The sequence below is a fragment of the Streptomyces lydicus genome, assembly GCF_000717345.1.
GTDB lineage: Bacteria > Actinomycetota > Actinomycetes > Streptomycetales > Streptomycetaceae > Streptomyces > Streptomyces lydicus.
On record NZ_JNZA01000013.1, the window covers coordinates 1 to 113052 of the forward strand.

Sequence of the window (113052 nt, forward strand, 5' to 3'; positions counted from 1 at the left end):
CCGCTACTTCGGCCCCGGCCCCACCCCCGACGACGACCCCGCCGCCCCCACCGACTGGCTCCCCTGGACCGCCGCCGCCCTGGGCCTGACCCTCCTCACCGCAGCCCTCTACTTCTGGCGCACCCGCCCCTGAGGGAAAGCCGGCAACGTCCGGCACACCACGAGCGGATACGCTCGCGTGGTGCAGAAGAACATCCCCGACCCCGGCTTCTCCGACGACGACGGCTCCGCCGACCCCGCCCTGACCGCCGCGCTGACGGCGTACGGCGACGACCGGAGCACCGAGCCCCAGCTGCTGGCCGCGCTGGCCGGCGCCCGGATGCTCGTCCCCGTGGTGGCGGTGCTGGGCGAGGTGGAGACCGGCCCGGACGGTCTGCGCCGCGAGAAGACCAGCGACATGGCGGTCCCCACCCTCCAGGCGCCGGACGGCCGCCGCGCCCTGCCCGCCTTCACCTCCATGGAGACCCTCCAGCGCTGGCGCCCCGACGCCCGCCCGGTGGCCGTCCCGCTCCAGCAGGCACTGCTGGCCGCCTCCCACGAGAAGGCCGACACCCTGGTCATCGACCTGGCCGGCCCGGTCACCTACCAGCTGACCGGCCCCGCGCTGCGCGCCCTCGCCGAGGGCCGGACGACCGCCGACCCGCTCGCCGACCCGGCCGTCACCGACGCCCTGCGGGCCCTGCTCGCCGCCGAGCCCGCGGTCCTCGTCGCCCACCTCGCGCCGTCCCGCGAAACCGACGCGACGCTCGCCCTGGGCCTGGCCGCCGACGCCCCGACCGCCGAGGTCGCCCAGCGGCTGGCGGGGGCGCTGGCCAATGACGAGGTGCTGCGCGCCCGGCTCGTCCGCGGCCTGGACCTGGCCCTCCTGCCGCCGGACGGCGCGGCCCCCGCGGAGCCGCTCTACCGGCGCTGACCGCCGTACCGAAGGACCCGAAGAGCCCCGCGGACACCGTTCGCGGGGCTCTTCCGCCGACGGGCGCGTTCCTCTCCGGGGCCGCACAATGCGAGGAGAGCTCAAGATCCACGCGAGGAGAGCCGCATGGAGATTCCGGCGTCCAAGACGGAAACGGGGCCCGAGAGCCCCACGGTGTTGACCCGTACGGTTGTGTCCGAGTTCCTGGGCACGCTGCTCCTGGTGTTCTTCGCCGTCGGCTCGGCCGTGCTGGCGGGCGAGTACATCGGCACCTTCGGCATCGCGCTGGCCTTCGGCTTCACCATGCTGGCGCTGGCCTACGCCCTCGGCCCGGTCTCGGGCTGCCACCTCAACCCGGCGGTGACGCTGGGCATGCTGCTGGCCCGCCGCCTCACGTTGCGCAGCGCGGTCGAGTACTGGATCGCGCAGATCGTCGGCGCCGTCGTCGGGGCGGCGCTGCTGTTCCTGGTCGCCAAGCAGGTCCCCGGACTCCAGACGCACGCGGCCTTCGGCACGAACGGCTGGGGCGACCGCTCGGCGGTGCACCTCAACCTGGGCGGTGCCTTCGTCGCCGAGATGGTGATGACCTTCCTGTTCGTCTTCGTGGTGCTGTCGGTCACCCACCGGGTGGCGCTGTTCGGCTTCAACGGCGTGGCGATCGGCATGGCGCTGGCCACCGTCCACCTCATCGGCATCCCGCTGGACGGCACCTCCGTGAACCCCGCCCGGTCCATCGGCCCGGCCCTGTTCGCGGGCGGCGCGGCCATCACCCAGTTGTGGCTGTTCATCGTGGCGCCGCTGATCGGCGGGGCGATCGCGGCCGTGGTGCACCAGATCACCCACCCGCCGCACGAGCCGGTCGTCGTCGCCGACGAGGCCGCACCGCACGAGCCCACACCCGGCCCCGGCGAGCGGATCTGAGCCTCCCCGCCCCCGTACGCGAAAGAGCCCCGGCCGTCTCCCCGGCCGGGGCTCTTCCGTATGCGGTTACCGGCCGCTCAGCCGTACACCGGGCCGGTGAACTTCTCCCCGGGCCCCTGCCCCGGCTCGTCCGGGACGACCGAGGCTTCGCGGAACGCCAGCTGCAGCGACTTCAGCCCGTCCCGCAGCGGGGCCGCGTGGTACGAGCCGATCTCGGTGGCGCTGGCGGTGACCAGCCCGGCCAGCGCCTGGATGAGCTTGCGCGCCTCGTCGAGGTCCTTGTGGGTCTCGCCGCCCTCGGCGAGCCCCAGGTTGACCGCCGCCGAGCTCATCAGGTGCACCGCGACCGTGGTGATCACCTCGACCGCCGGCACCTCCGCGATGTCGCGGGTCATGGCGTCGAAATCCGGGCTTGCCGCACCCGGTGCGCTCGCCGCGTCCGGTGCGTCGGGCTGCTGAGGGGTCTGGTCGCTCATGTCTTCGGGCTTCTTCCTGCTGAGGGGTCGGCTCCAGCCTATGGCCCCGGTCCGCGGCCCCCGCGCCGGGGAGTGTCATCCTGCTCGGGGAACGCCGGGGGCCGGCACAGAAGTGGGGGCCGCCCCTTGACTCGTGTATCCTGGTGTTCCGACCGGCCGGACACACATGTGACCGGCCCACAAGTGGAGGCTCCGATCTCCCACCCGGCCGACCTCTGGTTGGCGGGTCAACGGTCCGGCTGCGCCCCGCGGAGACTTCGCGGCGGTGCTCCAGATCTATGTGGAGCCCCGCCTGTGTCCCGTCCGGGGCATTTTTCGTGTGCCGGCGCGGGTGGTCACATCGAACAGACGTTACGCGGCAGTCCGCCAGGCCGTCGCGTGGTGCTACCGAGGAGGATCCATCAGCGCCGAGCCCCGCATCAACGACCGGATTCGCGTCCCCGAGGTGCGACTCGTCGGTCCCAGTGGCGAGCAGGTCGGCATTGTGCCGCTTGCCAAGGCCCTGGAGCTTGCGCAGGAGTACGACCTCGACCTGGTCGAGGTGGCGGCGAACGCCCGTCCGCCGGTCTGCAAGCTCATGGACTACGGAAAGTTCAAGTACGAGTCGGCCATGAAGGCCCGTGAGGCGCGCAAGAACCAGGCGCACACGGTCATCAAGGAGATGAAGCTCCGGCCGAAGATCGACCCGCACGACTACGACACCAAAAAGGGTCACGTCGTCCGGTTCCTCAAGCAGGGTGACAAGGTCAAGATCACGATCATGTTCCGTGGTCGCGAGCAGTCCCGCCCCGAGCTGGGCTTCCGGCTGCTGCAGCGGCTCGCGTCCGACGTGGAGGACCTCGGCTTCATCGAGTCGAATCCGAAGCAGGACGGCCGAAACATGATCATGGTCCTCGGTCCGCACAAGAAGAAGACCGAGGCGATGGCCGAGGCCCGCGAGGCACAGGCCGCCCGCAAGGCGGAGCGCCAGGGCGGAGTCGCCGCGGACCAGTCCGTGGAGGAGTCCGCCGAGGAGCCCGCCGGGGAGCCCGCCGAGGCGTGATCACTGGGCGTGAGCCCCGGATTCATGCCGGGGCACCCGCCCCGGACAGCAATCGATACGAGCGACGCTCCCGCCAGCCGGTCCGTGCCGGTGGGAGCGCCACTGACGAGGAGAGAACGGCGCATGCCGAAGAACAAGACGCACAGCGGTGCCAGCAAGCGCTTCAAGGTCACCGGCTCCGGCAAGGTGCTGCGTGAGCGCGCCGGCAAGCGCCACCTGCTCGAGCACAAGTCGTCCCGCGTGACGCGTCGCCTCACCGGCAACGCCGAGATGGCCCCGGGCGACGCCGCGAAGATCAAGAAGCTTCTCGGCAAGTGAGCCACCACGCCCCGCTGGACGAGCGGGGCGGGTGACTCGGACCGGGACACAATCGATTCGGGTCGTGTGACGAACAACCACGACCCCGCTACAAGGAGTTAACAAGTGGCACGCGTCAAGCGGGCAGTCAACGCCCACAAGAAGCGCCGGGCGATCCTCGAGCAGGCCAGTGGCTACCGTGGCCAGCGCTCCCGCCTGTACCGCAAGGCGAAGGAGCAGGTCACCCACTCCCTCGTCTACAACTACAACGACCGCAAGAAGCGCAAGGGCGACTTCCGTCAGCTGTGGATCCAGCGCATCAACGCCGCTGCCCGCGCCAACGGCATGACGTACAACCGCTTCATCCAGGGTCTGAAGGCCGCCAACATCGAGGTGGACCGCAAGATCCTCGCTGACCTCGCGGTCAACGACGCGAACGCGTTCGCCGCGCTCGTCGAGGTTGCCCAGAAGGCGCTTCCCAGCGACGTCAACGCCCCGAAGGCTGCCTGAACTTCAGCCTGAGGACGGATTGACGCGGACCCGCAGGCCCCGGCCTGCGGGTCCGCCGCTTTTCCCCGCCGCACCGCACCGAACCACAGAAGCGAGCCGCCGCCCATGGGCACCCCCGAGCTGATCTCCCCGCGTTCCCCGCGTGTCACCGCCGCCCGGCGGCTGGCCCGCCGCGCCTTCCGCGGCAAGGAGCGCCGGTTCATCGCCGAGGGCCCGCAGGCCGTACGGGAGGCCATCGCGCACCGCGCCGGGGGCGAGCCCACGCTCATCGAGCTGTTCGCCACCGCCGAGGCCGCCGAGCGGCACACCGAGATCGTCGAGGCGGCCCGGGCCGCCGGGGTGCGGGTGCACCTCGCCGACGACCGGACGGTCGCCGACATCTCCCAGACCGTTACCCCGCAGGGCCTGCTCGGCGTCTGCCGCTTCCTCGACTCGCCGTTCGAGGACATCCTCGCCGCCCGCCCGCGGCTGGTCGCGGTGCTCGCCAACGTCCGTGACCCCGGCAACGCCGGCACGGTGCTGCGCTGCGCGGACGCCGCCGGCGCGGACGCGGTGGTGCTGACCGACGCCTCCGTGGACCTCTACAACCCCAAGTCGGTCCGCGCGTCGGTCGGTTCGCTGTTCCATCTCCCGGTCGCGGTCGGCGTGCCGGTCGAGCGGGTGGTGGCCGGCCTCAAGGGCGTGGGCGTACGTCTCGTCGCGGCGGACGGCGCGGGCGACTGCGACCTGGACGCCGAGCTGGACGCCGGCTCCATGGGCGGGCCCACCGCCTGGGTATTCGGCAACGAGGCGTGGGGGCTGCCCGAGGAGACCCGGGCGCTGGCGGACGCCGTCGTACGCGTCCCCATCCACGGCCGGGCCGAGAGCCTCAACCTCGCCACCGCCGCCGCGGTCTGCCTCTACGCCTCCGCCCGCGCCCAGCGCGGCCCCGGCGGCTGCCGCGCGGTGTCACCCGCCTGAGGGGCGTCCCCCGGATCTTTCCGGCACATCCGAGGCGAACTAGTAGTCTTGCGTGCCCGGGGGCCCGGAAGGGGGTAGCGGGGATGAGTGTGAGCACGTCCGGCAGCACGGTCGCCGCCGACGGCTGCCCGTCCGCGGGGTCGGGGGCCGGTTCCGCGATCGACCCCGACGACCTGCCGGACGGCCTGGTCGTCGCCGACGCCACCGGCCGGGTCGTCTGCTTCAACGCCGCGGCGGCCCGGATCACCGGCATCACCCCCGGGGACGCGCTCGGCCGCCCCCTCGACGTGGCGCTGCCGCTCCAGGACATCGAAGGGCGCCGCTGGTGGCGGCTGACCGACCCCTACGGCGGCCTCGCCATCCGCCGCGGCCAGCCCGAGCGCAATCTGCTGCTCGGCGGCCGTGAGGTGCTGGTCTCCGCGCGCTACGTACGCGACCGGCCGACCGGCCCCGTGGAGCGGCTGGTGATCGCGCTGCGCGGTACCGAGGCGCGGCGGCGCACGGAACTCAGCCACGCCGAGCTGATCGCCACCGTCGCCCATGAACTCCGCTCGCCGCTGACGTCCGTCAAGGGCTTCACCGCCACCCTCCTCCAGAAGTGGGAACGCTTCACCGACGACCAGAAGCGGCTGATGCTGGAGACGGTCGACGCCGACGCCAACCGCGTGACCCGGCTGATCGCCGAGCTGCTGGACATCTCCCGGATCGACTCCGGACGGCTGGAGGTGCGCCGGCAGCGGGTCGACATGATCGCCGCGGTGCGCCGGCACGTCCAGGCGCAGACCACCGCCGGCCAGCTGCCCGACCGCTTCCTGATCCGGATGAGGGAACCGCTGCCCGATCTGTGGGCGGACCCGGACAAGGTGGACCAGGTGCTGGGCAACCTGCTGGAAAATGCGGTGCGCCACGGCGAGGGAACGGTCACCATCGAGGTCGGACCAGCATCGGACGCGACGAGCACGGAGGGGACGAGCGTCACCGTGAGCGACGAGGGCCCCGGTATCCCGGAGGAGTCGATGAGCCGCGTCTTCACCCGCTTCTGGCGGGGCAGCAAGCGCGGCGGCACGGGCCTGGGCCTCTACATCGTCAAGGGCATCGTCGAGGCGCACGGCGGGACGATCACGGTCGGCCGGGCCCCCGCCGGCGGCGCGCAGTTCCGATTCAGCCTGCCCGTCGCGACCCCGGCCTTTATGGCCTGAAACAAGAAGAAGGGGCCGCGCGGCGTCCTGCGAAGGGCGGTGGTGGGCGACGCCCCCACGGGGCTCGGGCCTGCCGCGCTGCCCGTCCCCCTTAGACTTGACCTTTGGCACCTTTGGCGCACAGGCAATCGCGGGCACAGCGCGGGCTCGGCATCCGACCTTTGTGATCGAGGAGCCGAGGCGAAGCGAGCCAAGCCAAGCCAGTCCACCGGAAGCACGGGAAGAGATGTCCGCACCCAATAAGTCGTACGACCCTGTCGAGGTCGAAGCCCTGAAACCGGAAGAGATCGCCGCACGGCTGGACGAGGCGCTCGCCGCCGTCGCCGCCGCGGATTCTCTGGAGGCGCTGCGTGAGGTGAAGGCCGCCCACGCCGGCGACCGGTCGCCGCTCGCCCTCGCCAACCGCGAGATCGGCGCCCTGCCCCCGCACGCCAAGGCGGACGCCGGCAAGCGCGTCGGCCAGGCCCGTGGCCGGGTCAACCAGGCGCTCAAGGTCCGCCAGGAGGAGCTGGAGGCGGAGCGCGACGCGCGCGTCCTGGTCGAGGAGGCCGTGGACGTCACGCTGCCCTACGACCGCACCCCGGCCGGCGCCCGGCACCCGCTGACCACCTTCATGGAGCGGGTCGCCGACGTCTTCGTCGCGATGGGCTACGAGGTCGCCGAGGGTCCCGAGGTCGAGGCCGAGTGGTTCAACTTCGACGCCCTCAACTTCGTGCCCGACCACCCGGCGCGCCAGATGCAGGACACCTTCTTCGTCCGGGCCAACGGCGCCGAGGGCGACGAGTCCGGCGTCGTGCTGCGCACCCACACCTCGCCGGTCCAGGCCCGTACGCTCGTCGACCGCGAGCCGCCGGTCTACGTCGTCTGCCCGGGGCGGGTCTACCGCACCGACGAGCTGGACGCCACGCACTCCCCGGTCTTCCACCAGATCGAGCTGCTGGCCGTCGACGAGGGCCTGACCATGGCCGACCTCAAGGGCACCCTCGACCACATGGTCCGGGCGCTCTTCGGCCCGGACATGAAGACCCGGCTGCGGCCGAACTACTTCCCGTTCACCGAGCCGTCCGCCGAGATGGACATGGTCTGCTACGTCTGCCGTGGCGAGTCCGTGGGCAACCCCGACCGGCCCTGCCGCACCTGCTCCAGCGAGGGCTGGATCGAGCTGGGCGGCTGCGGAATGGTCAACCCCAAGGTGCTCATCGCCTGTGGTGTCGACCCCGAGAAGTACAGCGGGTTCGCCTTCGGGTTCGGCATCGACCGGATGCTGATGTTCCGGCACAACGTGGAAGACATGCGCGACATGTTCGAGGGCGACGTCCGGTTCACCCGGCCGTTCGGGATGGAGATCTGATGCGGGTCCCGCTTTCTTGGCTGCGGGAGTACGTCGACCTGCCGGCGACGGAGACCGGCCGTGACGTGCAGGCCAAGCTCATCGACGTCGGCCTGGAGGTCGAGACCGTCGAGCGCCTCGGCGAGGGGCTCAAGGGCCCGCTCGTCGTCGGCCAGGTGCTGACCATCGAGGAGCTGGAGGGCTTCAAGAAGCCGATCCGCTTCTGCACCGTGGACGTCGGTGACGCCAACGGCACCGGAGAGCCGCAGGAGATCGTCTGCGGCGCGCGGAACTTCGCGGTCGGCGACAAGGTCGTGGTCGTCCTCCCCGGCGCCGTGCTGCCCGGCGACTTCAAGATCGCCGCGCGCAAGACGTACGGCAAGACGTCGCACGGCATGATCTGCTCCGGCGACGAGCTCGGCATGGGCGACGACGGCACGCACGGCATCATCGTGCTGCCGCCCGAGTACGAGGTCGGCACCGACGCCATCGAGCTGCTGGAGCTCGTCGACGAGGTGCTGGACATCGCCGTCACCCCGGACCGCGGCTACTGCCTGTCGATGCGCGGTGTGGCCCGCGAGACCGCGACCGCGTACGGGCTGCAGCTGCGCGACCCTGCGCTGCTCGACGTGCCGCCGCCGAACGCCGCCGGCTACCCGGTCCAGGTCTCCGACCCGATCGGCTGCGACCGCTTCACCGCGCGCACCGTCAGCGGTCTGGAGCCCGAGGCGCGTTCGCCGATCTGGCTGACGCGCCGGCTGCAGAAGGCCGGCATGCGCCCGGTCTCGCTGGCCGTCGACATCACCAACTACGTGATGCTGGAGCTCGGTCAGCCGCTGCACGCCTACGACCGGGCCACCGTCGACGGCCCGATCGGTGTCCGCCGGGCCACCGCCGGTGAGCAGCTGACCACCCTGGACGGCACCAAGCGGGTGCTGGACGCGCAGGACCTGGTCATCACCGACAACCGCGGCCCGATCGGCCTCGCCGGTGTCATGGGCGGTGCCAACACCGAGATCGCGGGTGCCGTCACCGACCCCGAGACCGGTCAGCTGCGCGGTACCACCGACGTCGTGATCGAGGCCGCGCACTTCGACGCGATCTCCATCGCCCGTACGGCCCGCCGGCACAAGCTGTCCTCCGAGGCGGCCAAGCGCTTCGAGCGCGGCGTCGACCCGGAGGCCGCGTCCGCCGCGGCGCAGCGGACCGTCGACCTGCTGGTGCTGCTCGGCGGCGGCACCGCGGGCGAGGGCGTCACCGAGGTCGTCTCGCCCCGCGGACCGCGCACGCTCACCATCCCCGCCGACCACCCGGACAAGGTCGCCGGTGTGGAGTACGGCCGAGAGACCGTCGTGCGCCGCCTCCAGCAGGTCGGCTGCGACGTCTACGGCCAAGATGAACTGGTCGTGACCGTGCCGTCCTGGCGGCCGGACCTCTCCGACCCCAACGACCTGGCCGAAGAGGTCATCCGGCTGGAGGGCTACGAGAACCTTCCCTCCACCCTGCCGAAGCCGCCGGCCGGCCGCGGGCTGACCGAGCGTCAGCGGCTGCACCGCAGGGTCGGCCGGGTGCTGGCCGGCGCGGGCTACGTCGAGGCGCTGAACTACCCGTTCACCGGCTCGCACGTCCTCGACCAGCTCGGCATCGAGCCGGACGACCCGCGCCGCTCGGCGGTCACGCTGGTCAACCCGCTCTCCGACGAGGAGCCCGACCTCCGTACGACGCTGATCCCGGGGCTGCTCGGCGCGCTGCGCCGCAACTACGGCCGCGGGTCGCACGACCTCGCGCTCTTCGAGACCGGTCCGGTCTTCCGGGCGACCGGCGACGAGAAGGCGGCCAGCCGGCTGGTCGTCGACCGCCGGCCGACCGACGACGAGATCGCCTCGCTGGACGCCTCGCTGCCGCAGCAGCCGCGGCGCGCCGCGGTGGTGCTCACGGGCGCCCGTGAGCAGGCCGGCTGGTGGGGCGAGGGCCGCCCGGCGATCTGGGCGGACGCCATCGAGGCGGGCCGCGCGGTCGCGCGGGAGGCGGGTGTCGAGCTGATCGTCCGTCAGGACCAGCACGCCCCGTTCCACCCGGGCCGGTGCGCGGCGCTGCTCGCGCTCGTCGACGGCGAGGAGGTGCTCGTCGGCAACGCCGGTGAGCTGCACCCGCGGGTCATCAAGGCGATGGCCCTGCCGGAGCGCACCTGCGCGATGGAGATCGACCTGGACCGCCTGGAGCGGGCCGGCGCCGGGGCGCTGAAGGCGCCCACGATCTCCTCCTTCCCGGTCGCCACCCAGGACGTCGCGCTGATCGTCGACGGCAGCGTGCCGGCGGCGGACGTGGAGGCCGCGCTGCGCGACGGCGCGGGTGAACTGCTGGAGTCGCTGCGGCTGTTCGACGTCTTCACCGGCGAGCAGACCGGCGCGGGCAAGAAGTCGCTGGCGTACGCGCTGCGCTTCCGCGCCCCGGACCGGACGCTGACCGCGGAGGAGGCCACGGCCGCGCGGGACGCGGCGGTGGCGGCGGCCGTGGAGCGGACCGGAGCGGTGCTGCGGGGCTGACGGCCCGCTGTACGTAAGTGCGGGGCGAGGGCGTGGACGGTGCGAGCCGTCCGCGCCCTCGCCCCTTCTGCGTCCTGCGGACGCCGGTGCCCCTGTGGGGGGCGGAGGGGTCTTAAGGAGACGATCCGATCCGCACACCATCACCCCATCGGGTGGTTATTTACCTATCGTCGCGGTCTGGGCACACAACGTCGCGAGAATCGACGGGGTCGGTGCGGCCCTGACCGCGGAAGCGGACCGGACCGACCGCCTCAACGCCTGCTAGGGGACCACCGGCTAGGGGGACCATCGGCATGATCCGAACCTGGGCGCGGGGCGGAGCACGCGCCGGGGCGGCCCGGGCCCGGCGGGCCTTCGTCTTCGTCCTGCCCGGCCTCTGGGTGCTCGGTGTGGTGGGCTGGGAGCTGTGCCACCCGACCAGTGGCCGGCTGCTCCAGCTCCTCGCCGCCGCACCGGCCATCGCCTGCGCCGGCACCGGGCGCCGTCAGTGCGTGCTGCTCGGCGGGGTGTGCGCGCTGGCCGCCCTCGTCCCCTTCGGCGCGGCGGAGCCCGCGGCCGGGTGGGCCGGCCGCGCGATGACCTGCGGCGCGATCCTGGCGGTGGTCGGCGCGAGCTATCTGACGGCCGGCCGGCGCAAGCGGCTGCTGCGCGAGCTGGAGCGCACCCGCGAGGTCGCCGCGACGGCCCAGCAAGTGCTGCTGCGTCCGCTGCCGGCGCGGATCGACGGGATGGTGCTGGCCGCCGACCACCTCTCCGCGAGCGAGGGCGCGGTGGTCGGCGGGGACCTCTACGAGGTCCTGGGCACCCGGCACGGCGTCCGCGCGGTGATCGGGGACGTCCGCGGGCACGGCCTGGAGGCCATGAGCACGGTCGCCGCGATGCTCGGCAGCTTCCGTGAGGTGGTGCACGACGAGCCCGAACTCGCCGGTGTGCTGCGCCGGCTGGAGCGCTCGCACCAGCGGCACCTGAGGGAGCGGGGCCGCGCCGAGCACCCGGCGGGCGGCGCGGAGCCGGCCGGCCCGCTCGCCGAGGAGTTCGTCACGCTGCTGCTGGTGCAGATCGCCCCGGACGGCTCGGTCACGGCGCTGAACTGCGGGCACCCGTGGCCGTACCGGATCGGCTCCCGGGAGGTGGTGCCGGTCGCGCCGGGCGAACCGATGCCGCCGCTGGGGCTGTTCCCGCTTCCCGAGGAGCTGTCCACGGTGGGCTGCGGCCGGCTGGAGCCCGGCGAGGCGCTGTTCCTGCACACGGACGGGGCGGTGGACACCCGGGACGCGGCGGGCGCGTTCTTCCCGCTGACGACCCAGCTGTGCAGCAGCGTCGAGGCGGCCACGGCCTCCTGTGTGCCCTCGCCGTCCGGTGTGGTGGGGGACGTACGGGAGGCGCTGCTGCGGCACTCGGGCGGGCGGCTGACCGACGACGTGGCGCTGCTGATGCTGCACAACGACCGGATGCGGGTATCCGCACAGGTGACGGCCGGCCGGGCGGCGCGGTGTGCCGGGCGGGGCTCTTCACACCCCGTGTGAAGGCGGGTTCACTACGCTCAACTGGCGGAGTGGTTAAGTCGACAAGGCCGTGAGCCGGCCGCCCGGGGCGCGTTCCGGCTCACCGGGAGGCCGGTATGGAGCCCAACACCCTGCTCGATGCGATTCTCGACGAGGCCGGGATCTCGCACGCGGGACTGGCGGCACGGATCAACCGTCTGGGGAGCGGCCGCGGACTGGCGCTGCGGTACGAACACACCGCGGTGGCCCGGTGGTTGAAGGGCCAGCGGCCGCGCGGGCAGGTACCGGACCTGATCTGCGAGATCCTCGCCGAGCGGCTGCACCGGCCGGTCGGGCTCGCCGACATCGGGCTGAGCGGGCCGGGCCCGAGCCGCGCCGCCGACACCCCGCTGTCCGGCTTCGTGGAGCGGGCCACCGCGCTGTGGCGGTCCGACGAACAGCAGCGCCCGCACCTCCTCGACGCCCCGGCCCTCACCGGCACCTCGGCGGTCATCCCCGTATGGGAGTGGGAGAACCCGCCCGAGGACCAGGACGTGTCCCGCGACGGGCTGACCCGGGTCGGCACGGCCGACATCGAGATGCTGCGCGCCGCACGGACCCACTACGAGCAGATGTACCGGAAGGCGGGTGGTGTCGCGACCAGAGCACGCATCGTGGGATTCCTCAACTCCGAGGCGGCGCCGCTGCTGCGGGGCAGCTACAGCGATGCGACGGGGCGTCAGCTCCACCGGGCGACCGGCGGGCTGGTCGCGGTCGCCGGCATCTGCGCGTACGACTCGGACGCTCTCGGGCTGGCCCAGCGCTACTTCCATCAGGCGCTGCGGCTGGCCAAGGCCAGCGGGGACCGCGGGCTCGGCGCGTACGTCATCGCCCTGCTGGTCAACCAGTCCCTCTTCGTGCGGGAGTACCGCCAGGCGGTCGCCTTCGCGGAGGCGGCGCTGCGGGCCGCCGGCCCGCAGATCACCCCGGCGCTCTCCGCGGACCTCTACGCGATGCAGGCCAAGTCTTACGCGCGGCTCGGGGACGGCACGAGCGCGCTGGCGTGCATCCGGCGCGCGGAGGCGGCCGCGGACCGCATCCGTCCGGGGCTGGAGCCGGCCGAGACCGGCTATGTGCAGCCCGGCCTGGTCAACGTACAAGTGGCGGAGGCGCTGCTCAGTCTCGGTGACCTGCGGGCCGCCAGGGAACAGGCGGACGCCGCCGTCGACACCCCCGCACACGACCGCGGCCGGGTCCACCGGCTGGCCATGCTCACTCACATCGAGCTGCGCCAAGGGGATGCGGACCGGGCCGTGGCCGACGCCGCGCAGATGACCGAGCACGCTCGGGGCATGGAGTCGCAACGGCTGCGGGACCGGCTGCGGGCGGTGCGCGAGCATCTGGCCGAGACCGGGAGCGCCGCGACGGACGAGGCCGCCGATCTCATCGACGAGGTGCTGCGCGTTCCGTTGTGACCGGGCTCGTGTCACCTTGCCGGCTCCTCAGCGGAAGGTGGCAGTTACGTGCGTTGGAACAATCTCAGCGAGAAGCCCGTCTATGCGAACCCGTGGTTCCGGGTCAATCTGGCCGATGTGGAGCTGCCCGACGGCCGGCATCTGGAGCACTTCCTGATCCGGATGCGGCCGGTCGCCGTGGCGACCGTGGTCAACGAGGCCAATGAGGTGCTGCTGCTGTGGCGGCACCGGTTCATCACCGACACCTGGGGGTGGGAGCTGGCCGCCGGGGTCGTCGAGGACGGCGAGGACCCCGCGGCGGCGGCCGCCCGCGAGATGGAGGAGGAGACCGGGTGGCGTCCCGGGCCCCTCCGGCATCTGCTCACGGTGGAGCCGTCCAACGGCCTCACCGACGCCCGGCACCACATCTACTGGTCGGACGAGGGTGAGTACCTCGGCCTGCCGCAGGACGACTTCGAGTCCGACCGGCGGGAGTGGGTGGCGTTGAAGCTGGTCCCCGACATGGTGGCGCGGGGGGAGGTGCCGGCCGCCAACATGGCCGCCGCCCTGCTGATGCTGCACCACCTCCGGCTGGGGTGAGCGCCGCCGGGCCGGTCCGGGGCAGCCCGGGGCCGGCCCGGCCGCCGGTCATCGGCCCAGCGCCTGCCAGACCGCGATCGCCAGTGCCGCGAGCCCCGTGAGCGCGGCGAGGGACGGCAGCGGCCAGCGGGTGGTTTCCAGCCGTGTGACGCGGACGGTGAGTTCGTCCGCGTCACGTTCGTGTCGCTCGGAGCGCTGGGCGAGCAGCGCGAGTTGGCCGTCGACCCGGGCGGTGCGGACGTCGAGTTGACGGCGCAGCTCCGCTAAGTCGGCGGTTACCAGATCGGGTTCGGGGTGGGCGGTCACGGTCCGCTCCTCATTCCTTCGGTCATCGCGTCGTGGTGCGTACGCGCATCAGTCAACTGCGCTGCGGTGAAGGACGGGAGCGTGTGCGGTGGGCAGGTGCGGGTCCGCGTTTCGCACCCCGTGTGAAGTGACGGAGCGTGACGGGCGTGCGGGGGCGTTCACACGGGGTGTGAAGCGTGCACCCCGAGCGGGGCGGCGCACACGCTCCCGCCCGTCCGCGCGGGGGAGTTGACTCGGAACTCCCCACGGGGGCCGAAGCCGGCGGACGGGCGCCCGCCGGCCCGGAGTCCGCCCGCCGGTTCCTTCCCCCGAGCGGTTCTCAGGGACATTGCACTGGCCCGACCTGACGGCCCGCCTCGACGATCAGCGCGACAGCAGGAACCGGTTAGGGCCGTGACCACGGGGCGGCACGAGGAAGTTGCACCGGGAGAGCGGCCCGGTCGGCTCCCGACCCGCAGTCCTGATGCTCGGCCCCGACAGCTTGGAGGTGGCAGGGGTCGGAGCCGGTTCCGGTCAGGATGCATTCGAAGTCGAGCCGGTCCCGCGCGCGGAATTCGTCCCCGCCTCGTCGCGGCTCACTGGGCCATCCCCGATTCGGCCGCGCCGGCGCTCTTCGTAACAGCTCGGGCCGGAGCAGGACCGAGGAAGGAAGGCCCGCGCCCGGCGTTGCGCCGGACCGCGGACGGAACTGGCGGGCCCCGGGGCTCGGGGGACGTTGATTGACCGTTCGCCTACGGGAAGCCATTCTTTCCACCAACCGCCTTGCATGGGTCCGGCCGCGGATAAACGGATTGACAGGATCCACCGCCTTTGAATCAGTGCGCAAAGATCAGGCCACCTGCCACAGCGCCTATTGGAGGGGAAGGGTGAAATCAATGCGCTAATTCGGGTAAAAGATGGACAGTGTGCACCAAGTCGGGTCCACGAACCGGCCAAAGCAGTTCAATCTGATTGACTGCCACCATTCCTTCATAGAGGATCCTCCCGAGACCTCACACGGGGGTTGAACAGGGGGATATCGTGAGGAAAATAGGAAGAGCGATAACTTTTGGCTTTGTGAGCATGGCGCTCGCGGTTTGCAGCTTTGCCACCCCGGCAGCCGCATACAGCCTTCAGGGCGACACCGCCACCGACAATACCGGGATTGAGCCCACCGACGGCCTCACGGCCGGGCGGCCCGTAATCCACACACGCGGTGACGGGGTGAAGCCGCCCGCGGAGCTGGGTAACCCCTCTGAGTGGGGTGTGGTAAAGATCGAAATCAACGATTCGGCTGCCCGACCGTTGGGAAATACCTGCAAAGAAGTCACTCATGGCACGTGGTGCTATGGGTGGGAATCGGCGGGTTCGAATGGAAAGAAGTGTTATTCGAACTACCTCGCGGATACGGGTCACCTGACTACCGTGAGGGTTCGTAACATCGACTATTCAAGCGGATGGGTACCGAAGAACAAGACCTCCTACGCCAATGTAACCATTGGCCTGGCGTACACTTGCTACGCCTACTACAATAACGCTTGAATGTGACCCCCCGCGTTACGGGATGAATTCCTACTAGGCGGGTTCGACTAGCATGCGACCCTGGGTCCACACGGGCACCCGTGTGGACCCAGGCTCTACTGTCTTCACTTGGGCTCAGACTGGACGGGGAAGAGAAATCGGAAGCTTTTCGGGCGCTCGTGCTTTGTCGCTGACAGCGCCACTCGGGGTTGGCTTGTTGCTTGGCCTACTAGGCCCTCTTGCTGGAAAATTGGACAGTCCCGCCAGTGTAGTCGTGGATGTCATTTTCTCCGGCGGGTGGTCATGGGCCTGTTACGCATTTCTGGTGGGCTACTTCCGTCAATCCAAGATTGAATCCGTCATTCTTGCGCCTCTTGGACTGGCCATCGGGGTGGTTACTTACTACCTATTTAAGGATTCGATTCTTGCCGCCCCTTCGGACGGATTGCAAGCCGGCGCCTCGGGTTCAGGTTCTAAAATTGAGGTATGGGGAGTGCTGGCGTTTGCATTCGGGGCACCTCTTGGGATCTTGGGAAACGTCGCGCGAGTGCCAGGCGTCGGCGGCCTCTTCTTTCGGCTGCTTATTCCGCTCGTAGCCTTTTACGAGACCTCTATGCGCTTGGCCGGGGAGTCGCGTGGGCAAGGTTTGATTGTCACAAATACCTGGAATGCTGTTCGATTCATCGCAGTGGCTGTTGCGTTCGCTCTGGTGGGGCACACAATCTGGAGTTGGTGGCACGCTCGACGTACTCGTTCTTCGAGATCTGAAGAGCTTGATTGCCCACAAGCCCGTGACGTGAGCTGAATATGAAGTCGCGGACGGCACCCTAGTGCTCCAGCTGTAGATCGTGATCTTCATGTCTGGGATGCGGCTTGTCTCCGGTGATAGCTGGTGCGTGATCGCTGCTGATGGCGGCGTCGCCAGTCGGACCAGCCGAGTCGGTGGGCGATGTGGTGGAGGGGCTGGACGACGAGTGCTATGAACAGGTGCTGAATCTCGTTGCAGGACAGTGGGACCAGCCCGTCCGGAGCGGGGTTGCGGGCGTGTTCGTCGGTGCGGACGACGGCGAGGAAGGCGTGGGCGAGCATCGCGAGGGTGCCCCAGCCGGTCCAGGAGGGGTAGCGACGGACTTGGTGCTCATCGAGCCCGGCCAGCCCTTTCTCGGTCTGGAAGGTCTCTTCCACACGCCATCTGGATCCGGCGACCCGCACCAGCTCGGTCAGCGGCACCGGCTGGGGTGAGAAGCAGCGGTAGTAGGCGAGTTCGCCGGTGGTGGGGTTGCGGCGGATCAGGAGCTGGCGGCTGCCCGGCGCCGCCTCGGTGAAATCGATCACGGCCCAGTCGTAGAACCTGCTGTCCCTTCGCACCGCGTCCAGCCGATAGCTTCTGCCAGGCCCGCTTCGGCACCCTTTTCATCAGGGTATCGACGCGGAACGTGCCCGCACCGGTGGCCACCTCGGCCGAACAGGCCACAGCGAGGGCATAGCCGATGCCGCGTTCCTCCAGAGCCGTGCGCAGTTTCGGGTTGCCGCCGTAGACCTCATCCCCGGTGACCCAGCCCACCTGGTGTCCGGCGCCCAGGAAGCGTTCGATCATCGTGCGGGCCGGTTCCGGCTTGGTCCCAAAGACGGTGTCCTCGCCGAGCCCCGCTGCCCGGCAGCGGTCCTGGTCGCACGTCCAGGAGCGCGGAATGTACAGCTCCCGGTCCACCGCCGCGTGTCCCCGCTCGCCGGCGTAGACGAGGTAGACGGCCACCTGGGAGTTCTCGATCCGCCCGGCCGTGCCGGAGTACTGGCGCTGGACCCCGACGGTGTGGGTGCCCTTCTTCACATCGCCGGTCTCGTCGACGACCAGCACCGCTGCCTCGTCGTGGAGGTGCTCGACGGCGTATTCGCGCACGTCGTCGCGGACGGCGTCGGCATCCCACACGGCCCGGCACAGCAGATGCTGCATGCCGTGCGGGCTGGCCTCGCCGGCCCACTCCGCGATCGTCCAGCAGTTTTTGCGCGGCAGGTCCGACAGCGGGCCCAGCACCAACCGCCCGGCCCGCAGGCGGGGTTCGTAGCGGCTGAACCGGTCCGCGACCCGGCTCATGGCCACCTCGAACGCCTCCCGCCAGCGGGCGGGATCTATGCTGTGGCCTGCGGCCACCGCCTCGTCGTTAGTCCACACAACTCACGATGATCACCGGTGGCCGCACCCCTTCGGTGCGCCCTGTCAGTCCCGGACGAGACAGAACGGATGTCCTGCCGGGTCGGCAAAGATGCGCCAACTCCGTTGTCCATCACCCTCGTCGAGCAGTGTGGCGCCCCGATTGAAGACCTCTTCCTGGGCTCGTTCCAGATCCTTGACCCCCAGGTCGAGGTGGAACTGCTGGGGGTGAGCGGAGTCCGGCCACCGCGGCGGCTGATGGTTTTCCACACGCTGGAAGGCCATCACGAACCCACCGTCGGTGTGGAGCGTCGCCCATCCCTCGCCGAGCGACCACCGCGGATCCGGCTGGTTCACTACGCCGCCGAGAAGCGACTGGTAGAACCGGGACAGCTCAACGACATCGGCACAGTCCAACACCACACACTGCAGCTTGGCGATCATGAAGGGCAGCGTCTCATGACGCCTGATCACGATCTGCAGCTGGAGTATTAGTTCCCGCAACGTGTCAACCACACGGGTAAGCGTCGGCCGGACCTGAGCCATGGCATCGTCCAAAGACACGCGGGCCCGGGCCGCCACACCAGCATCTCCTGCTGCAAGTTCAAGATCTGAGCCGACGAGCTCGATGTCGGTTTCGAGCATTGTGGGCTCTTTGTCGCCATCAGTCAGCGGCACTGCGATAAGTCCCATGCTCCACACCCCTGTTGCGCGACGTTCTCGCCGACGCCTCTCCCGCCACCGGCTGGTGATCAGAGTAGGCAGCACTGGACACGGACGTGGATGTTTGGCCAAGCGACACCGCCGTGGTGGTTTGGGATAAGGGCGCACGCGTTGGAGAAGCTGTACAAGCAGGCGGGCAGTCGCCAAGCCAGGCGTCTTCGCGCTCGCGTCGAAGACGGCGAGAAGCGAGAGGGTGCCGTGACCGAGGGGTGTTCTGGAGGGCGGCTCCCTTGGGGCGATTTCGACCGCGCGTGGGGCCGAACCCGCCCGTCACCACCAGGCCGGCACTCAGCTGCTCGGAGGACGCCAGTTCGTCCAGGCGTCGTGCCCACGAGGACACCCCAGGGGAGAGGGCGAAGCGCAGCCATCGTCCATCGCCTGCACCGATGCAGGGCTTGAAACGCGGGCAAGCCCCCGCCAGCCCTGAAAGACGCAAAGTCCCAGGTCGCGGCCGGTTTCCTGTCAGCTTACGTGCTCACAGGGCTGCCCCCTCGGTAGAGGCCACGCCGGCTGGGCAGGGCTCAGTGGCTGAGGGGCCCCGGGGGCGTGCGAGCCACCCTGGGGCGCTCATGCAGTTGGCGCTGCTCCAGGTGAACTCCCCCTGAAGCAGCGCCAGTTGGCGGCGTCGTCGGACTCTCTAGTACGGGTAGAAGCCCGACCCGGACTTGCGGCCGAGCCGGCCCGCGTCGACCATGCGCTGGAGCAGCGGGGGAGCGGCGTACAGGGGCTCCTTGTACTCCTCGTACATTCAGCGGGCCCATCGGGTGGGCGCAGCCCAGCTCCATGCCGTTGTCGATGTCCTCGCGGCTGGCGATGCCCGACTCGAACATCCGGATCGCGGACAGCAGGTACGGGATGAGCAGGGCGTTGACGACGAAGCCGGAGCGGTCCTGGGCGCGGATGGCGTGCTTGCCGAGGACGTTCTGGACGAGTCCCTCGGCGCGCTTGATGGTCTCCTCGGCGGTGGTGAGGGCGGGGATCAGCTCCACCAGCTTCTGCACCGGGGCCGGGTTGAAGAAGTGGATGCCGATGACCTGGTCGGGGCGGGAGGTGGCCACCGCGAGCTTCACCAGCGGGATCGAGGAGGTGTTGGACGCCAGGATGGCGTCCGGGCGGGTGACCACCTGATCGAGGACCTGGAAGATCTCGGTCTTGACCTGCTCGTTCTCGACGACGGCCTCGATGACCAGATCGCGGTCGGAGAACTCGCCGAGATCGGTGGTGAAGCTCAGCCGGTCGAGCGTCGCATCGCGCTCCGCGACGGTGAGCTTGCCGCGCTCGGCGGCCTTGCCGAGGGAGTTGGTCAAGCGGGTGCGGCCCAGCTCCAGTGCCTCGCCGGTGGTCTCGGCGACCATGACGTCCAGCCCGGCGCGGGCGCACACCTCAGCGATGCCTGCGCCCATCTGGCCGCAGCCGACCACTCCGACGCGTGCAATGTCGGCGATTGAGTTGGTCACCTCGTGCCTTTCGCTGTTCTTCAGGACCGGCGGCGCCGTAAGGGTCCGACGCCCGCCTCGGCCCCGACGTTACTCCGCGCGGTGCTGTGCCAAGGCGGCCGGGGCAGGCATTCTGAGCCCTCAGGACGGGACGAACCGGACAACCTGGGGACTTTTGATGAGACGGATCACACGAAGAGGGTTTGCGGTGGCCGCGCTGGGCGCGGCCTCCTCGCTGCTCACCGCGGGTGCGCCGATGCCCTCGGCGGGCGCGCCGCGCCGCGAGATGCGGGGCGTCTGGCTGGCGACCGTCGCCAACCTCGACTGGCCCTCCCGCACCAAGCTCACCGCCGACGGGCAACAGCGCGAACTGCGCGCCCACTTCGACACGGCCGTCGCCCGCAAGCTCAACACGGTCTTCTTCCAGGTGCGCCCCACCGCGGACGCGCTGTGGCCGTCCCCGTACGAGCCCTGGACCCAGTACCTCACCGGGGTGCAGGGCCGCGACCCCGGCTGGGACCCGCTGGACTTCGCGGTCCGCGAGGCGCACCGGCGCGGCCTCGAACTGCACGCCTGGTTCAACCCGTACCGGGTCGCCAACCACACCGACCCGCGGCGGCTGGCCGCCGACCATCCGGCCCGCCGGCACCCCGGCTGGGTCGTCCCGTACGGCGGCAAGCTCTACTACAACCCGGGGCTGCCCGAGGTCCGCGATTTCGTCCTCGACGCGATGCTGGACGCGGTCGCGCGCTACCCCGTCGACGGGGTGCACTTCGACGACTACTTCTACCCGTACCCGGCGGCGGGGCAGAGCTTCGACGACGACGACGCGTTCGAGGAGTACGGCGGCGACTTCGAGAGCCGGGCCGACTGGCGGCGGGACAACACCGACCGGCTGGTGCACGCGATGGCGCAGCGGCTCGACGCGGGCGGACAGCAGGAGGGGCGCCGGGTGCTGTTCGGCGTCAGCCCGTTCGCGGTGTGGCGCAACCTGGGCAGCGACCCGCAGGGGTCCCGTACGCAGGCCGGGGTGCAGACGTACGACGACCTGTACGCCGACACCCGCCGCTGGGTACGCGAGGGCTGGCTGGACTACATCGTGCCGCAGGTCTACTGGCCGATCGGCACCAAGGCCGCCGACTACGCCGAACTCGTGCCGTGGTGGTCACGCACCGTCGACGGCACCGGCGTCGACCTCTACATCGGAGAGGCGCTCTACAAGGCGGGGGACAGCGAACCGGCCGGCTGGAAGGACCCGGCCGAACTCTCGCGCCATCTCACCTTCGCCCGCCGCTACCCGCAGGTCGGCGGCCATGTCTACTTCTCGGCGAAGGAGGTCGCCAAGGACCGGGTGGGGGCCCTGGCGCGGGTCGTACGGGATCACTACGGCGGCGCGGCGAGGGCCTGACCCTCCGACCCGCGCGGCCGTGGTGGTGTCGTGCAGGTCCTTACCGGCCGGGGTCGACGTCGTCGGTCTTCCCGTGCCGTACGACGCAGTCGGGGCCGGGAGACATGATCGCCTCGTGGCCGTCCTCGGCACGGACCCGGTAGGGAGGATCGCCGTTCGTCCCCATTACTTCGATGATTTCGACGACGTGGTCGTGATGCCCGACGGTCCTGCCGTGCACCACCAGCCGGTCGCCCTTGGTCGCATGCATCAGGGGTCCTCCCTGTTTCAGGCGGCCATGCGCTCCGGACGGCCGCCGGGGCGACGGCCGAGCGGTTGAACGGCCAACGGTTTCAACGGTTTACGGGTCTCCTGGAGCCCGGAGGGCAGTACCTGCCATCTCGGCAAGTTTACGTCCGGAAGCGGCGGCCGCACCTGGGGGAGCAGCGGCTTCCGGGCGGGTCCGGGTCACCCGCGGGCCCGCTGGGTGACCGCGATGCAGGCGAGCACGGCCAGTGCCGCCGCGGGGGCGGCCGGGGGCAGCCGTTCGCCGAGGAGCAGCACGGACCACACCAGGGTCAGCAGCGGCTGCGCGAGCTGGAGCTGGCTCGCCCGGGCGATGCCGATCGCGGCCATCCCCCGGTACCAGACGAGGATCCCGACGAACTGCGAGCCGATCGCCAGCCACAGCAGCCCGGCGACCGCGTGCGCGGTGAGCCGCAGCGGTTCGGTGGACAGCGCGACCGCCGCGCCCGCCGCGGTCAGCGGGAACGTCAGCACCAGGGCCCAGCCGATGACCTGCCAGCCGGGCATGTGGCGGGCCAGCCGGCCGCCCTCGGTGTAGCCGGCCGCGCACACCAGCAGCGCCAGGAAGAGGAACAGGTCGCCGCGGCCGGGTGCCCCGCCGCTCTGCTGCACGGCGAACGCGATCACGACGGCCGCGCCGATCAGGGACGCGATCCAGAACGTACGGGAGGGCCGCGCGCCGGTGCGCAGCGCCGAGCAGGCGGCGGTGGTCAGCGGCAGCAGACCGACCACGACGGCCGCGTGCGAGGTCGTGGACGTCTCCAGCGCCAGGGTGGTCAGCAGCGGGAAGCCGAGCACCACCCCGCCGGCGACCACCGCCAGCCCCGCCCAGTGGCGGCGCTCCGGGACCCGCACCCGGAAGGCCAGGAGCGCGCCGCCGGCCAGCACGGTGGCCAGCACGCTGCGCAGCATCACCACCGTCCAGGGCCCCATGCCCTCCAGCGCCCAGGCCGTGCCGGGGAAGGTGAGCGAGAAGGCGGCGACACCGAGAGCGGCGAACAGCACGCCGCGGGTGGCCGGGGTGCCGCGGACGCCGGGGGCGGCCGCGGGGGCCTCCGGGGTCAGGACCGGGGCCGGGTCGGCCGGGGCGGCGTGACCGTCGGCTGCCGGGGTGCTGACCGCTATCGGGGAGGAAGCAATAGCGCTATCGTTGACTCTCATGCAAGAGCGTAGCAGTGTCGCCGAACTGGCCGCGAGCCTCCGTACCCAGCTGAACCGCTACTCTCCGGGAGAGAAGCTGCCGTCGAGCCGGGCGCTGGTGGAGCGGCATCGCGTCAGCCCGGTGACGGTGTCCCGGGCGCTCGCCGAACTCGTCGCCGAGGGCCTGGTCGTCACCCGCCCCGGTGCCGGCGCCTTCCGCGCGGAGCCCCGTACCGAGGCGCCCCGGCCCGCCGACACCTCCTGGCAGGAGATCGCGCTGAGCGCCGAGCCGGGCGGCGACCAGGTGCCGCGCAGCGTCGACGCCTCCGGTGTGGTGGCCACCCTCGCCAGGCCGGCCCCCGGCGTCATCGAGCTCAACGGCGGCTACCTCCACCCGGACCTCCAGCCCGAACGCGCCCTCGCCGCCGCCCTGGCGCGGGCCGGCCGCCGGCCCGGGGCCTGGAGCCGGCCGCCGGTCGACGGCGTCCCGGAGCTGCGCGCCTGGTTCGCGCGGGAGATCGGCGGCCCCGGCGGGGCGCTCGCGGCGAGCGACGTGCTGATCACCGCGGGCGGCCAGAACGCGCTGACCGCCGCGCTGCGCGCGCTCGCCGCGCCCGGCGCCCCGGTGCTCGTCGAGTCCCCGACCTACCCCGGGATGCTCGCCGTGGCCCGCGCCTCCGGGCTGCGGCCGGTGCCCGTCCCGATGGACGCGGACGGGGTCCGCACCGATCTGCTCGCCGAGGCTTTCCGTGCCAGCGGCGCGCGGCTCTTCGTCTGCCAGCCGCTGTTCCAGAACCCGACCGGTGCGGTGCTGGCGGGGGAGCGGCGGCGCGAGGTGCTGCGGGTGGCCCGTGAGGCCGGCGCGTTCGTGATCGAGGACGACTTCGCCCGGCTGCTGGTCCACGACGACGCCCCCGCGCTGCCGCCGACGCTGATGTCGGAGGACCGCAACGGCACGGTCGTCCACATCCGTTCGCTCACCAAGGCCACCTCGCCCAACCTGCGGGTGGGCACCCTGGCGGCCCGCGGCCCGGTCCTCGACCGGCTGCGCGCGATCCAGGTCGTCGACAACTTCTTCGTGCCCGGGCCGCTCCAGGAGGCCGCCCTCGAACTCGTCGGATCGCCGGCCTGGCCCCGCCACCTGCGGCTGATCGCCGGGGAGCTGACCGCCCGCCGCACCGCGCTGGTGGCCGCCCTGCGGGCGCAGCTGCCCGCGCTGGTGGAGCGGGGGCTCGGGCACGGCGCGACGTACGGCCGGGAACCGGAGGTCGGTGGCCTGTACGTACCGCCCGGCGGTTACCAGCTCTGGGTGCGGCTGCCCGACGGCACCGACGAGGCGGCGCTGACCGGCGCGGCGCTGCGGGCGGGGGTCGCGGTCGCGGCCGGCCGCCCGTACTTCGCCGCCGAGCCGCCGGCCGCGCACCTGCGGCTGAGCTTCGCCGCGGCGACCGGCACCGGCGAACTCACCGAAGGGGTCCGCCGGCTGCGTACAGCCTGTACGGAACTGGGCGTGGCGGTGGGCTGACGGCCCGGGCGGGACGCGGGGCGGCGGGCCGGGCGGCAACCGGTTCGACGCCGCCCCGGCCCTTCTGCGAATCTCCCGGCATGACCGCACACGCCCTCGACGGCTACGAGATCTCCACCGACCCGGCCCGCCTGGACGCCGGGCTGGTCCACCGCTGGCTGGCCACCGACGCCTACTGGGCGCTGGACCGTCCCCGGGAGCTGCACGACCGCGCCGTCGCGGGCTCGCTCAACTTCGGCCTCTACGAGGCCGGTTCGGGGCGCCAGGCCGGCTACGCCCGGGTCGTCACCGACCACGCCACCTTCGCCTGGCTCTGCGACGTCTACATCTGCCGGGACGACCGCGGCAAGGGGCTGGGCACGGCCCTGGTCACCGCGATCGCGGACCACATGACGCCCAGCGGGCTGAGCCGGCTCACGCTCGCCACCAAGGACGCCCACGGCGTGTACGAGAAGATCGGCTTCCGCCGGCTGGTGGCACCGGAGCAGTGGATGACCCTCGGCCTGATCGACCCGGGCCCGATCGAGATCTGATCGGGATCCGACCAACCATGGCCCCGGAAGGCGGTGCTGCTCTTACCATCGGCGAATGAGCGTTCGCCTGAAGCTGCTCGCCGCGGCCCGGAACTCGTCGCTGCTGGAGACGCGGTTCGGCGACGACCGCCCGCTCGATGCCGCCGGCTGGCACGAGGCCGAGCGGGCCGCCCCCGTCCTGTGCCGGCTCGCCGCCGCCGAGCTGCGCTACCGCTCGCCGTCCGAGCGCTGCCGGGAGACCGGCGAGGCACTCGGCCTGCGCCCGCTCGCCCAGCCGGCGCTGCGCGACTGCGACATGGGTCGCTGGCGCGGCCGCACGCTCGGCGACGTGACCGCCGCCGAGCCGCGCGCGGTGGAGGACTGGCTGGCCGATCCGCGCTCCGCCCCGCACGGCGGGGAGTCGCTGCTCGCGTTCATCACCCGCGTCGGCGGCTGGCTGGACACCCGGCCGGTCGAGGACGCCGACGGGCTGCTCGCGGTCGCCGAGCCCGGCGTCGTACGGGCCGCTCTGGTCTACGCGCTCCAGGCGCCGCCGCACGCGTACTGGCGGATCGACGTCCAGCCGCTTTCGGTGACGACCCTCATGGGGCGGGCCGGCAAGTGGGACCTCCGGCTGGAGGCGTGAGAGCGGCCCACCGCGAGCCGCCGGGCCCGCGCACACCACCCGGAAAGCCCATCCCGCGTGCTCGGCTGTCCGGGGCATGCGCACCCTTCCGACCTGCGGAAACGGTGCGAGGATCGGCGGCTTCCGCGGTGCCGGGGCCCGGCCGGCGCGCCTCATCGAGGTGCGCGCCGCCCGGCCGGGCGGTTCTCTCGGGATATGCACATACGTCACCTTCCCCTGTACGCGGTGGCGGCCGGGGCCCTGGTGGTCTCCGTCCTGCTCTTCGGTGACGGCGACGGGGCGGACGCCGCCACCGACGCCGTGACCGGCACCGTGCGCGACACCGTCACCGGGGCCGCCTCCGCCGCCGGCCGTGCGCACGAGGTGTCCGTCGAGCCCGCCACGGTGGCACCGGGCACCGCCTTCTCCGTCGACGCCGGCGCGCACTGCGCGGGCCGGCCGGCCGAGGCGCGCTTCGGTGGCGCGGACATCCCCGCGCTGCAGCTGTCCTCGCTCAGCGACCGGACGAGCGGCTCCGCGGTCGTCCCGCAGGGCACCGCTCCCGGCACGTACACGGTCACCGTCACCTGCGGCGGAGCGGGCAGCCGGGCGGACCGTGCGGGGTACGACCGGCCGGGCGGGGGGAGCGCGGGGCACGGCGGCGCGGACCACGGCCGGCAGACCTTCACCGGCACCATGGTCGTCTCCGGCGGGACGGACGGCAGCGTCCCGCTGGGCGGTATGGACGAGGGGTCGGGATCCTCCCCGGGCGGGGCGGACGAGGCGCTCGCCCAGCAGGGGACCGACGAGTCCGTCCCGCAGGGCGGCTACGACGAGATCGCTCCGCAGGGCGGCGCGCACACCGGTCTGGGCGGTGCCGCCGGCAGCGGCCCGGGCGCGACCGCGCTGGGCGCCGCACTGCTGCTGGGCGCGGCCGGCTGGGGCGCGTTCGCCCACCGGCGGCGGGCCCGCGGCCCGCGGGGCCCGCAGCGGTGAGCGCACCGTCGCCGGACCGCGGACGCCTCCTCACCCCGGTGCTCGGCGTCCTCGCCGCGCTCGTCATGGCCGGGCTGGTGACCCTCGTCGCGGCGCGGCTGGGTGAGCGGGACGCCACCAGCGAGGTCGACGGCGGCACCCACACCGTTCCGCGCACCGAGATCGCCAGGACGATCAGCGGTCAGCTGACGCTGCCGTTCCGCCACGGGCCCGACGCGGTGCGCTGCTTCGGCGACCTGCGGCCGGTGCCGGCCGCCGCGGTGCGCTGCACGGCGCACTTCCCGCTCGGCCGCGACCGCCACCTGACCGTCGAGGTCACCCGCGTCCAGCACAACAAGGTCACCTACCGCCGCCGCCCGGCCCCGCACTGACCCTCACGGCGTCAGGTCCAGCGCGGCCAGCCCCGACCCGTCCATCAGGAACGGCACCGAGCTGTGGGTGTGCGTGATCTTCCAGTCGCCGTCGGTCCGGCGCAGGCCCACCGTCGTCCGGCTCCACAGCTCGACCTCGAAGCCGTCCGCCTTCGTCCCGCGCATCCGGTCGATGCTGTGGACGAAGGCGACGTCGCCGCCCACGGCGATCTCCACCTGGGTCGGCGTCACCTCGATCGGCCCGTCCCAGGTCGCGTACCAGCCCTCCAGGGCCACGCGGTCCAGCGCCTCCGGCCCCTTGTACTGGAGCGGGGGAGCGAGGCTGAAGTCGACGAGGTCCGGTGCGCACAGCGAGAGGAAGCGTTCCGCGTCCCGGTCCCGGGTGGCCGCGGCCCGCTCCTGTAGCACCTCCCGGATCCGCGCCCGGTCCGCTTCCCGCTCGGTGTCGATGGTGGTCATGACGGGTTCCTTCCGTTGGCCGACACCGAAGCCCTCCGCACCGGCGCCCGACGGGTGGACGCCGCCGGGCGCCGGAACTCATCGGCCGGGGCGCCCGGACCGGCCGGGCCCGTCGCCGCCCGCACGGGCCGGCGCGGCGGAGCGGTCCGGCGCGGCCGCGAGGGCCGTGCGCAGGGCGCCGAGCCAGTGGGCGGTGGTGCGGCGGGCCGGCTCGCTCTCGGGTGCGTACGCCTCGAACAGGTGCCAGGCGCCGGGGACGTCCCTGAGCTCCACCGGGACGTCCGCCTCGACCAGCCGCCGCGCATAGTCGAGCCCTTCGTCCCGCAGGGGGTCGAGTCCGCAGGTCAGGACGTACGCGGGCGGGAGGCCGGTGAGGTCGGTGGCGCGGGCCGGGGCGGCGTACGCGGGGACGTCGGGGCCGCGGTCCGGGCCGAGGTAGGTGTCCCACATGTGCCGCATGCCGGTGCCGTTGGCGTAACGGGGATCGGTGATCCGCCGCATCGAGGCGGTGCGGCCCCGGTCGTCCAGGCACGGGATCAGCAGTCCCTGGAAGGCGATCCGCGGCCCCTGGCGGTCGCGGGCCATCAGGCAGAGCGCGGCGCTCAGGCAGCCGCCGGCGGACGCTCCGGTCACCGCGATCCGCGCGGCGTCGATGCCGAGGTCGCCGGCCGTCCCGGCCATCCATTCCAGCGCGGCGTAGCAGTCCTCGACACCGGCCGGGTAGCGGTGTTCCGGTGCCAGCCGGTAGTGGACGTTGACCACCACCGCACCGGCCGCGGCGCAGGCGTCGCGTGCCATCGGGCTGGGCCCGCCCAGCTCGCCGTACGCGAAGCCGCCCCCGTGGATGTAGAGCACGCCCGGCAGGACGCCGCCGACCCCGGCGGGGCGGAGCACCTGGACCTCGACGGTGTTGCCGTCCGGTCCGGTGAAGGAGGTGTGCCGGACCGTGACCCGGGGGTCGGGGGCGGTCATCCGCGGTGCCATCAGCGCCGCGAAGTTGGCGCGCACCGCCTCGATGTCGGCGTACGGGTTCTCCGGCCGCACCGGCAACCGGGCGAGCGCACCGGCCAGTTCGGGATGCACCCGCGGATGTGCGGGCGCGCTTTCGGGCGTGGTCGTGGCCATCGGTCTTCCCCGTTCATCGGCAAGGAGAGGGTTTCCGCGCGGTGCCGGGACACCGACCCGGAACCCTCTCATTGATATGGTCTCGATGGGAGGGAAGCTATGGTCTCAATGAGAACGTGTCAAGAGGAGCGAGGCGGCATCGGATGGCGGAGTACAGCCCGGCGAGGTACGTCGTGCTCGGACTGATCGCCCGGCACGGCCCGATGACGCCGTACGAGCTCAAGTCCCGCGTCGAGGACGACATCCAGCCCTTCTGGCCGATCCTGCACGCGCAGCTCTACCGGATTCCGGCGGAGCTGGCGCAGGCCGGACTTTTGCGGGAGGAGGCCGAGACCGCGGGGCGCCGCCGGCGGATCTTCCACCTCACCGAGGACGGCCGCACCGCCCTGGCGCGCTGGCTGGCCGACCCGGACACCCCCGAGGCGGAGACCCGCGACCCGGCGCAGCTCAAGCTCTTCTTCGCCGACCTCGGCGAGCCCTCGGACATCGTCGCGCTCGCCACCCGGCAGGCCGCCCGGCACCGCGACTGGCTCGCGCACTACACCGCGCTGCGCGCCGGGCTCGATCCGGCGGCGGACCCCCGGCAGCGCGCCCGCGCGCGGCTGCTGCGGCTCGGGGTGCTGCACGAGCGGGCGCACGCGGAGTTCTGGGAGTCGGTGGCCGCCCGTCCGGAGCGCCTGGACGACTGAGCCGGCGCCCCGGCCGCCGGGCCGCCTGGGGGGTGTCTCCCCGATCTCCGTGGGCCTGCGACGCTCCCCCAGCTACCGCTGGGAGGTGCCCCCAGGCACCGCACTCCCCCAGCTAACGCTGTGTCGACCGTGCGCGGACTGATCGCGAGCCGCCGGGCAATCTGCTGGTTCGTCAGACCGCGGGCCAGCAGGGCGAGTACGGCGGACTCCCGGCGGGTGACCACGGCCGGGACGGGGGCGGCCGGGGCGAGCCGGTCGAGGGCGTGACTGAGCCGGGTCCGCAGCAGGGCGGCGGCCAGCACGTCGTCGTCGGAGAAGTCGCCGCCGCGGCGGCTGATGGCCAGGCACACCTTGCGCGGCGCGCCGTCGGCCCAGCCCGCCGGGAACGACATGGCCAGCTGCTGCTCGGCGCCGAACGGCCGGTAGACGTCGGTGTAGGCGGCCAGCGCGTGGAACTCGCCGGGGGTCTGGAGCGTCGAGCGGCGCATCGGCGTGCCGGGGCCGAGGGTGGTGTGCCGCACCAGGGAGTCGGTGGCCGCCTCGCGGGCGAAGGCGTCCCGTACGTCCTGGCTCAGCAGGTCGGGGGGCAGGGTCAGCGGCCGGTCGGCGGTGCCGGCCCGGGGGGCCCAGATGATGCTGTCGCCGGGGACCGCGGCGAGCAGCAGCGGGAGCAACGCCGGAACCAGGGTGTCCTCGTCCACGGCGTCGATCAGGAGGTCCACGACGGCGAGGATGCGCCGCAGGCCGGCCTCCGCGGCCGCACTCATGTTCCCAGCGTACGAGGGGTGCCGGGCCAGTCAAGGCAGGGCCGGACCGGGGCCGGGGGTGACACCCGGCCGGCCGGGGGAAGACCGGCCGGGCGCGTCAGGCGGTTAACGCCCGACGTCATAGACGCGGTTGACGGGGCTCTCGGCGGCGAGTCGCCAGTGGTGCAGTCCTGCCTCGTCGGCGATCTCCCGCATCGCCTCCTCACCCGCGTGGTTCCCCAGTGCCTGCGGACCGTGCTGGGCCAGCGCGGACGGCAGGCAGACGGCGACCGAGGCGGCGGTCAGCGCCCGGCCGACGGGGTTGGTGTTCTCCTCGGCACGGGCCGAGGCGTTCGGTTCGACGATCATGCAGGTCCCGCCGTCGGCGAGCGCCTGTTCCGCGTGGTGCAGCGCGCCGCCCGGGTCCCCGGTGTCGTGCAGGCAGTCGAAGAACGTGATCAGGTCGAAGTCGTCGCCCGGGAAGTCCTGGGCCGTGGCGACCTCGAAGTGGACCCGGTCGCCCAGTCCCTGCTGGTCGGCGATGTCGCGGGCCGCGTCGACGGACGGGCGGTGGAAGTCGAAGCCCTCGAAGCGCGACCGGGGGAAGGCCCGGGCCATCAGCGCCGTGGAGTAGCCGTAGCCGCAGCCGACGTCCGCGACGTGCGCCCCCCGCTCCAGCTTGTCCGTCACGCCGTCCAGGGCGGTCAGCCACTCCGGGACCAGCGCGGCCGTGTAACCGGGCCGGAAGAACTTCGCGGTGCCGGCGAAGAGTGCCGGACCGTGCTCCTCCCAGCCGACGCCCTCGCCGGTGCGGAAGGCGTCCATCAGGCTGTCCTCGGTGGCGTACACCGCCTGGAGCATGGTGAAGAAGCCGGCGGCGTAGGTGCTGAGATCGGGGTCGGCCAGGACGGCGGCGTGCTCGTCGGGCAGCTCGTAGGTGTCGGTGTCCGGTACGTGGGTGACGTACTCCCCGGCCACCTGGGCGGCGAGCCACTCGCGCACGTAGCGCTCGACCAGGCCGGTGCGGGCGGCGAGCTCGGCGGAGGTGAGCGGACCGGCACCGGCCATCGCCGTGTACAGGCCGAGCCGGTCGCCGAGGGAGGTGCACAGTCCGGCGACCGCCGCACCGCCGTCGGTGATCACCCGCTCCAGGAACCGCTGGACCCGGTCCTCGTCCAGGGCGGCCCCGCGCGTGCTGCCGGCGGATGTCCCCATGGCTCTCACCTCCCGGTCCTCCTCCACTCCAGCAGCGCGCCGGCCGCCCGCGCCATACGGAATTCGCCGTATGCGCGGGCGGGAGCGCGGGCCGACACTGGGAGGTGAGGAGGTGCGCCATGCGCAAGAAGATGGACTGCCGGGACTACCCGAGCGAGTCGAAGTGCAGCCTTGTGATCTCCGGTGAGGAGGAGGAAGTGGTCCGCGCCGCCACCGATCACGCGGTCTCGGTCCACGGCCATGAGGACAGCCCGGAGCTGCGCGAACAGATCCGGACCTCGTTGAAGAACGAGATGCCGCAGCACGCGTGAGCCGGCGGCCGGCCCGCGGCAGCGACGACGCCGCCCCTGACCTGGGGCGGCGGTCTTGTTGCGGGCGGGCCCGCGGAAGCCCATTGCATAAAACTGCTGCTGTCCGTATAGTCATGCCATCAAGGAGGAGGGTCCATGACGGTACGAGCAGCAGTGGCCGGTGCGAGCGGGTACGCGGGCGGTGAGCTCCTGCGCCTGCTTCTGGGGCACCCGGACGTCGAGATCGGCGCGCTGACCGGGCACTCCAACGCGGGCCAGCGCCTCGGAACGCTGCAGCCGCATCTGCTTCCCCTGGCCGACCGGGAGCTGGCGGCGACCTCCGCCGAGGCGCTGGCCGGCCACGACGTGGTCTTCCTCGCCCTGCCGCACGGCCAGTCCGCCGCGGTCGCCGAGCAGCTCGGACCGGACGTCCTCGTCGTCGACATGGGAGCCGACTTCCGGCTCCAGGACGCGGCGGACTGGACGAAGTTCTACGGCAGCGAGCACGCCGGGACCTGGCCCTACGGCCTCCCCGAACTGCCGGGTGCCCGTGCCGCGCTGGAGGGGTCCAAGCGCATCGCGGTGCCCGGTTGCTACCCGACCGCCGTCTCGCTGGCGCTCTTCCCCGCCTACGCCGCCGGTCTCGTCGAGAGCGAGGCGGTGATCGTCGCCGCCTCCGGCACCTCCGGCGCGGGCAAGGCACCCAAGCCGCATCTGCTCGGCTCGGAGGTCATGGGCGCGATGTCCCCGTACGGCGTGGGCGGGGTGCACCGGCACACCCCGGAGATGATCCAGAACCTCAGCCGGGCCGCGGGGGAGCCGGTCACGGTCTCCTTCACCCCGACCCTGGCACCGATGCCGCGCGGCATCCTCGCCACCTGCTCGGCCCGGGCGAAGCCCGGCGTGGACGCCGCCGCGGCGCGCGCCGCGTACGAGAAGGCGTTCGCCGACGAGCCGTTCGTGCGGCTGCTGCCCGAGGGCCAGTGGCCCTCCACCGCCGCCGTGTACGGCTCCAACGCCGTGCAGATCCAGCTCGCGTACGACGCGACGGCCGGCCGGCTCGTGGTGATCAGCGCCATCGACAACCTCACCAAGGGCACCGCGGGCGGCGCCCTGCAGTCCATGAACATCGCCCTCGGTCTCGACGAGACCACCGGACTTTCCACGATCGGAGTCGCGCCGTGAGCATTACGGCAGCCAAGGGATTCACGGCGGCGGGCATCGCCGCCGGGATCAAGGAGAACGGCAACCCGGACCTCGCCCTCGTGGTGAACACCGGGCCGCGCCTGGCCGCCGCGGGCGTCTTCACCTCCAACCGCGTCAAGGCCGCGCCGGTGCTCTGGTCGGAGCAGGTCCTCAAGGGCGGCCAGCTGTCCGCCGTCGTCCTCAACTCCGGTGGCGCCAACGCCTGCACGGGGCCGCAGGGCTTCCAGGACACCCACGCCACCGCCGAGAAGGTCGCCGCGTCGCTGAACACGGCGGGGTACGACGAGACGGGCGGGCACGGCGCCGGCACGGTCGCGGTGTGCTCCACCGGCCTGATCGGCCTGCTGCTGCCGATGGACAAGGTGCTGCCCGGAGTCGACAAGGCGGTCGCCCAGCTCAGCCCGCACGGCGGTGAGAAGGCCGCCATCGCCATCAAGACCACCGACAGCGTGCACAAGACGGCGCAGGTGACCGTCGGGGAGGCGGGGGGAGGCTGGACCGTCGGCGGGATGGCCAAGGGCGCCGGCATGCTCGCGCCGGGCCTGGCCACCATGCTCGTCGTGCTGACCACCGACGCCGACCTGCCGGCCGAGGACCTGGACGCGGCGCTGCGGTCCGCGACCCGCACCACCTTCGACCGGGTCGACTCCGACGGCTGCATGTCGACCAACGACACCGTGCTGCTGCTGGCCTCCGGCGCGTCCGGCGTGGTCCCGGAGAAGGACGCCTTCACCGAGGCCGTCCGCACCGTCTGCGACGACCTGGCCCGCCAGCTCATCGGCGACGCCGAGGGCGCGAGCAAGGAGATCCGGATCGAGGTGATCAACGCCGCGAACGAGGACGACGCGGTGGAGGTCGGCCGGTCCATCGCCGGCAACAACCTCCTCAAGTGCGCCGTCCACGGCGAGGACCCCAACTGGGGCCGGGTCCTGTCCGCCATCGGCACCACCTCCGCCGCCTTCGAGCCGGACCGGCTCAACGTCGCGATCAACGACGTCTGGGTCTGCAAGAACGGCTCGTTCGGCGAGGACCGCGAGCTGGTCGACATGCGCTACCGGGAGGTGCGGATCACCGCCGACCTCGCCGCCGGGGACGCCTCCGCGGTCATCTGGAGCAACGACCTCACCGCCGACTACGTCCACGAGAACAGCGCGTACTCGTCATGAGCGGACGGAGCGAGAACATCATCACGAGCCGCGTGCGGTGCGCACGGACCGCCTCACGAAGCGGGGCCGGCGCATGAGTACGCGCAAGCACACCGCGCTGCCCAAGGCCCGCACGCTCATCGAGGCGCTGCCCTGGCTGACCCGGCACCACGGCAAGACCGTGGTCATCAAGTTCGGCGGCAACGCCATGGTCGACGAGGAGCTCAAGCGCGCCTTCGCCCAGGACGTGGTCTTCCTGCGGCACGCCGGCCTGCGCCCCGTCGTGGTGCACGGCGGCGGTCCGCAGATCAGCGCCCAACTGGACCTGCTGGGGCTGGAATCGGAGTTCAAGGGCGGCCTGCGGGTCACCACGCCCGAGGCGATGAACGTCGTACGCATGGTGCTGGCCGGCCAGGTGCAGCGGGAGCTGGTCGGGCTGCTCAACGAGCACGGCCCGCTCGCCGTCGGCATGACCGGCGAGGACGCCCATCTGATGACCGCGACCAAGCACTTCGCCGACATCGACGGCGAGCGGGTGGACATCGGCCGGGTCGGCGAGATCACCGCCATCGACCCGGGCGCGGTCCAGGCACTGCTGGACGACGGCCGGATCCCGGTCATCTCGTCCATCGCCCGCAGCAACGACGAGGAGGACCGGGAGGCCACCGGGGTCTTCAACGTCAACGCCGACACCGCGGCGGCCGCGCTGGCCGCCGCCCTCGGCGCCGAGACGCTGATGGTGCTCACCGACGTCGAGGGGCTCTACGAGGACTGGCCCAGCAGCGACGAGGTGATCTCCCGCCTGACCGCCTCCGAACTGGAGAAACTGCTGCCCGACCTGGCCAGCGGCATGGTCCCGAAGATGCGCGGCTGCCTGTACGCGGTACGCAACGGCGTGCACACCGCCCGGGTCATCGACGGGCGGGTCCAGCACGCGATCCTGCTGGAGATCTTCACCGACGAAGGGGTCGGCACGATGGTCGTGCCGGACGCCGAAACGACCGAGGGGGCGGTATGACCCAGGCGGCACACACCCGGGGCCCGGCGACCAACGAGGCGCTGACCCGGCGCTGGCAGGGCGCCATGATGGACAACTTCGGCACCCCCCGGATCCCGCTCGTACGCGGTGAGGGCGTCAAGGTCTGGGACGCCGACGGCAAGGAGTACCTCGACTTCCTCGGGGGGATCGCGGTCAACGCGCTGGGCCACGCCCACCCCGCGGTGCTCCGCGCGGTCTCCGACCAGGTCGCCACCCTCGGCCACGTCTCGAACTTCTTCGTGTCCGAGCCCACCGTCACCCTCGCCGAGCGGCTGCTGACCCTCGCCGGGCGGCCCGGCAAGGTCTACTTCTCCAACTCCGGCGCCGAGGCCAACGAAGCCGCCTTCAAGATCGGCCGGCTGACCGGGCGCCGCCACATGGTTTCCACGGCCGGCGGCTTCCACGGCCGCACCATGGGAGCCCTCGCGCTGACCGGTCAGCCCGCCAAGCAGGCCCCGTTCGCCCCGCTGCCCGGCGACGTCGAGTACGTCCCGTACGGGGACGCCGAAGCCCTCCGGGCCGCCGTCACCACCGACACCGCCTTCGTCATCCTGGAGCCCGTCCAGGGCGAGAACGGCGTCGTCGTGCCGCCGCCCGGCTACCTCCGGGCGGCCCGCGAGATCACCGCCGCCACCGGCACCCTGCTCGTCCTCGACGAGATCCAGACCGGCATCGGCCGCACCGGACACTGGCTGGAGTCCGCGGCCCAGGGCGTCGAGGCGGACGTCATCACCCTCGCCAAGGGACTGGGCGGCGGGCTGCCGATCGGTGCGACGCTGGCCTTCGGCCCGGCCGCCGAGCTGCTCACGCCCGGCTCGCACGGCTCGACGTTCAGCGGCAACCCCGTCGTCTGCGCCGCCGCGCTCGCCGTCCTGGACACCATCGAGAAGGACGGCCTGCTGGACAACGTCAAGCGCGTCGGCGAACAGCTGCGGGTGGGGATCGAGTCCCTGGCGCACCCATTGGTCGGCCAGGTCCGCGGCGCGGGCCTCCTCCTGGGTATCGTCTTGACCGAGTCGCTCGCGCCACGCGTACAGCAGGCGGCTCAGGACGCGGGTCTCCTGGTGAACGCGGTCGCGCCGGACGTCGTCCGGCTCGCCCCGCCGCTGATCGTCTCCGACGCGGAGGCGGAGGTGTTCCTCCGGAAGCTCCCCGCCGTCCTCGACGCGGCCCGCCAAGGGGCCGACGGGGAACAACGATCCGGAGACTGACGAGACGATGACCGAGCCGCAGGACAACGGGGTGCACAACGGGGCCCAGGCCGTACCGCAGACCCGCACCGCCCGCCACCGCCGGATCGTCGACATTCTCAACCGGCTGCCGGTCCGTTCCCAGAGCCAGCTCGCCAAGCTGCTCGCCGACGACGGCCTGTCCGTCACCCAGGCGACGCTCTCCCGCGATCTGGACGAACTGGGCGCCGTGAAGATCCGCAACACCGGGGGAGAGCTGATCTACGCGGTGCCCAGTGAGGGCGGCGACCGCAAGCCGCGGGCGCCGCTGGGCGAATCGGCCAAGGAGGAGCGCATGCGCCGCCTCTCCGGCGAACTCCTCATCTCGGCCGAGGCGTCCGCCAACCTCGTCGTCCTGCGCACCCCGCCGGGGGCCGCCCAGTTCCTGGCCTCCGCCATCGACCAGGCCGAGCTGCACGACATCCTGGGCACCATCGCCGGCGACGACACGTTGATGCTGATCAGCCGCGATCCCACCGGGGGCCAGGCGCTGGCCGACCATCTGCTGCGGCTGGCGCAGAAGGCCACCTGACGCGTCCCGGCCCTCGCCGGGCAGGGGCGCGGAACGCGGAAACGCCGCAGGGGCCCCGCTCCACCGAAGTGGAGCGGGGCCCCTGAGCTGCGCTTGCACCGTCGGGACGACAGGATTTGAACCTGCGACCCCTTGACCCCCAGTCAAGTGCGCTACCAAGCTGCGCCACGTCCCGGTGCTCGAACCGGCCGGAGAAGTCCCGGCCGGGGCGTGCAGAAGAAAAATACCCTGTCCGGTGCCCTGATTCCAAAGCGGGCCCCTCAAGGGGCGCTTCCCGCCCTCTCGGCGGGGCCTCTGCTTCCGTGATTCGATGGGGTTATGGGTGAAATGTCCACCGATGACGACATCCGGGTGCGCCGGGTGTACGAGCAGTCGGAGCCGGCGGACGGGGCGCGGGTGCTGGTGGACCGGCTGTGGCCGCGCGGGCTGTCCAAGGCGGACGCGCAGCTCACGGAGTGGTGCAAGGACGTGGCCCCGTCCTCCGAGCTGCGGCGCTGGTACGGGCATCAGGAGGAGCGGTTCGAGACGTTCGTCGAGCGCTATCGCGAGGAGCTGGCGGGGGAGTCCGCGCAGCGGGCGCTGGAGCGCCTGCGGGAGCGCGCGGCGGGCGGTCCGCTGACGCTGCTGACCGCGACCAAGGAGGTCCCGCTGAGTCACGCGGAGGTGCTCGCGGAGCTGCTCCGGGAGGAGCCATGAGGGATGCGAAGCTCTCACCCCACGCCGCTGACCTGCGCTTTCGATCGTCATTGACGAAACATACGGTGGAGTGCATACTTATACCCAACAGTGATTGCCCCGTAAGGAGAAACCCGTGACCGAGCGCGTCGTACTCGCCTACTCGGGCGGCCTGGACACCTCTGTCTGCATCGGCTGGATCGCCGAGAAGACGGGCGCCGAGGTCATCGCTGTTGCCGTGGACGTCGGTCAGGGCGGCGAGGACCTGGACGTCATCCGCAAGCGGGCGCTGGCCTGCGGCGCGGTCGAGGCCGAGGTCGCGGACGCCAAGGACGAGTTCGCCGACGAGTACTGCCTGCCGGCGATCAAGGCCAACGCGCTGTACATGGACCGCTACCCGCTGGTCTCCGCGCTGTCCCGGCCGGCGATCGTCAAGCACCTGGTCGCCGCGGCCGCGAAGCACGGTGCCACCACCGTCGCCCACGGCTGCACCGGCAAGGGCAACGACCAGGTCCGGTTCGAGGCCGGCATCTCCTCCCTCGCCCCCGACCTCAAGTGCATCGCCCCGGTCCGGGACTACGCGATGACCCGGGACAAGGCGATCGCGTTCTGCGAGGAGAAGAAGCTCCCGATCGCGACCACCAAGAAGTCGCCGTACTCCATCGACCAGAACGTCTTCGGGCGGGCCGTGGAGACCGGCTTCCTGGAGGACATCTGGAACGCGCCCATCGAGGACGTCTACGAGTACACCCGGAACCCCGCCACCCCCCGCGAGGCCGACGAGGTCGTCATCACCTTCGAGGAAGGTGTGCCGGTCGCCCTCGACGGCAAGCCCGTCACCGTCCTGCAGGCCGTCCAGCAGCTCAACGAGCGGGCCGGCGCCCAGGGCATCGGCCGGATCGACATGGTCGAGGACCGGCTGGTCGGCATCAAGTCCCGCGAGGTGTACGAGGCGCCCGGCGCGATCGCGCTGATCACCGCGCACCAGGAGCTGGAGAACGTCACCGTCGAGCGCGAACTGGCCCGCTACAAGCGGCAGGTCGAGCAGCGCTGGGGCGAGCTGGTCTACGACGGCCTGTGGTTCTCGCCGCTCAAGCGGGCTCTGGACGGCTTCATCAACGAGGCCAACCAGCAGGTCAGCGGCGACATCCGGATGACCCTGCACGGCGGCCGCGCGGTGGTCACCGGCCGGCGGTCCGAGCAGTCCCTGTACGACTTCAACCTGGCCACGTACGACACCGGCGACACCTTCGACCAGTCGCTCTCCAAGGGCTTCATCGAGCTCTTCGGCATGTCGAGCAAGATCGCGGCGCGGCGTCAGTCGCGGGCGTAGCCCGACGCGACCTGGCCTGAGCCCGCCTCGTTACCTCCGTACGACCGGTTGCCTCCCCTTGTGTGGGGAGGCAGCGGCACATCGATCAGCCTTGAGGAGCAGCAGTGAGCAGCAACAGCGGTGACGTCCGGCTCTGGGGCGGTCGGTTCGCCGACGGACCGGCCGAGGCACTGGCCCAACTGTCGGCGTCCGTCCACTTCGACTGGCGGCTGGCCCCGTACGACATCGCCGGTTCCCGTGCGCACGCCCGCGTCCTGCACAAGGCGGGTCTGCTCACCGAGGACGAGCTGGCGCGGATGCTCGCCGGGCTCGACCGGCTGGAGGCCGATGTCGCGGACGGCTCGTTCGTCGGCACCGTCGCCGACGAGGACGTGCACAGCGCCCTGGAGCGCGGGCTGCTGGAGCGGCTCGGGCCCGACCTCGGCGGCAAGCTGCGGGCCGGCCGGTCGCGCAACGACCAGGTCGCCACGCTCTTCCGGATGTACCTGCGCGACCACGCCCGGATCGTCGGCGGGCTGGTCGCCGACCTCCAGGAGGCGCTGATCGGCCTCGCCGAGGCCCACCCGGACGTCGCGATGCCCGGCCGTACGCACCTCCAGCACGCCCAGCCGGTGCTCTTCGCGCACCACGTCCTGGCGCATGTGCAGTCGCTCTCCCGGGACGCCGAGCGGCTGCGGCAGTGGGACGAGCGCACCGCCGTCTCCCCGTACGGCTCGGGCGCGCTGGCCGGCTCCTCGCTCGGCCTCGACCCCGAGGCGGTCGCCGCCGACCTCGGCTTCGAGCGCGGCTCGGCCGGCAACTCCATCGACGGCACCGCCTCCCGGGACTTCGTCGCCGAATTCGCCTTCATCACGGCGATGATCGGGGTCAACCTCTCGCGGATCGCGGAGGAGGTGATCATCTGGAACACCAAGGAGTTCTCCTTCGTGACCCTGCACGACGCCTTCTCGACCGGCTCGTCGATCATGCCGCAGAAGAAGAACCCGGACATCGCGGAGCTGGCGCGCGGCAAGTCCGGCCGGCTCATCGGCAACCTCACCGGGCTGCTGGCGACGCTCAAGGCGCTGCCGCTCGCGTACAACCGTGACCTCCAGGAGGACAAGGAGCCGGTCTTCGACTCCTGCGACCAACTGGAGGTGCTGCTCCCGGCGTTCACCGGCATGATGGCCACCCTCACGGTCCACCGCGAGCGGATGGAGGAGCTGGCGCCGGCCGGCTTCTCGCTGGCCACCGACATCGCGGAGTGGCTGGTCAAGCAGGGCGTGCCGTTCCGGGTGGCGCACGAGGTCGCCGGCGAGTGCGTCAAGGAGTGCGAGGCGCACGGCATCGAGCTCGACCAGCTGACCGACGAGCAGTTCGCCAAGATCTCGCCGCATCTGACGCCGGAGGTCCGCGGCGTCCTCAACGTCCCCGGCGCGCTCGCCGCGCGCAGCGGCCGGGGCGGCACGGCCCCCTCGGCGGTCGCGGTGCAGCTCGCCGAGGTGCGGGCCGACCTGGTGAAGCAGCAGGAGTGGGCGGCGGCCAGGAAGCCGCGGTAGGGAAACGAGACAGCGGCGACGGCCCGCACCCGGGACACCGGGTGCGGGCCGTTTCCGTGCCCGGTGACGAGCATCGTGAGACATTCGTGTCTCATTCGGCTAGTCTGTGTCTCATGGCCGTGGATCGTGAACGGGTACTGAAGGAAGCCGCGGCGCTGCTCACCCGCCGGGCGACGACGTCGATGGACGAGATCGCCCGCGCCGCGGGAATCAGCCGCGCCACCCTGCACCGGCACTTCGCCGGACGGGACGCCCTCATCAGGGCGCTGGAGGAGCACGGGATCGCGCAGTTCGCCCGGGCGATGGACGTCGCACGGCTCGACGAGGGCGACGCGGCCGGTGCGCTGCGCCGGCTCATCGAGGCGGCCGAGCCGGTCGCCGCCGTCCTGGCCTTCCTCTTCACCGAGAACCAGCTCTTCGAGGGCGACGAGGTCAACGCCGGCTGGGCGCGCCTCGACGCCCGCATCACCGCACTGTTCCGACGCGGGCAGGCGGAGGGCGACTTCCGCATCGACCTGAGCGCCGCCTGGCTCACCGAGGCGCTCTACGGCCTGATGGGTGCCGGCGCCTGGGCCGTGCACGAAGGACGGGTCGCCCGCAACGACCTCAACCACTCGATCGCCGAGCTGCTGCTGGGCGGCATCCGACGGAGCATGGAGAAATGACCGAGACCATAGCGTCAGGACGGGCCGGTTCGGCCCACGTGGACGACCAGCCCCGCCCCGGTCGCTGGCTCGCCCTCGCCGTACTGGTCCTGGCCGTACTGCTGGTCGGCGTCGACGCCACGGTCCTCGGCCTCGCCACCCCCTTCCTCAGCGAGGACCTGCGCCCGTCCGGGACGCAGCTGCTGTGGATCGGTGACATCTACTCCTTCGTCATCGCCGGTCTGCTGGTGTCCATGGGCAGCCTCGGCGACCGCATCGGCCGCAAGAAGCTGCTGCTGCTGGGCTCCGTCGGCTTCGGGGCGATGTCGGTGCTCGCCGCGTACGCCACCAGCCCGGAGATGATGATCGCCGCCCGGGCGCTGCAGGGTGTGGCCGGTGCGACGCTGATGCCGGCCACCCTCGCGCTGATCCGCAACCTCTTCCACGACCCCCGCGAACGCAGCCTGGCCATCGGCATCTGGGGCGCGATGGCCTCGGCCGGCATGGCCGTCGGGCCGGTCCTCGGCGGTTTCCTCCTGGGCCACTTCTGGTGGGGATCGGTCTTCCTGATCAACCTGCCGGTGATGGCCCTGCTGGTGGCCGTCGGCGCCAAGGTGATCCCGGAGTCCCGCAACCCGGACCCCGGCCCCTGGGACCTCCCCAGCGTCGTGCTGGTCCTGGTCGGCATCGTCGGCGTCGTCTACGCCGTCAAGGAAGCGGCGGTGGAGGGATACCGCTGGGACATCGCGGTCGTCGGCGCCGTCGGCGCGCTCGCGCTGGTGGTCTTCGTCCGCCGCCAGCTCACCCTCGACTCGCCGCTGCTGAACATGAAGCTCTTTCACCACCGGGGGTTCTCCGGCGCGGTGCTGGCCGATCTGCTGACCATCCTCGGCCTGTCCGGGCTGGTCTTCTTCCTCTCCCAGTTCCTCCAGATGGTGCAGCAGCGCTCCCCGCTCAACGCCGGGCTGGTCGAACTCCCCGCCGCCGTCGGCGCGGTGGGCGCGGGCCTCGCCGCCGGCTGGGTCGCCCGTCGGCTGTCCGTACGGATCGTGGTGGCCGGCGGCCTCGCCGTCGTCGGACTCGCCCTCGTCGGCTGCACCACCCTGCACGGCGACACCGGCACCGCCGCGATGTGCGTCATCCTCTTCGTCGTCGGCGTCGGTGCGGGCTTCTCGTTCACCGTCACCGCCGACGTGATCCTCTCCAGCGTGCCCAAGGAGGAGGCGGGCGCCGCCTCCGCGGTTTCCGAGACCGCCTACGAGCTGGGCGCCGCCCTCGGCATCGCGCTGCTCGGCTCCATCGTCACCAGCCTCTACCGCGGCTTCTCCACCCCGGCCGGGGTGCCCGAGCCGGCCGCGCACGCCGCCCGCGAATCGCTCGGCGGCGCCGTCGAGGTGTCCGGGCAACTGCCCGCCGACCAGGCCGCGGCGCTGCTGAAGACCGCGCAGGACTCCTTCGTGGGCGGCGTCGACGTCGCGGCCGGAGTGGGCGCCGCGGTGCTGCTGTCGGCGTCGGTGGCCGCGTGGTTCCTGCTGCGCGGCCAGGAACTCGCGAACAGTCCGGCCGCCACGCCCGTGCCCGCGGAGCTCACCGCCGACGGGGCGCCCCGGGCCTGACTCCCCCTCACGGCCGGTACGGCCGCCCGCCCCCAACCGGTACGACGTACCGCCGATCCGCCGGACGGCGGGCATCCGCCGCCTCCAGGGCGTGTCCTGTGGATCAAGGTGCTGCCCACCCGCGATGATCCACGGGACACGCCCTGGGGGCGACTGTCCCTCGCCCGTTCACGCCCGGTACGCGCTGTGGTGACCGGTCGTCCCGCGCGGCTCGCTTGACTCTCCGGTCGTCCCCCTACGGACGGCCCGCTCAGGAGAGTGACGCAGTGCGCGACATCGGACGACGGTCCTTCTTCACCGCCGCGGGGGCCCTGGCCACCGCGAGCGCCATCGGCACCAACGCCTATGCCACCGGCCACGCCCGCGACGCGGCCACCGCCGACGAATACGTCGACGTCCAGCTTCTCAACATCACCGACCTGCACGGCTATCTGCAGGGCGCCCCGGGCGCCCACTCCCGCATCACCGGAGCCGGCGGCAAGAGCTACACCGTCGGCGGGGTCGCCTACATGGCCGCCCATCTGGAGCGGCTGCGCGACGGACGGCGCAACTCCCTCTTCTTCGCCCCCGGCGACCTCTTCTCCGGCTGGGAGTTCGACGCCGCCTCCTTCGCCGACGAGCCCACCATCGAGGCACTCAACGCGATGGGCCTGGACTTCGCCTCGGCCGGCAACCACGAATTCGACAAGTCGGCGACGTTCCTGACCACGCACATGGCCGACGGCGACTCCTTCCCGGTCATCGGCCGGGACGACGACTTCAAGGACTCCACCGGACGCCGCTTCCGGGGCGCGAAGTTCCCGTACTACAGCGCCAACATGGTGTGGAACGCGACCGGCAAGCGGGTGCTCGCGCCGTACAACATCGTGCAGGTGGACGCCGGGGGCGGCCGCCGGCTGCCCGTCGGCTTCATCCATCTGACCGCCATCGGCACCGAGTCCTTCCCCGGCTCCTACCAGCCGGGACTGCGCACCCTGGACGAGCTGGAGACCGCCAACCGCTGCGCCGCGGAGCTCAAGTCACGCGGCGTCAACGCGATCGTGCTCAGCATGCACGACGGCGCGGTGGCCGGCAGCGACTTCTCCAGCGGCAAGAACCCCTCGGGACCGGCGTACGAACTGGCGCTGCGCGCCTCGCCGGACATCGACGCCATCGTCACCGGCCACTGGCACTGCGCCTTCACGATGATGCTGCCCGACCCCGACGGCACGCCCCGCCCGTTCGTCGAGGCCGGCTGCTACGGACAGCTGGTCAACGAGATCAACCTGCGGCTCGACCCGGACACCGGGTCCGTGATCCGGGAGCTGACCACCTCCGTCAACCACCCCAACACCCGGGACGTGACGCCCGACCCGGAGCTGAAGTCGATCGCCTCCTACTGGGCCGACCGCGGCTCCCGGCGCGCCCGCTCCCGCATCGGCACCCAGACCGCCTCGTTCACCCGGCAGCGCAACGCGGTGGGGGAGTCCACCATGGGCAACCTCGTCGCCGACTGGGCCCTGTGGGCCGGCCGGCAGCCGCACGGCCCGATGGACGACCCCGCCGACCACCCCAACACCCCCGCGCAGCTCGCGGTCATCGCGGTCGCACCGCGCGTCGGCCAGGCCGTGATCGCCGGCGATCTGATCCTGGACGAGGAACTGGACGGCGACGTCACCTTCGGCAAGGCGTGGAACTCCGTCGGCTTCGGCGACCCGATCATGACCGTCACGGTCAGCGGCCGGCAGATCCACGACGCGCTGGAGGAGCAGTGGGCGCCGACCGCCGGCGGCGGCCTCGGCTTCTCCCCGCTCGCCGTCTCCGCCAACGTCCGCTACACCTTCGACGCCGCCGGCAAGGTCGGCCGGCGGATCGACCCGGCCGAGGTGTTCATCGACGACGACCCCCTCGACCTGCGTCGCAGCTACCGGCTCGCCGCGCCCTCGTACACCCTCATCAACCAGGACGGCTTCAGCGCCTTCACCGGATTCTCCGCACCGGTCCGGCACACCCGCGACTTCGAGAGCTTCATCGCCTTTGTCCGCGCGAAGAAGCGGCTGGTGCCGGCCCCGCTGGGCCGGGTGCGGGCCAAGAACGCCGACGTGCCCGGCGCCCGCACCGGCACCGTCACCCAGCGCCAGCAGCTGCTCCCGGCCGACCCCGGCGCGGTGCCCCGGCCCGAGGTGGCGCTGCGCTCGGCGCTGCCCGGCGGCGCCGAGGGGCAGCGCGCCCCCGGCGGCTTCCGGGTGCCCTGCTGATCCGGGCCGGACGCGGAGACACGACGGGCCCCGTCCGCGGTCGGACGGGGCCCGTCGGGCAGAAAGCGGGAGGTCAGGCGGCGGCCCGGGCCTTGGTGGCGTAGATGTCGACGTACTCCTGGCCGGACAGCTCCATGACGTCGCTCATCACCTCGTCGGTGACGGCCCGCAGGACGTAGCGGTCGCGGTCCATGCCGTCGTACCGGGAGAAGTCCAGCGCCTCGCCGAAGCGGACGGTGACCGGGGCGATCCGCGGCCGGCCCTTGCCGCCGGGCTGCACCTTGTCCGTACCGACCATGGCGAACGGGACGACGGGCGCGCCGGTCATCAGGGCGAGCCGGGCGATGCCGGTACGGCCGCGGTAGAGGCGGCCGTCGGGGGAGCGGGTGCCCTCGGGGTAGATGCCGAACGCCTTGCCCTGCTCCAGGATCCGGCGGCCGGTCATCAGCGCCGCCACCCCGCCGTGCCCGCCGTCGCGGTCGACCGGGATCATGCCGGCGCTGGTGAAGAACCAGGCCATCAGGCGGCCCTTGACGCCCTTGCCCGTGACGTACTCGTCCTTGCCGATGAAGTACACCGGGCGCTTGACCACCAGGCTCAGGAACAGCGAGTCGATGAAGGTGACGTGGTTGCCGGCAAGGATGACCGGTCCGGTCGCCGGAATGCGCTCCATGCCCTCGACCTTCGGGCGGTACAGGACACGCATGACGAATCCGAGAATCGCCTTCAGCACAATGCGGGACAACGGGCCCTCCGGGTCGTGGCTGGTCAACGTCGAGTGAGCGCAGAACTCTGCAGCCCAGGACGATACTCGCGGGTCAGTCCCGCGCGCACATCGGGTTCATGAGGTCGATACGCACAGTTGACTCACGGTTGACGTGTGTTACCACCATGTTCCCCCTGATGTCGGTGCGCGTCTCCCCGGCATGACCCGTCCGTGCCTACGATCGGCCCGGTTCCACGGGCGGGTGCGCAACACGCCTTGACGCATCCCGGAAAAACACCCGGACGCACGCGGAACACCACTGGACACCGGACAACAAGGAGCGTGGGTATGCAGAAGCGGCAGCAGCCGGGACGGCGGACGGTGCTGGGGGCGGCGGCCCTCGGGGCGGGAGCGGCGGTGCTCGGCGGAGCCGGGCAGGCGAGCGCCGCCGGGCGCGACGGTGCGCCCCGGGAACTGCCGGTGCCGCTGATCGTCGGCCACCGCGGCGCCAGCGGCTACCGCCCCGAGCACACCTTCGGCTCCTACCAACTCGCCCTCGACATGGGCGCGGACGTCATCGAGCAGGACCTCGTCCCCACGAAGGACGGCCACCTCGTGTGCCGTCACGAGAACGACATCACCGCCACCACCGATGTCTCCGCGCACCCGGAGTTCGCGGCCCGCAAGACCACCAAGACCGTCGACGGGGTCCAGCTGACCGGCTGGTTCACCGAGGACTTCACGCTCGCCGAACTCAAGACGCTGCGCGCCAAGGAGCGCATACCGGGGACCCGGCAGCACAACACCCTCTACGACGGCCGGTGGCAGGTGCCGACCTTCGAGGAGGTCCTGCAGTGGGCCGAGCGCGAGGGCCGCAAGCGGGGCCGCCGGGTGTGGCTGCACATCGAGACCAAGCACCCCACCTACTTCCGCAAGCTGGGCCTCGGCCTGGAGGAGCGGGTCGCCGAGGCGCTGCGCGCGCACGGCCGGCACCGCAGGAACTCCCCCAACTTCCTCCAGTCGTTCGAGCCCAGCAGCATCCAGCGGCTGGGCAAGCTCGTCGACTGCCCCAAGGTCGTGCTGCTGGGCACCCTCAAGGACCGCCCCTGGGACTTCGTGGCGTCCGGTGACCCGCGCACCGTCGCCGACCTGGTGAAGCCCGAGGGCCTGCGGTGGATCGCCGGCTTCGCCGAGGGCATCGGGCCGGACCTGACGGTGATCATCCCGCGGGACAAGGACAACAAGCTGGGTACGCCCACGTCCGTCGTCAAGGACGCGCACGCCGCCGGGCTGGTGCTGCACCCCTACACCGTCCGCAACGAGAACACCTTCCTGCCCGCCGACTTCCGCAAGGGCACCGACCCCAACGCCTACGGCGACTCCCTCGGCGTCTTCAAGGCGTACCTCGCCACCGGCATCGACGGCCTGTTCTCCGACAACTGCGACACCGCGCTGCTGGCCGCCGCGGAGTTCCGCAAGCGCTGAACGGCGGGCCCGCGCGCCCGCCGGCCGGGACCGGCGCCGGCTTCTCCGGGCTTCCCTGCTCGCTCTCATCTGAGTTGGGAATGTCACAGAGGAGCCCGGTGCCGGTCCGTTCCGCTTGTCCCAATTGCCTGCGCAGAATGCTCGTGGCGGAGATTGCCGCCGCCACATTCCGGGGAGTCCGGAAGTCAGGGCACCACGTCCGGGCGCACACCCCTCTCACCCTCGCGCGCCCGGGCCCACCGAACAAGGGGAGGCATACGCGCATGGGCACGAGCGTGACCATCTCTGCGGCGACCGACCAGGACGCCGAGCAGATCCTCAAGCTGCAGTACCTCTGTTACCAGACGGAGGCCGCGCTGTACGACGACTACGGCATCGAGCCGCTCACCCAGACGCTGGCGGACCTGCGGGCCGAACTGGGCGCGGGCTGCGTCGTGGTGGCCCGGCTCGGCGAGGAGGTGGTCGGGTCCGTGCGCGGCACCGTCGACGAGGACGGCACCGCGGCGATAGCCAAGCTCATCGTGCACCCCCGGCTCCAGCGGCACGGCCTCGGCGGACGGCTGCTGGCCGCCGTCGAGGAGCGGCTGGCGGCCGAGCGGTCGGCCCGGCGCTACCGCCTGTTCACCGGCCACCGCAGCGAGGGCAATCTGCGGCTCTACCGCAGCCACGGTTACGCACCGGTGGCCACCGAGCAGCTCGGCCAGCGGCTGAGCCTGGTCACGCTGGAGAAGGAGATCCGCCAGGAGGCGGCCGCCGCGGAGTTCGTGGCCCAGGCGTAGGACGCCGGGGGCCGGCGGTACGACGACGGGCCCGCGCCGGCGCGGGCCCGTACTCCGCGGGACGCTACGCCGGACGGGCCCGGCGCAGCCACAGCATGCCGGTGACCGGCAGCAGGACCGGGATGAAGAGGTAGCCCATCCCGTAGTCCGACCAGACCGTGGCGTCGGGGAAGGCGGACGGCTCCAGCAGCGTCCAGGTGCCGACGGTCAGCACGCCGACGAGCTCGGCGGCACAGCACACCAGCGCCGCCCTGCGGGCCGTGTTCCCGCCGCGGACGAGCGAGTAGGTGATGAAGCCGTAGACGACGCCGGCCAGCGCGGACAGCGTGTACGCGAGCGGGGCCCGGTCGAAGTCGGTGGCGATCTGGACGACGGAGCGGGACACCGCGCCGACCACCATCACGCCGTACAGCCAGACCAGCAGGATGCCCGGACCGGTGATCAGTTTCTGCCGGGTGCGGGGCGCACCCTCACCGGCGGCGTTGTCGGTCGCCGTCACCTCAGCCTCCCCAGATGTCGAACAGACGGACCTCGAGCACGGCCAGCACCACGCCGCCCGCGGAGACCGTCACCGAACCCCAACGGGTGCGCTCCGCGAGGGACATGAACCCCGCCGCGGGAACGCACGCGAACGCGCCGAGCAGATACGCCACGAAGATCGTCGTGCCCTGCTCCGGCTTCCCGCCGCGCGCCAGCTGGACGACACCGATGACCAGCTGGAGCAGGGCGAGCAGCGTCACCACGGCCATGCCGATGAAGTGCCAGTCCTTGGTCTGCTGGTCACGGTAGGCGGCGAACCCGCACCAGGCGGCGAGCGCGAGCGCGGCCACGCTGGTCGCGACCGTCAGGGCATCAAGCATGCGGCAGACCCTATTACGGCCCAAAAGGCCCGATGCGCGCGCCCCCGCCGGGACGAGGGGGTGAACGCGGGGCGCTTCCGGGCGGCCGGACGGGCGCGGCCGAGCGGCCCGTACGCTCGTTCACCATGAAGATCTCCGCGGACGCCCTCCTCTTCGACAACGACGGAACGCTGGTCTCCTCCCTGGAGTCCGTCCAGCGCTGCTGGACCAGGTGGGCCGCGGAGTACGGCCTCACCGAGGAGGAATTCGGCCGGGTCGAGCTGCACGGCCGGCCGGCCGCCGAGATCGTCGCCGATCTCCTGCCGGCCGCCCGGGTGCCCGAGGCGCTGGCCCGCATCGAGCAGTTGGAGGTCGAGGACACCGCCGGGGGAGTGACGGTGCTCCCCGGTACCCGTGCGCTGCTGGAGAGCCTGCCGCCCGAGCGGTGGGCGGTGGTCACCTCCGCGACCCGCCGGCTGGCCGAGGCCCGGCTGGCGGAGGCCGGGATCCGTCCCAAGAACCTGATAGCCGCCGACGACATCAGCCGCGGCAAGCCGGACCCCGAGCCGTTCCTGCTGGCCGCCGCGCGCCTGGGCGCCGACCCCGCGCGCTGCGTGGTCTTCGAGGACGCGCCGGCCGGGCTGGCCGCGGGCCGCGCGGCGGGGATGACGACCGTGGCGTTGACCACAACGCACCCCGCTCATGAGCTGTCCGCGGACGTCGTCGTCGGGGACCTGTCGGCGGTGTCCGCGCAGGCCACGGCGGGGGCGGTGGAGATCACCGTCGCGGACTGAGCCGTTGTCCACGGACCGATCACGCCTGTCCGTAATCCGGACACGTTTGATCGGTCCGTACTGCTGTCTGCTTTACTTGCCGCCATGACCACGACGAGCTACCGCACCCCTGCGACCGAGGCGTACCTGACGCCCGGTGCTCGTTGCATGTGTCGAATGTGTGACCGCTGAGGGCCCCCGCCTGAGCCTCGCGCCCCGAAGCGAGACCCTGCCGTGCCGTACGTCGCTCCCCGACGCCCCCGGCCGCCCCGCGTCACCGGAACCCGGAGCCGGGCCCCGCGCCCGCCGCCACTCCGCGTTCCCCTCTGCCGCACTCGCAAGAATGCCCCGTGCCCGGCGGGCGAGCCGCCGAGCACTCGACAGTGACGGAATTCCCTGTGATCACCACAACGGGCCTGACCAAGGTCTACCGTTCAGGAGACCGCGACGTCACCGCCCTGGACGGCGTCGACCTGCACGTCCGAGAGGGCGAGGTGTACGGCGTCATCGGACAGAGCGGCGCCGGCAAGTCCACCCTCATCCGCTGCCTCAACCTCCTGGAGCGCCCCACCTCCGGCACGGTCACCGTCGCCGGCCAGGAGCTGACCTCCATCGCCGGGCGCGGCAAGCGCGCCGGCGCCCGGCTCCGCGCCGCCCGCAGCCACATCGGCATGGTCTTCCAGCACTTCAACCTGCTGTCCTCGCGCACCGTCCAGGACAACGTCGAGCTGCCGCTGGAGATCCTCAAGGTCGACCGGCGCGAGCGCTCCCGCAAGGCGCTGGAACTGCTGGACCTGGTCGGGCTCGCCGACAAGGCCAAGGCGTACCCCGCCCAGCTCTCCGGCGGCCAGAAGCAGCGCGTCGGCATCGCCCGCGCCCTGGCCGGCGACCCCAAGGTGCTGCTCTCCGACGAGGCGACCAGCGCCCTGGACCCGGAGACCACCCGCTCCATCCTGACGCTGCTGCGCGACCTCAACCGCCAGCTCGGCCTGACCATCGTCCTCATCACGCACGAGATGGACGTCGTCAAGACGATCTGCGACTCGGCCGCGCTGATGAAGAACGGCCGCGTCGTCGAGCAGGGCACGGTCGCCGAGCTGCTGGCCACCCCCGGCTCCGAGCTGGCCCGTGAGCTGTTCCCGGTGGGCGGTGAGCCCTCGGCCGACGACCGCACCGTCGTCGACGTCACCTTCCACGGCTCGGCCGCGACCCGCCCGGTCATCTCCGAGCTGGCCCGCACGTACAACGTCGACATCTCGATCCTGGGCGCCGCCATGGACACCGTCGGCGGCAAGCAGATCGGCCGGATGCGCATCGAGCTGCCCGGCCGCTTCGAGGAGAACGTCGTGCCCATCGGCTTCCTGCGCGAGCAGGGCCTCCAGGTCGACGTGGCCGAGGTGGCCGACACCGCCGACGCCGCCGACCTGACGATCCCGGCTCCCGCCGCCCAGCTGCAGAAGGAAGGTGCCAAGTGAGCTGGAACGAGATGCAGCCGCTGCTGTACGACAACACCCTCGACACCCTCTTCATGGTGTGGTGGTCGACGTTCTACGCGGTGCTCTTCGGCGTGCCGGCCGGTGTGCTGCTGCATCTGACCGCCCGCGGCGCCATCCTGCAGAACGTCGTCGTGAACAAGGTCCTCGGCGCGATCGTGAACGTCGGACGGTCCTTCCCGTTCCTGATCCTGATCGTCGTGCTGATCCCCTTCACCCGGCTCCTCGTCGGGGTCTCCATCGGCCCGACCGGCGCCGTCGTCCCGCTCGCCATCGCCGCGATCCCGTTCTTCGCCCGGCTGGTCGAGGCCGCCCTGCGCGAGGTCGACCACGGCCTCGTCGAGGCCGCCCAGGCCATGGGCGGCGGCACCTGGACCATCGTCTTCAAGGTGCTGCTCCCGCAGGCGCTGCCCGCGCTGGTCGCGGCCGTGACCACGACCGTCATCCAGCTGATCGGCTACTCCGCGATCGCCGGCGCGGTCGGCGGCGGCGGCCTGGGCAACCTCGCCTACACCTACGGCTACCAGCAGTACGAGACCTCGCTGATGATCACCACCGTCGTGGAACTGATCCTCCTTGTCACCGTCGTCCAGCTGCTCGGGGACCTCGTCGTCCGCAGGCTCGCCCGCCGCGGCACCCGCCCCTCCTCCGTCGTACGCGTCGGCCTGCGCCGTGCTCGCACCGAGGAGCCGGCCGCCGTCACCGAGGCGGCCTGACCCCCAAGCCACCCGCTCCACCCAGAGCCCGGACCCTTTGCCGGGCGGACACCACACGTGCACCCGTCGTGTGAACCAGAAAGAGGCACTCTTCGTGCGTAACACCGTCAAGATCACCGTGGCCGTCGCCGCCGCCTCCGCCGTCGCCCTCGGCGCGAGCGCCTGCTCGGCGCCCTCCGACACCACCGCCAGCAGCGACAAGAGCGACAAGAACGCCCCCCTCGTCGTCGCCGCGAGCCCCACCCCGCACGGCACCATCCTCGACTTCGTCAAGAACAAGCTGGCGGAGAAGGCCGGGCTCAAGCTCGTCGTCAAGCCGTTCAACGACTACAAGATCCCCAACAAGGTCACCGACGACGGCCAGGTCGACGCCAACTTCTTCCAGCACAAGCCGTTCCTGGACACCTTCAACAAGGAGAACGGCACCCACATCGTGCCCGTCCAGAACGTGCTCATCGAGCCGCTCGGCGTCTACTCCAAGAAGATCCACAAGCTCTCGGAGCTCAAGGCCGGCTCCACCGTCTCGGTGCCCAACGACCCCTCCAACGAGGGCCGTGCGCTCAAGCTGCTCGCCGACAACGGCGTCATCACCCTCAAGCCGGGCGTGGGCTCCGACGCCAAGCTGACGGACGTCAAGGACGACAAGGGCATCAAGATCACCGAGCTGGAGGCCGCCCAGACCGCGCCGCGCATCGACGACGTCGACGCCGCGATCATCAACGGCAACTTCGCCATCGGCGCCCACCTCAAGCCCTCCAAGGACGCCCTGGCCCTGGAGAGCGCGAAGAACAACCCCTACGCGAACTTCCTCGCCGTCAAGAAGGGCAACGAGAACGACCCCCGGGTCAAGAAGCTCGCCAAGCTCCTGAACTCCCCCGAGGTCAAGAAGTTCATCGAGGACAAGTACAAGGACGGCTCGGTCATCCCGGCCTTCGGTCCCGCCAAGGGCTGACCCGACGCCCGCTCCTCGTACGGCAGTCACCCGTCCGCAGGTCACCGCAGGTGACCGGCACACGGACGGCGTCCCGGGCCCCGGACCCGCGCAGCGCGCGGCCGGGGCCCACGCGCGTGGCACAGCCGCGGGCCGATGCTGCATGCTGGTGCATTCAAGACGGTCAAAACGGCCCGTGACCTCGCGGCAGTACAGTCCGCGACGTCCCGAACACCAGGTCAACGGCGTTGGAGCAGCGGCATGACACCCACCTTTCCGGACATCTCCATCAGCACGGACCGGCTGGTACTGCGCCCCTTCGACGAGGCCGACGTCCCCGCCCTCGCCGAGATGATGACCGACGAGATGGTCACCGCCTGGACCGCGCTGCCGCACCCGTACACCACCGCGCACGCCCGCGCCTGGGCCACCGGCAAGGCCGCCGCGGTACGCACCGAAGGCCGCGGCATCGCGCTGGCGGTCACCGAGTTCCTCACCCAGCGCCTGGTCGGCACCCTCCACCTCGACCACACCGACTGGCGGATCCGCAGCACCGAGGTCGGCTACGTCACCGCCCCCTGGGCGCGTGGCGAGGGCTACGCCTCGGAATCCGTCCTCGCGGTCGCGCAATGGCTCTTCCGCGACCAGAATTTCGAGCGCATCGAACTGCGCACCGCCGCCGACAACACCGCCTCCCAGCAGGTCGCCCAGAAGATCGGCTGTATCAGCGAGGGCGTGCTGCGCAACGCCTGGATAGCCCGCAGCCGTACCGAGGACGGCGGCTGGACGGACATCCGCACCGACCTGATCGTGTGGAGCCTGCTGCCCGAGGACCTCGAAGGGGTCCCCGGCCGGCTCGCCGACGCGAACGGATTCAGTTACCCCGAGTGGAACTGACCCGGGCCCGCGCCCGGACCCGCACCGCTCGGGGTACTCTCGCCCTGCCGCGTACCGCGCGACCAGCGCGGACCCGCGCACCACGGCGGCACCTCCACCGGCCCGCGGTCACCCCCGCGGCTCCCTCCGGACGCCGCCGCCCCTGCCCGCGTACCCACAGCAGCCCCAGGAGACTGACGAGCATGGCCGACCGGGTCACGGTGATCGGATGGGACGGCTCCCCGCTGACCGACGCGGCCCGCTCCGCCCTGGGCGCCGCCACCCTGGTGGCCGGTGCCGCCCACCACCTCGCACTTCCCGAAGTCCCGCCGCGGGCCGAACGGATCCGGCTCGGCAGCGTGGCCCTCGCCGCCCGCCGGATCGCCCAGCACCGCGGCACCGCCGTCGTGCTCGCCGACGGCGACCCCGGCTTCTTCGGCGTCGTACGCACCCTGCGCGCACCCGAGTACGGCCTGGAGGTCGAGGTCGTCCCGGCGGTCTCCTCCGTCGCGGCCGCCTTCGCCCGGGCCGGCATGCCCTGGGACGACGCCCGCATCGTCGTCGCCCACAGCCGCGACCTGCGTCGCGCGGTGAACGTCTGCCGCGCCCACACCAAGGTCGCGGTGCTCACCTCGCCCGGCGCCGGCCCCGCCGAACTCGCCCTGCTGCTCGACGGTGTGCACCGCACCTTCGTCATCTGCGAGGAACTCGGCACGGACCGGGAGCAGGTGACAGTCCTCACATCCGACAAGGCCGCCGACCACGTCTGGCGCGACCCCAATGTCGTCATTGTCGTGGGCGGTTCCCCCGGCGGTGCCGCGGCCCAGGGGACCGGCTGGCTCGCCGGCCACGAGGTCGGCCACCCGACGGGGCCGCGCGGCTGGGGACTTCCGGCCCACGCGTACGGCGGAGTCCTGGGCGAGGGCGAGTCCGTCCAGCTGCGCACCGCGCAACTCGCCCGCCTGGGGCCGCAGGTGGGCGACCTGGTCTGGGACATCGGCGCGGGCGCCGGCGCCGCCGCGGTGGAGACGGCCCGCTTCGGCGCCGCGGTCATCGCGGTCGACGCCGCCCCGGAATCCTGCGAGCGCACCGCCGCCCTCGCCCGCCGCCACGGCGTCCAACTCCAGGTTGTCCACGGCCGCGCGCCGCAGATCCTGGAGGACCTGCCCGAGCCCGACGTGGTGCGGGTCGGCGGCGGGGGAGCGGAGGTCGTCACCGCCTGCGCGGCCCGCCGCCCCGAACGGATCGTCACCCACGCCGCCACCCGCGACGAGGCCGAATCGCTCGGCCGGGCACTGGCGGACGGCGGCTACGACGTCGAGTGCGCCCTGCTCCAGTCCGTCGACCTGGACACCTCCGCCTGGGTCGAACGCGAGCGCTCCGTGGTGTTCTTGCTCAGCGGGTATCGCGTTCCTCACCCGTGACCAGCACGGCAACCCGCGCGAGGTAGGCTGGCGGATCGTTGCGCCGCCGTCCCGCATTCGGCTTCGTACGCCAATATCCGGAAAATGCCGTGGTTTTGGATGAATATGAAGCTCTGGAGAGCGGACGTGCCGCGAGGCGTGCTCGCTCGTTCTAGCTATCGGGGCGTCGGCGCGCCCCGGTCGAGCGCGTCGCACGAGCGGTTGGAAGGAGCACTACCAATGGGCGAGGGGTACGCATGACCGACACCGGCCAGGTCCCGGGCGAGGGGCAGCCGGAGAACGCAGGCGGACATCCCGGGCAGCCGCAGCCGGCGGCCGCTCCCTCCCCTGCCGACGCCGGACCCACGGAGCTGCCGGGCATGGTGACCCCTCCGGGCGAATACCCCTATGTCGACCAGGCGGACGGCGTCGTCGAGGACGACGACCTGCTGCTGATGCCGGGCGCCCAGGGCGCCTGGAGCGAGCAGCCGGCGGCGCAGCCGTACCCGCAGCCGCAGGACACCCACCAGGGCGTGCCGTTCGACGCCACCGCCCAGGCGGCCACCGGCTTCGAGCCGCTGCCCGACCGGGCCGGTGACCACGAGAGCGGCGGCCGGGACTCCGGTTCCGTCGACCTCAGCGCCGTCCGCATCCCGCAGCCCGCGGCACCCCAGCAGCCGGACCGCGCCCGCGCGGCCGCGCCGCAGCAGCCGGACCCCGCCCGCACCGGCGCGCCCGCCCGCCGCCCGCTCCACATGGGCCCGCCGGTCCCCGACCCGACCAGCGGCGTGGTCCGTTCACTCGCCGACCGCGGCCCCGCGGACTCCCCGGCGCGGCACGCCGGCCCGCCGACCGGCGGCCCCGAATACTTCGACGCCCCCGCCGAGGCCCCCCAGGGTGCCGAGGCCGTGCCGGGCGCCCAGCCGCCCGCTGACCTGCCGTACGAGCAGGCCGCCGGCGAGGCGCCCGCCGACCGGCAGACCGTCCCGGCGTACGGCGAGCAGCAGCAGTACGGCGACCCGTCCTACGGCGGCCAGTTGTCCGCCGAGCAGACCTACGGGGCCGCCGGCCAGGGCCCGTTGCCCGGCCCGCAGCTCGGCGAGATCCCGTCCCAGATGCCGCCGTGGGGCGAGGCCCCGGCCCCGGCCGCCCAGGTCGCGGAAGCGGCTCCGGCCGCCCCGGTCGCGGAAGCGGCTCCGGCCGCCGGAGCAGCCCTGATGGCAGAAGCAGCGCAGGTCGCGGAGACCGCTCCGGTCGCCGAGCCGGGCACGCCCGCCGAGGCCCTCGCACCCGCCGCCGAGGCCGCCGCGCAGGACACCGCCCTCCCGGCCGAGCAGCCGCAGCCGATGCCGCTGCCCCTGCCGGCGGAGGACGCCGCCGGGACCGTCGACGCCCCGGCCGCCGCCACGGACGCGGTGGAGACCGGCGCGGCGCCGGACGCCGCAGCGGCCCAGGACGCGCCGGCCGAAGCCCCGGTGGAGGCCCCGGCGCAGCCGCAGGACGCCGCGCCCCAGGACGTCGCCCCGCAGGACACCGCGGACGCCGCTGCTCCTGAGGCCGTCGCGGCCGAGGCCGCCGGTCCGCAGCAGGCCCCGGCCGTGCAGGCCGACGCCGAGCCGGTCCCCGCACCCGACGCCGCCGCGCAGGGAGCCGCCGCGGACGGCCCCCAGCAGCCCGACGGCCAGCAGCCCGCCGCTGACCAGGCCCCCGCCGCCACCGAGCCCCCGGCCACGGCCGAGACGGTCGCGGCGGAAGCGACCGCACCCGAGACGGTTGCTCCCGAACCGGCCGCGCAGCCCGCACCCGAGCAGCCCGCCGCCCCGGCCGATGCGGCCCCCGCGCCGCAGGAGGCCCAGGCCCCCGCGCCGCAGGACGCCGACCAGCCGTCACCCGCCGGCGAGGCCGAGGCCGCCCCGGCGGACGCCGCCGACCGGCCGGCCGCCGAGGACCGGGCCGCACCCGAGGACACCGCCCCGGCCGAGACCGCCGCCCCCGCGGACGATGCGGCGGCCGCCGAGGCGCCCGCCCCCGCCGCCGAGGCCGCCCCGGCGCCCGTCGCCGCTCCGCAGGGCCCCGTCGCCCTGCCCGTGCCCGACGCCGCCGACGCGCCCGTTGAGCAGACGGTCATAGAGCCGCCCGAGGCGCAGCAACCGGCCGACGGGCAGCCGCAGCCCGGCGCCCCCGTGGACGCCGCAGGGCAGCAGACCGCCGAGGCGCCCGCACCGGAGCCCGAGCCCCGGGCCGCGGCCGCCCCGGCCGACGAGCAGCCCGTAACGGCCGGCGAGGACCTCCCCGCCGAGCCGGCCGCAGACGTGGAAGCGAGCACCGACGTGGCCCTGCCCGCCGAGGACGCCCCGGCCGACGACACCGCGGCCGCCCCGGCTCAGCCCGTGGCCGCCGACGACCCGGCCGCCACCGCGACGGAACCGGTCACCGTCCAGATCCCCGCCCAGGCGACCGGCGACCGGTCCGAGGACCGGGCCGCGGCGCCGGCCCCCGAGGACGGCACCGTCCCGCAGCCCGGCCCCGCCGACGGCGACCACCCCGCGGCGCCGGAGCCCCACGCCGGCACCCCCCAGCAGCAGGACGCCACCGCGCTCGTCCAGCTCGGCGAGGACGCCCAGGACGACGAGCAGCCGCACGCCGCGCAGCAGCCTGCGGAGAACCTCGCCGCCGACGACCCGGCCGGCCCCCCCGGCTCCACCGCGGCCGCCGGGTACGACGACTCCGAGCGCGCCGCCGTGCACCGCGTGATGCGCGAGCGCCGCGACATCCGCAACGGCTTCCGCAGCGACCCGATCCCCAACGAGGTGCTGCTGCGCGTCCTGGAGGCGGCCCACACCGCCCCCAGCGTCGGCCACTCCCAGCCCTGGGACTTCGTCGTCATCCGCTCCGCGGAGACCCGCGAGAAGATGCACCAGCTCGCCATGCAGCAGCGCGAGGCGTACGCCAAGTCGCTGCCCAAGGCGCGCGCCAAGCAGTTCCGCGAGCTGAAGATCGAGGCGATCCTCGAGACGCCGGTGAACATCGTCGTCACCGCCGACCCCACCCGCGGCGGCCGGCACACCCTCGGCCGGCACACCCAGCCGCAGATGGCCCCGTACTCCTCCGCGCTCGCCGTCGAGAACCTCTGGCTCGCGGCCCGCGCCGAGGGCCTGGGCGTCGGCTGGGTCAGCTTCTTCGACGAGCGGGAGATGGTCCGCGAGCTGGACCTGCCCGAACACCTCGAAGTCGTCGCCTACCTGTGCGTCGGATACGTCGACGAGTTCCCCGAGGAGCCCGAGCTGCTGCAGGCCGGCTGGTCCAAGCGCCGTCCGCTGTCCTGGGTCGTCCACGAGGAGACCTACGGCCGCCGCGCGCTGCCCGGCGAGAGCCCGCACGACCTCCTCCAGGAGACCCTGCAGGGCATCCGCCCGCTGGACGCCAAGGCGCTCGGCGAGGCGTGGGAGCGGCAGAAGCGGATGACCAAGCCCGCCGGGGCGCTGGGCATGCTGGAGATCATCTCCGCGCAGCTGTGCGGCCTGTCCCGCAAGTGCCCGCCGCCCATCCCGGAGCCGGCCGCCGTGGCGATCTTCGCCGGCGACCACGGGGTGCACGCCCAGGGCGTCACCCCCTGGCCCCAGGAGGTCACCGGCCAGATGGTCGCCAACTTCCTGGGTGGCGGCGCGGTCTGCAACGCCTTCGCCAACCAGGTCGGCGCCGAGGTGTGCGTCGTGGATGTCGGCGTGGCGAGCGAACTCCCCGCCACCCCAGGGCTGCTGCCCCGCAAGGTCCGCGCCGGCACCGCCGACTTCACCGTCGGCCCGGCGATGACCCAGGAAGAGGTGCTCAAGGCGATCGAGGTGGGCATCGAGACCGCCCGTGACCTCGTGGCGGCCGGCAACAAGGCGCTGCTCACCGGTGAGATGGGCATCGCCAACACCACCACCTCCGCCGCGCTGATCGCCGTCTACACCGGCGTCGACCCGGTCGAGGTCACCGGCCGCGGCACCGGCATCAACGACGAGACCCACGCCCGCAAGGTCGATGTGGTCCGCCGCGCCCTGGAGCTCCACCAGCCCGACCCGGCCGACCCGATCGGCGTCCTCACCGCGATCGGCGGCTTGGAGCACGCGGCCATGGTCGGCCTGATCCTCGGCGGCGCGTCCCTGCGCACGCCGGTCATCCTGGACGGGGTGAGCGCCGGCGCCGCCGCCCTGGTGGCCCGGGCCATCGCCCCCGAGGCGCTGGCCGCCTGCATCGCGGGTCACCGCAGCGCCGAGCCCGGCCACGTCGCCGCGCTGAACAAGCTCGGCCTGCGCCCGCTCGTCGACCTCGATCTGCGCCTCGGCGAGGGCACCGGCGCCCTGCTGGCCCTCCCCGTCGTGCAGAGCGCGGCCCGCGCCATGCACGAGGTCGCCACCTTCGACTCCGCCGGAGTGACGGAGAAGAGCTGACGCGGAGCGGCCGGAACCGGCCCGCCTCCGCATGACCCCCGGCCCGCAGCCCCATAGGCTGTGGGCCGGGGCCGTACGCCTCCAGGGCAGTACCCTCGCCCTCAGCCGCTCCAGAGCCGCAGCGACTGAGCCGGTCTCGAACCCGCACCATTCGCACAAGGAGCCACACCGCCATGGCCGAGCACGCCGCCGAACACGCCGCCTACCCCGTCGGACTGCGGCTGTCCGGCCGCCGGGTGGTCGTCCTGGGAGCCGGGCAGGTCGCCCAGCGCCGCCTCCCCTCGCTCGTCGCCGCAGGTGCGGACGTCCTCCTCATCTCCCCGTCCGCCACCCCGTCCGTCGAGGCGATGGCGGACGCCGGCGAGGTCCGCTGGGAGCGCCGCCGCTACCGCTCCGGTGACCTCGACGGCGCCTGGTACGCGCTGATCTCCACCGACGACCCGGAGGCCAACACCGCCGCCTCCCAGGAGGCCGAGGACCGCCGGGTGTGGTGCGTACGCGCCGACGACGCCGAGGCCGCCACCGCCTGGACCCCGGCCACCGGCCGCAGCGAGGGCGTCACCGTCGCCGTGCTCACCGGCCGCGACCCGCGCCGCTCGGCCGCGGTACGCGACGCCATCGTCGAGGGCCTGCGCGACGGCAGCATCGCCGCCCCGCACCACCGCCGCCCGCACACCCCCGGCGTGGCCCTGGTCGGCGGCGGCCCCGGCGACCCGGACCTGATCACCGTCCGCGGCCGCCGGCTGCTCGCCGAGGCGGACGTCGTCATCGCCGACCGGCTCGGCCCCCGCGATCTGCTCGCCGAACTCCCGCCGCACGTCGAGGTCATCGACGCGGCGAAGATCCCCTACGGCCGGTTCATGGCCCAGGAGGCCATCAACAACGCGCTGATCGAGCACGCCAAGGCCGGCAAGGCCGTGGTCCGTCTCAAGGGCGGCGACCCGTTCGTCTTCGGCCGCGGCATGGAGGAGGCGCAGGCGCTCGCCGAGGCCGGCATTCCCTGCACGGTCGTGCCCGGCATCTCCAGCACCATCTCGGTCCCCGGCGCCGCCGGCATCCCCGTCACCCACCGCGGCGTCGCCCACGAGTTCACCGTGGTCAGCGGCCACGTCGCCCCCGAGGACGAGCGCTCGCTGGTCGACTGGGCCGCGCTCGCCAAGCTGCGCGGCACCCTCGTCGTTCTGATGGGTGTGGAGAACAGCGGTGCCATCGCCGCCAAGCTCATCGAGCACGGCCGCCCCGCCGGCACCCCGGCCGCCGTCGTCCAGGAGGGCACCACGGCCGCCCAGCGCCGGGTCGACGCCACCCTCGCGACGCTCGGCGAGACGGTACGGGCCGAGGGCGTGCGGCCGCCCGCGGTCATCGTCATCGGCGACGTCGTCACCGTCGCCGCCGCCCCTACCGACAAGTAGCCGATCGGGTAGGCGGCATTGGAACCTCGACACCGACAAGGCACTATCTCCCCGTGGCAGAAATCATCACCGTCGACGACCCGGCCGACCCGCGGCTGGCCGACTACACCGGCCTGACCGACGTCGAACTGCGGCGCCGGCGCGAGCCCGCCGAAGGACTCTTCATCGCCGAGGGCGAGAAGGTCATCCGGCGCGCCCGGCACGCCGGCTACGAGATGCGCTCGATGCTGCTCTCCTCGAAGTGGGTCGATGTGATGCGCGACGTCATCGACGAGGTCCCGGCCCCGGTCTACGCGGTCAGCCCGGACCTCGCCGAGCGGGTGACGGGCTATCACGTGCACCGCGGCGCGCTCGCCTCCATGCAGCGCAAGCCGCTGCCGCCGGCCGCCGAACTCCTCGCCGGCACCCGCCGCATCGTGGTCATGGAAGCAGTCAACGACCACACCAACATCGGCGCGATCTTCCGCAGCGCGGCGGCGCTGGGCATGGACGCGGTGCTGCTCTCCCCGGACTGCGCGGATCCGCTCTACCGCCGCTCGGTGAAGGTCTCGATGGGCGCGGTGTTCTCCGTGCCCTACGCCCGCCTGGAGAGCTGGCCCCGGGACCTGTCCGCCGTACGGGAGGCTGGCTTCAAGCTGCTCGCCCTCACCCCCGCCGAGAAGGCGACCACCATCGACGAGGCCGCCCCGCACACCCTGGAGCGGGCGGCCCTGATGCTGGGCGCGGAGGGCGGCGGCCTCTCCACCGGTGCCCTGCGCGCCGCCGACGAGTGGGTCCGTATCCCGATGGCCCACGGCGTCGACTCCCTCAACGTGGGCGCCGCCGCCGCAGTGGCCTTCTACGCGGTGGCCACCGGCCGCCCCACGGGGGCTTCCTAGCCAGGTGGGGCCAGGGGGCGGCGAGGGCTGATGGGGCGGCAAAGCCGCCCCTCCGGCGGGAATAACCGCCCCCCACCGCCCCGTTGAGGCCCCGAAGGGGGCCCTCGCACCCCCTAGGGATTCTGTTCCCCCACCCCGTAGGGCCCGCCGCCCCCGGGACCCTTCCTCCGGGGGCCACCGTCCCCCAGGCCCCCTCCACCCCGTAAGACTCGCAAGACCCGCCCGTACCTAGGGCCCCTCGGTGCTCCCGGCTGACCCCGCGCTCCCGGCCGACTCCGCGGTTCCCGACGAAGCGGATCCGGACGACGCGATCGGCACCGCCCGCTCCGTCCCCAGTCCGCGGGCGGGCCCCTGGCAGCCTTGCGCCGCCGCGATACCGAGCGCCACCAGCAGCGTCACCACGACGAACACGATGATCCGCTGGCGCAGCAGCCGCCGGTCGGGGCCCGGCCGCCGGCCGCCCGAAGCCGTGCGCACCGGGGTACGAGAACCGTTTCGCCCCGTCGGCCGCGAGGCCGGGACCCGCCCGGTGCTCCGCCCGCCGGTCCGCGGGTTCTTCCCCGTACCCGACGCCGGGCCGGCCGGCCGGGCCGCCGCGTCCCGCGGCACCGCCGGCCGGGACGGGTGCGAACGCGGCGCCGACGAGCCGGCCGTCCGCCGCTCGGTGCGCTGACGGGCGTACTCCTCGGCCCGCCGCCCGGTCGGCCGCTCCGACGGACGGCGCTCCGCGCGCGCCCAGCCGGCCCCGCCACCGGTGCCGTTCTCCAGGGGGCCGCCCGACAGACCGTGCGCCTCACGGGCCGCGATCTCCTTGAGCCGCAGCGACAGCGACAGGGTGCTGGGGCGGTCCGCCGGATCCTTCGCCAGACAGGACGCGAGCAGCGGCGCCAGCGCGTCCGGCACCCCGTCGAGATGCGCCTCCTCGTGGACGACCCGGTAGAGCATGACCTCCGAACTGCCCTGTCCGAAGGGCGAGTCCGCGGTGCAGGCGTACGCGAGGGTGGCGCCCAGCGCGAAGATGTCGGTCGCCGGTGTCACGGCGGCGCCGCGCACCTGCTCCGGCGCCAGGAAGCCCGGCGAGCCGACGGCCGTACCGACGTGGGTCAGCGTGCTGGCGCCGGTCGCCCAGGCGATGCCGAAGTCGATGATCCGAGGTCCCTTGGGGGACAGCAGGATGTTGGACGGCTTCAAATCGCGGTGCACCACGCCCGCGTCGTGGACGGCCAGCAGTCCCTCGGACAGCGCGGCCCCGATGGAGGCGACCTGCGCCGGGGACAGCGGGCCTTCCTCGTTGACCTTGTCGTGCAGCGAGGGCCCGGGGACGTACTGCGTGGCGAACCAGGGACGGTCCGCGTCGAGGTCCGCGGCCACCAGCCGGGCCGTGCAGCCGCCGCGGATCCGCCGGGCCGCCGACACCTCGCGGGCGAACCGCGAGCGGAACTCCTGATCCTCCGCCAGGTCCGGCCGGATCACCTTCAGCGCCACCCGCTGCCCGCGCTTGTCCGAGCCGAGGTAGACCACGCCCATCCCGCCCGCGCCGAGCCGGCGGTGCAGCCGGAACGTCCCGACGACACGCGGGTCCTCGCGTCGGAGCCGCATCATCGCCATGTCCGTCCCCTACCTGCGGGGGGAGGCCCCTCCGCTGCCCAACCGTCTGACGTGGCACAGCTTACGGATTGACGGCTCACTGTGCTGAGAGGCCGCGCATGCGTCGGCGACCGGATTGTCAGTGGCGGGTGCGATCCTCGCGGTGTGGGAGGGAATCGGCCGCGGTACGGCCCGACTTCCTGTGCGACATCCCAATGTTCCGGCACAGAAGGGGGATTGGCGCCATGAAAGGTGACGGACCGGGACGTCCGGTGATGCCGGTGCCCTGCCGCGGGCGCGCCCCGGGGCGGCGGGGACGGCGCGCCGCGGGACGGGGGCGGCCGCGCTCGGGGGAGTGGCCGAAGTGAGCGAGGTCACGCCGAGGTCATGGCGAGGGCGCCCGCGACGGCCCGTGGGGCCACGGCCGCGCCGGTTCCCCTGGGGGATGTCCCCAGGTACCCGGTGCCCTCTCTCCACCCAGGGGAGTACGCGAGACACAGTGGCGTCATCCTCCTGGAGGCCGACCAATCGATACGACGGCATGACGCCCGTCGCCCGCCGCGTGCCTAGGGTTGTTCTCAAGCGGCGGGCGCAGCACTCGTCCCCCGAGGTCAGACGCCCGCCGCTCCGAACACGACGGGAGCGGGACGATGGATCGGATCTCAGGACGGACGGCCCTTCGGGTGCAGGGGCGCAGGTTCGCCTCAGTGCTCGGCGGCCACCAGTCCTCGGGAACCCGCCATCCCCTGGTCGCAGTGGCGATGGTGCTGCCGCTGGCGATCGTTCTCGCCGTGGTCTTCGGCGGCTGGGAAGCCGTCATCACACAGGCGTCGTCCGTGGTCGGATTGCTGGGGCGCTGAGCGGCGCCCCGGGCCCGGGAGAGCGGCCCGGGACGGGGACTCCGGCTGAATACCCCGTGGGGACGGGGGTGCGGCGGACGGCACGAACGGCCGGGCATCTGGGGAGATGCCCGGCCTTCGAGCGTTCCCGGCCGGTCACCGGGTCCCGCCGCCCCGCAGGGCGCGTACGATCCCGGATCGGGCCGCTCGGGCCCGCAGGACCGTCAGCGGCGCACCCGCCCGCGCCGCACCCGGGGGAGGGGACACCATGACCGCGCCGTCGCCCGGCCCGCTGGCCGCCCTCTCCGCCCTGGCCGCGGCGCACGCACCCGCCGGCGCCCCGGCCCCCGCGGTGCTCGCCGACCGCCCCGACGGCACGGTCGTCCGCAGCGGCCGTACGGTCGCCAAGGCCCACGCCCACGACGCCGATCCGCGGGAGCTCGCCGCCCGCCTCCGGATCGCCGCCCACCCGCTGCTGCACGGCATCCTCCTGCCGCCCCTGCCGGTCACCGCCCCCGAGGGCTTCCTCACCCTCACCGAGGACGGCCGCGCCCTCAGCCGCTGGCCGTACGGCAGCCCGGTCCCGCCCGATGATCCCGACGCCGCGCCCTGGGAGGACGCCGCCCGTCTGCTGGCCCGGCTGCACGCCGTCGATGCGGGCCAACTCCCCGGGCCCCTCCCGCCGATGCGCGGCCCCGCCAAGGCCGCCCGCGCACTGGCCCGTATGCGCGGCGCCCTGGACACCGCCGACGTGCCCGGCCCCCGGGGTGCCGCCTCCACGGCCGCCCCCGGGCACCTCCGCGCGGCCGCCGCCGTGATCGAACGCGCCTGGTCCGGGCTGCCGTCCTGGGCCCGGGGTGCCGCCCCGCCGCCCCGCGCCGGCACCCTCTGCCACGGCGATCTGCACCTGGGCCAGCTCGTCCGCCATCCGGCCGCCGAAGGCCCCTGGCTCCTGATCGACGTCGACGACCTGGGCCTGGGCGACGGCGCCTGGGACCTGGCCCGGCCCGCCGCCTGGTTCGCCACCGGCCTGCTCGCCCCGGACATCTGGACGCGCTTCCTGGCCGCCTACGGCGCCGCCGGTGGCCGCGCGGTGCCCCCGGACGGCGATCCCTGGCCCGACCTGGAGGTTCCCGCCCGCGCCCTGACCGTGCAGACCGCCGCGCTCGCCGTCGCCAAGGCCGCTGCCGGGTCGCGTCCCCTGGACGGGGTCGAGTCCGCGGTCGTCGACGCCTGCGCCCGGATGACTTCCCTACCGCAGCAGTTGGGGCCGCCCGGCCCCGACGTAGGGTGAACACCTCGCCGCCGGGGGTCCGTTCCGGCGGCGCCGTAGTGAGCAGCACCGAATGTGACAGGAGTTGAGCCGACGATGCAGTGCCCCAAGTGTCATGCACCGATGCACACGTACAACCGCAATGGCGTCCAGATCGAGCAGTGCGCGGGCTGCCGGGGGATCTTCCTGGACTACGGGGAGCTGGAGTCCCTGACCCGCCTGGAGGCGCAGTGGGTCCAGCAGGCACCGCCGCCGCCCGCCCCGCAGGCGTACCCCGCCGCTCCGGCCTGGGGCGCCCCGCACCAGGGCCACCATGGTCACCATGGGCACCACGGTCATCACCACCGCAGCTTCGGTCACATGCTGTTCTCCTCCTGACGGAAGAGCCGCACAAAGCCAGAGGGCCGGAGCGATGTGCTCCGGCCCTCTGGCGTGAGTGTGGACGATACTGGGATTGAACCAGTGACCTCTTCCGTGTCAGGGAAGCGCTCTCCCGCTGAGCTAATCGTCCTCGGGGCCGCGGATCACGAAGATCCGCAGCTGCGTGCGCGATACTGGGATTGAACCAGTGACCTCTTCCGTGTCAGGGAAGCGCTCTCCCGCTGAGCTAATCGCGCGGGGGCCCGGTGAAGCCGGACCAGTGGACGATACTGGGATTGAACCAGTGACCTCTTCCGTGTCAGGGAAGCGCTCTCCCGCTGAGCTAATCGTCCTTGGAGGTGGAGACGGGATTTGAACCCGTGTAGACGGCTTTGCAGGCCGTTGCCTCGCCTCTCGGCCACTCCACCAGGAGTGAGGGGGTTCGGGAAGATCCCCCACATCGAGCGGACGACGAGACTCGAACTCGCGACATCCACCTTGGCAAGGTGGTGCTCTACCAACTGAGCTACGTCCGCAGGTGTCTCTCCCAGACTACGTCCGGGAGCTACTTGGCCTCCGGGGCGCTTCCGCGTCCCGGCGACGTGTTGAACTCTAGCGGATTCCGGGGCCAGTACAAAAACGCGTTTGTGCAGCGTGCTGCGCTGCTCGCTCGGCACAGGCGGGTCCGGGGCCGCCGCCATAGACTCGCTGACGTGCACGACTTCGCTCCGATGGCCCGCTTCGGCGGCCTGATAGCCACCGACCTGCGGGATGTGACCAGCGATCCCGCGGCCCTGGACTCCACGGGCTGGTGGGCGGTGGCCGCCGACTTCGAGGGCTCGGTGGTCTGCGCCCGCTTCGGCGACGTACGGCCCGCCACGGCGGCGGACGAGCCCGCCCCCGACGGCTGGCGGGGCCCGGAGCCCGGCGCCTGGACCAGCTCCCTGGACCGCGAGGCGTATACCGGCGGCGTACGGCGGGTCCGTGAACACATCGCGGCCGGCGACGTCTACCAGGTGAACCTCTGCCGGGTGCTGACCGCGCCGCTGCCCGACCCCGCCCGCGCCGACGTGGACGCCCTGTCCGCGGTGCTGGCCCGCGGCAACCCGGCCCCGCACGCGGGCACGATCCGGCTGCCCGGCCACGGCGTGGAGATCGCCAGCGCCTCCCCGGAGCTGTATCTGCGGCGCGACGGCACGACCGTCGCCTCCGGCCCCATCAAGGGGACCGGCCGGACCGCGGCCGACCTGTCGGCGAAGGACCGGGCGGAGAACGTGATGATCGTCGACCTGGTCCGCAACGACCTCGGCCGGGTCTGCGCCACCGGCACGGTCACCGTGCCGGCACTGTGCGCCGTCGAGACGCACCCCGGCCTGGTCCACCTCGTCTCCACCGTCCGCGGCGAGCTGGCCGAGGCCAACGAGAAGACCGCCTGGGCGGACCTGCTGGACGCCACCTTCCCGCCCGGCTCGGTCACCGGCGCCCCCAAGTCCAGCGCGCTGCGGATCATCGACGAGCTGGAGACCGCGCCCCGCGGCCCGTACTGCGGAGGGATCGGCTGGGTCGACGCCGACCGCCGCACCGGCGAGCTCGCGGTCGGCATCCGGACCTTCTGGATCGACCGCACCCCACCCGGGGGACCGGTGCTGCGCTTCGGCGCCGGCGCCGGGATCATCTGGGACTCCGACCCCGAGCGGGAGTGGGCGGAGACCGAGTTGAAGGCGAGCCGACTGCTCGCGGTAGCGTCGGGACGGTTCGAGGCGAGTGGAGGAAAACGATGAAGATCTGGCTCGACGGGGCACTGCAGGACGCCGAGAGCGCCCGGGTCTCGGTCTTCGACCACGGGCTGACCGTCGGCGACGGGGTCTTCGAGACCATCAAGGCCGACCACGGGCGGGCCTTCGCCCTCACCCGCCACCTGGAGCGCCTGGGCACCTCCGCCCGCGGGCTCGGCCTGCCCGAGCCCGACCTCGACGAGGTACGCCGCGGCTGCGCCGCCGTCCTCGACGCCCACCCGATGCCGCTCGGCCGGCTGCGGATCACCTACACCGGCGGTGTCTCCCCGCTCGGCTCGGACCGCGGTGAGGCCGGCCCCACGCTGGTCATCGCGCTGTCCGCGACCGAGCGCCGCCCCGACACCACCGCCGCCGTCACCGTCCCCTGGACCCGCAACGAACGCGGCGCGCTGGCCGGCCTGAAGACCACCTCGTACGGCGAGAACGTCGTCGCCCTGGCCCGGGCCCGCGAACACGGTGCCTCCGAGGCGCTGTTCGCCAACACCGTCGGCGCGCTCTGCGAAGGCACCGGTTCCAACGTCTTCGTCGTCCTGGACGGCGAGCTGCACACCCCGCCGCTGCACTCCGGCTGTCTGGCCGGCATCACCCGCGCGCTGACCGTCTCCTGGGCCGGCGCCAAGGAGACCGATCTGCCGCTGGACGCGCTGGAGCGCGCCGAGGAGATCTTCCTGACCTCGACCCTGCGCGACGTCCAGGCCGTCACCCGGATCGACGGACGTCAACTGGCCGACGGGCCGGGCCCGGTGACCGCCGAGGCCATGCGGATCTTCGACCAGCAGTCCGCCGCCGACTTCGATCCGCGGTGATGACGGGCCCGCGTCGGGGCGAGTAGAAAGTCCTCGTGACCACAACGCTGCGCCCCGCGGGACCGGAAGAACGACAGGACGACGGCACCCGGGCCCGTCGGTTCGACGTCTGCGTCAACAGCCGCCGGGTCGGCGGGGTCCGGCTTGCGACCGATGCCCGCTTCGGGCCGACGGCGGGCCGGATCGTGAGCCTGAGCATCGAACCGCCGGACCGGCACCGCGGCCGCGCCACCGTCGCCGCGCTCGCCGCCGAGGAAGTACTGCGCGGCTGGGGCTGCCGGCAGATCGAGGTGACCGTGCCGGCCGAGGCCGAGGCGGCGCTGCGGCTCGCCGCCGCGCTGGGTTACACCGAGCGCAGCCGGACGATGAGCAAGCCCCTCGACGGCGGTGCCGGGCCGCCCCGCCTGCCCGCGCGCAGCAGCGACCGGCCGCTCGGCGAGGCCGAGTACCCGGCCTGGCGGGACGCCGCGCTCGCCGAGCACATCCGTACGCAGACCGGTCAGGGCATGGCTCCCGCACGTGCCGAGGAGGCGGCTGTGGCGGGCCACCGCGCGCTGCTGCCGGACGGCGCGGAGACGCCTCACCAGGTGCTGCGCGTCCTCGTGCACGACGGCGCGGACGTCGGCAGCGTCTGGGTCGCGCTGCGGATGCCGGAGCAGCCCGGCGGCTATGTCGTCGACGTACGGGTGGCACCCGGCCACCGCGGGCACGGGCACGGGCGCACCCTGATGCTGATCGCCGAGCGCGAGAGCCTCGCCGCGGGCCGCACCAGCCTCGGCCTGAACGTCTACGCGGGCAACGCGCCGGCCCGCGCCCTCTACGACTCGCTGGGCTACCGGCCCACCGGGTACCTGCTGTGGAAGCCCATCCTGTGAACGGGCCGGCGGGCTGCCGCGCGCAGCAGCGCTGAGCGGCTCAGCCCTGCTCGGCCAGCAGCCGGTCGGCGATCTCCTCGATGCGGGCGCGCAACCCCTCCTGGCTCTTGCCGCCGTCCAGCCGCTCGCCGCCGATCACATACGTCGGGGTGCCGGACACCCCGATCGCCTTGCCCTCGGCCTCGTCCGCGTCGACGGTCAGCAGGTGCCGTCCGTCGATCAGCGCGGTGTCCAGCTCCTCGGCGTCCAGCCCCAGCTCGCCGGCGACGTCCAGCAGCAGCTTCTCGCCGCGCTTGCCGAGCTCCTCGGTGCGCGCCAGCACGGCCTCGGCGAACGGCCAGCCCTGGCCCTGCTCCATGGCCTCCTCGGCGGCCTGAGCGGCGGCGTAGGCGTGCTTGTGCTTCGCCAGGGGGAAGTGGCGCAGCCGGATGTCCAGCCGGTCGCCGTACCGCTCGCGCAGCGCCCGCAGGTCGTCCAGGGCGGCGTGGCAGTCCGGGCACTGGAGTTCACACCACACGTCGAGGACGATGGGGGCACCCCCTGCTCGAGCAACGTCGAGAGCTTGGGGGAGGGCGGGTGCGGAGGTGGCGTCGTTCATGGGGCCAGTCTCCCAGCCGGTGGCCCGGTACCCGAACCGGGACCTGCGGAGGACCGCGACCCGGAGATGACCCGGAGATGTCCCCGACCCTGCGCCGGAACGTGGCCCGGGCGGGGCCGGGCAGGGCAGGATGGAGGGGAGCAGAGCGCCGCCTGCTCGCCCATCCACCGGCAGGAGGACCGGATGCTGACCTCGACCGTCTGCGCCGCGGTGTCGGCAGCGGGCCTGGCCATCGCCGCGCTGACGGCGTACCGCAAGCGTTTCCTGGCCGCGACCCGCATCGCCGCCTACTCCCTCATCCCCATCGGCCTGGTGATGACCGGCGTCATCGACTGGGTCACCAATATCGTCTTCAAGCCCACGGTGTGGGCCGGCTTCGGTGTGCTGGCGCTCTCGTTCCTGCTGTTCATGATCACCAGGCGGGTGGAGCGCCGCCGGGGCCTCGGTGGCCGCAAGGAGCGCAAGGCCGCGGCGGCCGCGGGGCCGGACGCGGTGGCACCGGCCGCCTCCGTGCCGTCCCTCGGCGCCGGACGCGAGGTGGAGCGCGCTGCCGGGGGGAAGGCCCGGCAGGGCAAGGAGAGTGCACCCAAGGATGACTTCTCGGACATCGAAGCGATCCTGAAAAAGCACGGGATCTGATGAACTACCGCCGCTGAGGCGCTGATCGGGCGTACTCAGACGATCATCTGCGCCATGATGCGCGCGAGATGAACGATGAGTGCGCCCTCGCCCAAGACGACGCCCCGTCCCCCGAACCACGCGGTTGCCTGTTCGCGCTGTCCCAGCCGCCGTTGATGCTCTTCCTCGCCGTGATCGGCTTTCTGCTTCTGCTCGGTGCCGTACACGACCTCTTCATCCTGTGAGCCCGGTGCACTGCGCCGTCGCCCGGCACAAACAGGCCCTCAGCTGGCGGCCTCGCGCCGCCGTGCCCGGTAGGCCGCGACATGCAGCCGGTTCCCGCAGGTGCGGCTGTCGCAGTAGCGCCGCGAGCGGTTGCGCGAGAGGTCGACGAAGGCGTGCCGGCAGTCCGGTGCCTCACAGCGCCGCAGCCGTTCGCGCTCCCCGGCGACGACGATGAACGCCAGCGCCATCCCGCCGTCCGCGGCCAGGTGGTCGGCGACGGAGGCACCCGGGGCGAAGTAGTGGACGTGCCAGTCGTAGCCGTCGTGGTCCGTCAGCTGCGGGGTGGTGCCCGCCGAGGCGACCAGGGCGTTGAGCAGGGTGGCCGCGGTGCGCTCGTCCTCGGCCGCGAAGACCTGCGCGAACCGCGCGCGTACCGACCGGACGGCGGCCAGGTCCCCGGCGCCGAGCGCCCCCACACCGCTGACGTCGTTGCGCCGCACGAAGTCCCCGAGGGCGGCGAGGTCGGTCAGGCTGTCCGGCGCGCCGGGCGCCTCGCCCTCCGGCGCGGTGTTCAGCAGATCGACGACCGCATTCAGCGCGCACCGGGTGTCATGGGTGATCAGCACGGTTCCGCTCCCTGGCAGGGTGGGGCCGGACGGTTACCGCCCCCGGTGTGGTTGCCGAATGGTCGCCGACTCTAGCGCTTCGAACAAGCTGCGGCGCCGTCTCCGCGGTGGGCCCGCGGCGACGGCGCCGAAGTGTGCCGTATGAACTTGTCGGTCCTGCGCCGTCTCCCCGAGTCGGACGGTCGCAAGCGTGAGCGGGTGGGTGCTTTCGGTAACCGTGCTGCGTCTCAGCTCTCCGCGAGGATGTGGGAGAGCTCGGTGTCGAGATCGAAGTGCCGGTGCTCCGTACCGGGCGGTACGGCAGCATCGGTCCTTTTGAGGAACGACTCGAGGGCCCGTGCGGGCGCCTCCAGCAGGGCCTCGCCTTCCGGGGAGCTCAGGGCGATGCAGACAACGCCCTGTCCGTGGCTCCGGGACGGCCATACGCGGACGTCTCCGGTGCCCGTGGGCCGGTGCAGGCCCTCGGCGAGGAGGTCGCGGGCAAAAACCCATTCGACGGTCTCCTCGGCTCCGGTGTGGAAGGTGGCATGCACGGCATAGGGATCGGCCGTGTCATACCGCAGGCCCGCGGGTACAGGCAGTGAGGACTCGCTCGACACAACGAGGCGCAGGTGCAGCTCGCAGCTGACCGTGGTGTTCATAAGCGCCAGGGCCTTTCGCTCAGTGTGCGCTCGGGGATTCGCACGTCGGCGAAATCGACATGCCACCTACGGTGCCGTTGTAAACCCCTCTGACGGTTTTGGGTGGCTTCAGGTACCTCTTACGGCGGATTGCGGGATCGTCCCCGTCGGTAATTCCGCGGACCCGTCCCGTCCGGTAAGTTTGATGACATGAATACGCAGAGTAACGGGGGGTCGGCAGTCGTCGAGGAGGAAGCCGTGCCACCGGAGCAACCCCTCGGCTCGCGGGCGCCGCACTTCGTCAGGCGCTCCCGGCCGCTGCACCTCAGCTGGCAGGTCGGTGTCTTCGTCGTCGGGCTCGCGGTGGTCGTGGGCGGCGTGATCATGCTCCCGCTGCCGGGCCCCGGCTGGCTGGTGATCTTCGCCGGCATGGCCATCTGGGCGACCGAATTCGTCTGGGCGCAGCTGGTGCTCCGCTGGGCCAAGCGGAAGGTCACCGAAGCCACCCGGAAGGCGCTCGACCCGAAGGTGCGGCGCCGCAACATCATCCTGATCACCGCCGGCCTGGTGATCATCGCGGCACTGCTCGCGGTGTACGTGGGCAAGTTCGGCTTCGCGATGCCCTGGAACATCTCCGAGTGAGGGCCTCCCCGGCCTGGTCACAAGTGCCCGCCGACGTGGGGTAATGTTGGCGGTGCGCCCGGGCGATTAGCTCAGTGGGAGAGCGCTTCGTTCACACCGAAGAGGTCACTGGTTCGAACCCAGTATCGCCCACCCCGGACGACGGCCCGGAGACTTCAAGTCTCCGGGCCGTCGCAGTTGTTGGGTGCGCGCGCGGTTCCGGGGCGCACACTGGGATCATGTCCGACTGGTCGCACCGACTGCACCGCTACCGCTTCCGCAGCGTCTGGCTGCTCGACGCCTCGCCGGCCGTCGTCTACGCCGTCCTGGAGCGGGCCGAGTCCTACCCCCGGTGGTGGCCGCAGGTCCGCGAGGTGACCCCGCTCGACGGGGCCAGCGGCACCGCGCGGTTCCGCTCGCTGCTGCCGTACGACCTGAAGGTGGTGGCGACCGAGCGGGTGCGGGACCCGGGGGCGGGGGTGCTGGAGATGTCGATGCGCGGGGACCTGGAGGGGTGGGCGCGCTGGACGGTGCTGCCCGGCGCCGGCGGCACCCGGGCCGTTTTCGATCAGGAGGTCGAGGTCCGCCGGCCGCTGCTGCGGCGGTTCGCCCTCGTGGGGCGGCCGCTGTTCCAGGCCAACCACGCACTGATGATGCGGGCCGGGCGGCGCGGTCTCGCGGCCTGGCTGGCCCGCGGATGACAGGAATTTGATGGAAGCCCCGGGCGGCCTGTATTGTTCTGCTCGTTCGCGAGGGAAACCTCGCCGACGCCCGGGCGATTAGCTCAGTGGGAGAGCGCTTCGTTCACACCGAAGAGGTCACTGGTTCGAACCCAGTATCGCCCACCGGGATCAAGAACCGGGCCGCCAATAGGCGGCCCGGTTCATTTTGTTGGAATGTCGGTCCGCGGTGCGGGGTGGGTGTGAAGTTCTGCCGCGTTGAGATCCGTTGCGTGGGAATTCGCGCGGTCTCTTTGCGGGAACCTGCCGAATTCTGATGCGTAATCAGGCTGCGGCCGGGAGTTCGGGGCGCAGCGGCCAATGCGGATCGACCGATTCCGGGTTGCCGCTGCGGGCGAACCACGCCTGGAGTCCGCGCGCCTGGGCCGCGTGCCACACCGCCTGGCGGGTGTGCAGCTCCGCCGGGTGCAGCCCTTCCAGGCGCTCGGCGAAGCGGTGCCCCAGCGCCCGGACGACCCGCAGCGCGGCGAGCGCGTCGGCCGCCGCCTCGTGGGCGTCGGTCAGCTCGACCTCGTAGTGCGCACACAGATCGGTGAGCGTACGACGGCCCTTGCGGTAGCGGTCCAGGTGCTTGTCCAGCACCCGGGGATCGAGGACGCACAGCGAATGCGCGCCCAGATAGGCGTCGAGCGAGCGGGCGCGGTGCCGCTTCAACTCGCGGTCCAGCAGGGTCAGATCGAACGGGGCGTTCATCACCACCAGCGGCCGCCCGGCGACCGACTGGGCGGCCAGGGCGCGCGCGACCTCCTCCACCACCGGCGCCGGCCAGCGGCCGTTCAGCGCGAGGTGGTCGGCCGTCAGGCCGTGCACGGCCGTCGCGGCTTCCGGTATCTCCACGCCGGGGTTGATCAGCCAGCGGGTGGTGCGCGGCGCCGAACGCGGCGTCTCCTGGACCACCAGGGCGGCGGAGACGATGCGGTCATGCTCGACGTCGATGCCCGTCGTCTCGGTGTCGAAGGCGGCAAGTGGTCCGTCATACCAGCACGGCATCATCCCAACTCCTCCCGGCCGTACGGGGGATGACACAGCACATCATCCGAGCTGGTGATACCCGGCCGGTGCGGTGGTCGAACCGTCCTTGTTTGCGGAGCACTTGACGGGGAGACAACCAAGGTGACGGGCCGCGCGATCCGCCGCCTCCCCGTCAGCCCTACGTACTGCACGGCACGGCCCGGAAGGCAGCTCCGCGATGACGCTCGCGCAGCCCGAACCGGGTGGGCTGCTTCCCCAGCGCACCACCCCGCAGCGCGGCGGACTCGCCACCACTGCCTGTATGGAGACCCTGCAGGTGGGCTATCTCCACGCGGTCGCCGCCGCCTCCGGATGCTCGCTGGCGCAGCCCTTCCCGGACAACGGAATCGACTGGCACGTCAGCCATGGCGCGCCCGGCCACACCGTCGACGACGAGGTGACCATCAAGGTGCAGCTCAAATGCACCTACCAGACCGCCCCGCGCCCGCCGGGGCCCACGTTCGCCTTCACGCTCGACAACGACCATCTGGTGAAGCTGGCCCGTACGCCCGTATCGGTGCACAAGATCCTGGTCGTGATGCTCGTGCCGCGGACCCAGGACGGCTGGCTGCGGGCCTCCCACGACCGTCTCGAACTGCGGCACTGCTGCTACTGGATCAACCTGGCCGGCCATCCGGTGACCGGCCGGCGCAGGACCACTGTGCGGATCCCGACCACGCGGATCTTCGACGACCGAGCGCTCTGCGAGATCATGACCCGCGTCGGGGCGGGAGGGAGACCCTGATGTACCGGCCGACCGATCAACCCGACGCGCGGCTGCTGGATCCCGCGCGGCTCGACCCGGCGGTGCTCGGCGCGCTGCTCGCCCGGCACGGCTGGCGCCGCCGGGGCGGGGCCGCCGGCCACTACGCCCGGTGGACGCCGCCCGGCGGCACCGGCGGCACCAGCCTGCTGGTGCCGCACGACCGCCGCTTCTCCGACAGCGCGGAGCTGCTCGCCGAGGCGCTGGCGGCGCTCGCCCGGAGCGCCGCGCCCTCGGCCCGCGAGGTGCTGATGGGGCTGTCGGTGCCCAGCGACGAGGTGTGCTGGGAGCGTGCGGTGCCCGACGGCGGCGCGGGGGCGGCGCACTGGGTGGCGCAGGAGCAGCTGCGCGGCGCGGCCCGCTCGATGCTGGTCGCCGGGGCGCTGGGGACGTACGGCCGGGCCGGCTACTACGGGGCCCGGCACAAACGGCAGGCCGAGCGGTTCCTGGCCGAGGTGCTGGTCGGCCCGGCCGCGGCCGGGCGGCGGCTGACCGCGTTCGTCCCGGTGCGCGGCGGGCGCGGCGCGGTCGCCGGACTCCAGCGGGCCCTGCACGCGGCCCGCGACGCCACCGACTACCAGCGCGCCACCGGCGGCATGGAGGCGTTCGACGCGGCCGTCGAGCTGGGCGTCTGCTACGAGCTGGTGCAGGCGCTGATCGCACTGGTGCGGGACGCGGAGGGGGTGCGGATCGCCGTCGGGTGGTCACCGGCGGCGGGCGCCCCGGCCGGCTGCCCGGCGCGTCCCGAGCCGGTCGAGTTCTCGCCCGGCGATCTTCCCGCGCTGGAGCAGGCGGCCCGCCGCTACGTCCGCGACGAGCCGTCGCTGCCGGTGCGGGTGACCGGGGCGGTCGTACGGCTGCGCAGGGAGCGGCCGGGCGGCCCGGGAGCGGTGCGGCTCCGCGTGATCACCGGGGCGGACGTGGTGCAGGTACGGGTCGCGCTGGGAGAGGAGGACTACCGTATCGCCTGGCACGCGCACCTGGTCGGACTGCCGATACGGGTCAGCGGGCGGCTGGAGAGCCGCGGCGGTTTCCGGCGGATCACCGGCGGCCACGACGTCACCCCCGTCCAGGTCGACGAGGCGGAGCGGGACCGGCTGATGAAGTCGCTCCAGGAGAATCTCGACTTCTTCGAGGAGGCGTGCGGCGGGCCGCTGGACGGGGAGTAGCCGGGCGCCGGGCAAACCGTTTCGCGGTCGGGTGCACCGGCTCGGTACGATTCGGCTGCGCAGCAATCGCTGCCGTGAAGAGACATGAGTCAGGAGAGACCGGTGTCAGACGTCCGTGTGACCGTCCAACGCGATTCCGAGCGGGAAGAACGCGTGGTGACCACGGGCACTACGGCCGCCGACCTCTTCCAGGGTGAGCGCAGTGTCGTGGCCGCGCGGGTGGCCGGGGAGCTGAAGGACCTGGCGTACGAGCTCGCCGACGGCGAGGTCGTCGAGCCCGTCGAGATCACTTCCGAGGACGGCCTGAACATCCTGCGGCACTCCACCGCGCACGTGATGGCGCAGGCCGTGCAGGAGCTGTTCCCGGAGGCGAAGCTCGGCATCGGCCCGCCCATCAAGGACGGCTTCTACTACGACTTCGACGTCGAGACCCCCTTCCACCCGGACGATCTCAAGCGCATCGAGAAGAAGATGCAGGAGATCCAGAAGCGCGGGCAGAAGTTCGTGCGCCGTCCGGTGAGCGACGACGCGGCGCGCGAGGAGCTGGCGGCCGAGCCGTACAAGCTGGAGCTGATCGGCCTCAAGGGCTCCGCCGCGGACGCCGCCGAGGGCGCCTCCGCCGAGGTCGGCGCGGGCGAGCTGACCATCTACGACAACGTCGACGCCAAGAGCGGCGACCTGTGCTGGAAGGACCTCTGCCGCGGTCCCCACCTGCCCAGCACCCGCGTGATCCCCGCGTTCAAGCTGATGCGCTCGGCCGCCGCGTACTGGCGCGGCAGCGAGAAGAACAAGCAGCTCCAGCGGATCTACGGCACCGCCTGGCCGACCAAGGACGAGCTGAAGGCGTACCTGGAGTTCCTCGCCGAGGCCGAGAAGCGCGACCACCGCAAGCTGGGTTCGGAGCTGGACCTCTTCTCCATCCCCGAGGACATCGGCTCGGGTCTGGCGGTCTTCCACCCCAAGGGCGGCGTGATCCGCAGGGTCATGGAGGACTACTCCCGCCGGCGGCACGAGGAGTCGGGCTACGAGTTCGTCTACACCCCGCACGCCACCAAGGGGAAGCTCTTCGAGAAGTCGGGCCACCTGGACTGGTACGCCGACGGCATGTACCCGCCCATGCAGCTCGACGAGGGCATCGACTACTACCTGAAGCCGATGAACTGCCCCATGCACAACCTGATCTTCGATGCGCGGGGGCGTTCGTACCGTGAACTCCCGCTGCGCCTCTTCGAGTTCGGGACCGTGTACCGGTACGAGAAGTCCGGTGTGGTGCACGGGCTGACCCGTGCCCGCGGCTTCACCCAGGACGACGCGCACATCTACTGCACCAAGGAGCAGATGGCGGACGAGCTCGACTCGACGCTGACCTTCGTGCTGGACCTGCTGCGCGACTACGGTCTGACCGACTTCTACCTGGAGCTGTCCACCAAGGACCCGGAGAAGTTCGTCGGCTCGGACGAGGCGTGGGAGGAGGCCACCGAGACGCTGCGGAAGGTGGCCGAGAAGCAGGGGCTGCCGCTGGTCCCGGACCCGGGCGGCGCCGCGTTCTACGGCCCGAAGATCTCGGTCCAGACCAAGGACGCCATCGGCCGCACCTGGCAGATGTCCACCGTCCAGCTCGACTTCAACCTGCCCGAGCGGTTCGACCTGGAGTACACCGCGGCGGACGGCACCAAGCAGCGCCCGGTCATGATCCACCGCGCGCTGTTCGGCTCGATCGAGCGGTTCTTCGCGGTGCTGCTGGAGCACTACGCGGGCGCCTTCCCGGCGTGGCTGGCGCCGGTCCAGGCGACCTGCATCCCGATCGGTGACGCGCACGTCCCGTACCTGGCGGAGTTCGCCGCGCAGGCGAAGGCCAAGGGGCTGCGGGTCGAGGTGGACTCCTCGTCGGACCGGATGCAGAAGAAGATCAGGAACGCCCAGAAGGCCAAGGTGCCGTTCATGATCATCGCCGGTGATGAGGACATGGCGGCCGGGGCGGTGTCCTTCCGGTACCGCGACGGTTCGCAGAAGAACGGCATCCCGCGCGACGAGGCGATCGCCGAGATCCTGGACGTCGTGGAGCGCCGCGTCCAGGTGTGATCCCGCCGCCCGTGCGGTGAGTGTGCGGCCCCGGGGAGCGACCCGCTCCCCGGGGCCTGCTCATGCCTCGCCCTCCTGGCGGAAGCGCCGCATCAGCCAGGACGAGAAGGAGCCCACCACCGCTCCGACCAGGGCCACCCCGACGAACATCAGGCCCACCCCGACCAGCCGGCCGCGGCCGGTGACCGGGGTGGCGTCGCCGTATCCGGTCGTCGTCAGGGTCGAGGCGGCCCACCAGACCGCGTCGCCGAAGGTGCGGATGGTGGCGTGCGGCGCGGTGCGCTCGTCGTGGTAGACGGCCAGGGAGGCGGCGAAGCCCAGGAGCAGCGCGGTCAGCCCGGCGTACGTCATCACCCGGGTCTCCAGCCCGAGCCGGGGATGGTCCCGGCGGCGCTGCATCCGCTCGTGCATGTCGACGATCCGCAGTGGCCGCAGCAGCGGCAGCGCGGTCACGATCAGGTCCAGCCAGCGGGTGCGTACGAAGTGCCGGCGGTCGTCGCTGAGCAGCAGCCGGAAGAGGTATTCGACGAGGAAGAGGCCCCAGCTGGCGACGGTGACGATCTCCCAGAAGGCGTGCCAGCCGGGGGAGAGGTCGGGGACCAGGACCCGGACCGCGTAGGAGGTCAGGAAGAGCAGGGACGCCACGAAGAGGTACGGCTCGGCGGTCTGCTCCCACCTCCGCAGCCGCTGTTGCCTGTCCATCGGCACAGCATCGCCGAGCCGCCCGCGCTCCTCGCCCCAACGACACGCCGGTGAGGGGCGACGCCATATGCTGGCCCGTATGACAAGCGAGCCGGAGCAGCAGATCGGGGTCGGCACGCAGGACGCCTTCCAGCGCCTGTGGACGCCCCACCGGATGGCCTACATCCAGGGTGAGAACAAGCCCAGCGGCCCGGGGGCCGACGACGGCTGTCCCTTCTGCACGATCCCCGAGAAGTCGGACGAGGACGGCCTCGTGATCGCGCGCGGTGAGCGGGTCTACGCGGTGCTGAACCTCTACCCGTACAACGGTGGTCACCTCATGGTCGTCCCGTTCCGGCACGTCGCGGACTACACCGAGCTGGACGGTCCGGAGACCCTGGAGCTCGCCGAGTTCACCAAGCGGGCGATGACCGCGCTGCGGACCGCGTCCGGGGCGCACGGCTTCAACATCGGGATGAACCAGGGCACCGTCGCCGGCGCCGGGATCGCGGCTCATCTGCACCAGCACGTCGTCCCGCGCTGGGGCGGTGACACCAATTTCATGCCGGTGATCGGGCACACCAAGGTGCTGCCCCAGCTCCTCGCCGACACCCGGGCGATGCTCGCCGCCGCCTGGCCCGTGTAACCGCCGGCCGTTCGTCCCGGACGCCGTCCGGGACGACACGAAACCGGATAAATCGGATAGATCGCCCCGATTCGGAGGGGTTGCCTCTCTAATGGGGTGGTGACTTCACTGGATCGTCGCTCCGTGCTGCGCGCGGCCGCCTCGGCCGCGGCCGCCGGTGCGCTGGCGACGGGCTGCGACCCGCACCGGGACGAGGGCACCGGAGCCGTACCGTCCGCCGGCCCCCGTCCGTCCGGGGCGGGCCATGTCCCGCCCGCCCCGGTCCGTGCCGCCCGGCCGCCCACCCGAGCGCCGGGCCTGCCCGTACAGATCCAGCACGGGCCGCGGACCGGCAAGGCGGTGGCGCTGACCTTCCACGGGGCGGGCGACCCCAAGCTGGCGACCGCCCTGCTGGCCGAGGCCGAGCGGGCCGGCGCCAGGGTCACCGTGCTCGCCGTCGGCACCTGGCTCGACGCGCAGCCCGCGATGGCCCGCCGGATCCTCGACGGCGGCCACGAACTGGGCAACCACACCCTGCACCACCGCAACATCGACGCCCTGCCGGCCGCCGAGGCGTACGCCGAGATCACCGGGTGCGCCGACCGGCTGCGCAAGCTCACCGGCACCATCGGCAGCTGGTTCCGCCCCTCGCAGACCCGGCGGGCCACGGACCTGGTGGCCGGGCTGGCCCGTAAGGCCGGGTATCCCCACGTCCTGTCCTACGACGTGGACTCGCTCGACGCGAACGACCCCGGCGCCCCGGCCGTGCAGCGCACGGTGCTGGACTCCGTCGGGCCTGGCTCGGTCGTGAGCCTCCACCTCGGGCACGCCGGCACGGTGGCCGCGCTGCCCCCGATCCTCGACGGCCTCCGCCGGCGCGGTCTGCGCGCGGTGACGACAACGGAGCTAGTGACCTGATGGCTGACCGGAACCGTTCCCATTCCACGCGACGCACCACGGTGCCGGTCTTCCGTCACCGGGCGGCCGCACTGCTCGCGGTGGCCTGTGCGCTGGCGGCGGGCTGCGGTGACGGCGGGACCAAGCCCGCCGCGCAGAGCCCGCGGCCGGTCGAGCGGGCGCCGGTCAAGGCGGCCAGACCCGGCCTGCCGGGGATGCCGCCGCTGCTCGACGAGCACGACCTGTACGCGGCGGACCGGCCCGGCAGACTCGTACCGCAGGTCAAGGACTACCCCGCGCGGATCTACGTCCCCAACACCGGCTCCGACACGGTCAGCGTCATCGACCCGAAGACGTACAAGGTCATCGAGACCATTCCGGTCGGCGTGCAGCCGCAGCACGTCGTGCCGTCCTGGGACCTGAAGACGCTGTGGGTCAACAACAACCGGGGGCACGACCTCACCCCGATCGACCCGGCCACCGGCAAGGCCGGCGAGCCGGTCAAGGTCCACGACCCCTACAACCTGTACTTCACGCCCAACGGGAAGTACGCGGTCGTGATGGCCTCGATGGACCGTCAGCTGGTCTTCCGCGACCCGCACACCATGGAGATCCGCAAGACCCTCCCGGTCAGCTGCGCCGGCGTCAACCACGCCGACTTCTCCCCGGACGGCCGCTACTTCATCGTCTCCTGCGAGTTCTCCGGTGAGCTGCTGAAGGTCGACACCGAGAAGATGAAGGTGATCGGCCAGGAGAAGCTGCCGTTCGACGGGGCGATGCCGCAGGACGTGAAGATCTCCCCGGACGGCAAGACCTGGTACATCGCCGACATGATGGCCGACGGGATCTGGGTCATGAACGGCGACTCCTTCAACCGGCCCAAGCTCATGCCGACCGGCAAGGGCGCCCACGGCCTCTACGTCAGCCGGGACTCGCGGTACATGTACGTCTCCAACCGCGGCGAGGGCTCCATCTCCCTGCTCGACTTCAAGACCGGCAAGCTCGTCGACAAGTGGCACATCCGCGGCGGCGGCAGCCCCGACATGGGCGGTCTGTCCACCGACGGCAAGGTGCTGTGGCTGTCCGGCCGCTACAACTCGGAGGTGTACGCGCTGGACACCCGTACCGGCAAGACCCTCGCCAAGATCCCGGTCGGCGAGGGCCCGCACGGTCTCGCGGTCTACCCGCAGCCCGGCCGGTACTCCCTGGGGCACACGGGCATCTTCCGTTAGCCCCGAGGCCCGCTACGCGTTGTACTCGTCGGCCTTCTGCGGCTCCACGCCCTGGATCATGCCGCTGAGCACCAGCGAGCGGTTGGTGAAGCGCTCGGTGTCCACGCCGTTGTCCGCCAGGACGCTCATCGCGGCGGCGTGGACCGTGCGCAGCACCGGGGTCGCGGCGCGCAGCGCGTCGTCGGCCATGAAGCGGTGCCGCCAGGGCTTGTCGGCCCAGACGTGCCGCAGGCCGAACGGCTCCGGGAGGGTCAGCTTGCCGCCGAGGAAGTCCAGCACCGGCGGGAACCACGTCAGCGGGGCGCGGGCGGTCAGCCGGACCACCTCCTTCGCCTCGATCAGCGGCAGGTGCTGGGTCTTGGTCTCCCAGAACTTGATGACCTTGGCGACGTCCTTGGTCTTGGGCTCCGGCTTGGTCGTGAACAGGCCGTTGACGGGCCCGAGGGCGTGGCCGGTCACCTCGATGCGCAGCGTCTCGTGCAGCACGGTCACGGTGATCATCAGGGTGATGACCAGCTGGCCGTCCCAGAGGACGAACTGCACGCCGAGGTAGTGGCGGTTGCCGCTGCCGAACTGCTGCTCGTTGCAGATCCGCTCTATCTCGTGCCCGCGGATCTGGAACGCCTCGACGTGGGAGCCCTCGGGGCGGCTGACCGCGGCGGCCTTCTCGCCGACCGGCGAGACGATCCAGTGGCGTACCGAGGGCGTGGGGAAGCCTCCGGTGTGCAGCGGGCTGCGCTCCAGCAGCCGAAGCCGGTCGTGGATCACCCGGATCACGTCCCAGCTGCGGAACGGGTTGATCTCCGTGCCCTCCTGGGCGGGCGTGAGCTCCTCGGCGAGCTGCCAGCTGCCCCAGCGGGTGCCCATGCCGAGTATCCCCTTGGGGCCGGCGTAGAAGACGACGTTGCTGTTCTGCTCGGCGGTGATTTTGGCGAGATTCTGCCGGAGGGTCTCGGCGGCGGTCTGGTTCGGGTCCTGCGGCACCGCCTCGGGGATCTTCGCGGCCACGCCGCCGCCCTCCAGCAGGCCCTTCCAGGACTCCCGCATGGCCACCGCGGTCCGTTCGCAGATCTGCTTGGCCAGCCACCAGCCGATCACCGGGGCGACGAGCATCGCGCGGCCGTACATCGGCCAGAAGCCGTTCATCGGCAGCTTGATCATGAAGAACAGGGCGAGGCCGCCGAGCACGGTGAGCAGCACCGCGCCGAGCAGCGAGAGGCTGGTGCCGTCGCTCTTGGAGAGCATCTTGCGCAGTTGGAAGACGCCCAGCCACAGCAGCACACCGGGCAGGAAGATCAAGCCGAACAGCACCATCAGCACGGTCAGTTTGATGTCCCGCTGCTTGCGGATGCGGGTGGCCGACAGGCAGTGTTCGACGACGGTCTGCGGCTCGGTCCCGAAGGACTGGATCAGCGGCTTGCGGCCGCCGCCGAGCATCCGCACCTGTACGGCGCGGGAGAACGCCTCGCCGAGGTTGGGCTCGAAGAGTGACAGCTTGGGCTTCTTGATCTCGGACTTGCCCGAGTCGGAGTCGGCTTTGGTGATGTCCGACAGCAGGCTGTCCCGGTAGGCGGCCGAGGCCAGCGCCTGGGTCGCCGCCGTCTGTCCGGCGCTCCCCGAGAGCGGAACCTGCGCCCCCGGGCTGAAGTCAAAGCCGTCTGCCACTACCGCCCCCCACACCACGCGCATCCGATGATGCGGCTCTTCCCGACTTCCGCCGACGGCACACCTGTTGCGGCCCGTGACCTCGTGACCTGCCGACGAACCGGCGATTCCACGACAAGACTCTCAGCGTACAGCCGCCGCCCGGCCCAAGGGAGTTGTGCCGGACAGCGGCTGACGGGGCGTCGACTAGGCGCCGTTCTCCGCCTCTTCCCGGAACTTCGCGGCCAGCTGCGGCGGCATCGGCTCGTGCCGCAGGTAGACGCGGGAGAAGCGTCCACTGCCGTGCGAGAGGGAGCGCAGATCGACGGCGTACCGGCCGATCTCGATCTCGGGAACCTCGGCCCGTACGACGGTGCGGCCCGCGCCCGACTGTTCGGTGCCCACGACCCGGCCGCGGCGCCCCGACAGGTCGCTCATCACCGGGCCGACGAAGTCGTCCGGCACCATCACGCTGACCTCGCTTACCGGTTCGAGGAGGTCGATGCGGGCCTCGGCCGCCGCCTCGCGCAGCGCCAGCGCGCCCGCCATCTGGAACGCGGCGTCCGAGGAGTCGACCGAGTGCGCCTTGCCGTCGAGCAGCGTGACCCGGATGTCGACGAGCGGATGCCCGACGGCGACCCCGCGCGCGGCCTGGGCGCGTACACCCTTCTCGACGGAGGGGATGAACTGCCGGGGCACCGCGCCGCCCACGACCTTGTCGACGAACTCGATGCCGGAGCCGCCGGGCAGCGGTTCGACCTCGATCTCGCAGATCGCGAACTGGCCGTGCCCGCCGGACTGTTTGACGTGGCGTCCGCGCCCCGCGGCGGCCTCGCCGAAGGTCTCCCGCAGCGCCACCTTGTGCGCGACGGTGTCGACCTGGACGCCGTAGCGGCTGCGCAGCCGCTCCAGCGCCACGTCGACATGTGCCTCGCCCAGGCACCACAGGACCACCTGATGGGTGTCCTGATTGTGTTCCAGGCGCATCGTCGGGTCCTCCGCGACCAGGCGCGCCAGACCCTGCGAGAGCTTGTCCTCGTCGGGCTTGCTGTGCGCCTGGATGGCGACCGGCAGCAGCGGGTCGGGCATGGACCAGGGCTCCATCAGGAGCGGGGCGTCCTTGTCGGAGAGGGTGTCGCCGGTCTCGGCGCGGGACAGCTTCGCCACGCACGCCAGATCACCGGCGATCGCCTGGGACAGCGGGCGCTGCTGTTTGCCGAACGGGACCGAGAGCGCGCCCACCCGCTCGTCGACGTCGTGGTCCTCGTGCCCGCGGTCCTGGAGGCCGTGGCCCGAGACGTGCACCGTCTCGTCCGGCCGCAGCGTCCCGGAGAACAGCCGCACCAGGGAGATCCGGCCCACGTACGGGTCGGAGGAGGTCTTGACCACCTCGGCCGCGAGCGGGCCGGCCGGATCGCAGGTCAGCGACGGCCGGGGGGCGCCGTCCGGTGTGGTGACCGCGGGTGCCTCCCGCTCCGCCGGCGTCGGGAAGCCGCCGGTGATCAGCTCCAGCAGCTCGACCGTGCCGAGGCCCTGCTTGGAGCCGTCGGGGGCGGGGGCGGCGGCCAGTACGGGGTGGAAGGTGCCGCGGGCGACCGCCGTCTCCAGGTCCCCGATGAGGGTCTTGACGTCGATCTCCTCGCCGGCGAGGTAGCGGTCCATCAGGGACTCGTCCTCGCTCTCGGCGATGATCCCCTCGATGAGGCGGTTGCGCGCCTCCTCGATCTGCGGCAGCTCGTCGGCGGTGGGCGCACGCTCGGTGCGTTCGCCGGAGGAGTAGTCGAAGACCCGTTGGGAGAGCAGGCCGATCAGGCCGTGTACGGGGGAGTGGCCGTCGGCGCCCGCCGTACCGTACAGCGGGAGGTAGAGCGGCAGGACCGCGTCCGGGTTCTCACCGCCGAAGGTGGTCCGGCACAGCTCGGTCATCTCGTCGAAGTCGGCGCGGGATGCCTCCAGGTGCGTGACGACCAGCGCACGCGGCATGCCGACGGCCGCGCATTCGTCCCAGACCATCCGGGTCGCGCCGGCCACGCCGTCGGCCGCCGAGACAACGAAAAGGGCCGCGTCCGCGGCGCGCAGACCGGCCCTGAGTTCCCCGACGAAATCGGCGTATCCGGGGGTGTCCAGTATGTTGATCTTGACTCCGCCCCAGTCCACCGGGACCAGGGAGAGCTGTACGGAGCGTTGCTGGCGGTGTTCGATCTCGTCGTAGTCCGACAGGCAGCCGCCGTCCTCGACCCGGCCGGCGCGGTTGACCGCCCCGGACGCCAGCGCCAGGGCCTCGACCAGAGTGGTCTTACCCGATCCGCTGTGGCCGACCAGCACCACATTCCGCAGGGCCGTGGGCTGGCCGGCCGTTGATGCCCTTCCGGCGGCTCCCGGGCGTGTACTCGTCTTCTCGCTCATGTGTCTCGCCTCCAGGTCGACACTTTGCGGTGATTCGAGCTTTCCACCGAGGTCATGATGCGTCCATACATGGCGCGGCGGACCGGCGCCCGCAGGGGCCTGAAGGGGCCCGTCCGCGCGCCCGCGGGCGCGCGGCGGCGGCCCCGAGCCGTGCGATGCACCCCGCGCCGCGATGCGTCCGCAGCGGCCCGCGGCCTCCTGGCTACGATGGGCCAGCCGGTGGCCCCTTGACCGCGCGGCCCGCATCGACCCTTCGGGAAGGCCATGCTGAACAAGTACGCGCGTGCGTTCTTCACGCGTGTTCTCACGCCGTTCGCCGCCCTGCTCATCCGTATCGGCGTCAGCCCGGACGCGGTCACCCTGATCGGGACCGGGGGCGTGGTGGCCGGCGCCCTGGTCTTCTACCCGCGGGGCGAGTTCTTCTGGGGCACGATCGTCATCACCCTGTTCGTCTTCTCCGACCTGGTCGACGGCAACATGGCGCGCCAGCTGGGCCGCTCCAGCCGCTGGGGCGCCTTCCTCGACTCCACCCTCGACCGGGTCGCCGACTCGGCGATCTTCGGCGGGCTGGCCCTGTGGTACGCCGGGCGCGGTGACAGCCTGATGCTCTGCGCGATGGCGATCTTCTGCCTCGCCAGCGGCCAGGTGGTCTCGTACACCAAGGCGCGCGGGGAGGCCATCGGGCTGCCGGTGGACGTCAACGGCCTGGTGGAGCGCGCCGAGCGGCTGGTGATCACACTGGTGGCCTGCGGTTTGTCGGGTCTGCACAAGTTCGGGGTACCCGGAGTCGAGGTGCTGCTGCCGATCGCGCTGTGGATCGTCGGCATCGGCAGTGCCGTCACGCTCGGCCAGCGCGTGGTCACGGTACGCCGGGAGTCGGCCGAGGCCGACGCCGCCGTCGCACAAGGGGGGAACACCGTATGACCCGGCTGCCGGGAATCGACACCGACAAGCTCACCGACGCGCTCTACGGCCTGGGCTGGAGCACCGTCAAGAAGCTGCCCGAGGGCGTCGCCATACGGCTGGGCCGGCGGATCGCCGACACGGCCTGGAAGCGCCGCGGCAAGGGCGTCCGGCGCCTGGAGGCGAACCTCGCCCGGGTGGTCCCGGACGCCTCGCCCGCGCGCCTGGCCGAGCTCTCCCGCGCCGGGATGCGCTCGTACATGCGCTACTGGATGGAGTCCTTCCGCCTGCCCGCCTGGAGCGAGGACCGGATAAAGACGGCCTTCGACCCCGAGGACGTGCACCACCTCACCGACGGCCTCAAGAGCGACCGCGGCGTCATCCTCGCCCTGCCCCACATGGGCAACTACGACCTCGCCGGCGTCTGGGTCACCACCAAGCTCAACACCCCCTTCACCACCGTCGCCGAGCGCCTGAAGCCGGAATCCCTCTACGACCGCTTCGTCGCCTACCGGGAGGGCCTGGGCATGGAGGTGCTGCCGCACACCGGCGGCGCCGCCTTCGGCACCCTCGCCCGGCGGCTGCGGGCCGGCGGCCTGGTCTGCCTGGTCGCCGACCGCGACCTCTCCAGCTCCGGCATCCCGGTCACGTTCTTCGGGGAGGAGACCAAGATGCCGGCCGGCCCCGCAATGCTCGCCCTGCAGACCGGCGCGATGCTGCTGCCGGTCACCCTCTGGTACGACGACAGTGCCGTCATGCGCGGCCGGGTTTACCCGGAGATCGACGTCCCGGAGACCGGCACCCGCGTCGAGAAGGCCCACCGGATGACCCAGACCCTGGCCGACGCCTTCGCCTCCGGCATCGCCGACCACCCCACGGACTGGCACATGCTGCAGCGCCTGTGGCTGGCCGACCTGGAACCGCGCCCGGAGAACGGCCCCGTGGCCACCGGATCGGAGACCTCGTGAAGATCGGCATCGTCTGCCCGTACGCCTGGGACGTCCCCGGCGGCGTGCAGTTCCATATCCGCGACCTGGCCGACCACCTCATCCGGCTCGGCCACGAGGTCTCCGTCCTCGCCCCCGCCGACGACGAGACCCCGCTGCCGCCCTACGTCGTCTCCGCCGGCCGCGCCGTCCCCGTCCCGTACAACGGCTCGGTCGCCCGCCTGAACTTCGGTTTCCTCTCCGCCGCCCGCGTACGCCGCTGGCTCCAGAACGGCGCCTTCGACGTCATCCACATCCACGAACCGGCCTCGCCGTCGCTCGGCCTGCTCGCCTGCTGGGCGGCCCAGGGCCCCATCGTGGCGACCTTCCACACCTCCAACCCGCGCTCGCGGGCGATGATCGCCGCGTATCCGATCCTGCAGCCCGCACTGGAGAAGATCAGCGCCCGCGTCGCGGTCAGCGAATACGCCCGGCGCACCCTCGTCGAGCACCTCGGCGGTGACGCGGTGGTCATCCCCAACGGCGTGGACGTCGACTTCTTCGCCCGGGCCGAGCCCGACCCGCGGTGGCAGGGCCGGACCATCGGCTTCATCGGCCGGATCGACGAGCCCCGCAAGGGCCTGCCGGTCCTGATGCAGGCGCTGCCCAAGATCCTCGCCGAGGTCCCGGACGCCCGGCTGCTGGTCGCCGGCCGCGGCGACGAGGAGGAGGCGGTCGCGGGCCTGCCCGCCGAGCTGCGCTCCCGGGTCGAGTTCCTCGGCATGGTCACCGACGAGGACAAGGCCCGGCTGCTGCGCAGCGTCGACGTCTACGTCGCCCCCAACACGGGCGGTGAGTCCTTCGGCATCATCCTGGTGGAGGCGATGTCGGCCGGTGCGCCCGTACTGGCCAGCGACCTGGACGCGTTCGCCCAGGTCCTTGACCAGGGCGAGGCCGGCGAACTCTTCGCCAACGAGGACGCGGACGATCTGGCCACCGCGGCGGTACGCCTCCTCGGCGACCCCGCCCGCCTCGCCGAGCTGCGCGAACGCGGTACCCGCCACGTCCGCCGCTTCGACTGGTCGACGGTCGGCGCCGACATCCTCGCCGTCTACGAGACCGTCACCGCCGGCGCAGCCTCCGTAGCCGCGGACGAGGCCGTGGCAACCCGAAGCCGGCGCCGCCTGACGCGGGACTAGGCGTCCGGCGGGCTTCCCACGTTTTTGTCCGTCCCGCCGCAGGCGCAACGGCGAGCAACCCCCACGGCGGGAAAGCCGAAAACGTGGGAAGCCAGCCAAGCGCAGCGCCCGGTAACGTGACCCGCCGTGACCACGTTCATCTGGATCGCCGCCGCGATCGTCCTCATCGGCATCTACCTCAGCTGGACCGCCGGCCGTCTCGACCGTCTGCACGCGCGCATCGACGCGGCCCGGGCGGCCCTCGACGCCCAGCTGCTGCGGCGTGCGTCCGTCGCGCAGGAGGTGGGCACGTCCGGCGTTCTGGATCCCGCCGCGTCGATCGTGCTCTACCAGGCCGCGCACGAGGCCCGGCAGGCGGAGGAGGACCAGCGTGAGGTCGCCGAGAGCGCGCTGACCCAGGCGCTGCGGGCCATCTTCGCCGAGGAGGCGCAGCTGGAGGCCGTACGGGAGGCACCGGGCGGCGAGCAGACGGTCATTGAGCTCACCGCCGCGGTCCGTCGCGTCCCGATGGCCCGGCGCTTCCACAACGACGCCGTACGGGCGGCCCGCGCGGTGCGCCGCCACCGGGTGGTGCGATACTTCCGGCTCGCCGGGCACGCACCGTTCCCGCTGGCCTTCGAGATGGACGACGAGCCCCCAGCCGTCCTGGACGACCGCTCGGCGGGCAACTGACCCGGGCGCCGAACGGGCCGCGGACGGCTGCCGGGCACCGCCCCGTCCGCGCCCAACGATCCACCGGCCTTGAATTGGCCCTTTTCTCCGGTCCCTCGCAAACGGTTGTGTGGTCCGCACGCATAACCACCCGCACTGAGTGAGGTCTAACCGTGTCCAGCACGCCCACCACGCCCCAGAACCCCGAGACCGGAACCGCGCGCGTGAAGCGCGGAATGGCCGAGCAGCTCAAGGGCGGCGTGATCATGGACGTCGTCACGCCGGAAGAGGCGAAGATCGCCGAGGACGCGGGCGCCGTCGCCGTCATGGCCCTGGAGCGGGTCCCCGCCGACATCCGCAAGGACGGCGGCGTGGCCCGTATGTCGGACCCCGACATGATCGACGGCATCATCGACGCCGTCTCCATCCCGGTCATGGCCAAGTCCCGCATCGGTCACTTCGTCGAGGCCCAGGTCCTGCAGTCCCTCGGTGTCGACTACATCGACGAGTCCGAGGTCCTCACCCCGGCCGACGAGGTCAACCACTCCGACAAGTGGGCCTTCACCACCCCCTTCGTCTGTGGTGCCACCAACCTGGGCGAGGCGCTGCGCCGGATCGCCGAGGGTGCCGCGATGATCCGCTCCAAGGGCGAGGCCGGCACCGGCAACGTCGTCGAGGCGGTCCGTCACCTGCGCCAGATCAAGGGCGAGATCGCCAAGCTGCGCGGCTGCGACAACAACGAGCTGTACGCCGCCGCCAAGGAGCTGCGCGCACCCTTCGAGCTGGTCAAGGAGGTCGCCGAGCTCGGCAAGCTGCCGGTCGTGCTGTTCTCCGCCGGTGGTGTGGCCACCCCGGCCGACGCCGCGCTGATGCGCCAGCTCGGCGCCGAGGGCGTCTTCGTCGGCTCCGGCATCTTCAAGTCCGGTGACCCGGCCAAGCGCGCCGCCGCGATCGTCAAGGCCACCACCTTCTACGACGACCCGAAGGTCATCGCGGACGTCTCCCGCAACCTGGGCGAGGCCATGGTCGGCATCAACTGCGACACCCTCCCCGAGGCCGAGCGCTACGCCAACCGCGGCTGGTAAGGACGTAAGAACCAGATGAGCACCCCCACCATCGGTGTGCTGGCCCTCCAGGGCGACGTCCGCGAGCACGTCAAGGCGCTCGCGGACGCCGGTGCCCAGGCACGGCCGGTGCGCCGCCCCGAGGAACTGGCCGAGATCGACGGCCTGGTCATCCCGGGCGGCGAGTCCACCACGATGTCCAAGCTGGCGGTCGTCTTCGGCATGCTGGAGCCGCTGCGCGCGTTCGTCCGCGCGGGCCGCCCGGTCTACGGCACCTGCGCCGGCATGATCATGGTCGCGGACAAGCTGCTGGACGCCCGCGAGGACCAGGAGACGCTCGGCGGCATCGACATGATCGTGCGCCGTAACGCCTTCGGGCGGCAGAACGAGTCGTTCGAGGCGGCCATCGATGTGACCGGTATCCCCGGCGGACCGGTCGAGGGCGTCTTCATCCGGGCGCCCTGGGTGGAATCCGTCGGCGGCGCGGTCGAGGTCCTGGCGACCTACGACGGGCACACCGTGGCCGTGCGGCAGGGTAACGTCCTCGCTACGTCCTTCCACCCGGAACTCACGGGTGACCACCGGGTGCACGCCCTGTTCGTCGACATGGTGCGCGCGTCAGCTGAGTGACAGCGGGTGATCCAGCCCCGGTAGGATCGAAGGCGTTGGTTTCAGAAATGGGTTACGCGAAGGAGACAGGCGGATGTCCGGCCACTCTAAATGGGCTACGACGAAGCACAAGAAGGCCGTGATCGATGCCAAGCGCGGCAAGCTCTTCGCGAAGCTGATCAAGAACATCGAGGTCGCGGCTCGCACGGGCGGCGCCGACCCCGACGGTAACCCGACCCTCTTCGACGCCATCCAGAAGGCCAAGAAGAGCTCGGTGCCCAACAAGAACATCGACTCCGCGGTCAAGCGCGGTGCGGGCCTGGAGGCCGGCGGCGCCGACTACGAGACCATCATGTACGAGGGTTACGGCCCCAACGGCGTCGCGGTGCTCATCGAGTGCCTCACCGACAACCGCAACCGGGCCGCCTCGGACGTCCGCGTCGCCATGACCCGCAACGGCGGTTCGATGGCCGACCCGGGTTCGGTTTCGTACCTGTTCAACCGCAAGGGCGTGGTGATCGTCCCCAAGGGTGAGCTGAGCGAGGACGACGTTCTGGGCGCGGTGCTGGACGCGGGCGCCGAAGAGGTCAACGACCTCGGCGAGTCCTTCGAGGTGCTCAGCGAGGCCACCGACCTGGTGGCGGTCCGTACCGCCCTGCAGGAGGCCGGTATCGACTACGACTCCGCCGACGCCAACTTCGTCCCGACCATGCAGGTCGAGCTGGAGGAAGAGGGCGCCCGCAAGATCTTCAAGCTGATCGACGCGCTGGAGGACAGCGACGACGTGCAGAACGTCTTCGCCAACTTCGACGTCTCGGACGATGTGATGGCCAAGGTCGACGCCTGACGCGTTTTCACCACGGCTGACGCGGACGGGCCGACGGGAACACACCCCGTCGGCCCGTCCGCGTTGTCAGTGCCAGCCGATACTGTGCTGGTCAGGGGGTTTCGGCCCCCGGCACAGGAACAGGTGACCGAAGTCGGTGAGGGGAGGGCGCCGTGAAGGTGCTGGGCGTGGACCCGGGGTTGACCCGGTGCGGGATCGGCGTGGTGGAGGGGGTCGCCGGCCGCCCGCTGAAGATGGCCGGCGTCGGCGTCGTCCGGACCCCGGCGGATGCGGACATCGCCGACCGGCTGGTCCTCATAGAGCGCGGCATCGAGGAGTGGCTGGAGAGCCACCGCCCCGAATTCGTCGCCGTGGAGCGGGTGTTCAGCCAGCACAACGTCCGTACGGTCATGGGCACCGCCCAGGCCAGCGCGGTCGCCATGCTGTGCGCCGCCCGCCGCGGACTGCCGGTCGCCCTGCACACCCCCAGCGAGGTCAAGGCGGCCGTGACCGGTTCGGGCCGGGCCGACAAGGCCCAGGTCGGCGCGATGGTGACGCGGCTGCTGCGGCTCGACGCGCCGCCCAAGCCGGCCGACGCCGCCGACGCCCTGGCCCTCGCCATCTGCCACATCTGGCGCGCCCCCGCGGTCAACCGCCTCCAGCAGGCGCAGGCCGCCGCCCGCCGCTCCGCCGCTCCCGTCCGTACGCTGAAGGGCACCCGATGATCGCCTTCGTCTCCGGGCCGGTCGCGGCCCTGGCCCCCGATACCGCCGTCGTCGAGGTCGGCGGCATCGGGATGGCCGTCCAGTGCACCCCGAACACCCTCTCCGGGCTGCGCCTCGGACAGCAGGCCAAGCTCGCCACGTCCCTCGTCGTCCGAGAGGACTCGCTCACGCTCTACGGCTTCGCCGACGACGACGAGCGGCAGACCTTCGAGCTGCTGCAGACCGCCAGCGGCGTCGGTCCCCGGCTCGCCCAGGCCATGCTGGCGGTGCACTCGCCCGACGCGCTGCGGCTGGCGGTCGCCACCGGGGACGAGAAGGCGCTCACGGCGGTCCCGGGCATCGGCAAGAAGGGCGCTCAGAAGCTGCTGCTGGAGCTGAAGGACCGGCTCGGCGAGCCCCTGGGCACCGGCCGCACGGGTGCGGCCGGTGCTGCCGCGGCCGGCTGGCGCGATCAGCTGCAGGCCGCCCTGATCGGGCTCGGCTACGCCACCCGCGAGGCGGACGAGGCGGTCGCCGCGGTCGCCCCGCAGGCCGAGGCGGCGCTCGCCGACGGCGGCGCGCCGCAGGTCCCGCAGCTGCTCAAGGCCGCCCTGCAGACCCTGAACCGCGCACGATGAGCGCCGCCACCCGGGCCCCGGGCCCGCGACCGTACGACCACGCAGGCGGCCCGGCCGCCCCGACCCCGCGAGGCAATCCGCAGTGAACTGGGACGACACCGCACCGTCCACCGAGGACGCCGCGCCGGCCGGCGCCGACCGGCTGGTCGGGCCCGACGCGGACGGCGAGGACACCGCCGTCGAGGCCGCGCTGCGGCCCAAGGACCTCGCCGAGTTCGTGGGCCAGGAGCGGGTGCGCGAACAGCTCGACCTGGTGCTGCGCGCCGCCCGGGCCCGCGGCGCCACCGCCGACCACGTCCTGCTGTCCGGCGCGCCCGGCCTCGGCAAGACCACCCTCTCCATGATCATCGCCGCCGAGATGGGCGCCCCGATCCGGATCACCTCCGGCCCGGCCATTCAGCACGCCGGCGACCTCGCGGCGATCCTCTCCTCCCTCCAGGAGGGCGAGGTCCTCTTCCTCGACGAGATCCACCGGATGTCCCGGCCCGCCGAGGAGATGCTCTACATGGCGATGGAGGACTTCCGCGTCGACGTCATCGTCGGCAAGGGCCCCGGCGCCACCGCCATCCCCCTCGAACTCCCGCCGTTCACCCTGGTCGGCGCCACGACCCGGGCCGGTCTGCTGCCGCCCCCGCTGCGTGACCGCTTCGGCTTCACCGCGCACATGGAGTTCTACGCCCCCGCCGAGCTGGAGCGGGTCATCCACCGCTCGGCCGGGCTGCTGGACGTCGAGATAGAGGCGGACGGCGCCGCCGAGATCGCCGGCCGCTCCCGCGGCACGCCCCGTATCGCCAACCGTCTGCTGCGCCGGGTCCGCGACTACGCCCAGGTCAAAGCGGATGGACTGATCACCCGCGAGATCGCCTCGCAGGCCCTCGGGGTGTACGAGGTCGACGCCCGCGGCCTGGACCGGCTCGACCGCGCGGTGCTCACGGCCCTGCTCAAGCTCTTCGGCGGCGGCCCGGTGGGCCTGGCCACCCTCGCGGTCGCGGTGGGGGAGGAGCGCGAGACGGTCGAGGAGGTCGCCGAGCCGTTCCTCGTGCGGGAAGGGCTGCTCGCCAGGACCCCCCGGGGGAGGATCGGGACCCCCGCGGCCTGGGCTCATCTGGGGCTGGTTCCCCCGCAGCACCAACCGGGAGGAAGCGGACAGCAGGGCTTGTTCGGCCCGTGACGGCGCGGAGACTCGCCCGGCCAGGAACTGCGGTGCGATGCTGGGCGTTGTTCCACTGGTGGGGACTCGCTTAGACTCCGCCGATGCCGACCGTGAGGGCCGGCATACCCACCCCCGCTATATGAGACCGCCCAGCAGCGGTCGTGCGAAGGATTTCCGTCCCGTGAGTATCGTGACTCTTCTCCCCTTCATCGTCCTCATCGGGGCCATGTTCCTGATGACGCGGTCCGCCAAGAAGAAGCAGCAGGCGGCCCAGCAGATGCGCAACGAGATGCAGGCCGGCACCGGCGTCCGGACCATCGGTGGCATGTACGCCACCGTCAAGGAAATCCACGAGGACACCGTCCTCCTGGAGGTCGCCCCCGGCGTGCACGCCATCTACGCCAAGAACGCCATCGGCGCGGTGCTCGCGGACGAGGAGTACAACCGCATCCTGGACGGTGCCGACCCGATCCACGCCGACGAGCCGGTCGTCCCGGACGACGCCTCGTCGCTGACCGGCGACACCGCCGCCGAGACGGGTGACAAGGCCGACAAGATCGACCTCGGCAAGGCCGCGACCCCGGCCGACGCCGAGCCCGCCACCGAGCAGCCCGCGGCCGACAAGGGCGCAGAGGACAGCGTCAAGGCCGACGCCGACGCCGCCAAGGAGGACAAGAAGGCCGGCGGCGACGACGCGAAGTAGTCCCTCCCACGGAACCGCGGAGCGCGAAGCGTCGTGCGCCGCGGTTCCGGGACGGTCTAGGCTCCGGCGGGGGCAGGTCCCCACAAGACTTCGTGGCCGCTCGGCCGACACACCGGGCCGAGGGGTTGGACAGGGAGAAACGAGAAGGTGGCAGCACCGAAGAAGGGCCGCAGGGCGCCCACGGGCCAGGGGCATCCGGGCCGCACCCTGATCCTGGTCCTGATCGTGATGGCCGGGCTGATCGGAGGCATGTTCTACGCCGGCACGCTGACGCCGCGGCTGGGCATCGACCTGGCCGGCGGCACGAGCTTCACGCTCCAGGCCGAGAACATGCCGGGCAAGCCCAACGCGATCAACGAGACCAACATGAAGACCGCCTCCGGGATCATGGAGCGGCGGGTCAACGGTCTGGGCGTGTCCGAAGCCGAGGTGCAGACCCAGGGCACCGACCACATCGTGGTGAACATCCCCCGGGGTACGGACGCCAAGCAGGCCCGTCAGCAGGTCGGTACCACCGCCCAGCTCGGATTCCGGCCGGTGCTGACCACCACCGCCGGCACCAAGGCTCCCGAGCCCGAGCCCAGCCCCTCCAAGGGCGCGAACGGCAAGGGCAAGGGCGGCGACCAGGCCAAGGGCACGCAGCAGCACGCCTCCTCGTCGCCGACCCCCGGCGCGAAGCCCACGACGCAGGGCCGTGCCGTCACGGACTCCCTGAAGAAGGCTCCGTCCGGGAAGCCCAGCCCGTCCGGCCCGGCCAAGCCCACCGCGCCCGCGGTCCCGCCGGCCCCTGGCGGCGACCAGATCCCGCCGGCCCTCCAGAAGCAGCTGAACGCGCTGGACTGCTCCACCAAGAAGGCCCTCGCGGTCGCCGGTGAGAAGGCCGCCGCGGCCAACCCGTCCTCGCCCGTCGTGGCCTGCAAGGACGACGGCTCGCAGAAGTACGTGCTCGGTCCGGTCGGTGTCGAGGGCACCGACGTCAAGGACGCCAAGGCCGTCTTCGACAGCCAGCAGGGCCAGGGCTGGATCGTCCAGATGGACTTCACCTCCGACGGTGGCAAGAAGTTCGCGGACGTCACCGGCAAGCTCGCCACCAAGGCGCAGCCGCAGAACCAGTTCGCGATCGTCCTCGACGGCGCGGTGGTCTCCGACCCGCGGGTCAGCGAGCGGCTGAACGGCGGCAACGCCACCATCTCCGGCGGCTTCACCCAGCAGTCCGCCGAGGACCTCGGCAACATGCTGTCCTACGGCGCGCTGCCGCTCTCGTTCAAGATCGTCGACGAGACCTCGGTCACCGCGGCGCTCGGCGGTGAGCAGCTGCACGCCGGTCTGCTGGCCGGCGCCATCGGCCTGGCCCTGGTCATCATCTACCTCGTCGCCTACTACCGGGGTCTGGCGCTGGTCGCGCTGGCGAGCCTCGGGGTCTCGGCGATCCTGACGTACGCGATCATGACGTTGCTGGGCCCGGCCATCGGGTTCGCACTGAACCTCCCGGCGGTCTGTGGCGCCATCGTCGCCATCGGCATCACCGCCGACTCGTTCATCGTCTACTTCGAACGCATCCGGGACGAGATCCGCGAGGGCCGCACGCTGCGGCCCGCCGTCGAGCGCGGATGGCCGCGGGCCCGCCGTACGATCCTGGTCTCCGACTTCGTGTCGTTCCTGGCCGCCGCGGTGCTGTTCATCGTCACCGTCGGCAAGGTGAAGGGCTTCGCCTTCACGCTGGGCCTGACCACGGTGCTGGACGTCGTGGTGGTGTTCCTCTTCACCAAGCCGCTGATGACGATGCTGGCCAAGCGGAAGTTCTTCGCCAACGGACACCCCTGGTCCGGCCTCGACCCCAAGCGCCTGGGCGCCAAGCCCCCGCTGCGCCGCCGTCGCTCCGCCCCCACCCAGACGAAGGAGGCGTGAGATGTCCAAGCTCGGAAGCATCGGCGCCCGGCTCTACCGCGGTGAGGTCGGCTACGACTTCATCGGCAAGCGGAAGATCTGGTACGGCATCTCGATCCTCATCACCATCACGGCCATCGTCGGCCTGGCGGTGCGGGGTCTGAACTTCGGCATCGAGTTCTCCGGCGGCGCGGTCTTCACCACTCCCAAGACCAGCGTCTCCGCCTCCCAGGCGCAGCACCAGGCCGAGTCCGCGGCCTCCGGCCACCAGGCCGTGGTCCAGAAGCTCGGCAGCGGCGGGCTGCGCATCCAGATCAGCGGTCTGGACACCAAGCAGTCCCTGCCGGTCCAGGAAGAGCTCGCCAAGGACCTGAACGTCCCGGTCAAGGACGTCAACACCCAGCTGGTCGGCCCGAGTTGGGGCGAGGAGATCGCCAACAAGGCGTGGCTGGGCCTGGGGATCTTCATGGTCCTCGTGGTGCTCTACCTGGCCATCGCCTTCGAGTGGCGGATGGCCCTGGCCGCCCTGATCGCGCTGATCCACGACCTCACGATCACGGTCGGCGTCTACGCCCTGGTCGGCTTCGAGGTCACCCCCGGCACGGTCATCGGTCTGCTGACGATCCTCGGTTACTCCCTCTACGACACGGTCGTCGTCTTCGACAGCCTCAAGGAAGCCTCCAAGGACCTCACCAAGCAGAACCGCTTCACGTACAGCGAGATCGCCAACCGTTCGATCAACGGCACCCTGGTGCGTTCGATCAACACCACGGTCGTGGCGCTGCTCCCGGTCGCCGGGCTGCTGTTCGTCGGCGGCGGTGTGCTGGGCGCGGGCATGCTCAACGACATCTCGCTGGCCCTGTTCGTCGGTCTCGCCGCCGGTGCGTACTCCTCGATCTTCATCGCGACCCCGCTGGTCGCCGACCTGAAGAACCGCGAGCCGCAGATGAAGGCGCTGACCAAGCGGGTCATGACGAAGCGCGCCGCGGCCGCGGCCAAGGGCGCGAGCCAGGAGGACGGGCAGGACGAGGCGTCCGGCGTGGCCGTGGCCGGCGACGACGACGGTGCCGCCGCGGTCGTCGGCCCGCGCCATCAGCCCGCCTCCCGCAACCGCGGACGCGGCCGCCCGTCGGGCAAGCGCCGATGAGTGCCGAGGCCGCCCTGCGCGAGCTGCTGCTGAGCAAGATCACCGACGTTCCGGACTATCCCCAGCCGGGGGTGATGTTCAAGGACATCACCCCGCTGCTGGCCGATCCGGCGGCGTTCGGCGCGCTCACCGACGCCTTCGCCGAGCTGTGCGACCGCCACCGCGTGGACAAGGTCGTGGGCCTGGAGGCGCGCGGCTTCATACTGGCCGCCCCCGTCGCGGTCCGCGCCGGCGTCGGTTTCATCCCCGTACGCAAGGCCGGCAAGCTGCCCGGCACCACGCTCTGCCAGGCGTACGAGCTGGAGTACGGCACCGCCGAGATCGAGATCCACGCCGATGCGCTGGCCCCGGGCGACCGGGTGCTGGTGATCGACGACGTCCTGGCCACCGGCGGTACCGCCGACGCCTCGCTTCAGCTCATCCGGCGCGCGGGCGCCGAGGTCGCGGCCGTCGCGGTGCTGCTGGAGCTGGGTTTCCTGGCCGGCCGGCAGCGCCTGGAGCCGGGGTTGAAGGGCGCTCCGCTGGAGGCGCTGATCACGGTCTGACCGCGTCCGCCAGGGCGTCCGCCAGGGCAGACACTGCATGCACGGCACAGGGGCATCCGGAACAATTCGGGTGCCCCTGAGTGCTGTGTCATGTACGGACCCATGGCCGCGCGGCGGGCGCGGCCCCGGGCTCGATACCATGGCACCCCGACCCGTTCGAGGTCCTGGGGTCCGGAACAGCTTGAGGAGTGCTCTTGCCAGACGAGGCCCAGCCGCTCTCCCCCGGACTGCGTCCGGCGGGATCCGATGCCGCGCGCCCGGACGAGACGAAGCCCGGTACCGCGGCTTCCCCGGACGCGCCCCAGTCCGAGCGGCACGGTGCGCCCGACGGGACGGCCCGGCCGTCGACCGGCCGGCCCGCCGCTCCCCAGGCCCCCGCCGAGCGGCCCGCCGGCTCCTCGTCCCGGGCCGGATCCGCACCGGCCGGCGCGCCCAAGCCGCCCGCCAAGGCCGACCAGCCCCCCGCTCCGAAGCCGCTGACGCCCGCCCCCGCGGGCCGCTCCGGATCGCCCAACCGGGTCCGGGCCCGCCTGGCCCGGCTCGGCGTCCAGCGCTCCAGCCCGTACAACCCGGTCCTGGAGCCGCTGCTGCGCGCCGTCCGCGGCAACGATCCCAAGATCGAGACCGCCACGCTGCGGCAGATCGAGCGCGCCTACCAGGTCGCCGAGCGCTGGCACCGCGGCCAGAAGCGCAAGAGCGGCGACCCGTACATCACGCACCCGCTCGCCGTGACGACGATCCTCGCCGAGCTGGGCATGGACCCGGCCACGCTGATGGCCGGCCTGCTGCACGACACCGTCGAGGACACCGAATACGGCCTGGACACCCTGCGGAACGACTTCGGTGACCAGGTAGCGCTGCTCGTCGACGGCGTCACCAAGCTCGACCGCGTCAAGTTCGGCGAGGCCGCGCAGGCCGAGACGGTCCGCAAGATGGTCGTGGCGATGGCCAAGGACCCGCGCGTCCTGGTCATCAAGCTCGCCGACCGGCTGCACAACATGCGCACCATGCGCTACCTCAAGCGGGAGAAGCAGGAGAAGAAGGCCCGCGAGACGCTGGAGATCTACGCCCCGCTCGCCCACCGCCTGGGCATGAACACCATCAAGTGGGAGCTGGAGGACCTCGCCTTCGCGATCCTCTACCCCAAGATGTACGACGAGATCGTGCGTCTGGTCGCCGAGCGGGCGCCGAAGCGGGACGAGTACCTGGCGATAGTGACCGACGAGGTCCAGGCCGATCTGCGGTCCGCCCGGATCAAGGCCACGGTCACCGGCCGCCCGAAGCACTACTACAGCGTCTACCAGAAGATGATCGTCCGCGGCCGCGACTTCGCGGAGATCTACGACCTGGTGGGCATCCGCGTCCTGGTCGACACGGTCCGCGACTGCTACGCCGCCCTCGGCACCATCCACGCGCGATGGAACCCGGTCCCCGGCCGGTTCAAGGACTACATCGCGATGCCGAAGTTCAACATGTACCAGTCGCTGCACACGACGGTCATCGGCCCCAGCGGCAAGCCGGTCGAGCTCCAGATCCGCACGTTCGACATGCACCGCCGCGCCGAGTACGGCATCGCCGCCCACTGGAAGTACAAGCAGGAGGCGGTGGCCGGCGCGTCCAAGGTGCGTACGGACGTGCCGAAGAACGCCGGCAAGGGCCAGGACACCGTCAACGACATGGCCTGGCTGCGGCAGTTGCTCGACTGGCAGAAGGAGACCGAGGACCCGGGCGAGTTCCTGGAGTCGCTGCGCTTCGACCTGTCGCGCAACGAGGTCTTCGTCTTCACGCCGAAGGGCGACGTGATAGCGCTGCCGGCCGGCGCCACGCCCGTCGACTTCGCCTACGCGGTGCACACCGAGGTCGGCCACCGCACGATAGGGGCCCGGGTCAACGGGCGCCTCGTACCGCTCGAATCGACCCTGGACAACGGCGACCTGGTGGAGGTCTTCACCTCCAAGGCAACGGGCGCCGGGCCCTCCCGCGACTGGCTCGGCTTCGTCAAGTCCCCGCGCGCCCGCAACAAGATCCGCGGCTGGTTCTCCAAGGAGCGCCGCGACGAGGCGATCGAGCAGGGCAAGGACGCCATCGCGCGCGCCATGCGCAAGCAGAACCTGCCGATCCAGCGGATCCTGACCGGTGACTCCCTGGTGACCCTGGCGCACGAGATGCGCTACCCGGACATCTCGTCGCTCTACGCCGCCATCGGCGAGGGCCACGTCGCCGCGCAGGGCGTCGTGCAGAAGCTGGTGCAGGCGCTCGGCGGCCAGGACGAGGCCACCGAGGACATCGCCGAGTCGACCCCGATCCGGCCGCGCTCCAAGCGCCGTTCCAGCGCCGACCCCGGCGTGGTCGTCAAGGGCGTCGACGACGTCTGGGTGAAGCTGGCCCGCTGCTGTACGCCGGTGCCGGGCGACCCCATCATCGGCTTCGTCACCCGCGGCAACGGCGTCTCGGTGCACCGCGCCGACTGCGTCAACGTCGACTCGCTGTCCCGGCAGCCGGAGCGGATCCTCGACGTCGAGTGGGCGCCCACCCAGTCGTCGGTCTTCCTGGTCGCCATCCAGGTCGAGGCGCTGGACCGCTCCCGGCTCCTGTCGGACGTCACCCGGATCCTGTCCGACCAGCACGTCAACATCCTCTCGGCGGCCGTCCAGACCTCCCGGGACCGGGTCGCCACGTCCCGCTTCACCTTCGAGATGGGCGACCCCAAGCACCTGGGCCACGTCCTGAAGGCCGTGCGGAGCGTGGAGGGCGTCTACGACGTCTACCGGGTCACCTCGGCCAGGAGGCCGTAACCGCGCACGAAAGAGGGCCCCGGTACCTGGGTACCGGGGCCCTCACGCGTCTCGCCGACTCAGCCGCCGAACTCCTCCAGGCCCTTCAGCGCCTGGTCCAGCAGTGCCTTGCGGCCCTCCAGCTCGCGCCCGAGCTTGTCGGCCTTGGCGTCGTTGCCCGCCGCCCGGGCCGCGCCGATCTGCTGCTCCAGCTTGTCGACGGCGTCCTGGAGCTGGCCGGTCAGCCCCGCGGCGCGGGCCCGCGCCTCAGGGTTCGTACGGCGCCACTCGGCCTCCTCGGACTCCTGGATGGCGCGCTCGACGGCGTGCATCCGGCCCTCGATCTTGGGGCGGGCGTCGCGCGGGACGTGGCCGATGGCCTCCCACCGCTCGTTGATCGAGCGGAACGCGGCGCGCGCGGCCTTCAGGTCCGAGACCGGGAGCAGCTTCTCGGCCTCGACCGCCAGCTCCTCCTTGCGGGTCAGGTTCTCCCGCTGCTCGGCGTCGCGCTCGGCGAAGACCTCCCCGCGGGCCTGGAAGAAGATGTCCTGGGCGCCGCGGAAGCGGTTCCACAGGTCGTCCTCGTGCTCGCGCTGGGCGCGGCCCGCGGCCTTCCACTCCGTCATCAGCTCGCGGTAGCGCGCGGCGGTGGCGCCCCAGTCCGTCGACTGCGACAGCGCCTCGGCCTCGGCGACCAGCTTCTCCTTGGCCTGGCGGGACTGCTCGCGCTGGGCGTCCAGCGACGCGAAGTGCGCCTTGCGCCGCTTGGAGAACGCCGAGCGGGCGTGCGAGAAGCGGTGCCACAGCTCGTCGTCCGCCTTGCGGTCGAGCCGCGGCAGGCCCTTCCAGATGTCGACCAGCGCACGCAGCCGCTCACCGGCCGCCCGCCACTGCTCGCTGGCCGCCAGCTCCTCGGCCTCGACGACCAGCTTCTCCTTGGCGTGCCGGGCCTCGTCGCTCTGCTTGGCCTTCTCGGCCTTGCGCTCCTCGCGGCGCGACTCGACCGCCTCGACGAGCTTGTCCAGCCGCTTCCTGAGCGCGTCCAGATCGCCGACCGCGTGGTGCTCGTCGACCTGCTGGCGCAGGTGGTCGATCGCGGTGGTCGCGTCCTTCGCCGACAGGTCGGTGGTCTTGACCCGGCGCTCGAGGAGGCCGATCTCGACGACCAGGCCCTCATACTTGCGCTCGAAGTAGGCGAGGGCCTCCTCGGGAGTTCCCGCCTGCCACGATCCGACGACCTTCTCGCCATCGGCGGTACGCACGTACACGGTCCCCGTCTCATCGACGCGGCCCCACGGGTCGCTGCTCACAGCGCCTCCTCCACATGATGCCGACGAGGGCGTGTGGCCCCCCGGCATCGTCCACAGTTTCTGTCCGGCAGGGCCGCGCCCTGGCCGGTCCGACGGGCTGTCTTGCGGGTGAGGGTGGCAGCCGTCGGAGCAGGCACCCTACACAACGCCAATCTAGGCGACCGGCGGTCGGCTGTCCGCATCCAGCACGACCGGATTTCCGCGGTTCGCGCGCGGGTGACCAGCGGCCGCCCGCGCCTGACCGGGCCGGTCAGGACTTGGTGACGGCCGCCTTGTCGATCACGACGCGGGCGTGCGGCGCGGTGTTTCCGGTCTGCGGGTCCGGGGACGTCGCACCGGCGTCGGCGATCTTGCGCAGCACGTCCATACCGCCGGTGATGGTGCCGAACGGCGTGTAGTTCGGGGGCAGCCGGCTGTCCTGGAAGACGAGGAAGAACTGACTGCCGCCGGAGTTGCGGGTCTTTTCGTCCTTGCCGTCGTAACTGTTGGCCATCGCGACCGTGCCCGCCGGATAGACGCCGCCCTTGAGGCGCGGGTCCTTGAGGTTCTCGTCCGGGAGGGAGTAGCCGGGGTTGCCGCTGCCGGTGGCCGTCGGGTCGCCGCACTGGAGGACGTGGATGCCCGCGTCGACCAGGCGGTGGCACTTGCTGTGGTCGAAGTAGCCCTGGCCGGCCAGGAAGGCGAAGGAGTTGACCGTGTGCGGAGCCTTGCCCGGGTCCAGCTTCAGCTCGATGGTGCCGCACGTCGTCGACAGCTTCGCGGCGTAGGACGCCGAGGTGTCGACCGACATCGCCGGTTCCTTCTTCCAGGTCTTCTTCGACGGCGTGCCCTTGGCCGGCGCGCCGCACGGGTTCCTCGGCGCGGGCGGGGCCGACGCCGCCTCGTCGCCGCCGGTGAGTCCGGCCGAGGCGTAGGCGGCGACGCCGGCGGCCAGGGCCACGGCCACGGCGGACGCGACGATCACATTGCGGCGCTTGGTCTTGCGCCGGGCCACCGATCGCCGTTGCTGCTGACGCTCGAACTTCTCCCGGGCGAGCTGCCGCCGCCGCTGATCCTTGCTGACCACCGGTCGTCTCCTTGTCCGATCACCGATCGCTGTGGTGCGCCGTGGCCGTACCGTATACGGGTTCGCCCTGCCGGGAGTCCCGCCGGTAGGCTCTGGAGCTGCCGAGATGTCCGGGGAGCGGCCCTGTGGTCCGTCCCCACACCGACCTTTAAGGACGAACGTGCTGATTGCCGGGTTCCCCGCCGGGGCCTGGGGGACCAACTGCTACTTGGTCGCCCCCGCCGCCGGCGAGGAGTGCGTCATCATCGACCCGGGCCACCAGGCGGCCCAAGGCGTCGAGGACGCGGTGAGAAAGCATCGGCTCAAGCCCGTCGCGGTCGTCCTCACGCACGGCCACATCGACCATGTCGCCTCGGTCGTCCCCGTGTGCGGCGCGCACGACGTCCCGGCCTGGATCCACCCCGAGGACCGCTTCATGATGAGCGACCCGGAGCGGGCCCTGGGCCGCTCCATCGGTCAGCAGCTCATGGGCGAGCTGACGGTGGGGGAGCCGGACGACGTCAAGGAGCTGACCGACGGTGCCGTCCTCGATCTCGCCGGGATGGAGTTCTCCGTCGCGCACGCACCGGGCCATACCAAGGGGTCGGTGACGTTCGGGATGCCCGAGCAGGCGGACGTTCCGCCGGTGTTCTTCTCGGGCGACCTGCTGTTCGCCGGCTCCATCGGACGCACCGACCTGCCGGGCGGCGACCACGCCGAGATCCTCAAGTCGCTGGCGCGCGTGTGCCTGCCGCTGGAGGACTCGACCGTGGTCCTCTCCGGCCACGGCCCCCAGACCACCATCGGCCGCGAGCGCGCCACCAACCCCTTCCTGCGGGAGGTGGCAGCCGGCCTCGGAGACGGCTTCAGCCCGGCTCCACGACGAGGAATGTGACGAGAGCTTCCGTGAGCACCTTCAAGGCCCCCAAGGGCACGTACGACCTGATTCCGCCGCAGTCGGCCACCTATCTCGCGGTGCGCGAGGCGATCGCCGCGCCGCTGAAGAACTCCGGGTACGGGTACATCGAGACGCCCGGCTTCGAGAACGTCGAGCTGTTCGCGCGCGGTGTCGGTGAGTCCACCGACATCGTGACCAAGGAGATGTACGCCTTCGAGACCAAGGGCGGCGACCGGCTCGCGCTGCGGCCCGAGGGCACCGCGTCCGTGCTGCGCGCCGCGCTGGAGGCCAACCTCCACAAGGCCGGCAACCTCCCGGTCAAGCTGTGGTACTCCGGCTCGTACTACCGCTACGAGCGTCCGCAGAAGGGCCGCTACCGCCACTTCTCGCAGGTCGGCGCCGAGGCCATCGGGGCCGAGGACCCGGCGCTGGACGCCGAGCTGATCATCCTGGCCGACCAGGCGTACCGCACGCTGGGGCTGCGCGACTTCCGCATCCTGCTGAACTCCCTGGGCGACAAGGAGTGCCGCCCCGTCTACCGCGCCGCGCTGCAGGACTTCCTGCGGGGGCTCGACCTGGACGACGACACCCGGCGCCGGGTCGACATCAACCCGTTGCGCGTCCTGGACGACAAGCGCGACGCCGTCCAGCAGCAGCTGACCGGCGCGCCGATGCTGCGCGACTACCTCTGCGAGGAGTGCAAGGCGTACCACGAGCAGGTGCGCGAGCTGCTGACCGCGGCGGGCGTGGCGTACGAGGACGACGAGAAGCTGGTGCGCGGCCTGGACTACTACACCCGCACCACCTTCGAGTTCGTCCACGACGGGCTGGGCTCGCAGTCCGCGGTGGGCGGCGGCGGCCGCTACGACGGCCTCTCGGAGATGATCGGCGGGCCCGAGCTGCCGTCCGTCGGCTGGGCGCTGGGCGTGGACCGTACGGTCCTGGCGCTGGAGGCCGAGGGCGTCACGCTCGACATCCCGGCGGCCACCGCGGTGTACGCGGTGCCGCTCGGCGACGAGGCCCGCCGGGTGCTGTTCGCCAAGGTCACCGAGTTGCGCCGGGCCGGTCTCGCGACCGACTTCGCGTTCGGCGGCAAGGGCCTGAAGAACGCCATGAAGTCCGCCAACCGCTCCGGCGCGCGGCTGGCGCTGGTGGCGGGCGAGCGGGACCTGGCCGAGGGCGTGGTCCAGCTCAAGGACCTGGAGAGCGGTGAGCAGACCCCGGTCGCGCTGGACGCGGTGCTCGACGAGGTCCGGCGCAGGCTGGGCTGAGGATGGCCGGCGGCGCCACCACCGGTGGCGCCGTCAACCCGCCGTGCCGGGAATCATCCCGTTCAGCGGCCCGCTCTTTATGCGCAGCGAACGGTGGGCCGTCGGGGAGTTGGGGCACAATGAAGGCCGCGCCCGCGGGTGCCGCGGGCCTGCCAGGCCCCTCTTCCCACCGACCGACGGAACGGCCACATGACGACGACAGCGGTTGACGACGTGTCTCTCGACGACGACCACGCGAGCGGCGCGGGCACCATCGGCTCGGGCCGCGGGCTCGCGCTGCTCCTGGTGATCACCGGCGCGCTCGGCATCCTGGCGGCCTGGGTCATCACGCTGGACAAGTTCGAGCTGCTGAAGGACCCCAACTTCAAGCCGGCCTGCAGTCTCAACCCGATCATCTCCTGCGGCAGCGTCATGCAGAGCAAGCAGGCGGAGGTCTTCGGCTTCCCGAACCCGATGGCCGGCCTGGTCGGCTTCGGCGTGGTCGTCGCGATCGGCATGGCACTGCTCGCCGGCGCGCGCTTCCGCCGCTGGTACTGGATCGGGCTGAACGTGGGCACCGGCCTGGCCGCGGTCTTCTGCATGTGGCTGATGACGCAGTCGCTGTACGAGATCAACGCGCTGTGCCTGTGGTGCACGCTGACCTGGTGCATCACGATCCTGATGTTCTGGTACACCACCGCGCACAACCTCAAGCACGGCATCATCCCGGCCCCCGAAGGGCTGCGCCGGACGGTGGTGGAGTTCCACTGGGTCGTACCGGTGCTCTGGTACGGCGTGATCGCGCTGCTGATCCTCACCCGCTGGTGGTCGTACTGGAGCAGCCTGCTGTAGGACGACGCCTCGCTGAGCGGCGTCCCGGAAAGCACGACTCCGGAGATCCCGACGCCCGCGCCGGCGATCTGGCGCGAAGTGCCCCTGCGCCCCGGCCGCTCCTGACGGAGGCCGGGGCGTTGTCAGTGGGGTGGCTTAGGCTCGTGATCGTGGAGCCCGATCTGTTCACCGCCGCCGCCGAAGACCGCCAGGAGAAGGACCCCGCGGGGTCCCCGCTCGCCGTGCGGATGCGCCCGCGCACCCTCGACGAGGTCGTGGGCCAGCAGCACCTGCTCAAGCCCGGCTCGCCGCTGCGCCGCCTGGTCGGCGAGGGCGACGGGGGTCCGGCGGGGCCGTCCTCGGTGTTCCTGTGGGGGCCGCCCGGCATCGGCAAGACGACGCTGGCGTACGTCGTCAGCCAGGCGACGAACAAGCGCTTCGTGGAGCTCTCCGCGATCACCGCCGGGGTCAAGGAGGTCCGGGCGGTCATCGACGGCGCCCGCCGGGCGTCCGGCGGCTTCGGCAAGGAGACCGTCCTCTTCCTCGACGAGATCCACCGCTTCAGCAAGGCCCAGCAGGACTCCCTGCTGCCGGCCGTCGAGAACCGCTGGGTCACCCTGATCGCCGCGACGACCGAGAACCCGTACTTCTCGGTCATCTCCCCGCTGCTCTCCCGCTCCCTGCTGCTGACGCTGGAGCCGCTCACGGACGACGATCTGCGCGGGCTGATGCGGCGCGCGCTGACCGACGCGCGCGGCCTGGCGGGCGCGGTCACCCTCCCCGAGGACACCGAGGGCCACCTGCTGCGCATCGCGGGCGGCGACGCCCGGCGGGCGCTGACGGCCCTGGAGGCCGGCGCCGGCTCCGCGCTGGCCAAGGGGGAGAAGGAGATCACTCTCCGGACGCTGGAGGAGTCCGTCGACCGGGCCGCGGTGAAGTACGACCGGGCCGGCGATCAGCACTACGACGTCGCCAGCGCGCTGATCAAGTCCATCCGGGGCTCGGACGTCGACGCGGCGCTGCACTATCTGGCGCGCATGATCGAGGCGGGGGAGGACCCGCGGTTCATCGCCCGCCGGCTGATGATCTCGGCGAGCGAGGACATCGGCCTGGCGGATCCCACGGCCCTGCAGACCGCGGTGGCGGCCGCCCAGGCGGTGGCCATGATCGGCTTCCCGGAGGCCCGGATCACGCTCAGCCAGGCGACCATCGCGCTGGCCCTGGCGCCCAAGTCCAACGCCGCCTACACCGCGATCGACGCCGCGCTGGCCGACGTGCGGGCGGGCAAGGCCGGCCCGGTGCCGCCCCATCTGCGCGACAGCCACTACAAGGGCGCCCAGAAGCTGGGCCACGGCCAGGGCTACCAGTACCCGCACGACCTCCCGGGCGGTATCGCCGCCCAGCAGTACGCACCGGACGAGGTGCACGGCGCGCGCTATTACGAGCCCACCCGGCACGGCGCCGAGGCGCGCTACGCCGACGTGGCCGAGCGGGTCCGCGCCCGCCTGCGCGGCGCCACCGGCGAGGGCACCGCCGAGTAGCCGTCCGTACGGGGGCGGGCCCCGGGCCCCGCGGCCCGCGCCGGCCCGGAGCCGCCGTACAGCTCCTAGTCGCCCGCCGCCTCGAAGAGCTGGTGCATCGCCCGGCGCAGCTCCGCCACGTCCCGTACGGGCTCGGGGAAGTCGAAGCGGGCGTCGAAGGAGCGCTGCTCGGCGTCGGTGCTGCGGTTTTCCGGGGGACGACCCCCGGACCCTCGAACAAAGCGGACCCGGAGGCCGAAGCGGTCCAGGCCCACCGGCACGGCCCGGTCGCGCAGCCCGCAGAGCTGTGCCCGGTCGCCCAGCAGGGCGCACAGCCCGCGGACCTGGTCGCTGTGGGCCGCGTGCAGATGCTGGAGCAGCTCCGCCTCGTGCGCGACCAGCGGGTCGGGGACCGCCGCGGCGAAGTCGTCCGGCTCGAAGGACTCGGCGCCCCACAGGTCCTCCACCGCGCCCTCGCCGACCTCCAGGCGCAGCATCATCCAGGCGGTCCGCCCGGCCAGGCCCGGTGCCGGGTCCGGCTGCAGCGCCTCACCGAGGCCGAGCAGCTCGCCGACGGGATGCCGCTCGGCGAGCAGCATCGCCGCCTCGGCGCGCCGGCCGTTGCGTACGGGCGTCAGCCAGCCCGCCACCCAGGCCCGGCCGCGGATGCGGTGCGGCACCGAGACCGGCGCCACATCCGTGATCTCCATCACGGCGGTCAGATCATCGTCCTGTGCGTGAGCGGCCGCCCGGGCCGCCGCGGAGTCCCCAGGAACCAGCAACAGCACGTCCCCGTCCGGTGTCACGGTCCGGCAGACCGGCGCGGAGAGGCCGGTCTCGTCGGGATCCTCGACTCCGGGGATGCTCAGGGACGCCATACCATGGGACTCGACGAGGGTTCGTACGCGCTCGGCGGCAGTGGGCTGCTGGGCGTCTTCCACGGGACGCGGCTGACCCGACTCGGTGCTCTGACCAGCACTGGGCAGGGGGATCCCCGGTCGAAACATGCGTTCTCCTCGCGCTAAGGTAAGCCTCACCTAACTTACACGGAGGTCCGTTCCACGTGAACCAGTCGCGTCCCAAGGTCAAGAAGTCGCGCGCGCTCGGCATCGCGCTGACGCCCAAGGCCGTCAAGTACTTCGAGGCCCGTCCCTACCCGCCCGGCGAGCACGGCCGCGGCCGCAAGCAGAGCAGTGACTACAAGGTCCGTCTGCTGGAGAAGCAGCGTCTGCGCGCGCAGTACGACATCAGCGAGCGCCAGATGGCGCGCGCCTACGACCGCGCTCGGAAGGTCGAAGGCAAGACCGGCGAAGCGCTGATCATCGAGCTTGAGCGCCGTCTGGACGCGCTCGTCCTGCGTTCGGGCATCGCCCGCACGATCTACCAGGCCCGCCAGATGGTCGTCCACGGCCACATCTCGGTGAACGACCGCAAGGTCGACAAGCCGTCCTTCCGCGTCCGCCCCGGCGACGTCGTGATGGTCCGCGAGCGCAGCCGCGAGAAGCACCCCTTCCAGGTCGCGCGTGAGGGTGGCTACGCCCCCGACGGTGAGATCCCCCGCTACCTGGAGGTCAACCTGCCGGCTCTGGCGTTCCGCCTCGACCGGGACCCGAACCGCAAGGAGATCCCGGTGATCTGCGACGAGCAGCTCGTCGTCGAGTACTACGCCCGCTAAGCACCACCGCGCGGCGCAGCACCGCTTCAGCCCGCCGTCTCCCCGCCGCTCGCGGAGGGGGAGGCGGCGGGCTCGTTCGTGGCGGGCGACCCGATCCGCACCGCGCGGCGCGGCCCGGGCACCGGGCCGCGGGCCGGCAGGATCCGCGCCGCCGCCGCGTCCAGGTCGAGCCGGGCGCCCTCCCGTACGGCGCGCTCGTAGCGCCCGTCCCCCAGCCGCCGGCGTGCCTGCTGCTCGCACAGGGCGTGCGGGCGGCTGAAGTAGCGCGAGCCGAACAACGGCAGCCCCACCGAGGGCCAGATCCGCTCCGCGGCGCCCTGCAGCACGGCCGCCTCCTCCGCCTCACCCTCACCGGCCACCACCAGCGCCACCAGCTCGATCGCCAGCACCGCGCCCAGCAGATCGCGGAAGGCGTGGTGGATGCCCAGGCACTCCTCCAGCAGCGCCCGCGCCCGCCCCGCCTCCCCGTCCGACCAGGCCGCGTACGCGAGGACGAACAGCGCATACGCCCGGGCCCAGCGCTCGCCGTGGTCCTCGCACACCTCCAGCACGTCCTGGCACAGCCGCACCGCGTCCGCCAGCTCGCCCTGGAAGGCCACCGCCATCGCCAGCTCGACCTGCCCCATCAGGACATTGCTGTTGAGCTCGCCGATCTCGTGGTAGCGCGCCAGCGCCCCGCGCAGCAGCTCCTCGGCGCGCGGCATGTCGTCGCAGACCAGCGCCAGACAGCCGGTGCGGTGCAGCGCGTAGGCGGCCGCGGTGGCGTTGCCGGTCCGCTCGGCCTCCTCGCGGCACTCCTGCAGCGCCCCCAGCGCGCCGACGGTGTCGCCCTGGAGCACCGCGACGTAGCCGGCCACCCACAGCGCCTTCAGCCGCGCCTCGTCGTGGCCGCCCTCCAGCTCCAGCGCCCGGTCCAGCCAGTGCCGCCCCTCCGCGAGCCGCCCGCAGCCCACCCAGTAGAACCACAGCGTGCCCGCCAGGTACTGGCCCAGATGCGTGTCGGACGTGCTCTCCAGGCTGTGTTCCAGCGCGATCCGCAGATTGGGCAGCTCGGCCTCGATCCGGGCCGCGATCTCGGTCTGCCGCGAGCTGAACCAGTCCAGCTCGCACCAGGTGGCCAGGCCCAGGTACCAGTCGCGGTGCCGGCGCCGCAGCCGCTCGCCGTCCCCCGTCGCGGCCAGCCAGTCCGCGCCGTAGGCCCGTACGGTGTCCAGCATCCGGTAGCGCACCCCGGCCGCGTTCTCCTCCCGTACGAGGACCGACTGAGCCACCAACTCCCCGACGACGTCGAGGAGTTCCTCGGTCGGCAGCTCCGGCCCCGAGCAGACGTACTCGGCCGCCTCCAGGTCGAACTGCCCGGCGAAGACCGACAGCCGCGCCCACAGCAGCCGCTCCTGCGGCGTGCACAGCTCATGGCTCCAGCCGATCGCGCAGCGCAGCGTCTGGTGGCGGGGCGGGGCGCCGCGGGTGGTGCCGGTCAGCAGCCGGAAGCGGTCGTCGAGCCGGTGCAGCACCTGCTCGACGGAGAGCGCGCGCAGCCGTCCGGCGGCCAGCTCCAGCGCGAGCGGAATGCCGTCCAGGCGCCGGCAGAGCTCGTCCACCGCGTCCTCGTCGCCGGGCCCGACGCCGAAGCCCGCGACGACGGCCGCGGCGCGGTCGGCGAACAGCGCGGCGGCGTCGGCGGCGTTCATCGGCGGCAGTGGCAGGACCTGCTCGCCGGGCACCCCGAGCGGCCGCCGCCCGGCGGCCAGCACCCGCAGTCCGGGCGCCCGCCGCAGCAGTGCCGTGATCAGCTCGGCGCAGGCGTCGACCAGGTGCTCGAAGCCGTCCAGGACGAGCAGCAGCTCACGGTCGGCCAGGTGGTCGCAGAGTGCCGAGCGGAGCGAGCGGGTGCTGTGGTCGGCCAGTGCCAGCACCTCGGCGACGGCGTGGTCCAGCAGGTGCGGCTCGTGCAGCGAGGCCAGTTCGACCAGCCACACCCCATCGCAGAAGCGATCCTGCAAGATCGCGCCGGCACGGGCGGCGAGCCGTGACTTCCCCACGCCGCCCATGCCGGTGAGGGTGACCAGCCGGTCCGGCCCCAGCCGCGCCGCGAGGTCGGCCAGTTCGTCGTCGCGGCCGACGAAGCGGTTCAGTTCCGCGGGGAGATTGCCCGGTCTTCCCGGAGGCCGGGAGCGGTCGGGCGAGAGGCCGGAGCCGGGCCCGGGGCCCGTGAAGCGTCGCATGGCACACGGAGCGTACTCGGCGGGATGCGGACCGTACAATCACGCCGCCCGGTACCGCTCCGGTTCCCCGCGTGGCACCGGGAACGGGGTACGGACGGACAGTCACGGCGCGATAAGGTCAAGGTTGCCGTTCGAGCAGGACGAGAGAAGACCGAACCAGTCGGAGAGTGGTGCCAACGTGTCCGGTGGAGAGGTGGCCGGGATCCTCGTGGCCGTCTTCTGGGCGATCCTCGTGTCGTTCCTCGCCCTCGTGCTGGTGAGGCTCGCACAGACGCTGAAGGCGACCACCAAGATGGTGGCCGAGGTGTCCGATCAGGCCGTCCCGCTGCTCGCCGACGCGTCCGCGACCGTCCGCTCCGCGCACACGCAGCTGGCCCGCGTCGACGCCATCGCCGCCGACGTCCAGGAGGTCACCGCCAACGCCTCCGCGCTCTCCTCGACCGTCTCCTCCGCCTTCGGCGGACCGCTGGTCAAGGTGGCCGCGTTCGGCTACGGCGTGCGCCGCGCGATCGGCAAGAAGGGCGAACCCGAGCCGAAGCGCACCGTCGTCGGCCGTACCCTGCCCGGCGCCCGCCGCGGCGGGCGCCGCAACCGCCGTTCCAAGGACTGATCACCGCGATGTTCCGCCGCGCATTCTGGTTCACCACCGGCGCCGCCGCCGGGGTGTGGGCCACCAACAAGGTCCACCGAAAGCTGCGCAAGCTTCAGCCCGACAGCCTCGCCGCACAGGCCGCGGACAAGGCCGTCGAGACCGGACACCGGCTGCGTCAATTTGCATTGGACGTACGCGCCGGAATGGCGGACCGTGAAGAACAGCTGCACGACGCCCTCGGCCTGAGCACGCCGGCCGAGCCGCGCGAGCTGCCCGCACCGCGCCGCGCGGTGCTCGAACCGCAGTACCGCATCACCAGAACAACCGGACCGCACGGTCTGACCGGACCGACTGGAAAAGAGGACCACTGATGGAGTCGGCTGAAATCCGCCGCCGCTGGCTGCGCTTCTTCGAGGAGCGCGGGCACACCGTCGTGCCGTCGGCGTCACTCATCGCGGACGACCCGACGCTGCTGCTCGTCAACGCGGGCATGGTCCCCTTCAAGCCGCTCTTCCTCGGCGAGGTCAAGCCGCCGTACAAGACCGCCACCAGCGTCCAGAAGTGCGTCCGCACGCCGGACATCGAAGAGGTCGGCAAGACCACCCGGCACGGCACGTTCTTCCAGATGTGCGGCAACTTCTCCTTCGGTGACTACTTCAAGGAAGGCGCCATCAAGTACGCCTGGGAGCTGCTGACCAGCTCGCAGGCCGATGGCGGCTACGGCCTC

The 113052-nt window shown here is 72.1% G+C and carries 105 protein-coding genes, 8 tRNA genes and 3 pseudogenes (1 of these 116 only partly in view); 83 read left to right on the forward strand and 33 right to left on the reverse strand.

Translation table 11 applies throughout. The annotated features are described in order from the left end of the window. The first annotated feature begins 178 nt into the window (after positions 1-178). Positions 179-913, forward strand: a complete 735-nt coding sequence (locus OO62_RS14160) for an SseB family protein (protein WP_033267751.1) — start codon at positions 179-181, stop codon at positions 911-913. 126 nt (positions 914-1039) lie between these two features. Then, a complete protein-coding gene (locus OO62_RS14165) occupies positions 1040-1834 on the forward strand; it encodes an MIP family channel protein (protein WP_051733188.1) in 795 nt (264 codons plus the stop codon). A 77-nt stretch (positions 1835-1911) separates the two neighbouring features. Here the strand turns inward: OO62_RS14165 and OO62_RS14170 are convergent, their stop codons facing one another. Next, positions 1912-2310, reverse strand: a complete 399-nt coding sequence (locus tag OO62_RS14170; protein ID WP_033267752.1) for a DUF1844 domain-containing protein — start codon at positions 2308-2310, stop codon at positions 1912-1914. 331 nt (positions 2311-2641) lie between these two features. Here OO62_RS14170 and infC point away from each other — a divergent pair, with 331 nt between their 5' ends. The 10 genes from infC (at position 2642) to OO62_RS14220 (ending at position 13732) form a co-directional block, all read left to right on the forward strand. Then, positions 2642-3352: a translation initiation factor IF-3 gene (gene infC, locus OO62_RS14175; protein WP_078617173.1), complete on the forward strand. Its 711-nt coding sequence runs from the start codon at positions 2642-2644 to the stop codon at positions 3350-3352. A gap of 123 nt (positions 3353-3475) precedes the next feature. Continuing rightward, positions 3476-3670, forward strand: coding sequence for a 50S ribosomal protein L35 (rpmI, locus tag OO62_RS14180; protein WP_016576627.1), 195 nt, complete (start codon positions 3476-3478; stop codon positions 3668-3670). A gap of 105 nt (positions 3671-3775) precedes the next feature. Then, the gene (gene rplT / locus OO62_RS14185; protein ID WP_033267754.1) at positions 3776-4159 is read left to right on the forward strand and encodes a 50S ribosomal protein L20; all 384 of its coding nucleotides are present in this window, start codon (positions 3776-3778) and stop codon (positions 4157-4159) included. A 105-nt stretch (positions 4160-4264) separates the two neighbouring features. Then, entirely contained in the window at positions 4265-5119 is an 855-nt protein-coding gene (locus tag OO62_RS14190; RefSeq protein WP_033267755.1) for a TrmH family RNA methyltransferase, read from the forward strand. Positions 5120-5202: 83 nt separating this feature from the next. Then, on the forward strand, positions 5203-6318 hold the full coding sequence (locus OO62_RS14195) for a sensor histidine kinase (RefSeq protein WP_033267756.1): 1116 nt from the start codon (positions 5203-5205) through the stop codon (positions 6316-6318). Positions 6319-6544: 226 nt separating this feature from the next. After that, positions 6545-7669: a phenylalanine--tRNA ligase subunit alpha gene (gene pheS / locus OO62_RS14200; protein ID WP_033267757.1), complete on the forward strand. Its 1125-nt coding sequence runs from the start codon at positions 6545-6547 to the stop codon at positions 7667-7669. Beyond that, the gene (gene pheT / locus OO62_RS14205) at positions 7669-10194 is read left to right on the forward strand and encodes a phenylalanine--tRNA ligase subunit beta (protein WP_033267758.1); all 2526 of its coding nucleotides are present in this window, start codon (positions 7669-7671) and stop codon (positions 10192-10194) included. The genes pheS and pheT overlap by 1 nt, the downstream gene beginning before the upstream one ends. Before the next feature lie 293 nt (positions 10195-10487). Continuing rightward, a complete protein-coding gene (locus OO62_RS14210; protein ID WP_033267759.1) occupies positions 10488-11720 on the forward strand; it encodes a PP2C family protein-serine/threonine phosphatase in 1233 nt (410 codons plus the stop codon). Between the two features lie 95 nt (positions 11721-11815). Further along, positions 11816-13153, forward strand: a complete 1338-nt coding sequence (locus tag OO62_RS14215; protein ID WP_033267760.1) for an NsdA family TPR-like regulatory protein — start codon at positions 11816-11818, stop codon at positions 13151-13153. Positions 13154-13201: 48 nt separating this feature from the next. Continuing rightward, a complete protein-coding gene (locus OO62_RS14220) occupies positions 13202-13732 on the forward strand; it encodes an NUDIX domain-containing protein (RefSeq protein WP_033267761.1) in 531 nt (176 codons plus the stop codon). 48 nt (positions 13733-13780) lie between these two features. On the opposite strand, the gene OO62_RS14225 is transcribed toward OO62_RS14220, so the two are convergent. Then, on the reverse strand, positions 13781-14038 hold the full coding sequence (locus tag OO62_RS14225; RefSeq protein ID WP_033267762.1) for a hypothetical protein: 258 nt from the start codon (positions 14036-14038) through the stop codon (positions 13781-13783). A 1062-nt stretch (positions 14039-15100) separates the two neighbouring features. On the opposite strand from OO62_RS14225, the gene OO62_RS39590 reads away from it, so the two are divergent. Continuing rightward, positions 15101-15559: a lactococcin 972 family bacteriocin gene (locus OO62_RS39590; RefSeq protein ID WP_228332626.1), complete on the forward strand. Its 459-nt coding sequence runs from the start codon at positions 15101-15103 to the stop codon at positions 15557-15559. Positions 15560-16393: 834 nt separating this feature from the next. Here OO62_RS39590 and OO62_RS36470 read toward each other — a convergent pair. The 3 genes and pseudogenes from OO62_RS36470 to OO62_RS36475 all read right to left on the reverse strand — a co-directional run bounded on the left by OO62_RS36470 (position 16394) and on the right by OO62_RS36475 (position 19858). Next, positions 16394-17633, reverse strand: a pseudogene (locus OO62_RS36470) (IS701 family transposase). Positions 17634-17756: 123 nt separating this feature from the next. Next, positions 17757-18134 carry a VOC family protein gene (locus OO62_RS14240; RefSeq protein WP_033267906.1) on the reverse strand — a complete coding sequence of 126 codons (378 nt, stop codon included), beginning with the start codon at positions 18132-18134 and terminating at the stop codon, positions 17757-17759. A 916-nt stretch (positions 18135-19050) separates the two neighbouring features. After that, positions 19051-19858 (reverse strand): annotated as a pseudogene (locus OO62_RS36475) (3-hydroxybutyryl-CoA dehydrogenase). Positions 19859-20105: 247 nt separating this feature from the next. Here OO62_RS36475 and OO62_RS14250 point away from each other — a divergent pair. Next, positions 20106-21257, forward strand: coding sequence for a glycoside hydrolase family 10-like protein (locus OO62_RS14250; RefSeq protein WP_450259837.1), 1152 nt, complete (start codon positions 20106-20108; stop codon positions 21255-21257). 40 nt (positions 21258-21297) lie between these two features. Here OO62_RS14250 and OO62_RS14255 read toward each other — a convergent pair whose 3' ends face one another. After that, positions 21298-21507 carry a DUF1918 domain-containing protein gene (locus OO62_RS14255; protein WP_033267764.1) on the reverse strand — a complete coding sequence of 70 codons (210 nt, stop codon included), beginning with the start codon at positions 21505-21507 and terminating at the stop codon, positions 21298-21300. A gap of 197 nt (positions 21508-21704) precedes the next feature. Further along, entirely contained in the window at positions 21705-22703 is a 999-nt protein-coding gene (locus tag OO62_RS14260) for a DMT family transporter (protein WP_033267765.1), read from the reverse strand. Here OO62_RS14260 and OO62_RS14265 point away from each other — a divergent pair. The 5 genes from OO62_RS14265 (at position 22702) to OO62_RS14285 (ending at position 26711) form a co-directional block, all read left to right on the forward strand. After that, a complete protein-coding gene (locus OO62_RS14265; protein WP_033267766.1) occupies positions 22702-24207 on the forward strand; it encodes an aminotransferase-like domain-containing protein in 1506 nt (501 codons plus the stop codon). The two genes, OO62_RS14260 and OO62_RS14265, sit on opposite strands and share 2 nt — an antisense overlap. An 80-nt stretch (positions 24208-24287) precedes the next feature. Then, a complete protein-coding gene (locus OO62_RS14270) occupies positions 24288-24740 on the forward strand; it encodes a GNAT family N-acetyltransferase (protein ID WP_033267767.1) in 453 nt (150 codons plus the stop codon). Between the two features lie 55 nt (positions 24741-24795). Further along, positions 24796-25365 (forward strand): histidine phosphatase family protein, encoded by a 570-nt coding sequence (locus tag OO62_RS14275; protein ID WP_033267768.1) that lies wholly within the window; start codon positions 24796-24798, stop codon positions 25363-25365. A gap of 195 nt (positions 25366-25560) precedes the next feature. Beyond that, positions 25561-26340 (forward strand): hypothetical protein, encoded by a 780-nt coding sequence (locus OO62_RS14280; protein ID WP_033267769.1) that lies wholly within the window; start codon positions 25561-25563, stop codon positions 26338-26340. Next, positions 26337-26711, forward strand: a complete 375-nt coding sequence (locus tag OO62_RS14285) for a DUF4333 domain-containing protein (RefSeq protein WP_033267770.1) — start codon at positions 26337-26339, stop codon at positions 26709-26711. Before OO62_RS14280 ends, OO62_RS14285 begins: the two co-directional genes overlap by 4 nt. A 3-nt stretch (positions 26712-26714) precedes the next feature. Here OO62_RS14285 and OO62_RS14290 read toward each other — a convergent pair whose 3' ends face one another. Both OO62_RS14290 and OO62_RS14295 read right to left on the reverse strand, forming a co-directional pair. Continuing rightward, positions 26715-27170, reverse strand: a complete 456-nt coding sequence (locus tag OO62_RS14290; RefSeq protein WP_051733189.1) for a YybH family protein — start codon at positions 27168-27170, stop codon at positions 26715-26717. A 78-nt stretch (positions 27171-27248) separates the two neighbouring features. Further along, complete coding sequence (locus tag OO62_RS14295) at positions 27249-28295, reverse strand: alpha/beta hydrolase (RefSeq protein WP_063739013.1); 1047 nt, start codon at positions 28293-28295, stop codon at positions 27249-27251. Positions 28296-28438: 143 nt separating this feature from the next. Here OO62_RS14295 and OO62_RS14300 point away from each other — a divergent pair, with 143 nt between their 5' ends. After that, positions 28439-28984 carry a PadR family transcriptional regulator gene (locus tag OO62_RS14300; protein WP_033267771.1) on the forward strand — a complete coding sequence of 182 codons (546 nt, stop codon included), beginning with the start codon at positions 28439-28441 and terminating at the stop codon, positions 28982-28984. A gap of 167 nt (positions 28985-29151) precedes the next feature. Here OO62_RS14300 and OO62_RS41535 read toward each other — a convergent pair. Then, a pseudogene (locus OO62_RS41535) lies at positions 29152-29751 on the reverse strand (helix-turn-helix transcriptional regulator); the annotation flags it as partial. A 105-nt stretch (positions 29752-29856) separates the two neighbouring features. Then, entirely contained in the window at positions 29857-30945 is a 1089-nt protein-coding gene (locus OO62_RS14310; RefSeq protein WP_033267772.1) for a class I SAM-dependent methyltransferase, read from the reverse strand. 119 nt (positions 30946-31064) lie between these two features. Between OO62_RS14310 and OO62_RS14315 the strand changes: the two genes are divergently transcribed. The 6 genes from OO62_RS14315 (at position 31065) to OO62_RS14340 (ending at position 36386) form a co-directional block, all read left to right on the forward strand. Beyond that, a complete protein-coding gene (locus OO62_RS14315; protein WP_033267773.1) occupies positions 31065-31256 on the forward strand; it encodes a DUF1059 domain-containing protein in 192 nt (63 codons plus the stop codon). A gap of 135 nt (positions 31257-31391) precedes the next feature. After that, a complete protein-coding gene (argC, locus tag OO62_RS14320; protein WP_033267774.1) occupies positions 31392-32420 on the forward strand; it encodes an N-acetyl-gamma-glutamyl-phosphate reductase in 1029 nt (342 codons plus the stop codon). Next, positions 32417-33607, forward strand: coding sequence for a bifunctional glutamate N-acetyltransferase/amino-acid acetyltransferase ArgJ (argJ, locus tag OO62_RS14325; RefSeq protein WP_033267775.1), 1191 nt, complete (start codon positions 32417-32419; stop codon positions 33605-33607). Before argC ends, argJ begins: the two co-directional genes overlap by 4 nt. 73 nt (positions 33608-33680) lie before the next feature. After that, on the forward strand, positions 33681-34604 hold the full coding sequence (argB, locus tag OO62_RS14330; protein ID WP_033267910.1) for an acetylglutamate kinase: 924 nt from the start codon (positions 33681-33683) through the stop codon (positions 34602-34604). Next, positions 34601-35836: an acetylornithine transaminase gene (locus OO62_RS14335; protein WP_033267776.1), complete on the forward strand. Its 1236-nt coding sequence runs from the start codon at positions 34601-34603 to the stop codon at positions 35834-35836. Before argB ends, OO62_RS14335 begins: the two co-directional genes overlap by 4 nt. A 7-nt stretch (positions 35837-35843) precedes the next feature. Further along, positions 35844-36386 (forward strand): arginine repressor, encoded by a 543-nt coding sequence (locus OO62_RS14340; RefSeq protein ID WP_033267777.1) that lies wholly within the window; start codon positions 35844-35846, stop codon positions 36384-36386. A 101-nt stretch (positions 36387-36487) separates the two neighbouring features. Here OO62_RS14340 and OO62_RS14345 read toward each other — a convergent pair. Further along, positions 36488-36561, reverse strand: a tRNA-Pro gene (locus tag OO62_RS14345). Positions 36562-36704: 143 nt separating this feature from the next. On the opposite strand from OO62_RS14345, the gene OO62_RS14350 reads away from it, so the two are divergent. The 6 genes from OO62_RS14350 to OO62_RS14375 all read left to right on the forward strand — a co-directional run bounded on the left by OO62_RS14350 (position 36705) and on the right by OO62_RS14375 (position 44429). After that, the gene (locus tag OO62_RS14350; RefSeq protein WP_106974853.1) at positions 36705-37082 is read left to right on the forward strand and encodes a DUF488 domain-containing protein; all 378 of its coding nucleotides are present in this window, start codon (positions 36705-36707) and stop codon (positions 37080-37082) included. 115 nt (positions 37083-37197) lie between these two features. Next, on the forward strand, positions 37198-38394 hold the full coding sequence (locus OO62_RS14355) for an argininosuccinate synthase (RefSeq protein WP_033267779.1): 1197 nt from the start codon (positions 37198-37200) through the stop codon (positions 38392-38394). Between the two features lie 104 nt (positions 38395-38498). Continuing rightward, positions 38499-39932 (forward strand): argininosuccinate lyase, encoded by a 1434-nt coding sequence (argH, locus tag OO62_RS14360; protein ID WP_033267780.1) that lies wholly within the window; start codon positions 38499-38501, stop codon positions 39930-39932. A gap of 113 nt (positions 39933-40045) precedes the next feature. Beyond that, positions 40046-40597, forward strand: a complete 552-nt coding sequence (locus OO62_RS14365) for a TetR/AcrR family transcriptional regulator (protein ID WP_033267781.1) — start codon at positions 40046-40048, stop codon at positions 40595-40597. After that, a complete protein-coding gene (locus OO62_RS14370; protein ID WP_033267782.1) occupies positions 40594-42192 on the forward strand; it encodes an MFS transporter in 1599 nt (532 codons plus the stop codon). The genes OO62_RS14365 and OO62_RS14370 overlap by 4 nt, the downstream gene beginning before the upstream one ends. Before the next feature lie 266 nt (positions 42193-42458). Beyond that, positions 42459-44429, forward strand: a complete 1971-nt coding sequence (locus OO62_RS14375) for a bifunctional metallophosphatase/5'-nucleotidase (protein WP_033267783.1) — start codon at positions 42459-42461, stop codon at positions 44427-44429. Positions 44430-44502: 73 nt separating this feature from the next. Here the strand turns inward: OO62_RS14375 and OO62_RS14380 are convergent, their stop codons facing one another. Further along, entirely contained in the window at positions 44503-45174 is a 672-nt protein-coding gene (locus tag OO62_RS14380) for a lysophospholipid acyltransferase family protein (RefSeq protein WP_033267784.1), read from the reverse strand. A 309-nt stretch (positions 45175-45483) separates the two neighbouring features. On the opposite strand from OO62_RS14380, the gene OO62_RS14385 reads away from it, so the two are divergent. Together OO62_RS14385 and OO62_RS14390 are read left to right on the forward strand one after the other, a co-directional pair. Next, a complete protein-coding gene (locus OO62_RS14385) occupies positions 45484-46620 on the forward strand; it encodes a glycerophosphodiester phosphodiesterase (protein WP_033267785.1) in 1137 nt (378 codons plus the stop codon). 263 nt (positions 46621-46883) lie between these two features. Further along, a complete protein-coding gene (locus OO62_RS14390) occupies positions 46884-47399 on the forward strand; it encodes a GNAT family N-acetyltransferase (RefSeq protein ID WP_033267786.1) in 516 nt (171 codons plus the stop codon). 64 nt (positions 47400-47463) lie between these two features. Here OO62_RS14390 and OO62_RS14395 read toward each other — a convergent pair whose 3' ends face one another. Next, positions 47464-47898 (reverse strand): hypothetical protein, encoded by a 435-nt coding sequence (locus OO62_RS14395; protein ID WP_033267787.1) that lies wholly within the window; start codon positions 47896-47898, stop codon positions 47464-47466. A 1-nt stretch (position 47899) separates the two neighbouring features. After that, complete coding sequence (locus OO62_RS14400; RefSeq protein ID WP_033267788.1) at positions 47900-48259, reverse strand: hypothetical protein; 360 nt, start codon at positions 48257-48259, stop codon at positions 47900-47902. 125 nt (positions 48260-48384) lie between these two features. Here OO62_RS14400 and OO62_RS14405 point away from each other — a divergent pair, with 125 nt between their 5' ends. From OO62_RS14405 to OO62_RS14445, 9 genes are all read left to right on the forward strand, one after another. Further along, the gene (locus tag OO62_RS14405) at positions 48385-49032 is read left to right on the forward strand and encodes an HAD-IA family hydrolase (RefSeq protein WP_033267789.1); all 648 of its coding nucleotides are present in this window, start codon (positions 48385-48387) and stop codon (positions 49030-49032) included. Between the two features lie 377 nt (positions 49033-49409). Beyond that, positions 49410-50486, forward strand: a complete 1077-nt coding sequence (locus OO62_RS14410) for a methionine ABC transporter ATP-binding protein (RefSeq protein ID WP_033267790.1) — start codon at positions 49410-49412, stop codon at positions 50484-50486. Next, positions 50483-51220 (forward strand): methionine ABC transporter permease, encoded by a 738-nt coding sequence (locus tag OO62_RS14415; protein ID WP_033267791.1) that lies wholly within the window; start codon positions 50483-50485, stop codon positions 51218-51220. Before OO62_RS14410 ends, OO62_RS14415 begins: the two co-directional genes overlap by 4 nt. A gap of 94 nt (positions 51221-51314) precedes the next feature. Continuing rightward, a complete protein-coding gene (locus OO62_RS14420; RefSeq protein WP_033267911.1) occupies positions 51315-52172 on the forward strand; it encodes a MetQ/NlpA family ABC transporter substrate-binding protein in 858 nt (285 codons plus the stop codon). Between the two features lie 240 nt (positions 52173-52412). Then, positions 52413-53048, forward strand: coding sequence for a GNAT family N-acetyltransferase (locus OO62_RS14425; RefSeq protein ID WP_033267792.1), 636 nt, complete (start codon positions 52413-52415; stop codon positions 53046-53048). 182 nt (positions 53049-53230) lie between these two features. Further along, positions 53231-54451, forward strand: coding sequence for a precorrin-6y C5,15-methyltransferase (decarboxylating) subunit CbiE (gene cbiE / locus OO62_RS14430; RefSeq protein ID WP_033267793.1), 1221 nt, complete (start codon positions 53231-53233; stop codon positions 54449-54451). A 236-nt stretch (positions 54452-54687) separates the two neighbouring features. Further along, positions 54688-58866, forward strand: a complete 4179-nt coding sequence (gene cobT, locus OO62_RS14435; RefSeq protein ID WP_033267794.1) for a nicotinate-nucleotide--dimethylbenzimidazole phosphoribosyltransferase — start codon at positions 54688-54690, stop codon at positions 58864-58866. A 173-nt stretch (positions 58867-59039) separates the two neighbouring features. Then, a complete protein-coding gene (cobA, locus tag OO62_RS14440; RefSeq protein WP_033267795.1) occupies positions 59040-60278 on the forward strand; it encodes a uroporphyrinogen-III C-methyltransferase in 1239 nt (412 codons plus the stop codon). A gap of 53 nt (positions 60279-60331) precedes the next feature. Next, a complete protein-coding gene (locus OO62_RS14445; protein ID WP_033267796.1) occupies positions 60332-61156 on the forward strand; it encodes a TrmH family RNA methyltransferase in 825 nt (274 codons plus the stop codon). A gap of 228 nt (positions 61157-61384) precedes the next feature. Here OO62_RS14445 and OO62_RS14450 read toward each other — a convergent pair whose 3' ends face one another. After that, positions 61385-62764: a serine/threonine-protein kinase gene (locus tag OO62_RS14450; RefSeq protein WP_033267797.1), complete on the reverse strand. Its 1380-nt coding sequence runs from the start codon at positions 62762-62764 to the stop codon at positions 61385-61387. A gap of 629 nt (positions 62765-63393) precedes the next feature. Here OO62_RS14450 and OO62_RS14455 point away from each other — a divergent pair. The 3 genes from OO62_RS14455 (at position 63394) to OO62_RS14465 (ending at position 65233) form a co-directional block, all read left to right on the forward strand. Then, a complete protein-coding gene (locus OO62_RS14455) occupies positions 63394-63603 on the forward strand; it encodes a hypothetical protein (RefSeq protein WP_033267798.1) in 210 nt (69 codons plus the stop codon). 247 nt (positions 63604-63850) lie between these two features. Further along, entirely contained in the window at positions 63851-64876 is a 1026-nt protein-coding gene (locus OO62_RS14460) for a phosphotransferase family protein (protein ID WP_033267799.1), read from the forward strand. 75 nt (positions 64877-64951) lie between these two features. Beyond that, positions 64952-65233: a TFIIB-type zinc ribbon-containing protein gene (locus OO62_RS14465; RefSeq protein WP_077191962.1), complete on the forward strand. Its 282-nt coding sequence runs from the start codon at positions 64952-64954 to the stop codon at positions 65231-65233. A gap of 61 nt (positions 65234-65294) precedes the next feature. Here the strand turns inward: OO62_RS14465 and OO62_RS14470 are convergent. From OO62_RS14470 to OO62_RS14490, 5 genes are all read right to left on the reverse strand, one after another. Next, positions 65295-65366, reverse strand: a tRNA-Val gene (locus tag OO62_RS14470). Positions 65367-65400: 34 nt separating this feature from the next. Next, positions 65401-65472: transfer RNA gene (locus OO62_RS14475), tRNA-Val, on the reverse strand. A gap of 24 nt (positions 65473-65496) precedes the next feature. Next, a tRNA-Val gene (locus OO62_RS14480) sits at positions 65497-65568 on the reverse strand. A gap of 1 nt (position 65569) precedes the next feature. After that, positions 65570-65643: transfer RNA gene (locus tag OO62_RS14485), tRNA-Cys, on the reverse strand. Positions 65644-65678: 35 nt separating this feature from the next. After that, positions 65679-65751 (reverse strand) — tRNA-Gly (locus tag OO62_RS14490). Positions 65752-65928: 177 nt separating this feature from the next. Here OO62_RS14490 and OO62_RS14495 point away from each other — a divergent pair. The 3 genes from OO62_RS14495 to OO62_RS14505 are packed head-to-tail and all read left to right on the forward strand — an operon-like array spanning position 65929 to position 68692. Next, positions 65929-66996 (forward strand): chorismate-binding protein, encoded by a 1068-nt coding sequence (locus OO62_RS14495; protein ID WP_033267801.1) that lies wholly within the window; start codon positions 65929-65931, stop codon positions 66994-66996. Further along, positions 66993-67817 (forward strand): aminotransferase class IV, encoded by an 825-nt coding sequence (locus OO62_RS14500; protein WP_033267802.1) that lies wholly within the window; start codon positions 66993-66995, stop codon positions 67815-67817. Before OO62_RS14495 ends, OO62_RS14500 begins: the two co-directional genes overlap by 4 nt. Positions 67818-67852: 35 nt before the next feature. Then, positions 67853-68692, forward strand: coding sequence for a GNAT family N-acetyltransferase (locus OO62_RS14505; protein ID WP_033267803.1), 840 nt, complete (start codon positions 67853-67855; stop codon positions 68690-68692). Between the two features lie 40 nt (positions 68693-68732). On the opposite strand, the gene OO62_RS14510 is transcribed toward OO62_RS14505, so the two are convergent. Continuing rightward, complete coding sequence (locus OO62_RS14510; protein ID WP_033267804.1) at positions 68733-69290, reverse strand: DsbA family protein; 558 nt, start codon at positions 69288-69290, stop codon at positions 68733-68735. Between the two features lie 183 nt (positions 69291-69473). On the opposite strand from OO62_RS14510, the gene OO62_RS14515 reads away from it, so the two are divergent. Next, positions 69474-69929 carry a hypothetical protein gene (locus tag OO62_RS14515; protein WP_033267805.1) on the forward strand — a complete coding sequence of 152 codons (456 nt, stop codon included), beginning with the start codon at positions 69474-69476 and terminating at the stop codon, positions 69927-69929. 35 nt (positions 69930-69964) lie between these two features. Here OO62_RS14515 and OO62_RS39955 read toward each other — a convergent pair whose 3' ends face one another. The 3 genes from OO62_RS39955 to OO62_RS14525 form a co-directional block, all read right to left on the reverse strand. After that, a complete protein-coding gene (locus OO62_RS39955; RefSeq protein WP_164993290.1) occupies positions 69965-70135 on the reverse strand; it encodes a hypothetical protein in 171 nt (56 codons plus the stop codon). Between the two features lie 57 nt (positions 70136-70192). Next, positions 70193-70759, reverse strand: coding sequence for a CGNR zinc finger domain-containing protein (locus tag OO62_RS14520; RefSeq protein WP_033267806.1), 567 nt, complete (start codon positions 70757-70759; stop codon positions 70193-70195). A 227-nt stretch (positions 70760-70986) separates the two neighbouring features. Continuing rightward, on the reverse strand, positions 70987-71400 hold the full coding sequence (locus tag OO62_RS14525; protein WP_003959770.1) for an SsgA family sporulation/cell division regulator: 414 nt from the start codon (positions 71398-71400) through the stop codon (positions 70987-70989). A 189-nt stretch (positions 71401-71589) separates the two neighbouring features. On the opposite strand from OO62_RS14525, the gene OO62_RS14530 reads away from it, so the two are divergent. The 4 genes from OO62_RS14530 (at position 71590) to OO62_RS14545 (ending at position 72845) form a co-directional block, all read left to right on the forward strand. Further along, positions 71590-72021: a TIGR02611 family protein gene (locus tag OO62_RS14530; protein ID WP_033267807.1), complete on the forward strand. Its 432-nt coding sequence runs from the start codon at positions 71590-71592 to the stop codon at positions 72019-72021. A gap of 60 nt (positions 72022-72081) precedes the next feature. Next, positions 72082-72153: transfer RNA gene (locus OO62_RS14535), tRNA-Val, on the forward strand. Positions 72154-72239: 86 nt separating this feature from the next. After that, complete coding sequence (locus OO62_RS14540) at positions 72240-72701, forward strand: SRPBCC family protein (protein ID WP_033267808.1); 462 nt, start codon at positions 72240-72242, stop codon at positions 72699-72701. Positions 72702-72773: 72 nt separating this feature from the next. Next, positions 72774-72845, forward strand: a tRNA-Val gene (locus OO62_RS14545). 159 nt (positions 72846-73004) lie between these two features. Here OO62_RS14545 and OO62_RS14550 read toward each other — a convergent pair. Next, positions 73005-73730, reverse strand: coding sequence for an exonuclease domain-containing protein (locus OO62_RS14550; protein ID WP_033267912.1), 726 nt, complete (start codon positions 73728-73730; stop codon positions 73005-73007). A gap of 199 nt (positions 73731-73929) precedes the next feature. On the opposite strand from OO62_RS14550, the gene OO62_RS14555 reads away from it, so the two are divergent. The 3 genes from OO62_RS14555 (at position 73930) to thrS (ending at position 77765) form a co-directional block, all read left to right on the forward strand. Then, complete coding sequence (locus OO62_RS14555; RefSeq protein WP_033267809.1) at positions 73930-74496, forward strand: DUF4365 domain-containing protein; 567 nt, start codon at positions 73930-73932, stop codon at positions 74494-74496. Continuing rightward, positions 74496-75683 (forward strand): hypothetical protein, encoded by a 1188-nt coding sequence (locus OO62_RS14560; RefSeq protein ID WP_033267810.1) that lies wholly within the window; start codon positions 74496-74498, stop codon positions 75681-75683. Before OO62_RS14555 ends, OO62_RS14560 begins: the two co-directional genes overlap by 1 nt. 102 nt (positions 75684-75785) lie before the next feature. Continuing rightward, positions 75786-77765, forward strand: coding sequence for a threonine--tRNA ligase (gene thrS, locus OO62_RS14565; protein WP_033267811.1), 1980 nt, complete (start codon positions 75786-75788; stop codon positions 77763-77765). A 60-nt stretch (positions 77766-77825) separates the two neighbouring features. Here thrS and OO62_RS14570 read toward each other — a convergent pair whose 3' ends face one another. Next, the gene (locus OO62_RS14570; protein WP_033267812.1) at positions 77826-78467 is read right to left on the reverse strand and encodes a potassium channel family protein; all 642 of its coding nucleotides are present in this window, start codon (positions 78465-78467) and stop codon (positions 77826-77828) included. 67 nt (positions 78468-78534) lie between these two features. On the opposite strand from OO62_RS14570, the gene OO62_RS14575 reads away from it, so the two are divergent. The 3 genes from OO62_RS14575 (at position 78535) to OO62_RS14585 (ending at position 81200) form a co-directional block, all read left to right on the forward strand. After that, positions 78535-79092: an HIT family protein gene (locus OO62_RS14575; protein WP_033267813.1), complete on the forward strand. Its 558-nt coding sequence runs from the start codon at positions 78535-78537 to the stop codon at positions 79090-79092. A 99-nt stretch (positions 79093-79191) separates the two neighbouring features. Then, on the forward strand, positions 79192-79989 hold the full coding sequence (locus OO62_RS14580; protein ID WP_228332407.1) for a polysaccharide deacetylase family protein: 798 nt from the start codon (positions 79192-79194) through the stop codon (positions 79987-79989). Next, positions 79989-81200: a YncE family protein gene (locus OO62_RS14585; protein ID WP_051733190.1), complete on the forward strand. Its 1212-nt coding sequence runs from the start codon at positions 79989-79991 to the stop codon at positions 81198-81200. Before OO62_RS14580 ends, OO62_RS14585 begins: the two co-directional genes overlap by 1 nt. A 12-nt stretch (positions 81201-81212) precedes the next feature. Here the strand turns inward: OO62_RS14585 and OO62_RS14590 are convergent, their stop codons facing one another. Then, on the reverse strand, positions 81213-82889 hold the full coding sequence (locus OO62_RS14590; RefSeq protein ID WP_051733191.1) for a hypothetical protein: 1677 nt from the start codon (positions 82887-82889) through the stop codon (positions 81213-81215). A gap of 162 nt (positions 82890-83051) precedes the next feature. Beyond that, positions 83052-85250, reverse strand: coding sequence for an elongation factor G-like protein EF-G2 (locus OO62_RS14595; protein WP_033267815.1), 2199 nt, complete (start codon positions 85248-85250; stop codon positions 83052-83054). 264 nt (positions 85251-85514) lie between these two features. Here OO62_RS14595 and pgsA point away from each other — a divergent pair, with 264 nt between their 5' ends. From pgsA to OO62_RS14670, 15 genes are all read left to right on the forward strand, one after another. Beyond that, positions 85515-86174 (forward strand): phosphatidylinositol phosphate synthase, encoded by a 660-nt coding sequence (gene pgsA, locus OO62_RS14600; RefSeq protein WP_033267816.1) that lies wholly within the window; start codon positions 85515-85517, stop codon positions 86172-86174. Continuing rightward, positions 86171-87121: a phosphatidylinositol mannoside acyltransferase gene (locus OO62_RS14605; protein WP_033267817.1), complete on the forward strand. Its 951-nt coding sequence runs from the start codon at positions 86171-86173 to the stop codon at positions 87119-87121. Before pgsA ends, OO62_RS14605 begins: the two co-directional genes overlap by 4 nt. Beyond that, complete coding sequence (locus OO62_RS14610; RefSeq protein WP_033267818.1) at positions 87118-88278, forward strand: glycosyltransferase family 4 protein; 1161 nt, start codon at positions 87118-87120, stop codon at positions 88276-88278. Before OO62_RS14605 ends, OO62_RS14610 begins: the two co-directional genes overlap by 4 nt. Before the next feature lie 126 nt (positions 88279-88404). Further along, positions 88405-88950, forward strand: coding sequence for a LemA family protein (locus tag OO62_RS14615; protein WP_033267819.1), 546 nt, complete (start codon positions 88405-88407; stop codon positions 88948-88950). 152 nt (positions 88951-89102) lie between these two features. Continuing rightward, positions 89103-90014: a pyridoxal 5'-phosphate synthase lyase subunit PdxS gene (gene pdxS / locus OO62_RS14620; RefSeq protein WP_030067142.1), complete on the forward strand. Its 912-nt coding sequence runs from the start codon at positions 89103-89105 to the stop codon at positions 90012-90014. Between the two features lie 15 nt (positions 90015-90029). Continuing rightward, positions 90030-90623, forward strand: coding sequence for a pyridoxal 5'-phosphate synthase glutaminase subunit PdxT (gene pdxT, locus OO62_RS14625; RefSeq protein WP_033267820.1), 594 nt, complete (start codon positions 90030-90032; stop codon positions 90621-90623). Between the two features lie 73 nt (positions 90624-90696). Then, complete coding sequence (locus tag OO62_RS14630; RefSeq protein WP_033267821.1) at positions 90697-91449, forward strand: YebC/PmpR family DNA-binding transcriptional regulator; 753 nt, start codon at positions 90697-90699, stop codon at positions 91447-91449. 152 nt (positions 91450-91601) lie between these two features. Next, a complete protein-coding gene (ruvC, locus tag OO62_RS14635; RefSeq protein WP_033267822.1) occupies positions 91602-92153 on the forward strand; it encodes a crossover junction endodeoxyribonuclease RuvC in 552 nt (183 codons plus the stop codon). Then, positions 92150-92770, forward strand: a complete 621-nt coding sequence (gene ruvA / locus OO62_RS14640) for a Holliday junction branch migration protein RuvA (RefSeq protein WP_033267823.1) — start codon at positions 92150-92152, stop codon at positions 92768-92770. The genes ruvC and ruvA overlap by 4 nt, the downstream gene beginning before the upstream one ends. 82 nt (positions 92771-92852) lie before the next feature. Then, complete coding sequence (ruvB, locus tag OO62_RS14645) at positions 92853-93941, forward strand: Holliday junction branch migration DNA helicase RuvB (RefSeq protein ID WP_033267824.1); 1089 nt, start codon at positions 92853-92855, stop codon at positions 93939-93941. A gap of 163 nt (positions 93942-94104) precedes the next feature. Further along, complete coding sequence (gene yajC / locus OO62_RS14650; RefSeq protein ID WP_033267825.1) at positions 94105-94626, forward strand: preprotein translocase subunit YajC; 522 nt, start codon at positions 94105-94107, stop codon at positions 94624-94626. A 147-nt stretch (positions 94627-94773) separates the two neighbouring features. Continuing rightward, positions 94774-96534, forward strand: a complete 1761-nt coding sequence (secD, locus tag OO62_RS14655; protein ID WP_033267826.1) for a protein translocase subunit SecD — start codon at positions 94774-94776, stop codon at positions 96532-96534. A gap of 1 nt (position 96535) precedes the next feature. After that, a complete protein-coding gene (gene secF, locus OO62_RS14660) occupies positions 96536-97660 on the forward strand; it encodes a protein translocase subunit SecF (protein ID WP_033267827.1) in 1125 nt (374 codons plus the stop codon). Beyond that, positions 97657-98205 (forward strand): adenine phosphoribosyltransferase, encoded by a 549-nt coding sequence (locus OO62_RS14665; protein WP_033267828.1) that lies wholly within the window; start codon positions 97657-97659, stop codon positions 98203-98205. Before secF ends, OO62_RS14665 begins: the two co-directional genes overlap by 4 nt. Positions 98206-98399: 194 nt before the next feature. Beyond that, the gene (locus OO62_RS14670; protein WP_033267829.1) at positions 98400-101000 is read left to right on the forward strand and encodes a RelA/SpoT family protein; all 2601 of its coding nucleotides are present in this window, start codon (positions 98400-98402) and stop codon (positions 100998-101000) included. A 59-nt stretch (positions 101001-101059) separates the two neighbouring features. Here the strand turns inward: OO62_RS14670 and OO62_RS14675 are convergent, their stop codons facing one another. Then, positions 101060-102289, reverse strand: coding sequence for a DUF349 domain-containing protein (locus OO62_RS14675; protein ID WP_033267830.1), 1230 nt, complete (start codon positions 102287-102289; stop codon positions 101060-101062). A gap of 250 nt (positions 102290-102539) precedes the next feature. After that, a complete protein-coding gene (locus OO62_RS14680) occupies positions 102540-103355 on the reverse strand; it encodes a peptidylprolyl isomerase (protein ID WP_033267831.1) in 816 nt (271 codons plus the stop codon). Between the two features lie 160 nt (positions 103356-103515). On the opposite strand from OO62_RS14680, the gene OO62_RS14685 reads away from it, so the two are divergent. The 4 genes from OO62_RS14685 (at position 103516) to OO62_RS14700 (ending at position 107854) form a co-directional block, all read left to right on the forward strand. Beyond that, complete coding sequence (locus OO62_RS14685; RefSeq protein ID WP_033267832.1) at positions 103516-104229, forward strand: MBL fold metallo-hydrolase; 714 nt, start codon at positions 103516-103518, stop codon at positions 104227-104229. 11 nt (positions 104230-104240) lie between these two features. Continuing rightward, positions 104241-105503, forward strand: coding sequence for a histidine--tRNA ligase (hisS, locus tag OO62_RS14690; protein WP_033267833.1), 1263 nt, complete (start codon positions 104241-104243; stop codon positions 105501-105503). A gap of 189 nt (positions 105504-105692) precedes the next feature. Next, on the forward strand, positions 105693-106334 hold the full coding sequence (locus OO62_RS14695) for a vitamin K epoxide reductase family protein (protein WP_033267834.1): 642 nt from the start codon (positions 105693-105695) through the stop codon (positions 106332-106334). A 149-nt stretch (positions 106335-106483) separates the two neighbouring features. Continuing rightward, positions 106484-107854, forward strand: coding sequence for a replication-associated recombination protein A (locus tag OO62_RS14700; protein ID WP_033267915.1), 1371 nt, complete (start codon positions 106484-106486; stop codon positions 107852-107854). Between the two features lie 65 nt (positions 107855-107919). Here the strand turns inward: OO62_RS14700 and OO62_RS14705 are convergent, their stop codons facing one another. Beyond that, the gene (locus OO62_RS14705; RefSeq protein ID WP_033267835.1) at positions 107920-108711 is read right to left on the reverse strand and encodes a DUF2470 domain-containing protein; all 792 of its coding nucleotides are present in this window, start codon (positions 108709-108711) and stop codon (positions 107920-107922) included. A 185-nt stretch (positions 108712-108896) separates the two neighbouring features. On the opposite strand from OO62_RS14705, the gene rpsD reads away from it, so the two are divergent. Next, on the forward strand, positions 108897-109508 hold the full coding sequence (gene rpsD, locus OO62_RS14710; RefSeq protein ID WP_033267836.1) for a 30S ribosomal protein S4: 612 nt from the start codon (positions 108897-108899) through the stop codon (positions 109506-109508). 26 nt (positions 109509-109534) lie between these two features. Here the strand turns inward: rpsD and OO62_RS14715 are convergent, their stop codons facing one another. Further along, on the reverse strand, positions 109535-111733 hold the full coding sequence (locus OO62_RS14715) for an ATP-binding protein (protein WP_033267837.1): 2199 nt from the start codon (positions 111731-111733) through the stop codon (positions 109535-109537). A gap of 178 nt (positions 111734-111911) precedes the next feature. Between OO62_RS14715 and OO62_RS14720 the strand changes: the two genes are divergently transcribed. The 3 genes in view from OO62_RS14720 to alaS are tightly spaced (at most 8 nt apart) and all read left to right on the forward strand, a layout consistent with a single transcriptional unit that may run on beyond the window. Continuing rightward, entirely contained in the window at positions 111912-112343 is a 432-nt protein-coding gene (locus OO62_RS14720) for a DUF948 domain-containing protein (protein WP_228332406.1), read from the forward strand. An 8-nt stretch (positions 112344-112351) separates the two neighbouring features. After that, positions 112352-112696: a DUF6167 family protein gene (locus OO62_RS14725; RefSeq protein WP_033267839.1), complete on the forward strand. Its 345-nt coding sequence runs from the start codon at positions 112352-112354 to the stop codon at positions 112694-112696. Further along, a protein-coding gene (gene alaS / locus OO62_RS14730; protein ID WP_033267840.1) for an alanine--tRNA ligase crosses the window boundary here: on the forward strand, positions 112696-113052 show its start. It continues 2313 nt past the right edge of the window; 357 of the gene's 2670 nt are visible here — the first part of the coding sequence; it begins with the start codon at positions 112696-112698; its stop codon lies off the right edge, out of view. Before OO62_RS14725 ends, alaS begins: the two co-directional genes overlap by 1 nt.

Excerpts from the sequence above, each read along its gene's own strand:
- OO62_RS14295 (WP_063739013.1), bottom strand. The coding sequence starts at position 28,295 with ATGGCCACGACCACGCCCGAAAGCGCGCCCGCACATCCGCGGGTGCAT.
- argB (WP_033267910.1), top strand. The coding sequence starts at position 33,681 with ATGAGTACGCGCAAGCACACCGCGCTGCCCAAGGCCCGCACGCTCATC.
- OO62_RS14315 (WP_033267773.1), top strand. The coding sequence starts at position 31,065 with ATGCGCAAGAAGATGGACTGCCGGGACTACCCGAGCGAGTCGAAGTGC.
- OO62_RS14575 (WP_033267813.1), top strand. The coding sequence starts at position 78,535 with ATGCTGGCCCGTATGACAAGCGAGCCGGAGCAGCAGATCGGGGTCGGC.
- OO62_RS14210 (WP_033267759.1), top strand. The coding sequence starts at position 10,488 with ATGATCCGAACCTGGGCGCGGGGCGGAGCACGCGCCGGGGCGGCCCGG.
- OO62_RS14260 (WP_033267765.1), bottom strand. The coding sequence starts at position 22,703 with ATGAGAGTCAACGATAGCGCTATTGCTTCCTCCCCGATAGCGGTCAGC.
- OO62_RS14540 (WP_033267808.1), top strand. The coding sequence starts at position 72,240 with ATGTCCGACTGGTCGCACCGACTGCACCGCTACCGCTTCCGCAGCGTC.
- OO62_RS14240 (WP_033267906.1), bottom strand. The coding sequence starts at position 18,134 with ATGATCGCCAAGCTGCAGTGTGTGGTGTTGGACTGTGCCGATGTCGTT.
- OO62_RS14605 (WP_033267817.1), top strand. The coding sequence starts at position 86,171 with ATGACCCGGCTGCCGGGAATCGACACCGACAAGCTCACCGACGCGCTC.
- OO62_RS14335 (WP_033267776.1), top strand. The coding sequence starts at position 34,601 with ATGACCCAGGCGGCACACACCCGGGGCCCGGCGACCAACGAGGCGCTG.
- OO62_RS14465 (WP_077191962.1), top strand. The coding sequence starts at position 64,952 with ATGCAGTGCCCCAAGTGTCATGCACCGATGCACACGTACAACCGCAAT.
- rpmI (WP_016576627.1), top strand. The coding sequence starts at position 3,476 with ATGCCGAAGAACAAGACGCACAGCGGTGCCAGCAAGCGCTTCAAGGTC.
- ruvA (WP_033267823.1), top strand. The coding sequence starts at position 92,150 with ATGATCGCCTTCGTCTCCGGGCCGGTCGCGGCCCTGGCCCCCGATACC.
- OO62_RS14590 (WP_051733191.1), bottom strand. The coding sequence starts at position 82,889 with ATGCGCGTGGTGTGGGGGGCGGTAGTGGCAGACGGCTTTGACTTCAGC.
- OO62_RS14425 (WP_033267792.1), top strand. The coding sequence starts at position 52,413 with ATGACACCCACCTTTCCGGACATCTCCATCAGCACGGACCGGCTGGTA.
- OO62_RS14390 (WP_033267786.1), top strand. The coding sequence starts at position 46,884 with ATGGGCACGAGCGTGACCATCTCTGCGGCGACCGACCAGGACGCCGAG.
- OO62_RS14725 (WP_033267839.1), top strand. The coding sequence starts at position 112,352 with ATGTTCCGCCGCGCATTCTGGTTCACCACCGGCGCCGCCGCCGGGGTG.
- OO62_RS14215 (WP_033267760.1), top strand. The coding sequence starts at position 11,816 with ATGGAGCCCAACACCCTGCTCGATGCGATTCTCGACGAGGCCGGGATC.
- OO62_RS14715 (WP_033267837.1), bottom strand. The coding sequence starts at position 111,733 with ATGCGACGCTTCACGGGCCCCGGGCCCGGCTCCGGCCTCTCGCCCGAC.
- cbiE (WP_033267793.1), top strand. The coding sequence starts at position 53,231 with ATGGCCGACCGGGTCACGGTGATCGGATGGGACGGCTCCCCGCTGACC.
- OO62_RS14365 (WP_033267781.1), top strand. The coding sequence starts at position 40,046 with ATGGCCGTGGATCGTGAACGGGTACTGAAGGAAGCCGCGGCGCTGCTC.
- secF (WP_033267827.1), top strand. The coding sequence starts at position 96,536 with ATGTCCAAGCTCGGAAGCATCGGCGCCCGGCTCTACCGCGGTGAGGTC.
- OO62_RS14665 (WP_033267828.1), top strand. The coding sequence starts at position 97,657 with ATGAGTGCCGAGGCCGCCCTGCGCGAGCTGCTGCTGAGCAAGATCACC.
- OO62_RS14500 (WP_033267802.1), top strand. The coding sequence starts at position 66,993 with ATGAAGATCTGGCTCGACGGGGCACTGCAGGACGCCGAGAGCGCCCGG.
- OO62_RS14270 (WP_033267767.1), top strand. The coding sequence starts at position 24,288 with ATGACCGCACACGCCCTCGACGGCTACGAGATCTCCACCGACCCGGCC.
- OO62_RS14190 (WP_033267755.1), top strand. The coding sequence starts at position 4,265 with ATGGGCACCCCCGAGCTGATCTCCCCGCGTTCCCCGCGTGTCACCGCC.
- OO62_RS14585 (WP_051733190.1), top strand. The coding sequence starts at position 79,989 with ATGGCTGACCGGAACCGTTCCCATTCCACGCGACGCACCACGGTGCCG.
- OO62_RS14550 (WP_033267912.1), bottom strand. The coding sequence starts at position 73,730 with ATGCCGTGCTGGTATGACGGACCACTTGCCGCCTTCGACACCGAGACG.
- OO62_RS14510 (WP_033267804.1), bottom strand. The coding sequence starts at position 69,290 with ATGAACGACGCCACCTCCGCACCCGCCCTCCCCCAAGCTCTCGACGTT.
- OO62_RS14300 (WP_033267771.1), top strand. The coding sequence starts at position 28,439 with ATGGCGGAGTACAGCCCGGCGAGGTACGTCGTGCTCGGACTGATCGCC.
- OO62_RS14515 (WP_033267805.1), top strand. The coding sequence starts at position 69,474 with ATGCTGACCTCGACCGTCTGCGCCGCGGTGTCGGCAGCGGGCCTGGCC.
- OO62_RS14455 (WP_033267798.1), top strand. The coding sequence starts at position 63,394 with ATGGATCGGATCTCAGGACGGACGGCCCTTCGGGTGCAGGGGCGCAGG.
- argC (WP_033267774.1), top strand. The coding sequence starts at position 31,392 with ATGACGGTACGAGCAGCAGTGGCCGGTGCGAGCGGGTACGCGGGCGGT.
- OO62_RS14195 (WP_033267756.1), top strand. The coding sequence starts at position 5,203 with ATGAGTGTGAGCACGTCCGGCAGCACGGTCGCCGCCGACGGCTGCCCG.
- OO62_RS14570 (WP_033267812.1), bottom strand. The coding sequence starts at position 78,467 with ATGGACAGGCAACAGCGGCTGCGGAGGTGGGAGCAGACCGCCGAGCCG.
- OO62_RS14275 (WP_033267768.1), top strand. The coding sequence starts at position 24,796 with ATGAGCGTTCGCCTGAAGCTGCTCGCCGCGGCCCGGAACTCGTCGCTG.
- OO62_RS14165 (WP_051733188.1), top strand. The coding sequence starts at position 1,040 with ATGGAGATTCCGGCGTCCAAGACGGAAACGGGGCCCGAGAGCCCCACG.
- OO62_RS14370 (WP_033267782.1), top strand. The coding sequence starts at position 40,594 with ATGACCGAGACCATAGCGTCAGGACGGGCCGGTTCGGCCCACGTGGAC.
- OO62_RS14555 (WP_033267809.1), top strand. The coding sequence starts at position 73,930 with ATGACGCTCGCGCAGCCCGAACCGGGTGGGCTGCTTCCCCAGCGCACC.
- OO62_RS14250 (WP_450259837.1), top strand. The coding sequence starts at position 20,106 with ATGCCCTCGGCGGGCGCGCCGCGCCGCGAGATGCGGGGCGTCTGGCTG.
- OO62_RS14705 (WP_033267835.1), bottom strand. The coding sequence starts at position 108,711 with ATGGCGTCCCTGAGCATCCCCGGAGTCGAGGATCCCGACGAGACCGGC.
- OO62_RS14310 (WP_033267772.1), bottom strand. The coding sequence starts at position 30,945 with ATGGGGACATCCGCCGGCAGCACGCGCGGGGCCGCCCTGGACGAGGAC.
- OO62_RS14255 (WP_033267764.1), bottom strand. The coding sequence starts at position 21,507 with ATGCATGCGACCAAGGGCGACCGGCTGGTGGTGCACGGCAGGACCGTC.
- OO62_RS39590 (WP_228332626.1), top strand. The coding sequence starts at position 15,101 with ATGGCGCTCGCGGTTTGCAGCTTTGCCACCCCGGCAGCCGCATACAGC.
- OO62_RS14265 (WP_033267766.1), top strand. The coding sequence starts at position 22,702 with ATGCAAGAGCGTAGCAGTGTCGCCGAACTGGCCGCGAGCCTCCGTACC.
- OO62_RS14405 (WP_033267789.1), top strand. The coding sequence starts at position 48,385 with ATGAAGATCTCCGCGGACGCCCTCCTCTTCGACAACGACGGAACGCTG.
- OO62_RS14350 (WP_106974853.1), top strand. The coding sequence starts at position 36,705 with ATGGGTGAAATGTCCACCGATGACGACATCCGGGTGCGCCGGGTGTAC.
- OO62_RS14525 (WP_003959770.1), bottom strand. The coding sequence starts at position 71,400 with ATGAACACCACGGTCAGCTGCGAGCTGCACCTGCGCCTCGTTGTGTCG.
- OO62_RS14460 (WP_033267799.1), top strand. The coding sequence starts at position 63,851 with ATGACCGCGCCGTCGCCCGGCCCGCTGGCCGCCCTCTCCGCCCTGGCC.
- pheT (WP_033267758.1), top strand. The coding sequence starts at position 7,669 with ATGCGGGTCCCGCTTTCTTGGCTGCGGGAGTACGTCGACCTGCCGGCG.
- OO62_RS14695 (WP_033267834.1), top strand. The coding sequence starts at position 105,693 with ATGACGACGACAGCGGTTGACGACGTGTCTCTCGACGACGACCACGCG.
- OO62_RS14560 (WP_033267810.1), top strand. The coding sequence starts at position 74,496 with ATGTACCGGCCGACCGATCAACCCGACGCGCGGCTGCTGGATCCCGCG.
- cobT (WP_033267794.1), top strand. The coding sequence starts at position 54,688 with ATGACCGACACCGGCCAGGTCCCGGGCGAGGGGCAGCCGGAGAACGCA.
- OO62_RS14385 (WP_033267785.1), top strand. The coding sequence starts at position 45,484 with ATGCAGAAGCGGCAGCAGCCGGGACGGCGGACGGTGCTGGGGGCGGCG.
- OO62_RS14340 (WP_033267777.1), top strand. The coding sequence starts at position 35,844 with ATGACCGAGCCGCAGGACAACGGGGTGCACAACGGGGCCCAGGCCGTA.
- pheS (WP_033267757.1), top strand. The coding sequence starts at position 6,545 with ATGTCCGCACCCAATAAGTCGTACGACCCTGTCGAGGTCGAAGCCCTG.
- OO62_RS14170 (WP_033267752.1), bottom strand. The coding sequence starts at position 2,310 with ATGAGCGACCAGACCCCTCAGCAGCCCGACGCACCGGACGCGGCGAGC.
- cobA (WP_033267795.1), top strand. The coding sequence starts at position 59,040 with ATGGCCGAGCACGCCGCCGAACACGCCGCCTACCCCGTCGGACTGCGG.
- pdxT (WP_033267820.1), top strand. The coding sequence starts at position 90,030 with ATGAGCACCCCCACCATCGGTGTGCTGGCCCTCCAGGGCGACGTCCGC.
- OO62_RS14630 (WP_033267821.1), top strand. The coding sequence starts at position 90,697 with ATGTCCGGCCACTCTAAATGGGCTACGACGAAGCACAAGAAGGCCGTG.
- pgsA (WP_033267816.1), top strand. The coding sequence starts at position 85,515 with ATGCTGAACAAGTACGCGCGTGCGTTCTTCACGCGTGTTCTCACGCCG.
- OO62_RS14450 (WP_033267797.1), bottom strand. The coding sequence starts at position 62,764 with ATGGCGATGATGCGGCTCCGACGCGAGGACCCGCGTGTCGTCGGGACG.
- OO62_RS14290 (WP_051733189.1), bottom strand. The coding sequence starts at position 27,170 with ATGACCACCATCGACACCGAGCGGGAAGCGGACCGGGCGCGGATCCGG.
- OO62_RS14400 (WP_033267788.1), bottom strand. The coding sequence starts at position 48,259 with ATGCTTGATGCCCTGACGGTCGCGACCAGCGTGGCCGCGCTCGCGCTC.
- OO62_RS14595 (WP_033267815.1), bottom strand. The coding sequence starts at position 85,250 with ATGAGCGAGAAGACGAGTACACGCCCGGGAGCCGCCGGAAGGGCATCA.
- OO62_RS14530 (WP_033267807.1), top strand. The coding sequence starts at position 71,590 with ATGAATACGCAGAGTAACGGGGGGTCGGCAGTCGTCGAGGAGGAAGCC.
- OO62_RS14280 (WP_033267769.1), top strand. The coding sequence starts at position 25,561 with ATGCACATACGTCACCTTCCCCTGTACGCGGTGGCGGCCGGGGCCCTG.